Annotated in this window: 93 protein-coding genes, 3 tRNA genes and 9 pseudogenes (1 of these 105 only partly in view); 38 read left to right on the top strand and 67 right to left on the bottom strand. The window is 55.5% G+C overall.

Going from position 1 to position 115,343, the window contains the following annotated elements; all coding sequences use genetic code 11:
• Positions 1–210, top strand: partial view of a glycosyltransferase family 9 protein gene (locus tag I6L36_RS00840; protein ID WP_201921955.1) — the final stretch only. It extends 903 nt beyond the left edge of the window; only the last 210 of its 1,113 coding nucleotides appear in the window; the start codon falls outside the window, past its left edge; its stop codon occupies positions 208–210.
• A 93-nt stretch (positions 211–303) separates the two neighbouring features.
• Here the strand turns inward: I6L36_RS00840 and metE are convergent, their stop codons facing one another.
• Entirely contained in the window at positions 304–2,568 is a 2,265-nt protein-coding gene (gene metE / locus I6L36_RS00835) for a 5-methyltetrahydropteroyltriglutamate--homocysteine S-methyltransferase (RefSeq protein ID WP_182936218.1), read from the bottom strand.
• A gap of 161 nt (positions 2,569–2,729) precedes the next feature.
• Here metE and I6L36_RS00830 point away from each other — a divergent pair, with 161 nt between their 5' ends.
• Positions 2,730–3,665, top strand: coding sequence for a LysR substrate-binding domain-containing protein (locus I6L36_RS00830; RefSeq protein ID WP_183149873.1), 936 nt, complete (start codon positions 2,730–2,732; stop codon positions 3,663–3,665).
• 73 nt (positions 3,666–3,738) lie between these two features.
• On the opposite strand, the gene I6L36_RS00825 is transcribed toward I6L36_RS00830, so the two are convergent.
• On the bottom strand, positions 3,739–4,551 hold the full coding sequence (locus I6L36_RS00825) for a siderophore ferric iron reductase (RefSeq protein ID WP_201923033.1): 813 nt from the start codon (positions 4,549–4,551) through the stop codon (positions 3,739–3,741).
• Positions 4,552–4,589: 38 nt separating this feature from the next.
• A complete protein-coding gene (locus tag I6L36_RS00820; protein WP_201923030.1) occupies positions 4,590–6,734 on the bottom strand; it encodes a TonB-dependent siderophore receptor in 2,145 nt (714 codons plus the stop codon).
• Between I6L36_RS00820 and I6L36_RS00815 the strand changes: the two genes are divergently transcribed.
• On the top strand, positions 6,720–6,971 hold the full coding sequence (locus tag I6L36_RS00815) for a hypothetical protein (protein WP_201923027.1): 252 nt from the start codon (positions 6,720–6,722) through the stop codon (positions 6,969–6,971). The genes I6L36_RS00820 and I6L36_RS00815 overlap by 15 nt on opposite strands.
• Positions 6,972–7,168: 197 nt before the next feature.
• Positions 7,169–8,080 carry an EAL domain-containing protein gene (locus I6L36_RS00810; RefSeq protein ID WP_216986938.1) on the top strand — a complete coding sequence of 304 codons (912 nt, stop codon included), beginning with the start codon at positions 7,169–7,171 and terminating at the stop codon, positions 8,078–8,080.
• Here the strand turns inward: I6L36_RS00810 and I6L36_RS00805 are convergent.
• Together I6L36_RS00805 and I6L36_RS00800 are read right to left on the bottom strand one after the other, a co-directional pair.
• Entirely contained in the window at positions 8,077–8,976 is a 900-nt protein-coding gene (locus I6L36_RS00805; RefSeq protein WP_216986937.1) for an AraC family transcriptional regulator, read from the bottom strand. The two genes, I6L36_RS00810 and I6L36_RS00805, sit on opposite strands and share 4 nt — an antisense overlap.
• Positions 8,977–9,092: 116 nt before the next feature.
• The gene (locus I6L36_RS00800) at positions 9,093–9,992 is read right to left on the bottom strand and encodes a LysR family transcriptional regulator (RefSeq protein ID WP_201923018.1); all 900 of its coding nucleotides are present in this window, start codon (positions 9,990–9,992) and stop codon (positions 9,093–9,095) included.
• Between the two features lie 100 nt (positions 9,993–10,092).
• Here I6L36_RS00800 and I6L36_RS00795 point away from each other — a divergent pair, with 100 nt between their 5' ends.
• The 3 genes from I6L36_RS00795 (at position 10,093) to I6L36_RS00785 (ending at position 13,357) form a co-directional block, all read left to right on the top strand.
• On the top strand, positions 10,093–10,731 hold the full coding sequence (locus I6L36_RS00795) for an NAD(P)-dependent oxidoreductase (protein ID WP_201923015.1): 639 nt from the start codon (positions 10,093–10,095) through the stop codon (positions 10,729–10,731).
• A 347-nt stretch (positions 10,732–11,078) separates the two neighbouring features.
• A complete protein-coding gene (locus I6L36_RS00790) occupies positions 11,079–12,101 on the top strand; it encodes an isopenicillin N synthase family oxygenase (RefSeq protein WP_041211537.1) in 1,023 nt (340 codons plus the stop codon).
• A gap of 92 nt (positions 12,102–12,193) precedes the next feature.
• Complete coding sequence (locus tag I6L36_RS00785) at positions 12,194–13,357, top strand: PLP-dependent aspartate aminotransferase family protein (protein WP_042863960.1); 1,164 nt, start codon at positions 12,194–12,196, stop codon at positions 13,355–13,357.
• Between the two features lie 84 nt (positions 13,358–13,441).
• On the opposite strand, the gene folD is transcribed toward I6L36_RS00785, so the two are convergent.
• Entirely contained in the window at positions 13,442–14,299 is an 858-nt protein-coding gene (folD, locus tag I6L36_RS00780) for a bifunctional methylenetetrahydrofolate dehydrogenase/methenyltetrahydrofolate cyclohydrolase FolD (RefSeq protein WP_010674955.1), read from the bottom strand.
• Between the two features lie 203 nt (positions 14,300–14,502).
• Here folD and I6L36_RS00775 point away from each other — a divergent pair.
• From I6L36_RS00775 to I6L36_RS00760, 4 genes are all read left to right on the top strand, one after another.
• Positions 14,503–14,579, top strand: a tRNA-Pro gene (locus I6L36_RS00775).
• A 36-nt stretch (positions 14,580–14,615) separates the two neighbouring features.
• Positions 14,616–14,692: transfer RNA gene (locus I6L36_RS00770), tRNA-Arg, on the top strand.
• Between the two features lie 124 nt (positions 14,693–14,816).
• Positions 14,817–14,892 (top strand) — tRNA-His (locus tag I6L36_RS00765).
• Positions 14,893–15,052: 160 nt separating this feature from the next.
• Positions 15,053–16,270 carry a J domain-containing protein gene (locus I6L36_RS00760; protein WP_041211539.1) on the top strand — a complete coding sequence of 406 codons (1,218 nt, stop codon included), beginning with the start codon at positions 15,053–15,055 and terminating at the stop codon, positions 16,268–16,270.
• 123 nt (positions 16,271–16,393) lie between these two features.
• Here I6L36_RS00760 and I6L36_RS00755 read toward each other — a convergent pair whose 3' ends face one another.
• Entirely contained in the window at positions 16,394–18,964 is a 2,571-nt protein-coding gene (locus I6L36_RS00755; RefSeq protein ID WP_041204617.1) for a DEAD/DEAH box helicase family protein, read from the bottom strand.
• Positions 18,961–19,545 carry a bifunctional 2-polyprenyl-6-hydroxyphenol methylase/3-demethylubiquinol 3-O-methyltransferase UbiG gene (locus tag I6L36_RS00750; RefSeq protein ID WP_216986936.1) on the bottom strand — a complete coding sequence of 195 codons (585 nt, stop codon included), beginning with the start codon at positions 19,543–19,545 and terminating at the stop codon, positions 18,961–18,963. Before I6L36_RS00750 ends, I6L36_RS00755 begins: the two co-directional genes overlap by 4 nt.
• A gap of 326 nt (positions 19,546–19,871) precedes the next feature.
• Between I6L36_RS00750 and I6L36_RS00745 the strand changes: the two genes are divergently transcribed.
• The 3 genes from I6L36_RS00745 (at position 19,872) to I6L36_RS00735 (ending at position 23,856) form a co-directional block, all read left to right on the top strand.
• A complete protein-coding gene (locus I6L36_RS00745) occupies positions 19,872–20,618 on the top strand; it encodes a DEAD/DEAH box helicase family protein (RefSeq protein WP_216986935.1) in 747 nt (248 codons plus the stop codon).
• 80 nt (positions 20,619–20,698) lie between these two features.
• The gene (locus I6L36_RS00740; protein ID WP_216986934.1) at positions 20,699–21,982 is read left to right on the top strand and encodes a glutathione synthase; all 1,284 of its coding nucleotides are present in this window, start codon (positions 20,699–20,701) and stop codon (positions 21,980–21,982) included.
• 17 nt (positions 21,983–21,999) lie between these two features.
• Positions 22,000–23,856 carry a DEAD/DEAH box helicase family protein gene (locus I6L36_RS00735; protein WP_254203457.1) on the top strand — a complete coding sequence of 619 codons (1,857 nt, stop codon included), beginning with the start codon at positions 22,000–22,002 and terminating at the stop codon, positions 23,854–23,856.
• A gap of 23 nt (positions 23,857–23,879) precedes the next feature.
• On the opposite strand, the gene I6L36_RS00730 is transcribed toward I6L36_RS00735, so the two are convergent.
• The 10 genes from I6L36_RS00730 to rmuC (I6L36_RS00685) form a co-directional block, all read right to left on the bottom strand.
• Positions 23,880–24,929 carry a hypothetical protein gene (locus I6L36_RS00730; protein ID WP_216986933.1) on the bottom strand — a complete coding sequence of 350 codons (1,050 nt, stop codon included), beginning with the start codon at positions 24,927–24,929 and terminating at the stop codon, positions 23,880–23,882.
• Between the two features lie 43 nt (positions 24,930–24,972).
• The gene (gene pglZ, locus I6L36_RS00725; protein ID WP_216986932.1) at positions 24,973–27,015 is read right to left on the bottom strand and encodes a BREX-1 system phosphatase PglZ type B; all 2,043 of its coding nucleotides are present in this window, start codon (positions 27,013–27,015) and stop codon (positions 24,973–24,975) included.
• A 32-nt stretch (positions 27,016–27,047) separates the two neighbouring features.
• Positions 27,048–27,656, bottom strand: coding sequence for a hypothetical protein (locus I6L36_RS00720; protein WP_216986931.1), 609 nt, complete (start codon positions 27,654–27,656; stop codon positions 27,048–27,050).
• Entirely contained in the window at positions 27,653–28,933 is a 1,281-nt protein-coding gene (locus I6L36_RS00715) for an AAA family ATPase (protein ID WP_216986930.1), read from the bottom strand. Before I6L36_RS00715 ends, I6L36_RS00720 begins: the two co-directional genes overlap by 4 nt.
• 10 nt (positions 28,934–28,943) lie before the next feature.
• Entirely contained in the window at positions 28,944–32,345 is a 3,402-nt protein-coding gene (locus I6L36_RS00710) for a DNA methyltransferase (protein ID WP_216986929.1), read from the bottom strand.
• 126 nt (positions 32,346–32,471) lie between these two features.
• A complete protein-coding gene (gene brxC / locus I6L36_RS00705; protein WP_216986928.1) occupies positions 32,472–35,945 on the bottom strand; it encodes a BREX system P-loop protein BrxC in 3,474 nt (1,157 codons plus the stop codon).
• Between the two features lie 17 nt (positions 35,946–35,962).
• Positions 35,963–36,511, bottom strand: coding sequence for a BREX protein BrxB domain-containing protein (locus I6L36_RS00700; protein WP_171280305.1), 549 nt, complete (start codon positions 36,509–36,511; stop codon positions 35,963–35,965).
• Positions 36,512–36,524: 13 nt separating this feature from the next.
• Positions 36,525–37,289, bottom strand: a complete 765-nt coding sequence (locus I6L36_RS00695) for a hypothetical protein (protein ID WP_216986927.1) — start codon at positions 37,287–37,289, stop codon at positions 36,525–36,527.
• Between the two features lie 186 nt (positions 37,290–37,475).
• Positions 37,476–37,907 carry a hypothetical protein gene (locus I6L36_RS00690; RefSeq protein ID WP_254203456.1) on the bottom strand — a complete coding sequence of 144 codons (432 nt, stop codon included), beginning with the start codon at positions 37,905–37,907 and terminating at the stop codon, positions 37,476–37,478.
• 248 nt (positions 37,908–38,155) lie between these two features.
• Positions 38,156–38,494, bottom strand: coding sequence for a DNA recombination protein RmuC (rmuC, locus tag I6L36_RS00685; RefSeq protein ID WP_254203455.1), 339 nt, complete (start codon positions 38,492–38,494; stop codon positions 38,156–38,158).
• Between the two features lie 55 nt (positions 38,495–38,549).
• Between rmuC (I6L36_RS00685) and I6L36_RS00680 the strand changes: the two are divergent.
• Positions 38,550–38,696 (top strand): annotated as a pseudogene (locus I6L36_RS00680) (integrase core domain-containing protein); the annotation flags it as partial.
• A gap of 123 nt (positions 38,697–38,819) precedes the next feature.
• Here the strand turns inward: I6L36_RS00680 and I6L36_RS00675 are convergent.
• Both I6L36_RS00675 and I6L36_RS00670 read right to left on the bottom strand, forming a co-directional pair.
• Entirely contained in the window at positions 38,820–38,984 is a 165-nt protein-coding gene (locus I6L36_RS00675; protein WP_182789038.1) for a hypothetical protein, read from the bottom strand.
• Positions 38,985–39,072: 88 nt separating this feature from the next.
• Positions 39,073–40,395: an ADP-ribosylglycohydrolase family protein gene (locus I6L36_RS00670; protein ID WP_069785113.1), complete on the bottom strand. Its 1,323-nt coding sequence runs from the start codon at positions 40,393–40,395 to the stop codon at positions 39,073–39,075.
• Between the two features lie 884 nt (positions 40,396–41,279).
• Here I6L36_RS00670 and umuD point away from each other — a divergent pair.
• The 3 genes and pseudogenes from umuD to ssb form a co-directional block, all read left to right on the top strand.
• Positions 41,280–41,723 (top strand): translesion error-prone DNA polymerase V autoproteolytic subunit, encoded by a 444-nt coding sequence (gene umuD, locus I6L36_RS00665; RefSeq protein WP_069785121.1) that lies wholly within the window; start codon positions 41,280–41,282, stop codon positions 41,721–41,723.
• Positions 41,704–42,963 (top strand): translesion error-prone DNA polymerase V subunit UmuC, encoded by a 1,260-nt coding sequence (umuC, locus tag I6L36_RS00660; RefSeq protein WP_216987128.1) that lies wholly within the window; start codon positions 41,704–41,706, stop codon positions 42,961–42,963. The genes umuD and umuC overlap by 20 nt, the downstream gene beginning before the upstream one ends.
• 251 nt (positions 42,964–43,214) lie before the next feature.
• Positions 43,215–43,440, top strand: a pseudogene (gene ssb, locus I6L36_RS00655) (single-stranded DNA-binding protein); the annotation flags it as partial.
• Between the two features lie 48 nt (positions 43,441–43,488).
• On the opposite strand, the gene I6L36_RS00650 reads toward ssb, so the two are convergent.
• The 3 genes from I6L36_RS00650 to I6L36_RS00640 are packed head-to-tail and all read right to left on the bottom strand — an operon-like array spanning position 43,489 to position 45,822.
• Complete coding sequence (locus tag I6L36_RS00650; RefSeq protein WP_005327401.1) at positions 43,489–44,304, bottom strand: HDOD domain-containing protein; 816 nt, start codon at positions 44,302–44,304, stop codon at positions 43,489–43,491.
• A gap of 58 nt (positions 44,305–44,362) precedes the next feature.
• Entirely contained in the window at positions 44,363–45,601 is a 1,239-nt protein-coding gene (locus I6L36_RS00645) for a DUF3596 domain-containing protein (protein WP_005327400.1), read from the bottom strand.
• A gap of 11 nt (positions 45,602–45,612) precedes the next feature.
• Complete coding sequence (locus I6L36_RS00640; RefSeq protein WP_042011229.1) at positions 45,613–45,822, bottom strand: hypothetical protein; 210 nt, start codon at positions 45,820–45,822, stop codon at positions 45,613–45,615.
• A gap of 123 nt (positions 45,823–45,945) precedes the next feature.
• Here I6L36_RS00640 and I6L36_RS00635 point away from each other — a divergent pair, with 123 nt between their 5' ends.
• The gene (locus I6L36_RS00635) at positions 45,946–46,158 is read left to right on the top strand and encodes a helix-turn-helix transcriptional regulator (RefSeq protein ID WP_059169687.1); all 213 of its coding nucleotides are present in this window, start codon (positions 45,946–45,948) and stop codon (positions 46,156–46,158) included.
• Between the two features lie 116 nt (positions 46,159–46,274).
• Here the strand turns inward: I6L36_RS00635 and I6L36_RS21775 are convergent, their stop codons facing one another.
• Complete coding sequence (locus I6L36_RS21775) at positions 46,275–46,781, bottom strand: hypothetical protein (RefSeq protein WP_005327398.1); 507 nt, start codon at positions 46,779–46,781, stop codon at positions 46,275–46,277.
• Positions 46,782–46,919: 138 nt separating this feature from the next.
• The gene (locus I6L36_RS00625; protein WP_059169694.1) at positions 46,920–47,162 is read right to left on the bottom strand and encodes a hypothetical protein; all 243 of its coding nucleotides are present in this window, start codon (positions 47,160–47,162) and stop codon (positions 46,920–46,922) included.
• Positions 47,163–47,223: 61 nt separating this feature from the next.
• Between I6L36_RS00625 and gmtX the strand changes: the two genes are divergently transcribed.
• Positions 47,224–47,415: a gamma-mobile-trio protein GmtX gene (gmtX, locus tag I6L36_RS22220; RefSeq protein WP_354005764.1), complete on the top strand. Its 192-nt coding sequence runs from the start codon at positions 47,224–47,226 to the stop codon at positions 47,413–47,415.
• Between the two features lie 154 nt (positions 47,416–47,569).
• Here the strand turns inward: gmtX and I6L36_RS22215 are convergent, their stop codons facing one another.
• The 5 genes from I6L36_RS22215 to I6L36_RS00600 form a co-directional block, all read right to left on the bottom strand.
• Entirely contained in the window at positions 47,570–47,947 is a 378-nt protein-coding gene (locus tag I6L36_RS22215; RefSeq protein WP_201896815.1) for a Mov34/MPN/PAD-1 family protein, read from the bottom strand.
• A gap of 106 nt (positions 47,948–48,053) precedes the next feature.
• On the bottom strand, positions 48,054–49,922 hold the full coding sequence (locus I6L36_RS00615; RefSeq protein ID WP_162629665.1) for a ThiF family adenylyltransferase: 1,869 nt from the start codon (positions 49,920–49,922) through the stop codon (positions 48,054–48,056).
• Positions 49,915–51,081, bottom strand: coding sequence for a metallohydrolase (locus I6L36_RS00610; protein WP_216986926.1), 1,167 nt, complete (start codon positions 51,079–51,081; stop codon positions 49,915–49,917). Before I6L36_RS00610 ends, I6L36_RS00615 begins: the two co-directional genes overlap by 8 nt.
• Positions 51,082–51,084: 3 nt before the next feature.
• Positions 51,085–51,645, bottom strand: a complete 561-nt coding sequence (locus tag I6L36_RS00605) for a hypothetical protein (RefSeq protein ID WP_216986925.1) — start codon at positions 51,643–51,645, stop codon at positions 51,085–51,087.
• 276 nt (positions 51,646–51,921) lie between these two features.
• Complete coding sequence (locus I6L36_RS00600) at positions 51,922–52,845, bottom strand: WYL domain-containing protein (protein ID WP_059169688.1); 924 nt, start codon at positions 52,843–52,845, stop codon at positions 51,922–51,924.
• Positions 52,846–52,971: 126 nt separating this feature from the next.
• Between I6L36_RS00600 and I6L36_RS00595 the strand changes: the two are divergent.
• The 3 genes and pseudogenes from I6L36_RS00595 to I6L36_RS00585 all read left to right on the top strand — a co-directional run.
• Positions 52,972–53,127 (top strand): annotated as a pseudogene (locus I6L36_RS00595) (ATP-binding protein); the annotation flags it as partial.
• A gap of 98 nt (positions 53,128–53,225) precedes the next feature.
• Positions 53,226–53,537 (top strand): hypothetical protein, encoded by a 312-nt coding sequence (locus I6L36_RS00590; protein ID WP_113736274.1) that lies wholly within the window; start codon positions 53,226–53,228, stop codon positions 53,535–53,537.
• A 3-nt stretch (positions 53,538–53,540) separates the two neighbouring features.
• A complete protein-coding gene (locus I6L36_RS00585) occupies positions 53,541–54,065 on the top strand; it encodes a J domain-containing protein (protein ID WP_113736275.1) in 525 nt (174 codons plus the stop codon).
• 38 nt (positions 54,066–54,103) lie between these two features.
• Here I6L36_RS00585 and I6L36_RS00580 read toward each other — a convergent pair whose 3' ends face one another.
• The 5 genes from I6L36_RS00580 to I6L36_RS00560 form a co-directional block, all read right to left on the bottom strand.
• Complete coding sequence (locus I6L36_RS00580) at positions 54,104–54,454, bottom strand: hypothetical protein (RefSeq protein ID WP_162629666.1); 351 nt, start codon at positions 54,452–54,454, stop codon at positions 54,104–54,106.
• Between the two features lie 67 nt (positions 54,455–54,521).
• On the bottom strand, positions 54,522–54,743 hold the full coding sequence (locus I6L36_RS00575; protein ID WP_113736276.1) for a hypothetical protein: 222 nt from the start codon (positions 54,741–54,743) through the stop codon (positions 54,522–54,524).
• A gap of 150 nt (positions 54,744–54,893) precedes the next feature.
• Positions 54,894–55,874: an IS5-like element IS5 family transposase gene (locus tag I6L36_RS00570; protein ID WP_216986924.1), complete on the bottom strand. Its 981-nt coding sequence runs from the start codon at positions 55,872–55,874 to the stop codon at positions 54,894–54,896.
• Between the two features lie 68 nt (positions 55,875–55,942).
• Positions 55,943–56,578 carry a hypothetical protein gene (locus I6L36_RS00565; protein ID WP_119197636.1) on the bottom strand — a complete coding sequence of 212 codons (636 nt, stop codon included), beginning with the start codon at positions 56,576–56,578 and terminating at the stop codon, positions 55,943–55,945.
• Positions 56,572–57,303, bottom strand: a complete 732-nt coding sequence (locus tag I6L36_RS00560; RefSeq protein ID WP_119197635.1) for a hypothetical protein — start codon at positions 57,301–57,303, stop codon at positions 56,572–56,574. Before I6L36_RS00560 ends, I6L36_RS00565 begins: the two co-directional genes overlap by 7 nt.
• A 162-nt stretch (positions 57,304–57,465) precedes the next feature.
• On the opposite strand from I6L36_RS00560, the gene I6L36_RS00555 reads away from it, so the two are divergent.
• A complete protein-coding gene (locus I6L36_RS00555) occupies positions 57,466–58,326 on the top strand; it encodes a hypothetical protein (RefSeq protein WP_141116502.1) in 861 nt (286 codons plus the stop codon).
• Positions 58,327–58,339: 13 nt separating this feature from the next.
• Complete coding sequence (locus I6L36_RS00550) at positions 58,340–58,576, top strand: hypothetical protein (RefSeq protein WP_111897077.1); 237 nt, start codon at positions 58,340–58,342, stop codon at positions 58,574–58,576.
• A gap of 236 nt (positions 58,577–58,812) precedes the next feature.
• Here I6L36_RS00550 and I6L36_RS00545 read toward each other — a convergent pair.
• From I6L36_RS00545 to I6L36_RS00505, 9 genes and pseudogenes are all read right to left on the bottom strand, one after another.
• Positions 58,813–59,661, bottom strand: a pseudogene (locus I6L36_RS00545) (IS5-like element IS5 family transposase); the annotation flags it as partial.
• A gap of 367 nt (positions 59,662–60,028) precedes the next feature.
• Positions 60,029–60,460, bottom strand: coding sequence for a hypothetical protein (locus tag I6L36_RS00540; protein WP_021140579.1), 432 nt, complete (start codon positions 60,458–60,460; stop codon positions 60,029–60,031).
• A 250-nt stretch (positions 60,461–60,710) separates the two neighbouring features.
• Positions 60,711–62,534, bottom strand: coding sequence for a DNA recombination protein RmuC (rmuC, locus tag I6L36_RS00535; protein ID WP_109113028.1), 1,824 nt, complete (start codon positions 62,532–62,534; stop codon positions 60,711–60,713).
• Positions 62,535–62,843: 309 nt separating this feature from the next.
• Positions 62,844–63,215, bottom strand: a complete 372-nt coding sequence (locus I6L36_RS00530; RefSeq protein WP_162540652.1) for a hypothetical protein — start codon at positions 63,213–63,215, stop codon at positions 62,844–62,846.
• A 37-nt stretch (positions 63,216–63,252) separates the two neighbouring features.
• Positions 63,253–63,789: a hypothetical protein gene (locus I6L36_RS00525; protein ID WP_109113030.1), complete on the bottom strand. Its 537-nt coding sequence runs from the start codon at positions 63,787–63,789 to the stop codon at positions 63,253–63,255.
• A gap of 155 nt (positions 63,790–63,944) precedes the next feature.
• The gene (locus I6L36_RS00520) at positions 63,945–64,817 is read right to left on the bottom strand and encodes a hypothetical protein (protein ID WP_021140990.1); all 873 of its coding nucleotides are present in this window, start codon (positions 64,815–64,817) and stop codon (positions 63,945–63,947) included.
• Positions 64,814–67,576, bottom strand: coding sequence for a hypothetical protein (locus I6L36_RS00515; protein ID WP_005330554.1), 2,763 nt, complete (start codon positions 67,574–67,576; stop codon positions 64,814–64,816). The genes I6L36_RS00520 and I6L36_RS00515 overlap by 4 nt, the downstream gene beginning before the upstream one ends.
• On the bottom strand, positions 67,573–68,181 hold the full coding sequence (locus tag I6L36_RS00510) for a hypothetical protein (RefSeq protein ID WP_005330555.1): 609 nt from the start codon (positions 68,179–68,181) through the stop codon (positions 67,573–67,575). Before I6L36_RS00510 ends, I6L36_RS00515 begins: the two co-directional genes overlap by 4 nt.
• Positions 68,178–69,434 carry a hypothetical protein gene (locus I6L36_RS00505; protein ID WP_103858836.1) on the bottom strand — a complete coding sequence of 419 codons (1,257 nt, stop codon included), beginning with the start codon at positions 69,432–69,434 and terminating at the stop codon, positions 68,178–68,180. Before I6L36_RS00505 ends, I6L36_RS00510 begins: the two co-directional genes overlap by 4 nt.
• Positions 69,435–69,682: 248 nt before the next feature.
• Here I6L36_RS00505 and istB point away from each other — a divergent pair.
• Positions 69,683–69,890 (top strand): annotated as a pseudogene (gene istB, locus I6L36_RS00500) (IS21-like element ISAs29 family helper ATPase IstB); the annotation flags it as partial.
• A gap of 333 nt (positions 69,891–70,223) precedes the next feature.
• Here istB and I6L36_RS00495 read toward each other — a convergent pair.
• From I6L36_RS00495 to urtA, 14 genes and pseudogenes are all read right to left on the bottom strand, one after another.
• Positions 70,224–71,390, bottom strand: a pseudogene (locus tag I6L36_RS00495) (IS3-like element ISAeme20 family transposase).
• Between the two features lie 111 nt (positions 71,391–71,501).
• Positions 71,502–72,125 carry an urease accessory protein UreG gene (gene ureG / locus I6L36_RS00490; protein WP_053288401.1) on the bottom strand — a complete coding sequence of 208 codons (624 nt, stop codon included), beginning with the start codon at positions 72,123–72,125 and terminating at the stop codon, positions 71,502–71,504.
• A 22-nt stretch (positions 72,126–72,147) separates the two neighbouring features.
• Positions 72,148–72,843 carry an urease accessory protein UreF gene (locus I6L36_RS00485; RefSeq protein WP_109112777.1) on the bottom strand — a complete coding sequence of 232 codons (696 nt, stop codon included), beginning with the start codon at positions 72,841–72,843 and terminating at the stop codon, positions 72,148–72,150.
• Between the two features lie 3 nt (positions 72,844–72,846).
• Complete coding sequence (locus I6L36_RS00480) at positions 72,847–73,401, bottom strand: HupE/UreJ family protein (protein ID WP_197970407.1); 555 nt, start codon at positions 73,399–73,401, stop codon at positions 72,847–72,849.
• A gap of 34 nt (positions 73,402–73,435) precedes the next feature.
• A complete protein-coding gene (gene ureE / locus I6L36_RS00475) occupies positions 73,436–74,005 on the bottom strand; it encodes an urease accessory protein UreE (protein ID WP_109112776.1) in 570 nt (189 codons plus the stop codon).
• A gap of 19 nt (positions 74,006–74,024) precedes the next feature.
• Positions 74,025–75,728 carry an urease subunit alpha gene (ureC, locus tag I6L36_RS00470; RefSeq protein ID WP_053288399.1) on the bottom strand — a complete coding sequence of 568 codons (1,704 nt, stop codon included), beginning with the start codon at positions 75,726–75,728 and terminating at the stop codon, positions 74,025–74,027.
• On the bottom strand, positions 75,725–76,084 hold the full coding sequence (locus I6L36_RS00465) for an urease subunit beta (RefSeq protein ID WP_053288398.1): 360 nt from the start codon (positions 76,082–76,084) through the stop codon (positions 75,725–75,727). The genes ureC and I6L36_RS00465 overlap by 4 nt, the downstream gene beginning before the upstream one ends.
• Before the next feature lie 9 nt (positions 76,085–76,093).
• A complete protein-coding gene (locus I6L36_RS00460) occupies positions 76,094–76,396 on the bottom strand; it encodes an urease subunit gamma (protein WP_053288397.1) in 303 nt (100 codons plus the stop codon).
• A 23-nt stretch (positions 76,397–76,419) separates the two neighbouring features.
• Positions 76,420–77,262, bottom strand: a complete 843-nt coding sequence (locus tag I6L36_RS00455) for an urease accessory protein UreD (RefSeq protein WP_053288396.1) — start codon at positions 77,260–77,262, stop codon at positions 76,420–76,422.
• Positions 77,259–77,954 (bottom strand): urea ABC transporter ATP-binding subunit UrtE, encoded by a 696-nt coding sequence (gene urtE / locus I6L36_RS00450; protein ID WP_053288395.1) that lies wholly within the window; start codon positions 77,952–77,954, stop codon positions 77,259–77,261. Before urtE ends, I6L36_RS00455 begins: the two co-directional genes overlap by 4 nt.
• Positions 77,948–78,730 (bottom strand): urea ABC transporter ATP-binding protein UrtD, encoded by a 783-nt coding sequence (urtD, locus tag I6L36_RS00445; protein ID WP_319026223.1) that lies wholly within the window; start codon positions 78,728–78,730, stop codon positions 77,948–77,950. The genes urtE and urtD overlap by 7 nt, the downstream gene beginning before the upstream one ends.
• A gap of 56 nt (positions 78,731–78,786) precedes the next feature.
• A complete protein-coding gene (gene urtC / locus I6L36_RS00440; protein ID WP_103859157.1) occupies positions 78,787–79,869 on the bottom strand; it encodes an urea ABC transporter permease subunit UrtC in 1,083 nt (360 codons plus the stop codon).
• A 4-nt stretch (positions 79,870–79,873) separates the two neighbouring features.
• Positions 79,874–81,478, bottom strand: coding sequence for an urea ABC transporter permease subunit UrtB (urtB, locus tag I6L36_RS00435; RefSeq protein ID WP_232091028.1), 1,605 nt, complete (start codon positions 81,476–81,478; stop codon positions 79,874–79,876).
• A 96-nt stretch (positions 81,479–81,574) separates the two neighbouring features.
• Positions 81,575–82,843: an urea ABC transporter substrate-binding protein gene (gene urtA / locus I6L36_RS00430; RefSeq protein ID WP_185702506.1), complete on the bottom strand. Its 1,269-nt coding sequence runs from the start codon at positions 82,841–82,843 to the stop codon at positions 81,575–81,577.
• Between the two features lie 345 nt (positions 82,844–83,188).
• Here urtA and I6L36_RS00425 point away from each other — a divergent pair, with 345 nt between their 5' ends.
• The 7 genes and pseudogenes from I6L36_RS00425 (at position 83,189) to I6L36_RS00395 (ending at position 98,068) form a co-directional block, all read left to right on the top strand.
• The gene (locus I6L36_RS00425; protein ID WP_019706001.1) at positions 83,189–84,136 is read left to right on the top strand and encodes an IS30-like element ISAs2 family transposase; all 948 of its coding nucleotides are present in this window, start codon (positions 83,189–83,191) and stop codon (positions 84,134–84,136) included.
• A 69-nt stretch (positions 84,137–84,205) separates the two neighbouring features.
• On the top strand, positions 84,206–87,583 hold the full coding sequence (locus I6L36_RS00420) for an ATP-binding protein (RefSeq protein WP_232091029.1): 3,378 nt from the start codon (positions 84,206–84,208) through the stop codon (positions 87,581–87,583).
• Positions 87,570–88,514, top strand: a complete 945-nt coding sequence (locus I6L36_RS00415; protein ID WP_124813028.1) for a DNA-binding response regulator — start codon at positions 87,570–87,572, stop codon at positions 88,512–88,514. Before I6L36_RS00420 ends, I6L36_RS00415 begins: the two co-directional genes overlap by 14 nt.
• 185 nt (positions 88,515–88,699) lie before the next feature.
• A pseudogene (locus I6L36_RS00410) lies at positions 88,700–88,864 on the top strand (ATP-binding protein); the annotation flags it as partial.
• 199 nt (positions 88,865–89,063) lie between these two features.
• On the top strand, positions 89,064–91,532 hold the full coding sequence (locus I6L36_RS00405) for an EAL domain-containing protein (RefSeq protein ID WP_124813026.1): 2,469 nt from the start codon (positions 89,064–89,066) through the stop codon (positions 91,530–91,532).
• 121 nt (positions 91,533–91,653) lie between these two features.
• Positions 91,654–96,912 (top strand): PAS domain S-box protein, encoded by a 5,259-nt coding sequence (locus I6L36_RS00400; RefSeq protein WP_216986923.1) that lies wholly within the window; start codon positions 91,654–91,656, stop codon positions 96,910–96,912.
• A gap of 122 nt (positions 96,913–97,034) precedes the next feature.
• Positions 97,035–98,068, top strand: a pseudogene (locus tag I6L36_RS00395) (IS630-like element ISAhy2 family transposase).
• 419 nt (positions 98,069–98,487) lie between these two features.
• On the opposite strand, the gene I6L36_RS00390 reads toward I6L36_RS00395, so the two are convergent.
• Positions 98,488–100,452 (bottom strand): CHASE domain-containing protein, encoded by a 1,965-nt coding sequence (locus tag I6L36_RS00390; protein WP_216986922.1) that lies wholly within the window; start codon positions 100,450–100,452, stop codon positions 98,488–98,490.
• Between the two features lie 156 nt (positions 100,453–100,608).
• Here I6L36_RS00390 and I6L36_RS00385 point away from each other — a divergent pair.
• Both I6L36_RS00385 and I6L36_RS00380 read left to right on the top strand, forming a co-directional pair.
• Positions 100,609–100,869 (top strand): annotated as a pseudogene (locus tag I6L36_RS00385) (transposase); the annotation flags it as partial.
• Positions 100,870–101,462: 593 nt separating this feature from the next.
• Positions 101,463–102,380, top strand: coding sequence for a WYL domain-containing protein (locus I6L36_RS00380; protein ID WP_064341356.1), 918 nt, complete (start codon positions 101,463–101,465; stop codon positions 102,378–102,380).
• A gap of 63 nt (positions 102,381–102,443) precedes the next feature.
• Here I6L36_RS00380 and I6L36_RS00375 read toward each other — a convergent pair whose 3' ends face one another.
• The 4 genes from I6L36_RS00375 to I6L36_RS00360 form a co-directional block, all read right to left on the bottom strand.
• Entirely contained in the window at positions 102,444–102,725 is a 282-nt protein-coding gene (locus tag I6L36_RS00375; protein ID WP_010674967.1) for a hypothetical protein, read from the bottom strand.
• Between the two features lie 124 nt (positions 102,726–102,849).
• Positions 102,850–103,740 carry an HDOD domain-containing protein gene (locus I6L36_RS00370; RefSeq protein ID WP_235663321.1) on the bottom strand — a complete coding sequence of 297 codons (891 nt, stop codon included), beginning with the start codon at positions 103,738–103,740 and terminating at the stop codon, positions 102,850–102,852.
• Positions 103,724–104,968, bottom strand: coding sequence for a tyrosine-type recombinase/integrase (locus I6L36_RS00365; protein WP_119197633.1), 1,245 nt, complete (start codon positions 104,966–104,968; stop codon positions 103,724–103,726). Before I6L36_RS00365 ends, I6L36_RS00370 begins: the two co-directional genes overlap by 17 nt.
• A 15-nt stretch (positions 104,969–104,983) precedes the next feature.
• Positions 104,984–105,193, bottom strand: coding sequence for a hypothetical protein (locus tag I6L36_RS00360; RefSeq protein WP_021140683.1), 210 nt, complete (start codon positions 105,191–105,193; stop codon positions 104,984–104,986).
• Positions 105,194–105,316: 123 nt separating this feature from the next.
• On the opposite strand from I6L36_RS00360, the gene I6L36_RS00355 reads away from it, so the two are divergent.
• Positions 105,317–105,544: a helix-turn-helix transcriptional regulator gene (locus tag I6L36_RS00355; protein WP_059169915.1), complete on the top strand. Its 228-nt coding sequence runs from the start codon at positions 105,317–105,319 to the stop codon at positions 105,542–105,544.
• 516 nt (positions 105,545–106,060) lie between these two features.
• Here the strand turns inward: I6L36_RS00355 and I6L36_RS00350 are convergent.
• The 4 genes from I6L36_RS00350 to I6L36_RS00335 form a co-directional block, all read right to left on the bottom strand.
• Positions 106,061–109,369, bottom strand: a complete 3,309-nt coding sequence (locus I6L36_RS00350; RefSeq protein ID WP_043171237.1) for a tyrosine-type recombinase/integrase — start codon at positions 109,367–109,369, stop codon at positions 106,061–106,063.
• Positions 109,354–111,732: a site-specific integrase gene (locus tag I6L36_RS00345; RefSeq protein ID WP_216986920.1), complete on the bottom strand. Its 2,379-nt coding sequence runs from the start codon at positions 111,730–111,732 to the stop codon at positions 109,354–109,356. The genes I6L36_RS00350 and I6L36_RS00345 overlap by 16 nt, the downstream gene beginning before the upstream one ends.
• Positions 111,725–112,303 carry a hypothetical protein gene (locus I6L36_RS00340; protein ID WP_024941319.1) on the bottom strand — a complete coding sequence of 193 codons (579 nt, stop codon included), beginning with the start codon at positions 112,301–112,303 and terminating at the stop codon, positions 111,725–111,727. Before I6L36_RS00340 ends, I6L36_RS00345 begins: the two co-directional genes overlap by 8 nt.
• Before the next feature lie 331 nt (positions 112,304–112,634).
• Positions 112,635–113,087 (bottom strand): antitoxin Xre/MbcA/ParS toxin-binding domain-containing protein, encoded by a 453-nt coding sequence (locus I6L36_RS00335; protein WP_119197630.1) that lies wholly within the window; start codon positions 113,085–113,087, stop codon positions 112,635–112,637.
• A gap of 254 nt (positions 113,088–113,341) precedes the next feature.
• Here I6L36_RS00335 and I6L36_RS00330 point away from each other — a divergent pair, with 254 nt between their 5' ends.
• Together I6L36_RS00330 and I6L36_RS00325 are read left to right on the top strand one after the other, a co-directional pair.
• Entirely contained in the window at positions 113,342–114,649 is a 1,308-nt protein-coding gene (locus tag I6L36_RS00330) for a Fic family protein (protein WP_254052375.1), read from the top strand.
• A 78-nt stretch (positions 114,650–114,727) separates the two neighbouring features.
• Entirely contained in the window at positions 114,728–114,979 is a 252-nt protein-coding gene (locus I6L36_RS00325) for a type II toxin-antitoxin system Phd/YefM family antitoxin (RefSeq protein ID WP_010674977.1), read from the top strand.
• The last annotated feature ends 364 nt before the right edge of the window (positions 114,980–115,343 follow it).

The raw sequence follows: 115,343 nt of genomic DNA, 5'->3' as shown, positions 1-115,343 counted from the left end.
TGTCTTGGCCTCTTTACCCAGACCGACCCCGCCCGCTACGGGTGCCTGGGCGCCCAGCACCTCAATCTGGTGATCGAGGATCGCAATGCCATCCCCCTCGACCGCCAGTGGCTGGCCGAGGCGCTCGCAAGCGCCCCTCACCCGGTGACGATGTCGGTTTCCCCCACCCGCTACCTGCCCGCACCCCGGCCCGCCCTGATCCCCCTCTAGGGGGCGGCCATGCAAAAAAGAGGGAAGGCTGTCGCCTTCCCTCTCTCGTCTTGGTGACACTCACCGGGCGCTCGTCCGGGTGAATGGAAGCCCTCAGGCCAGCTCGGCGCGCAGCGCCCGGGTCGCATCGACCATCACCTTGAGGGCGGCGGTGGTCTCTTCCCAGCCGCGGGTCTTGAGGCCGCAGTCCGGGTTCACCCAGAGCCGGTCTGCCGGGATTTGTTGCGCAGCCTTGCGGATGAGGTCTTCAATCCAGCCCTGGCTCGGTACGTTCGGCGAGTGGATGTCGTAGACGCCCGGGCCGATCTCGTTGGGGTAGTTGAAGCGCTCGAACGCTTCGAGCAACTGCATCTGGCTGCGGCTCGTTTCGATGGTGATCACATCCGCGTCCAGCGCCGCCACCGCCTCGATGATGAGGTTGAAGTCGCTGTAACACATGTGGGTATGGATCTGGGTGCTGTCCACCACCGGGCTTGCGCTCAGGCGGAAGGCGCGCACCGCCCAGTCGAGATAGGCCTGGTGATCCTGCTTGCGCAGGGGCAGCCCTTCGCGGATCGCCGGCTCGTCGATCTGGATGATCTTGATGCCAGCGGCTTCCAAGTCAGCCACCTCGTCGCGAATGGCGAGGCCAATCTGCAGGGCGGACTGCTCGCGGCTCACGTCTTCCCGCGGGAAGGACCAGCAGAGAATGGTCACGGGGCCAGTCAGCATGCCCTTCACCGGCTTGTCGGTCAGGCTCTGGGCAAACTTCGTCCACTCAAGGGTCATGGGGGTCGGACGGTCGATGTCACGGGTGATCACCGGCGGCTTGACGCAGCGGGAGCCATAGCTCTGTACCCAGCCAAAGCGGGTGATGGCAAAGCCGTCCAGCAGCTCCCCGAAATACTCCACCATGTCGTTGCGCTCCGCTTCACCATGCACCAGCACGTCCAGCCCGATGGCCTCCTGGCGCTCGATGGCGTCCTTGATCTGGGCCTGGATGCCCGCCTCGTAGGCCTGGTCATCGATGCGCCCGGCACGCCAATCCTGACGCAGCACCCGGATTTCAGAGGTCTGCGGGAAGGAGCCGATGGTGGTGGTGGGCAGGAGCGGCAGCTTCAGATCCGAGCGCTGCGCGTCGGCACGCACCGGGTAGGCGCTCTGGCGATCGAAGTCACTGTTGGTCAGGCTGGCGAGGCGCGACTGCACCGCCTTCTTGTGAACCCGGCTGTCGGACTCCCGATCCACGATGGGCTGGCTGTAAGCCTCGATTTTGTCCAGGGCGCCACCGTCCAGGTAGTCGGACAGCAGCCCCAGCTCATAGCACTTTTGCAGGGCGAAGGCGAACCAGCTGCGGGTCTGGGGATCCAGCTCGTGCTCCAGGGTCAAATCCACCGGGCTGTGCAGCAAGGAACAGGAGGAGGCCACCCAGAGGCGCTCGCCAAGCTTTTCTTTCAAGGCCTTGAGGGTCGGCGCCAGCTTGGCCAGGTTGGCACGCCAGACGTTGCGGCCGTTGATGACACCCGCCGAGAGTACCCACTGGGCCGGCAGGTGCGGGACCAGGGTCTCGAGCTGCTCGGGGGCAGCCACCAGATCCAGGTGCAGGCCGTCCACCTTCAGACTGGTGATGATGTCCCGCTGATGGGCCACGGACCCGAAGTAGGTGGTGAGCAGCAGCTTGCAGGGGCCGCTCAGGCGCTCATATGCCTTGAGGTAGGCCAGGCGCCACTCGTCCGGCAGGTCCAGCGCCAGGGCCGGTTCGTCGATTTGCACCCACTCCACCCCCTGGGCCGCCAGTTTGGCCAGGATCTCCTGGTAGACGATCAGCAGGCGATCCAGCAGTTCGAGACGGGAGAAGCCGCTCTCTTTCTCCTTGCCAAGCCAGAGGTAGGAGACGGGGCCCAGCAACACCGCCTTGACCGGCAGCCCAAGGGCCTTCGCCTCTTCCACCTCGTCAAAGAGCTGGCTCCAGCCCAGCTTGAAGCGCTGGTCACGGTAAAATTCCGGCACCAGGTAGTGGTAGTTGGTGTTGAACCACTTGGTCATCTCGGCAGCGGCCGCCGCCGGGCCGGTCGGCGCACGGCCACGGGCCACCCGGAACAGGGTGTCGAGGCCGGTGTCGCCGTGGCGGTGACGGGCAGGCACGGCGTCCACCAGCAGGCTGGTACCCAGCACCTGATCGTACCAGGCAAAATCCCCCACCGGCAGCAGGTTGACCCCGGCGGTACGCTGGGCCTGCCAGTGGCGCTCACGCAGGCTCTTGCCCACGGCGACCAGCTCGGCCTGGGTGGTTTCGCCACGCCAGTAGGATTCGAGGGCAAATTTCAGTTCGCGCTTGGCGCCGATACGGGGAAAGCCCAGGGTGTGTGCGCAGGTCATAGGTTCCATTCCTTATGCTCGTTTATCTGATGAGGATCTGGATTGTTTGGCCATCCAGATGTTTACACATCCAAAATGACAAGATAAGGTGACCTTGGCTATTGAATCCTCTTCAACTGGCTCTCAAGAATTTCTCAACTGACGCACAAAGGAGCAGTGCCATGGTCGCGCCCACCCCATCCAGCCCCCCTCAGAGCAGCAATCTGGGCATCGATCTCAAACACCTGAAGACCATCAGCGCCCTGGCCGAGCAAGGGTCCCTGGCCGGGGCCGCACTCACCCTCAACCTCACCCAGTCCGCCCTCTCCCACCAGCTCAAGGAGCTGGAGACCCGCCTCAATCTGGAGCTGTTTCTTCGAAAAAGCCGCCCTCTGGTGCTGACGGCGGCAGGCCAGCATCTGCTGGCCCTGGCCCGTCAGGTGCTGCCCGCCCTGGCCCAGACCGAGCGCCAGCTGGTCGCCCTGCACAGCGGCGAGGCAGGCAGGCTGCATCTGGCCCTCGATTGCCACAGCTGCATCCAGTGGCTGCTCCCGCTGTTGCCGGACTTTCGCCGCCAGTGGCCCGGCGTGGATCTGGAGGTGGAGTCGGTGCCGGGTTTCGATGCCATCAATGCCCTGCTTGGCGGCCAGCTCGACCTGCTGCTCACCTCGGATGTGCAGGCCCGCGGGGATCTTCACTTCGAGCCGCTGTTCGCCTTCGATCTCACCCTGGTGATGGCGCCGGATCACCCCCTCTGCCAGCAGCGGCGCATCGCACCGGACGATCTGCGGCCGGAGGTGCTGCTGGTCTACCCGGTGGAGCGGGCGCGCATGGACGTGTTCAGCCGTTTCCTGCAACCGGCCGGGGTGGAGCCCGCCCGTTGCAAACCGGTGGACAACACCTCTGTCATGCTGCAGATGGCCGCCGCCGGGCTCGGGCTCGCCGCCCTGCCCCGCTGGGCCAGCGAGGAGTTCGTGCGCCAGGGCCTGCTTGAGGCGCGCCCTCTCGGGGAGGGCATTCGCCGCCACATGTATGGCGCCGTGCGCGCCGCCGACAAAGATCAGGCCTGCCTGCAGAGCCTGTTCGAGCGCATCCGCACCCGGATGGCGGCCCAGTAAGCCGGACACAAAAAAGCCGCCAGGATCAGGCGGCTTTCATCACGGGTTGCCCGCGCAGACGAAGAGTCGGGCATCAGCACTCGTCACCCCTCGCCCCACCCTGCCTTCGCGGGCAGTTGCCACAAAGCTCCCCATCCCGGCGCTTGTAGTGCAGGCAGCAGCGCTGGCGCACATAGCCCGGGAAGGCTTCGTCCCGGGGCAGGCCCGCCTCGCGCCAACCCGTCAGATGTGCCGACGGCAGGCCACAGGATTCAAGCCAGAGGGGGGCATGGGCCCTCACCTCCTCCTGACTCACCTCCCCGAAGAAATCGGGCACCCGCACCAGGGCCGCCAGCAGATCGTCCGCCAGGAGCGGGCGCACGAAACCGGGGCGCAGCCGCTGCGCCGTCCCAAGGAGGGTGAACAGCCCCTGCCAGTGCGCCTGGAGTCGCTCCCCGGCCGTTTTGATCAACACGCCGGCCTCCCCTCTGATCATGGGCTCGGCCGGCAGGGTAAAGCCCGACACCACGCCGGCCTCATGCCCCTGTCCCAGCCTGTCGAGGGCAGGCACGGCCTGATGGCGATAGACGGCCACCATGGCGAGATAGATGGATTGCCAGCAGAGCATGCCCCAGCTGCGGGTGAGCCAGTAGGCGGGCCCCGCCTCCGGGTGTGCCTGCTGCCAGTGCGCATGGAGGGCTGCGGCCACCTCGGCCGACGTCGCCCCGGCGGCATCCGTCAGTGGCGGGCGCACGTCACCGACCGCCACCAGGTTCCCCTTGAGGGACGGGATCAGGCTGGCCGCCGCCGCGAACAGGGCCTGGTGATCCGAGACGAGGGCGCGTTCCGCGTCCGCTTTCTCCCGGCCAAGGCCGCGCGGCACACCGCGCGCCCTCTCCTCGCCCATTCGTTGAAAGGGCCCCGGGCGCGTGCCGGGGCGCAAGGTCAGAATGCGTATTTGAGTCGCGCCTCCACGCTTCGTTCGGCCCCGAACCAGCAGTTGTTCTGGTCGTAGCAAGAGTAGTAGGTCTTGTTGAACAGGTTGCTGGCGCCAAGTGATACACCTACCCCCTTCAGGCTTGCGCTGAGGGCGGCGAGATCGTAGGAGGCGGACATGTCCATCAGGAGGTAGTCCGGTACCTTGTCGGTGTTGGCGGCATCCATCTCGGCCTCCCCCACGTAGCGCAGGCCGGCGCCCACTCGCATCCCCTCGAGGTTGCCGCCGGGGTAGTAGTTGCTCCACAGCGACGCCATCTGTCTGGGGACCCAGACCGGCGTCTTGCCCTGCAACGTGGTGGTGTCGCGCGTGATCTCCATGTCCATCAGGGTGTAGTTGAGGGCCAGATCCAGCTGGCTGGTGAGATCGGCTCTCCCCTCAAGCTCGATGCCCCTGGAGACCGTCTCCCCGGTCTGCAGCTTGGGCCCGTAGACATTGTCCGGATCCGTCACCAGGGCGTTCTTCTTGGTGATGTGGAACGCCGACAGCGTCGCCGTCTTGCTCATGTCGTCGGAGAGGAACTTGACGCCCCCTTCCCACTGATGACCGGTCGCCGGTTTGAACGCCTGACCCTGCTTGTCCGCCCCCGGCACCGGCTCGAAACTCTCGGCATAGCTCGCATAGGGGGAGAAGCCGCCATCCAGCTCATAGAGAGCGCCGACACGGAAGGAGAGGTTGTCCTGATCGATGTGGGCCAGGGACTGGCTGTCCGCCCCCTGATAGAGGGTCCGGCTGTCGGTGTCCATCCGGTAGCGGTCGTAGCGGGCGCCGCCGATGGCCACCAGCCGATCGAGGCGCACCTGATCCTGCAGATAGACGCCGGTCTGGGACTGACGGATCACCTTTTTATCCTGGTAGTTGAAAGTGAGTACCTCTGGGACTATCTGGCTATGGTTCGGGTTGAAAATGTCGATGCTGGGCGCCGAGTAGTCGAGGGTATCCCGGTAGAGGATATGGGCATCCAGGTACTGGTAATCGACCCCGAGCAGCAGGTTGTGCTGGGCAGAGCCCGTCTGCACCTTGCCCGCCAGCTGGTTGTCGATGACAACGCCCCGGGAGTCTTCATCGGTGAGATAGGCGTTGCGGGCCAGGGTGCGGTTGTCCGCCGCCAGGGCCGCGTTGTAGGTGTTGCGCTGATAGGCGGACGCATCCATGTAGCGGGCATTTTGCAGCACCTGCCAGCGCTCGTTGAAGTCGTGGCTCAGCTTGTAGCCCAGCAGGGTCACATCCCGGTTGTACTCGTTCCAGTTCTCGTCACCAAGGAAGGTGTCGCTGCCAAGCTGCCCCAGGGGATTGGGCTTGGCCGAGCCGCTGGCGGGCACAGTGGTGTAGATGCCGGCCTCGGGATCCTTCTGGTAGTAAAGGTTGAGGTTCAGCAGGGTACGCTCGCCGAGCTGCCAGTCCAGGGACGGCGCAAAGACATAGCGCTCCTCCTTCGAGGTCACCGCCTGGCCATCCTTCTCCCGGGCCAGTCCCACCAGCCGATAGGCGAGCTGCTCGTTGATGGCACCGGTGCTGTCGAGGGTCATCTCCTTGAGGGTGCCCGTGCCGGTCGCCACGCTCACGTTGTGCTTGCTCTCCCGCTGGGGGCGCTTGGCGATGAGGTTGACCATGCCGCCGGGGGGCATGCTGCCATAGAGCACCGATGTCGGCCCCTTGAACACCTCCAGCTGCTCGATGGCCACCGGATCGATCTGGGGTTGCAGGTTCCAGTCGTTGTACTGGAGCAGCAGGCCGTCATAGAAGTTCTGGTAGTTGTCAAAGCCACGGATGTTGAACAGATCCAGCCGGTTGACCGCCCCGCCCCGCAGCTCGGTGTTGACGCCGGGCACGTAGCGCAGCGCCTCGCTCACCGAGCTGACACCGCGCAGCGACAGGGTCTCCCCATCCACCACCGAGATGGCCTGGGGCGTCTCGATGGGGTCGAGCCGGGTCTTGGTCGCGGTGTTGCGATAGGTCTGGCCGAGCACGGTCAGGGTCTCGTCGGCGGTGGCCGTATCCTGGCTGTCGGACGCGGCGGCCTGTACAGAGCCTGCAAGCAGGGTGGAGATGGTCACGGCGACCAGGGTCAAAGGGGGGTGAACAAGCTGCATCTGATCCTCGATTACTTACTGCATGTGAATAGTAACAAATATCATTTGCATTTTATTGTTCTATTTTGCCCCGATATTAACAATTTGGGGCATGTTGGCGCGGCAGCGGGGAAAGCGAGGGTGGCAGGCATGCCATCTGCTATCGGAGGCAACATGGCGACGCCGTCGAGGCTCTCAGGGAACACCCATCATGGCCGCCTGATGAAGGACACCGCCTTCACTTGCACAGCCAATTAGAAAGTAACCATCACATATTCAGAACATGGCGGCATTTTCACCACCATATTTACACTCATCTGACAAGTATGGTCGTGTGTGCCCTCCCCTTGTTGATCCTGGTCAATCGCTATTGATAAATGAGGCGATAGCATACCCACCCTTTTATCAGCCCTGATTGAGACAATACCAAGCCATCCGGCGATCGCACCCTGCTGGTGGAGCTGGACGGCTTCCACATCTTCGGCGCCTTGCAGGCCGTGATGGGGGAGGACAACCTCTTCTTCCTCCTCGGGGACCAGGCCCTCGATGGCCACGGCAGGACCCTGCCAGCAGCCCGCCTGCTGGAAGGGGGACAACGTCTGCAACAGAGCGATCCCACCGCTCATCCCTATCGCCTGGTGGCGCTCAACGGTTACAAGGAAGTGCTGATGCGCTGGCGTCATCCCACACAAGGGATGATTGCCCCCAACCACTTCATCCCCCTCGCGGAGGAGTGCGGCTACATAGTGCCGATGACTCGCCAGTTGATGGCCCAGACCCGGGATTATCTGCTCGAGGTAGCCGACAGGCTGCCCCCCGGCTTTCACGTCGCCGTCAATGTCTGCGCCCAGCACTTCAAAAACCGGGACATCGTCGCCGAGTGCCGCGACTTTCTCCGCGCCTTCCCGGGTCAGGATCTGCGTCTGGTGCTCGAGGTGACGGAGCGGGAGATGGTGGATGCGGACGAGCAGACCCGCGCCATCTTCGATGCCCTGGACGAGCTGGGCGTGCTCATCGCCATCGATGACTTTGGCACCGGCCACTCCAGCCTCTGCTATCTGCAGATGTTCCATGTGGACATCATCAAAATCGATCGCAGCTTTATCAAGGGAATGAAAGAGGAAGGCCCCTCCCGCCATATCGTCGAAAACATCCTGGATCTCGCCCATCGCATGGGGCTGGCTCTGGTCGCCGAGGGGGTGGAGACCCAGGAGCAGGTCGAGATGGCACGCCACTATGGCATCGACTACTTGCAGGGCTTCTACTTCGCCAAGCCGCTGCCACCGGCCCAGTTCACTGATCTCCTGGCCAACGCCACACGCCCGGAGCCATCCCGGCCCCATGCCGAAATGAGCCTCCTTCCCTAACGGGGGGCGACGGGCAGCCAGTACTCCATGGTGGCGTCGGGCTGCTGGCCGTCAAAGCCGGGGGCATAGCGCTCCAGTTCGAAACCGTCCAGCCCCCGGTATGCCGACTCCGGCAGCCAGTGCAGGATGAACCAGTGCAGGCTCTCCCCCAGCTGGGCAATGGGTCCTTTGTGGGTGAGCACGGCATACTCCTGGGCCGGCACGTTGAGACTCGACAGGCCGGGGGGCGTAGGCGCCGTCGTGGCCACTCCGGCCCAGTAAGGCAGCCGCTCCCCTGCCCCCGACACATCCACCACCCCCAGCCATTCCCTCGACAAGCCCAGCGCCCCCGTCTCGCGCAGCGCTCGCCAGATGGCGGGCACCGTCTGCTGAAAATCCGGTGAGGCATCGAACAACCCCCGAATCGTGCCCCTGACCCCCAACAAGGTGAACGCCGGCAGGCTCTCTATGCGCACCTGCACCAGGTTGGGAGAGGCAGAGCGGGGGACCGCCGCCCGCACCAGGGGCGTGCGCAACCCCAGCCGCAGGGCCCGCTTGCGATACGCCAGCGGCGAGCAGCCAAATTGCTGCTTGAAGGCGCGGCTGAAACTCACTTCCGAGCCAAACCCGTGATCCAGCGCCACATCCAGCACCCGCAGCCGGGTGGAGAGTAGCGCCTCCGCCGCCATGCTCAGCTTCAGCTCGCGCACATAGTGAGCCACCGTCTGGCCCGTCTCATGCAGGAATACCCGTTGCAACTGCCAGCGGGACCAGCAGCTCTGCCGGGCCAACGCCTCCAGGGAGAGCGGCTGATCCAGATTGGCATGGATATAGTCGAGCACTCGCTCGATGCGGGTGAGGTGGGTGCGCGCCTCGGGTGTCGGCTCACGGAGTGGGTGGGGAGAAGTCGGTGTCATGATGCGCTTGAGACCACGCCAGCAGAGGGCACTCTGGCCCGGGAGGGCCACATTAAACAGGGGTGTCGCGCCGACCGCAAGGCTGGCGCACCGCCTGGCTATTCATCCCGCCCCGCTCAGGGTAGACGGCTCTGGCCATGCTCGGCAAAGTGGATGCGAAGGGCGCTGATCACCCGCCGCACCTTCTCCGGGATCTCCCGCTGGGGGGTGATGGCATGGATCTCCATGGGAGGGGCCAAAAAGCCCGGCAGCAGCACGAGCAACCGACCGGTGGCGAGATCTTCTTCTATTTCACCTTCCGGTTGCAGCGAAATCCCCTGCCCTGCCAGGGTAAACTGGCGCAGGGGCAAGACGTTGTTGCACAGCACCCTGGGCTTGGGCTTGATCTTGTGGGCCTCCCCCTTTTCGTCCAGCAGCAGTATCCCGCCCCCCAGCATGTCCGAGGCCAGCCAGTCGTGGGCCAGCAGATCCGCCGGGCTGCGCGGCGTGCCCTTGCGTGCCAGATAGGCGGGCGAGGCACACAGCAGCATCCGGGTCTGACCCAGCCTGCGCGCCACCAGGGTGGAATCTTCAAGCGTGCCGACCCGCAGCGCCACGTCGATGCGATCCTTGATGAGATCCCGCTTCTCGTCGTCGGCAATGATCTGGATGCCCAGGCCGGGGTGCGCCTGCAGCAGCGGCGAGAGCGCCCGCGCCAGGGGCTGGCCCGCCATCCCCACCGGCGCGGTGATCCGCACTTCTCCGAGCAGGCTGTCGCGCACCTCCGAGAGGCGCAGCTCGGTGTCGTTCAGGATCTGCTGCAACGACTGGCAACCCTGCCACACCACCTCCCCCGCTTCGGTCAGGCTGAGGCGGCGGGTGGAGCGGTGCAGCAGGGGCAGGCCGAGCTGGCTCTCCAGTTGACTGATATGCTGGCTGACGGCGGACGGGGTCATGCCGAGGGCCTTGGCGGCGCCGGTCATGCTGTCCGCCTCCACCACGGCGGCGAAGATGGCGTAGCGTCTGAGCTGATCCATTATGAAGCCCTGCTTACAAGTGAATGCAATTTTAAGTGGATTATTAAATCACACTCGGGGGCGTAGGATAGCCCCATTCCCACAGTGAAGGAGAATTCCCATGAAGATTGCCCTCATCGGTGCCAGCGGTTTTGTCGGTTCAGCCATCCTCCAGGAGGCCGTCAGCCGCGGTCATCAGGTCACCGCCATCGTGCGTGACGTGAGCAAGGTCGCCGCCCATCCCCTGGTCACCGCCGTGGTGGTGGACGCCCAGGACAGCCAGGCACTGGCCAAGGTGCTCAAGGGGCACGATCGGGTGATCAGTGCCTACAACCCGGGCTGGAGTGCCCCGAACATCTACGATCAGTACCTCAAGGGGGCCAGCGCCATCGTGGCCGCCGCCAACGACGCCGGGAGCTGGCTGCTGGTGGTCGGCGGTGCCGGCAGTCTGGAAATCGCCCCGGGCGTGCAGCTGGTGGACACCCCGGAGTTCCCGGCAGAGTGGAAGCAAGGGGCCCTCGCGGCCCGGGACGGTCTCATCGCCCTTCGCCGGGAAACCACCCTCGACTGGCGTTTCGTCTCCCCACCGGTGTTCCTCGAACCCGGCGAGAAGCGCGGCGGTTACCGCCTTGGCACGGATCAGGTACTGTTCAGCGGCGAGCAGCCCGCCGGGATCACGGTCGGCGATCTGGCGGACGGGGTGCTGAACGAGGCGCAAGCACCGGCTCACCTGCGCCAGCGTTTCACCCTGGGTTATTGAGGAAAGGTGCGCCAGCAACCCTTTCCATGACAGTCACACGGAGGGAGGCGGATGCCTCCCTCCGTCTTTTCTCTCCCGCGTCTATCCCGTCACGCCAATGTTGCTCTCACCCGGTACGGCAGATCGCCGCCGGAGCCGCCCGATGCTCGTTCTATTCGCTCAAGTCCGAATTCCATTTCGAATTTTGTATATAACTAAGAATATTTTGTTGCTTCCACCTTATAACCTCGAACAGTAGCATCACCCTCAACCCAAACGGCGCCACTCAAGAAGAGTGCGCCCCGGTTTCGCCACACCCCGCACGCCGGGGCACGCAGACCCCGTTCACGGAAAGTGAGGAGATGCCCATGACCACCCCATCATTGCCGATCATCGATCTCGCCGCCCTCAAGGGCACCCCGGCTGCACGCAGCCAGATGCTGGCGCAGCTTGGCCAGGCCGCCCGCGAAGTGGGCTTTTTCTATCTGGTGGGCCATGATCTGAGCGAATCGGCGCGCCAGGAGACCCTGGCGCTCGCCGCCCGCTTCTTCGCCCTGTCACTTGAAGAAAAACTGGCGGTGCAGATGGTCCACTCCCCCCACTTTCGCGGCTACAACCAGGTGGGGGCAGAGCTCACCCGGGCACGGCCGGATCTGCGGGAGCAGTTCGATATCATGAACGAGGCCCAGGCCCTGCCTGTGGCGCACATTCGTGAACCCTGGCAGCGCCTCATCGGCCCCAACCAGTGGCCCGCCGCCCTGCCCGAGATGAAGACACGTCTGCTGGCATGGCAGGATCGACTGAGCGACATCACCCTCACCCTGCTGGACGCTTTCGCAGAGGTGCTGGGGCAGCCCGCCGGCGTATTTGACGAGAGCATTCGCGGTGCCCCCTACCAGCACATGAAGCTCATTCACTACCCCGGACAACCGGAAGGCAGCAGTGGTCAGGGGGTAGGTGCCCACAAGGATCCCGGCTACCTGACGCTGGTGATGCAGGACGATCACTCCGGGCTCGAAGTGGAGACGGCGGATGGCTGGATCCCCGCGCCCCCCCTGCCGGGCGCCCTGGTGGTCAACATCGGCGAGCTGCTGGAGCTCGCGTCCGACGGCTACCTCAAGGCCACCCTGCACCGGGTGGTGAGCCCCCCTCCCGGGGTATCGCGCCTCTCCTGCGCCTTCTTCATGGCGGCAAGGCTGGATGCGACTGTGCCACTGCTTAGCCTCTCCCCCGAGCTGGCGGCGCTGGCCGAAGGGCCCCAGAGCGATCCCGCCAACCCGCTCTTTTATCAGGTGGGGGAGAACGTGCTCAAGGGGAGGCTGCGCTCCCACCCGGATGTGGCGGCCCGCCACTATGCAGGCGAGCCGCAGCGCGAGCCAGCGCTAGTCTGACAACCCGCCACTCGACATTAAAAAAGGGGCGCGACGGCGCCCCGGATAACACAAGCAGTCGGGCAACGACCTGACAATGACGGAGTAAAAAAATGAAATTCAAGACCATGAGCGTGCACAGCGGCCAGCGGATCGATCCCCAGACCGGCGCCCTCACCACCCCGCTCTACCAGAGCAGCACCTTCAGCTACTTCAACGCCCAGGCGGGCAAGGAGCGCTTCGCAGGTCAAGCCCCCGGCTTCATCTACAGCCGCTTTGGCAACCCCACCACCGCCGAGCTGGAGCAGAAGCTGGCAGCCCTCGAAGGTGCAGATGAGGCACTGGTGGTGGCCAGCGGCATGGCGGCGGTGAGTGCCATCATGTATGCCCTGGCCGACAGCGGTGATGAAGTGGCCTATATCGGCCCCCTCTACGGCGGCACCGATGCCTTCCTCAAGCAGACCTTCAGCCGCGCCGGCATCAAGATCACCGCCTACGAGAGCGATCAGGCGCTGCTGGCCAACATCCGCCCCGCCACCAAGGTGGTACTCTTTGAAACCCTGACCAATCCCACCCTCAAGGTGGTGGATCCGCGGGTGGTGGTGGAGGCGGCCCGCAAGGTGGGTGCCATCACGGTGTGTGACAACACCTTCCTCACCCCCTATCTGCTGCGCCCGCTCGAGCTTGGCATCGACATCGTCATGCACAGCGGCACCAAGTATCTGGGCGGTCACGGCGACATCATCGCCGGGGTGGTGGCGGGTCGTCATGAGCTGATGAAGTCGATTCGCACCGTGGCCCTCAAGCACATCGGCTCTCCCATCGGCCCGCAGGAGGCCTACCTGCTGCAACGGGGGGTCAAGACCCTTCCCCTGCGCATGGATGCCCACCTGCACAACGCCCAGAAGGTGGCCGAGTTCCTGGATGCCCACCCAGCGGTGAAGAAGGTGATCTACCCGGGCCTTGCCAGCCATCCGGGCCACGATGCCCTCGGCGCCTTCGCCAGCGGCTTTGGCGGCATGGTGAGCATCGAGCTGGAAGGCGGGTTTGAGCGCTGCGCCACCCTGCTCGACAACCTGCAACTCTTCGTGCAGGCGGTGAGCCTCGGCGATCTCGAGAGTCTCGCCTGCCATCCGGCCAGCACCACCCACGCAGCCATGGACGAGGCGAGCCGCCTCGCTGCCGGGGTCAATGACGATCTCATCCGCTTCAGCATCGGGGTGGAAGACGCCGACGATCTGATTGCCGATCTGGCCGCCGCCCTGGCCCTCCTCTGATACCCAATAGCGATCCGGGCGAGTGACGCAATAAAAAAAGGGAAGGCAATGCCTTCCCTTTCTCTTTTCTGCCCGGCGCCCTCATCAGGCGTCGTGGTAATCCTGGCAGGCGCTCAGGGTGTTCTCCATCAGGCTGGCGACCGTCATGGGGCCCACGCCCCCCGGTACCGGCGTGATGAAGGCGGCGTGATTGCGCGCGGTCTCATACTCCACATCTCCCACCAGGGAGCCGTCCGCAAGGCGGTTGATGCCCACGTCGATCACCAGGGCACCGGGTTTGACCCACTCCCCCGGAATGAAGTTGGGCTTGCCCACCGCCACCACCAGCAAGTCGGCCCGGCGCACCTGGGTTTCCAGATCCTGGGTGAAGCGGTGACAGGTGGTGGTGGTGCAACCGGCCAGCAGCAGCTCCAGCGTCATGGGGCGCCCCACGATGTTGGAAGCCCCGACCACCACCGCATGCAGACCATGGGTCTTGACGCCTGTGGTCTCGATCAGGGTCATGATCCCCTTGGGGGTGCAGGGTCGCAACGCCGGGATCCGCTGGGCCAGACGACCCACGTTGTAGGGATGGAAGCCATCAACGTCCTTGTCGGGACGAATGCGCTCCAGCACCTGGGTGGTATCGCAGTGGGCCGGCAAGGGCAACTGCACCAGGATGCCGTCCACTTCCGGATCCTCGTTGAGCTGGTCGATCAGGGACAGCAGCTCTGCTTGTGTCGCCGTGGCGCTGAGGTCATAGGAGCGGGAGACAAATCCCACCTCTTCACAAGCGCGACGTTTGCTGCCCACATAGACTTGGGAGGCCGGATCCAGCCCCACCAGGATCACCGCCAGACCCGGTGCCCGTTTCCCCTGCGCCAACCGCTGTTGGACTTGCGCGGCGACCTGATTGCGAATCGTTTGCGCAACCTGTTTTCCATCAATGATTTTGGCAGACATCGTTCTTCACTCACCATGTGTTCAACTGCGGCGCATTGTCGCATTTTTTTGGCGCGGGTGTTAGCGGCTCTCGCAGGGAGGGCAATAAGTAGGCACTTGAATTTACTGGCGGAAAAAGTCGTTGACGCTGACTTTGGCGCTTGGGTATGATGCCCGCCCGTTGCCCAGTGGTGCCGCCGAAGGTATGCTGGATGGCGAATTTTCGGTGATTAGCGCAGCCCGGTAGCGCATCTGGTTTGGGACCAGAGGGTCAAAGGTTCGAATCCTTTATCACCGACCAGGTTCATCGGGAAATCCCCGGATTTCTTGATACAACGCGCCCTTAGCTCAGTCGGATAGAGCAACGGCCTTCTAAGCCGTGGGTCGCAGGTTCGAATCCTGCAGGGCGCGCCATTTAAAATGTGTTTTAAATCATTGAGTTATTGATGAAGAGTGTGACTTATCGTCCATTCGGCAGATTATCTCAGGATGACCTTGGCCAGGCCTTGGCAGACACAAAATGGCGATGATTTCAGTGGTGGTTGTAGCTCAGTTGGTAGAGTCCCGGATTGTGATTCCGGTTGTCGTGGGTTCGAGCCCCATCAGCCACCCCATTATTTCTCTGTTGTTGCTATCTGTTGCGTAAGAAAGGCTTTAATATGGCCAGCAACTCATCTGCAAGGCAGACTTCGCGCTATTTATGCGCGGCGATAAACCGGCCCCGCGCCGGTTTTTTTGTTTTAGCGAACAAAATAACGCCTATGGAGGCGGCCTATGTCTCTTCGTAATCCAGCTCGCAAGCAGCCCGCTCGCCAGCCCTCCCCCACGACGGGTAACCCCGCCCTCGATCTCTTCCACCGCAACTGGCAAGCGCTCGAAAAGCTACAGGCAAAAATCGACAAGCAAACCCTCAACGGCCGCGATATCTATCAGCGCTTCACCAGCGACATCGAACCCCTTGAGCGTCAACAATGCGAGCTCATCTTTGCCCTCACCAAGCGACTGACCGACTTTACGGCTCGCAAGAGCTTTACCCAGTGGCAACGGGAGACCTTGCACCACTGGATCCACGATCTCATCAACTATCTCGAGTCCAATCCGTTTCGTGGCGAGATGGATTTGGCCCCCCTCTATCACCAAATCCAAACCAATACCGCCCTGCACATGGATGACGAACAGCTCGACTATCAGTGTGATGAACTTACCCATATGCTGATGGAAACTTGTGGTCACTGCCCCGAAGACATCGACACCTTGCGCGATATGGTCAAAAACCCCGCTCTGTTGCACGAGTACCTGATAAACGCGGCGAAGCAGAAAATGGCCAACGGGAGTGACACCGCTGGTGAGGAAGAGGATGCCCTCTTCGACGATGATGAGTTGTTTGCCGATGAGTCCCCCTTCGGCGCTGAGCAGCAAGATGCTTTTGCCCACACGCGCACCCGTCGTGAGCAAGAGGAAGAGATGCGCATCGAACAGCTGTTCAGCAAATCCAGCCTCAAGCAGCTCTATCGCAAGCTCGCCCTGGCGCTGCACCCGGATCGGGAACCCGACCCCGCCATGCAGGCGGAAAAGACCCGCATCATGGGCCAACTCAGTCAGGCTTGGGAAAACAAAGAGATGTTCACCCTGTTACAGCTGGCCCACGCTCACCTACCCGAGTTCGATAACCTGCTCAGTGACGAGAACCTCGCTTACCTCAACCCGATGCTGAAACGCCAGCTACGCGAGCTCGAAGTCAGCTACTACGGCGGGCAAGACGGGCTAATGGGCGCGGTGCTGCACAAATTCAAGCAATCATCCAAGAAAAAGACCGAGCAGGCCTTTGCCGAACATCGGGACTATTTGCTGCGTGATATCGACCACCTGACTGCCCAGCTGGCCGAGATCACCACCCTGCAGACCCTCAAACCCTATCTGGCGGCCCGCTGGGATCAGCAGCAAATAAGGTGGCGTGAGGAAGAGGACGATATGGAATGGCTGTTTCGGTAACGGCCAGCGCTGACCGACCATCTCCCCAAACAATCAAGGCGCCACTGGCGCCTTGATTGCTTTCACGCTGCTGGTTTTTACACTGCTTGTTTTTACACTGATCGTGCTATCGGATAGCCAGCCTTAAATCAGGGTCACCTGACGCGCTTTGGCATCAGGCGCCAGCGCCTGTTCCTCATCGTGGATAGTTGTGAAGGGCTCAGGGGAAATGGCGGCTGCCGATGCGATTTTGCGCTGCTGATATTGGGCCAGACGCAAGTCCAGCAGCTCTTGCACCATGCGATGCAGAGGATCGATATCCTCCTCACTCACCGCGAAGCGTGGGCAGAAGCGATCCTCCCTTACCTCGAACCAGTACTCCCCCTTGGCGCCTGGATTGCCGCCACTGCTGAACTTGATCGGATTGCTCTTCCAGTAACTGAGCCAAGCCGGGCTGTCGGCGCTCAGGGCTTGCTGCTTGACCGGTAGATCGAGGCGGGCCAGCTCGGGATGCCGCTCAAACAGGTAACGGGAGTGGCTGGCCAGCGCCGCCAAGGTGGGTGGCTCACGCAGGCCGTCGAGTTCGAGCAGCGCCAATAGCAGGATCAACTTGAAACTCTTGGTGAGCGCGGTGTGCTCCACCCCCGAACGCAGAAAGTCGCCGTGCCGGTTCAGCACGCGCAGCTCCTCCTCCCCCAGATCGCCCGCTTGGGCGAGCAGCTCAAACCAGCCCCCCTGTTTTTGGGTATCGAAACGCAGTTGCTCACCCAGCCGGACTGCCCAGGTTTGCCGCGCGGTGGGGCGATAGCCGAGGTGCTCTTTGAGGGTCTGATAGGTCTCAATCAGAGTCGGTTTCTGCTGCTTTTTTAACAGCGCCAGCAGCGGAAGCAGCTTGGGATCCAGATTGATAAAACAACCTGCCGCCAGCGGCATCGCCCTGTTTGCGTGCGTTGGTGGGCGGGTCAATTGCGTTTGCAGCAGCTGGGGCTTGTAGAGACACGCCTTGTGATTGCCCACCAGATCGATCACCACCAGGCGTTCTTTGCCTTGATAGAGGCGCAAGCCCCGCCCCAACTGTTGCAGGAACACGATGCGCGACTCGGTGGGGCGCAGCATCAGCACGGTATCGATGGCGGGCAAGTCGGTGCCTTCGTTGAACAAATCTACCGAGAAGATGATATCAAGCTCGGCGGCGGCCAGTTGCTCCAGGGCGGCTTGTCGCCCCTGGCGGGAGCCCGCATAGACGGCTATCGCCCGCACACCGGCTTGCTGGAAGACGCTGGCCATAAAATCGGCATGACGGGTCGAGATGCAGAAGGCCAGCGTGCGCTGCTGGCGTAAACGTCGCCACTGGCTAAGGGCGTGCTGAGCCCGCTTCTGACTGGCGAAGGCACTCTCCAGCGCATGGGGGTCAAACTGACCGTTGCGCCAAGGCAGCGCGGCATAGTCGACGGTGTCATCCAAAATGCCGTGATAGGTGAGCGGCACCAGCATCTTCTGCTCGATGGCGAGGGCCAGCCCCCGTTCAAAGACGAGATTGTTGTCGCACAGCGCCAGAATATCGGCCTGATCGGTGCGGTCAGGGGTCGCGGTCAGCCCGAGCAGGAAGCGGGGCTTGAAGTGGTTTAGCAAGCGCCGGTAGGAGGGTGAGGCGGCATGATGAAACTCATCGACCACCACGTAATCGAAGTGATCCGGTGCAAAGCGCAGCAGATGCTGACTCTTGCCCAGGGTCTGGATGGAGGCAAACAGCCAGTCGGCCTCATCCTGCTGCTGACCATGATAGAGGCCCGAATTTGCCCGCGGCACCATGTGCAAGAAGGTCTGGCGCGCTTGGGTCAGGATCTCCTCCCGATGGGCAACAAACAGCAGGCGGGCCGCCTGCATCTGGCGCACATCAAAAGCCGCGAGCCAAGTCTTGCCAAGGCCGGTCGCCATGACCACCACACCCCGTTTATGCCCCTGTGCCCGCGCGGCTTGCAGCGCCATCAGCGCCTCTTGCTGCACGCTGTTGGGGATGGGGGCTTCACGCAGCTGCTCAGCGCTGCTGCGATGATCCCCAGTGAGCACCCGCAACTCCCGCAGCGCGCTCTGCCGATAGCGAGCGAGGTAGCCATCGATCCAGTCGTGGGTAAGGGGCACGACCCGCGCGTCTTGCGCCAGCCGATCGATTTGAGCCGCGAGCTGACGCAGGCTGTGATGCGGCTCGCTGGGGCCGCTCGGCTCAGCCCTGAGCGACCAGTTCCACTCCAGCGACTCGGTGAGGGCGGCGGCAGAGATATTGCTGGAGCCGAGAAACGCCTGGCCACCGAGCACCGCTGGCGACCCTTCCTGGCCAACTTGCTCGCCTAGATACTGGGCTGCGTGCTGGACAAACAGATAGGACTTGAGGTGAAAGCCGCGATTGCCCTGACTCTGGTAGATCAGCGCGCAAGAGCGAGCGGGATCAAATTTAAGCAACTCGCGCAGCGCCACCGGCTGAGTCACCTCCAGATAGTCCGAGGTGATCACCCGAAGCCGTGCTCCTCGCGCCAACGCCTCGTGCAGGGCACCGCGCAACAGCACCAGCCCGCTTTGGCGAATAAAGGAGACACACAACTCGATGCGGCTACCCTCGCCACAACGGGCGATGGCGTCCAGCAGATGTGGCAACAGGGGATCGTTGAACTCCGGATCCCCCGCCTCTCCCCCGCTGATGAGCACGGGTGCACTCATGACCCGACCTTGCGCACGATGGCGTTAAGCCAACGCTCCTGCTCGCGGCCGGGGCGTCGATCCGCCGTCAGCCAAGTCTCGACCTCGCTCAGCGGCAACGGCGTGATCAGGGCGTGCAGCCCCGCCTCATCCAACTGGGTGAAGGCTCGGCCATCGCGCTCGGTCTCGTCTACCCCATATTTGAACGAGCAATAGAGCAGACCACCGTCCGCGAGTTGCTGGCACAGATGGGCCATTACGGCATCCAATTCGGCGCGGGGAACATGCAGCAGACTGGCACAGGCCCAGATGGCATCGACCGGCACGGGAGCCACAAACTGCTCGAAACGGCACAGTTGCACCGGCTGACCAAGCAGGCGCTCGGCACGCAGGGCCAGCTCCGCGCTGGCATCGAACGCAGTGACCTGAAAGCCCTGCTCTCGGAAGTAGAGACTGTCCCGACCAGAGCCGCAGCCCGCATCGACGATATGAGCGCCTGCGGCGAGCAGAGGCAAGAAGCGCTGGTAAAGCGGTTGCATATCGACCGACAGCGTGCCTTCGACGAAGCTATCGGCGTGTTGGTTGTAGTAATCGATAGACATAGTAAGCAGGCACCTAGCAGAAAACGCCCAGATTAACAGAGAGATAGGGGTAAAAAAATCGAGTCAGCGCCATTTCAGACAATCCGCAGTACGGGAAGGCCAACTGGCACCTTGATTATCTTCCCACTGATTGCAGCGACCAGAGTGATCTGCTCTTGGACAAGTAGAATCTTCACTACGAATTTACACTTGGATGGCTTGAGGCCGGTTCGCGCCCCAATAAACCGGCGATAAGCATCGTACGTTCTACGGGCTCTTTGTTGGAGTCAGCAACGAGCTGTGTGAAACTAGTGGTATCATTCATTAACTGAACTGACCTCTCTTCCATGACAGCTAAAGCCGACTCTCTGAGACAAAAAATCTACCTCATTTTGACTGGTGGGAAATTACATGATCACCAACGTATCGCAGCACAAAAGACATTCGATGCACTAAAGGGAAACGTCCGTGCAGTTATCACTGCGGCAGAGATGCAAGCAGGCAAGTCTGGTGTGGCACTCGCTCTTTGTTGTTTGCAACGTCTGTCACTGACTGATGAAGAGGTCTGCGACCGCTCCAAGCTCAAAGATACTCTCTATTTGGTAACCATGCCTGACGTTGCCTTGTTAGAGCAGGCTGAAAAAGATCTGGCAGATGCTAAAAATGTGGTTGTTAGTAACTTTATTCGATTCGACCAAGATTTAGAGCGAAGCTTTAAAGGCAATCCGCCCAAACTGATCCTGATCGACGAGTGTCACTATGGCTCAAATGCGGCAGCTATACGGTACTGCAAGGTTTTTGATTACCTCGAAAAAGAGAATAAAGATTGCAAAGTAGTTTTTATCTCTGCGACGCCTTTTGGGGCTCTCTATGCGGCAGAGACAGAATACGATGTTGCCAAACACGAAGAAGAAATAGCAAAACATAATCATAGAGAAAAAGAGGCTATTGAAGCAGCAGAAGCAGCCGAAGAGGCAGCTCGCAACTCAATTTTACGGCGTGATTTTAATACCAAATTGGTATTCCATCGCACCAGTAACGAGTACTACGGTGTTAGGGAAAGTGCGAACAAGTATCCCACGAACAAAAAATGAAAATTTTAGTCATTTAATATCAATGGGTTACCAGTAAATGCTCTCGTGCCATATGACTTATTCGCACCTTCCTTAGGGAAATGCTGCGCTCCAATAAAGTCACGGGATTGGATTCTGACTCGAGGAATATTCTCGATGACTCACCAGCCAAAGCGAAGCTGCTGAGTTTACTTAAACAACATGAAGGTGCAGGATGGGTATTGGTCAGGGTGCCGCCAGGTGCCGCCATGGAGGCAAAAACTGGTTTTATTCAAGCAGGATTTGCAGATCAGAATGTTCATATTCTTGGCAAAGATCTCAGCGGTGTCCCAGAAGACCAATTAACTACCATTGAACGATTTAAAAAAGAGTTCGATGAATGCATCGACTTTGACGAAAAGCTCATTGCTATTACCGTAGCAGGCTGTCGCGCAGGGATTAATTTTGGTCAAGATATGAAACAGCGGCTCATTGCCACCTGGGACAGTACGGTAACCAGTGTTGCGGCAGTGGTACAAGCGAACATTGGCAGAGCCTGTGGCTACCATGACAATCGAGAAGCACACCACTTCACAAGCCTTAATGCGGCGCAAGCCTATGGGGCAATCCTGGATTACCTTGATAAAAATACCAGTGAACACGCCGCCTCTGATTTTGATGGTCTCAAAGAATTTTTTGAAGATGTATGCCAAGAGTTTAATGTCAATGGTTTGGATGTAGGATTAACCGTCAAAAACAAGCGGCGTCGCCCCATAGGTGATGTTGAAACATACATGACCGATAGCTACGTTGCCGTGCCAGCCAAGCTGCTTGATCCGGATTACGACTTTACACAACACACAAAGGATAAATTAATCATACAAGCCATAGCACTGCTACGTGAAGAGCTACTCAGAGATTCAGGTCCTTCTGTAAAGTCTTCTCGTGCCATGCGTGGTGCCAAGAAAAATTGGGTAAAGGCTCATTGGGTCAATGGCGATTCCTATGATAACAAGGAGAAAGCACGTAAAGAGGGAACGATGAAAGAACGGACCCTAAATTTTACACACAAAGTAGATCAGCAAGAGCCTATAGAATTCAATACCATTGTTATGCCTGGCTCTGGTGAATATACAGAGCAAAAACTTGTCACTGCCACTATATTCAGTATTTATAACATGTCTCGGCGAAACAATGTCAAAAAATGGGTCATGACAGAAGATGATGTTCATGAAATGTGTGATCATTTTGGTATCGAGCATGATGACACCATGTTCGTTCTCTATAAACGTGGTGAATATAATGCCGAGGCAAGCCGTATGAAAGCAGCCGCCAATGAACTGCCAGAAAATGAAACAATCATCCATGATGAGTCGCAATTTTCTGAGCAACAGCGCAACGCTTAAGCGAGTTAAACAGTCACATGAACAATCAGGCTACACGGCATAGAGAAAAAGTTGCATCAGTACTATCTGGTCATACTTTTTCACATCAGATAAATGCGGCGCAGCGAGCTTTTAGTCATTTTGAAAATGGCTCAAGAGCGGTCGTTATTGCAGCAGAGATGCAATCAGGAAAATCCGGCATTGCCTTGGCACTCAGTTGCCTGCAGCGGAATTCATTATCTGACAGTGACTTATGTGATCGTCGCAAGTTAAAAGATACCTTGTACTTGGTCACGATGGCTGACCTTGCTTTGTTAGAACAAGCCAAATCTGACTTCGCTGCATGCCCCAACATGGTCGTGAGTAATTTCACGAATTTCAGGCTTACCCTGGCATCCGAGTTTAAGCATCAACAGCCACGATTGATCATCATTGATGAGTGCCATTACGGCACTCATCAAGATAGCATTCGCTACAGCGATGTATTCAATTACCTTGATAGTGAAAATAGCGATTGTAAGATTGCGTTTATCTCTGCAACACCTTTTAGCGCTCTCTATGCCGCTGGCGCTGATTCAATTCTAAAACATCAGTACCACACTCAACTGGTATTTCACAAAACAAGCTCCGAGTACCACGGTATTCGGAGCATGCACAAGCATCACCAGATCGTGAAACTTGATCCAACACAGCGCGATTTTTGCCAAGACTCGTTATTACGAAGACGATTCATTAGACAATTCCTTGAATATCAAGGCCCTGGTTGGAGTCTAGTTAGGGTACAAAGTGGTGCAGCTGCTTCAGTGAAGGCCATACTGCTCGAGCAAGGAATTGCAGAGGACCAGATTTTTATCATTGGCCAAAAGCTAGCTGGTGTCGAAGAACATGAAATTAGCTCGATTCAAGATTTCAAATACGCTTATGATACAGCCAGCCTCTTTGATGACAAGCTGATTGCAATTACCGTGGCAGGTTTTCGGGCAGGGATTAATTTTGGCTCGAAAATGAAAGATGAGCTGATCAACAGCTGGGATAGTACCATCTCCAATATCGCCGCGATCGTCCAAGCAAATATTGGCAGAGCATGTGGCTACCATGACAACATAAAGGCAATTCATTATACTAATCTTGATGCTATCGGGGCTTACAGTGAATTACTGGATCATCTTGAGTCTCAATCTGAACACTGTGACTTTGCAGCCTTACAAGCACAGTTTGAATATATCTGCGAGCGCTATGATGTCGCTGGTTTTGACCGTGGTCTCACCATTAGCAGTAGTGTAGAGAATTCCGTAAAAAACGCTATCCAGCCGGACCAGTTTATCTATTTAACTGAGCGATATCGCATAGTCCCAGTAAAATTGCATGAAACAGAACCAGAGTTCAGCAAATACAATCTCGATAGTGATGAATTAGAAGCGATTAGGCTTATTCGAGAAGAGTATCTTAAAGATGGTGGGCCTTTTATAAAAAGTGGCCGGGCTTTGCGAGGGGAACATCAAAACTGGATAAAGGCACAATGGGTCAATGGTGCCACTTACAATGACTTTACCGAGAGTTGTGCCAAAGAACGAACTTTATCATTTATTAGAAAACTTGATCAGGGTGAGCCACTATTATTTAACCAGATCGTTAATCCTGGTGGTGGTGAGAGTACAGATAGCAAGCGGTTTATGGCGACAGTTTTCAGTGTGTATAACTTATCACGGCAACAGAGTGCCTATAAACGCACCATGGATGAAGATGACCTTATTGAATTATCTGCTGCACTAGATATTGACTACGATGACACCATCATCGTTTTATTTAAGCGGGGTGTGGCGCTGGCATCGTCAACTGATGAAACCAACATGTCATCGACAAGGATTAAAAGTCACTCCATTTTCAAAAAATGACTTCATACAGTTGGCCATTTATTTTAAGTAGATGGCCAATCCCACATCATATCAACATAGTACTTATCTCTTAACCAAGAGAGATCACTTTCCCACTCACTTATTGCACATCGCATATCGGCCTTTGTTTTTCTTTTTGCATTTCTGACCAGAGCAGCAATAGTATATGCGATTTTATATAGCCTTTGCGATGATTTAGGAAAACCCCATTCATCCATATAGGACTGGCTTTCGACCAATGGCAATTGGTTTTTATATACTTCGTTTAAAATCTTTTGTCGTTCATTTTTAAACAACCCTTTATCGCCGACTCTATACCCAACCGCTTGTAGGATGCCAATCTTAGGCCAGTTAATCTCCGTCAAACTGTGATTTGACGTGAGTATAGCGGTCGTGGGCCACGAAAATTGTGCCACATCCCCCACTTTACGCAGAGTTAAAATCTCACGTCCAGAACTTTTATTTTTGAATTTTTTGTTTTCAGCACGCCGTGTTATCGGGGTCGTGTTTAACTTTTTGAATAAATAATCTCGATGATGGTAGACTCTAATATACTCATCAAGCTCAGATTGAGCTGCTCCTCTTGAATAAGGCCAATCATTCAAAAGCGATATAGAAAGAGAAGATGCTATACTTTGTCTCTCATTGTAATCATGAAGTTGATTCAGCTCTGCTATCTCGATGAGTAAGTTATCTATAGCTGACGCTGGGGATATAAATGATGATGGTCCTTCTATATGTGACAAAGTTAATATTTTTCGTTTGTTCTTGTTCTTTTTTGGAGGCTTAATATTAACATTACCAACTATCGGAGTCGTATTTAACTTCCTAAATAGATAATCTCGATGATGGTAAATTCGAATATAACCCTCCAAGTCAGTAGACGATCCAGCCCTTGAGTAGGGCCATCCGCTCGCTGGTGATATAATAAAAGGCAGTGCCTCATCATGTGCATGATAGGACAACTGATCCTGGCTCACAGCGGCAGCAATATTCCAGATACTTCTCGACTCAACGCCACCACGACGCAGGACGATAGGTGCTACTTTTTTACCTACTTTTTTCTTTGCCATTTCAAACAGGGAGTTGTACCAACAACTCCCACCTATACCCTTGCTACCTTGAAACCATCAACTCTGGCGTTAAGCACTCCTGCAGACTCACACCGCCGTGATTATAGTAATCCCCCGCCTGGAACAAACTGATCCCGGGGGCCATCACTACTCGCACTGCGGGGTTCCAATGCCAGGGGCATTGTAGGTAGTCACTCTGGCCATTACCTTTCAAAATGGCGCAGCGCGGAGTGCGCAGTTCCGTCATGTGTTTGGTCAGCTCAGCCTTAGGTAACTTCTCTGGGCTCCATAACCAACCATGGTCGGTCACCACATGTACCCTAGTCCAACCGGCCTCTAGCAGGCTCACTATCCGCTCAACCACCCCCTTTAAGGCATGATCGATAAATTTCGGCAGGCTTTGCTGACGCTCGTGGCCCAGATTATCTAGGTCGCCACATTGCACCCAGGCCTTACCTTGCTCTGGCTCACCACAATCGTGACCTTCCAGATATTGCCAACCGGCTTGGGCTAGCCCCTTCTTGAAATGATGGCTCGAGAAATCAGCGCCACTGTCGGCAAACTGCGGGACAAAATCGTCGTTTTCCAGATCACCGATCAACAAGGGGCTAAGGGGCGTCACTGCCGCTTTAGCGGTCGCAGTCAAACTGGGGAGCGCACTCCAACGGGTTTTCAAGCTGGCTTGCAGGGTAGCCTTCTCCAGTAGATGCTGAAGACGGTGGCCCATATCAAGACGCAAGCCATCGACAAAAAAGAGCACGGTACTGGCGCCCTGGTATGAGCCGACTGGCTCTTGCACTCCCTGACCACCAGGATAACCCTGGCTCTTCACCAAGTGCTGGAAATGCAGGGTCACCGCCTCCAACCAAGGGGTATACAGTTTGCCAAGCAGCGCGGCGGCTACCTGCTCCATGGCGCTATCGCTCGCCAAGGCCATCACCAGCAGGGCAAGATCATCGGTCTGCCAAACCTTCTCCTGGTAATGGCTGGCCATGGTCTCGATATCCGGCCCTCCCAATGGTTGACGAGTCAGCTCACTCAGTTGGCTTAACGGATCCAGCAACATCGCCCAAGGCGAGAGCCCGAGCCCGGCCCACAACCACTCACGCCGAGTTGCATGCTCAGCGTTGAGTGACATTAGGCGAGTACGGATGGTTGCCACCTCTTCAGCTACCAAAGCAGTGAGCGTCTGCGCTAATCGTTGCTCTTCATGCTGATTGCAAAAGGGGTATCGGGCTGGTTCAAAGAGCAATTCGCTAGGTTGTACCTCGTGCAGTGTCTTTACGAGCGAAACATGGTGTGCAGCCGTGTCGCTAAAACGCTCCCACACCGTTTGCCAAGGTCCCTGTGCATCACACAGCAGCGGCAACAATGTGGAGATCTCAGCGTTGGCAGGATCAATACCAAACGCATCTTGGCTCTGCCCACAGAAGTGCTGCCAGCGGTTGCTCTGCTGCCACTCCTTTTGGATGGCCTCAGGCTCATTGAGCCAAGCCAGCATATTGCGGATTGGGTCGCCCCCCGCCAACGCATAGAGATCGCTAGTTTCTAACCGTTTGCCCTGCAAACTGGCGGCCTGAGCTTCAAGCAGATCAGGCAACACCTCTAGCAACGCTTGCTGGGTTTTACCATCTTTGGCGACATCAAGCTGCAACCCCACTTTGGGATTACTTAAAAAAGAACCGACGCTCCAATCCCGACCGGCAGTGTTATAGGCCCACCAGCAGCCGCGATACTGCAACTCGGCAAGGGGTTGCAGAGCAAGCGAGCATTGGTCGATGGCCCGCAGATCTTTGCGACTGACGCCGGGCAGATAGAGGATCGGGATGGCATCAGCAGGCAGGGATTGCTCTGGTGCAGTACCTGCAATCAAGCACTTTAGCCAAATGGCAGGGCCGGTGCGTTCGGCGGGCAGATACTCCCCCAGCTCGAGCAGCTCGGGTAAATAGCGCTTGATAATCGGCATGGCAGCTTGCCACTGCCGGGTTTCATCGGTCCAGAGCACCACTGCGGGCGGTACCTGCACCTGAGAGTTATAACGCGCGCTGTCGCGCAATTGAGTAACCAGATAGTCGATAACTTGCATGGAATTCTCGATTCTGTTTCGCGCCTTAAGGCTTAAGCCAACCCCTGGCGGATCAGCTCGCCATGAACAAAGGGAGAGTGGCGTTGTAAAAAAACGAGCGAACAGTCATTTCTCAGATAGTTGTCATAATGGCGGGCGCGCATCTGATTATGCTCCGGGCTATCGAGCTTGAGACGGGTAATGGTCTCAGCGGCGGCATCGGCATGCGGCGTTCCGGCAGGATAACGCGCATGGTTGACCGCAATCTCGCCATTGGCAAAGTTGATGATAAAGGTCTCAGGGGCCAAGCCGATGGGGTCTAGCACATCATCAAACTTATTCTTATTGCGGTTCGGACCAAGGGCGCTTAGACGGTAGTTATCCCACTCATAGGCATCCCCTGCATTTTGCGATTTGGCCACAAAGTGGTCGGTCGAGGCCGCGCCAATAACCCACTCAAAATAGATCGCCAGATAGGCGCAAACACCACTGTAGGTATCCCACAACTGCTTGTTAGAACGCGTCCAATAGTTGGGTAACTTGGATGCATCCGGTGGTGGCGCATTGAGCGCTATGCCATTTGTGGCTAACCAATCGAGCCCCGGCTGGCGCACTCTGGCATCAACATCGGCAGGCTCAGGTTGCAATGACACCGGGATCATAACGGCCAACCCTTCTTATCGCAGATGGCGCGCCAGCGAAACAGAAAATCATCGGTCGGCTTTAACGCGAGCAGCAATTGCTGATACATGGCAGCGAGCGCCTGGGGATCTGGAGCCGGTTGCCCCAAGAGCGCCGAAGCCTGCTTGATCAGCTGCTCGTACTCTTTCGGTCGCCCACTGGGTAAGTCAAAGGCATCGCTGGTTAACCAACTGGTGACATCCCCCTGCTTTTCAAAATCTCGCCGGGTGAGCATCACCTCGCCTTTAGCTAGATCCAGATCAAACCAGGCATCTTGGCTTGCATCAAACAGCGGCTCGACCGAGGCCATCACCAAGGGGGAATGGGTCGCAGTGATTAACTGCACCTTGGCCTGTTTATCAAGCAGCCCCATGACGCCGAGCAAGGTGGGCACTATGCTGCGCTGCCAGCTGGGATGCAGGTGAGATTCAATCTCGTCGATCAAGAAGGTGATCTGGGGTGTCACCGGTTCCCCCAGTTGCTTGGCAGCCTGCTGATGCTCTTGCCAGGCCCACACCAACAGATAGGCCAGGGCTAAGATACGCCGCATCCCTGATGAGGCGTGCACCACGGGCACATCTTTTTGGTACGGCATCCGGATGGTCGGGATATCCCGCGCATCATCCAGGCTGATCCGGGTCAGCTCCCCCAGGGTCAGGATCTCATCAGAAGAAGGCGATAGCGCCTTAAGTACCGCTTTCAGGTGCTTAAATGCCGCCCCTTTCTCTTTCTGCCAGCTGGCCAGATCGCGAATAAGGCCATTGCACAGCCAACTGCCATCGCTACTGGCCAGGCCATCCCACACCTCGCTGGGGCTGAGCACATAGGCAGGCAGACGCTCTTGAATATCGAGCTCTCCCTGGGTGCGCCAGTAGTTACGGTGCGGATCCCACAGCGCGAAACTACCGTCAGCCATGGCATAGAGCACCAGGCCAGGGTTGGCAGGCCGCCCGGGGCGGCCGGTCCAGCTCTGTTCACGGCGGGCAAAGGTACTCTGGTACTCTTCATTTTTACTCTTGGCGGTAAATGAAAAGCTGATGCTCGCCTCCCCTACCTCACTGGGCAGGGCTTTACGCCCTGTGGTGAGCTTAGGGTTGATCTCAGCTGGCCAGCGGCGAGTCAGCGCCCACCAGGCGATATCCAGCAAGAAGCTCTTACCCAAGCCGTTATCGCCGGTTAGCAGATTAAGCCGCTGGCCAAAGGCCAGCGACAAGCTAGGAGCAGGGCCAACATTGACCGTCTTGAGCGTATCGATCATAGGGCTTCCATCATTTTGGTTGGTTTGCTCTGGCGGCGCGTTTGTCAGCTAGCGACAAGTGGTGATCGTTAATACGCGCTCCCTCTTTTTCACCGTATTGCAGGCCCAGAGTGTACCAAGGGGCGTCGGCGACGTCGTTACCGCGATCCTTGTTCCAGTTGATATTGGGCTTAAAGCGCAGGATACCGGCGCCTTTTTTGCCGACATCGGCCGCTTTGAGGAAGGGGCGAATATTGAGGCGCACACCATCGTTAAGGTCCGGCTCCCAACCGATGGGTTGTTCGGTCAGGGGCTTCCAGCGTACAAAGATATCGAGCCCTTTTTCACCGGCCAAGATGGCCTCGAGGCGCTGTTGCAGGTTTTTGGCGGCAGTCAGGCGCTCCTCTGCGCCATCGCGCGCTTCTTTTACCCCCTGCTCCTGGATGCGGATCCAATCCCCCAGGTAGGTGTAGATCAGGCGTTCCAGCCCCGAGCGGTCGAGCTTGTGGTAGTTGACCAGGGCGGAGAAGCCATCTTTTAGGCCGTCCCAGATATGCCAGATAAAGGGTCTATGTTGGAACAACTTGCAGTGTTGCTCGAAAAACTTGTCGCGCAGCCAAAGCTCCAGGCTCTTGCTGCCCACGGCGGCAAGCAGCTTATCCAGGGCTCCGGCCTTCCAATCATCCTCGTAGGCTGCCACCAGCAATTTTTCCAACCGGGTATGAGCCGGGGCTTCACCGCGCACAGCTGGGAGGCAAACGATGCCATCTTCATCGGCAAAGGCGTTAAGCTTGGCAACCTCATCAACCAGCTGACGCTGCTCATCGGCCAGCTCCATCTCTTTATCCAACTCGGCAGGCCACTGATACCCCAGCAGGCGCGCTACCGCCACTTGCAGCACGATGTCATCAAAGCGCACCGGCCCCTCTTTGGTCCATTTACTTTCGTCATCCCAAATAACTGAGGCACAGGGGTGGCCATGGAAGATCCATTGGGTTGGATCATTCGTGTAGGGTTTTGGTAGGCCATTTGGATATTCTTTTTCTGCTATTTGAGTCCAATAATTTAAATCAAATGGGATTTTCAACAAGGTTGCATTGGTAACCTTAAGTGCTTGATCTATTTTTCTAACCTGTTCAGAAAATTCAGTAGATGACGAATAGCACCATAACGCAGCCAAATTCCCTCTATCGTTAGGAATCAGCGCAGCAGTATTATTGTCATACAAATTGCCATCGTAATTGGTTGCAGGTAAAACCCCAATCTGCCCGTGAGCAATCCCCTTGCAACCATATGCCATATTATTAGCCCCTGGTCTAAGCATACCAATGCCACTCGAGCACCAATCAATCATATGCTCTTTCCCAATGCCTATATTTGTTGTTGATGGCGTACTTTGCAAAAAACGAAAACTACCTAATTTTGGTTTTTCCCAATATTTTTTAATCCATTTATCTGTATCACCAGAAACAATTCCTCGCATAGAAATTGCAAAATCAGCTAGCAAAGGCAACGAATCTGAAGATACTTTTATTGTTATTACGTAATCTGGGTTGTTTTTTTGTTCAGATTGCTTAACAGCAAAAATGTCTGATTTTCGACATTCATCGGATTTTTCAGTTGCTGTTTTACTAGCTGATACATCCACCCCACGCAAAAACGCATCCTTAGGTGCCACACCTTTGCTTAGGGTAATTAAAATTGCCTGAACCACCTCACCAGAGATAGTTTCAAAGGCTCTTGGCCCAAGACGAGCCAATAGATTCCAGGTCTGTTCGGTTAATAGTTTCTCGCGGAACTTCTTATAGCTGGTCAGAAATAGCCAGTTCTGCGGTAAGACAATCGTTGAGCTACCGCCCTGAGGATTAAAATCGAGGCAACGCTCCAAAAATACGGTGGCCAGATCGGCTTTGGCTTCCGGGTAGTAATTTTCACAATAGTCTCGTAAGCCACTTGCTTGTCGTTTGGCTCCCAAATAGGGCACATTGGTCGCTACTAGGTGGTAGCTCCCCGTCAGCAACTTAGCTGCCAGGGCCAAGCCTTGCGCCGCGACTTGTGTCTCTTTACTTTCATCATCACTTTGGGCTTGGGCATCGAGCAGTTGCAGCCAGGGGGCCGGGGCACCTTGGCCCTTGCCCTCATAGTGAGCACGTTTGATATCGATAAGGCTACCCAGCACCGGGGCATCGCTAAACTGGCGCATCAACCAATCGAGAGCAGGTTCGAGCTCTGGATTTTGTTTGGCAAGCTGTTGCCACTCATGGCTGGCGGCCTGCACATCTTGCCCGGAGCAAGCAAGCTGCAAGGAAGGCAGTGCCCGATAACCACCGGCATTGGGGAAACGCCAGGCTTCCAGCGCCAGGGCAAAGGCGGCGATTTCGATGCAGCGGCTATCGAGCTCTAAGCCATGCAGGTTTTGCGTGATCACCCGCTCAATGGCGGTATTGGTATCACACCCTTCCAGGTGCATGCGCATCGGCACCAGCATCAAAAAGAGCGCCACCAGGAAGTGACCGGAGCCGCAGCAAGGGTCGAGGGTTTTTAGCTCGCTAATATCCTGTGGCCAGGCGTCATACCAACCACCGGCCGGTTGCCAGCGCTCCCCTTGGGTATCCGTCACTTTAACAAAGCGCAGGTAAGTAAGCGGCACGCCTGGGATGGCTGCGCGCTCACGCAATTCCTGCTCATCGCTGGCATGACGCAGGTGATCATCGGTGAGACGACGTTTGGCCCACCAGGCACCCAGGGCGTTATCCAAGAGGAACGAGACCATATAGGGTTCGGTAAAGAGCTGGGTGACCGGGCTGAGCTCATCGGCCCCGATGGGCACGCCGGATTTGTTGACTTCCTCTTTACGCTTGCTCTGCCAGAACTGATAGCACCAACCCAGGCTGTCTTGTGCCTCGAACACCGCAGGTAGCAAGGCCATGATCAAGCCTTCGAGGGTGCGCTGATGGTTGATGGGCAGGCGCACCGCCAGCACGGGGGAATCCACCCTAAACACCTGGGGCAACATCTTGGCTGCCAGACGCCCCGCCAGCTCCCAGGCGCTGGCGCAATCGGGCTCTTCTTCTAACAGTTCTGCGCACTCATCCAGGGTGACCGGGGTATAAGCGTCATACATCAACAGGTTGTTTTGCTCGAGAAAACGGGCAAACAGCATGCGGTGCCACTGCTCGTAAGCCATCTCGGCCAGCAGGTGAGCTGTCTCTTGCTTGCCATTATCGTGAAGCGAATCGCCCAGCTGGCGAGCGTGGGCTCGCAGGCGGTTACGCAGCTTGCGCTGAGCGTCGTTCAGAAAGGCAGGCACAGTGGCATCAGCCACCCCTAAGCGCTCAATCTCTTCCCGGCAGGCGGTTTCAACTACCTCACGGGCGGCAAGGACGGTGCTTTCCAGCTGGGTTCTGAGGGTCTTATCCAGGGCTTGTCTCATGGTGTTGGCTCGATATGTGGAAGCTGGGTGACCCCATTTTCCTTAAATAGAATGCGGGGATTGGGCTAAGCGCCGACGCGGCAAGTCTGCAGCATCGGCCTTATTGTTTCTCTTTTGTTCAGCGCACTAGCTGACGCGCACCGGGTTACCTTGGGCCAGTTCGCTGCGCACCTGATCTTCTACCTGGGCCAGCCAGGCTTTCAGATCTTGCTCTGATTCAATCAGGGGCTTTGGCAGCGAGATATGGCGCACCTTGGGTTTGAGCAGGGTGACTGCATCACTCAACGCCTTGGCAAAGTAAGAGGGCAAGGCGGCGATGCGATCGTTCCACCCCTGCCAGGAACAGTTATCCAGGCTCTGCTGCACCTCTTGCAAGCTGCCCAGTTTAAGCACGGGCAGCTTGGCAATACCGTGCTTGGCGAGCAATTCAGTCTGTTGCTCACCGCTCAATTTTGACCAGCTGGGATCACTATCAAGATCGCGGAGGCAGTCACGATAGACCTGCTCATAGCGGTCACAGTGCGCCATGATGGCGTTGCGCAACGCATCTATGGCTTTGTTGAGTAGCGGCTGCACCGGTGAAGGGCTTTGCAGCAAGGTACGACCGACACGCAGGGCCTCGCACTCTTGCTTCAACTCGCTAGAAACCGCCAGTTCACGGCAGTAGGGCAGCAGATCTTGCAGGTTGTCCCACTGCTCTTTACGTTCGGCCACCAGCTCAAGCTGCGCTTTCCAGCTCTCGTATTCTGCTTGCAGCGCCTCTTTGCCTTCAAAGGCGGCGAGCAGTTGATCATTGCCCGAGAGAATGAGCAGCTCATCGAGTCGCTGGGTTGAGGGGTGGAGTGGCAAGGGCGCATCTCCCCCGAGACGGCGAGCCAGCGCCTTGGCCTGTTGTAATGCCTCGGCAAGCTTGCTGCTCTCTTCCCCGGCGTTACAACTCACCCCCAAGCTGTTGATCAGGCTCCGCACCTTGATCAATTGTACCTTGCCGATGGTGGCTGTTTCGGGGCGGAACTGGGTCGGGCCGACCTGGGCACGCTCCAGGCTGCGCGCATCAGTGGCGTTGAGTTTGGCATCGCTGGCTTTGAGTACGCCAGCGGCCAACATGGCAAAGAGTGCGCCATCAATGGCATCGCGGGACCAGCCGTAAGGGGCTTTACCAAAGTGTTCGCGTACCTCACCACCGGTTTTCATCACTCCGATAAACTTTTTGATTTCACGGCAGACCGGGTGGTTTTGCGCCTCGCCCTGGTGGCCAATAACCTCTAGCGCATCGGCATCCCCCTGGCTGGCACGGGTATAGACCTTGGCCCACTCCTTGTGATCGGCCATATCGAAGTTGCGATAGAGGCGCACGCAGGCCGTTTCTGCCCCTGCTTGAAGTTGCGCCACCAAGGTATCGCCCCCCACTTCACTGCCACCGGAGAGACGCAGCCACATCATCCCTTCCATCTCAGCGGTCAAGCGCTTGACCTCAGCTTCGGCATTGCGCTGGCTCGACATCATAGCGGCACGGGCCTCTTTACCCGCTTCGGTCACCACCGCATTTTGTTTGACGTCCAGGGTCATGGTAGCCGCCTGTTTCTCAACGATGGCTGCGTTAAGCTTGCTCTTACCTTCTGAGGGGATATAAAGATAAAGGGTGCCATTATCAGCGCTATCGGCGCGCGCCAAATCTTGCAGTTGCCGCTCCGGTAATCCCGGTGCCCAGACGTAGAGCTTCTCTTGTGCATCGTTGGGCAACTCATCATCGAACGCAACATTCAGGGTGCGCCCCTCTGCCACCTGGCCTTGGGTAAGGCGTACTTGGCTGACCAACTTGCGCACTATGGTGTGCACCAGTTGATTGCGCAGGCCATCGAGTCGTGCTGGATCGGCACGGAGCTCCGCTTGCTGCTGACGATACATGTCATACCAAGCCTGGCTCTCGGCCGTTTGCAGGCGATACTCAACGCCACTTGCAGACTGCACCGCCATGATCAGCGAGGCTTTTTCCAACGCCTGCAGCGCCGCATTGACCCGTGGCCGCAGGTCGTGTTTCTCATTCTCCAAATCTTCGATCAGCAAGTCAGCCAGGGTTTCTGCACTGGCGTGAATGCCGTAGTCAATTTCGCTTGGCAATTTGCTGATCATCAGGATGAGGGAGAGGATCCGCCCCTGCAGGACCTCTTCAGGCGAGCCATCTTTGAGCTTGCCAATCTCGGCATAGATCTCTTGCCCCACCACCCCGCTATTGACTAGATCATTGACGATTTGATCGTAAATAAAATCGGCAGGGATCAGACAGCCAAGCGGCTTTTCTGCCCCGTAACGGGTCGCATCATGGGTGATACGCAGTTGGTTACGCAGCTGTGAGCCGGTACCGGTTTTATCCAGTGCGGGCAGCAACTTTTCCCAGAAACGACGACGCACCGGCAGCAGCGGATAGTCGGCTACCATCCACTGTTCGTCATCGCGCTGATGTTCAAACTTGGAGCCCCGCAGATGGCGGCTGATCTCACCCAAATTTTTCTGGATCATTACCTCGACGGCGCCCTTGGCACTCTCTTTTTTCTGCAGGATCACTTTGCGGATAACCGCATCCACATCGGTGTCGGCCAGCTGTACCTTAACCACAAAGCGGCCCATCAGACGTTGCAAGTTGGGAGTGTCACTTAGCGCACTTTGCCCTGTGGCGACAAACAGCATCTTTGATTTGAAGGCACTGTCTTTACAGCAGGTTTCGATGACCTCCTGCACGACATGAGCCCGATCTTCATCGCTACCAACAAACTGTTGCACTTCATCCAGCACGATGAGGGTCAAAGGTAATTGGCCATTGCGTGCCAGGGCGTCCATCACCGCATCCACCATCTCATCATTGGTAATGGTGGCCACATTGGGGTATTGAGCGCGCAGCGCTTTACCCACTTCGGCGATCGACGGCGCCAGATCCGGAAATGCCTGTAACAAGGCAGCCGCCAGAATGGGCGAGACATAGAGATTGCGCAGCTCTTTTTGCCAGGCGTCTTGTTCACCTACGGCTTTGGCATGCAAGCGCACATACTCTTGCACCTGCGGCAACACACCTTCGGCTTTCAACCACATGACAAACCGCGCCAGATGGTACTGCTCCGGCAGGCCAACGGACTTGAAGATGATGGACAAGAACGCCAGGCGCACGTCGCCCTTCATCCCCGCCCCCAGGGTACCCGAAGCGGCATGCAAGCCCTGATACTGGTGAGAGCGTTCGGCAAGCTTGGCAAACTGCTCGCGGATGCCGGCAGGGAGATCGGCCAGGCTCAAGGGATCGGCACCATCAGAGAAGCGTTGATTGGTCCAGAAGGTGCGTAGCATCTTGGCCAAGTGAGATTTACCCGATCCGTAAAAACCGCTGATCCAGACACCTGACTGCTCAACCTTGGCGTCTAGCTTACTCAGATAGGCCGCTAGAATTTTCTGCATGCCCGCCTCATAGGCGCCATCACAGACAAAGGTTTTCAGTTCGTAGCGCAAGGTCGCGAAGGACTCGGCACTCTGATCATCGTTGACGACGGCCACACCGTTGTTGGCCAACTCAGATTGCAGCGGATCGTTGCTGTAAATCTCTCTATTTAGCATCCCGTAATTCCTTGTTGTTATTCGTTATGGTGACAGATGGCGGTGGCGTGATATCCCCACCCATCCTTGGCATCTAACAGACTAAAGTTGTTGTCGTGATACTCGCCGGGGAAGAAGACCACCAGCTTGCCTTTTACCACTGGAGAGAGCGCCTTCACCAACCCAGAAACAGAGGCAAAACCAAACAGCGTGCCAGTGCCCAGCAGGGCCACTACATCGTTGCTCCCCAGGGTTTTATCGACTTCCTCTTTCAGACGCTCGGCCAGCTCTTCGGCAAAAAATTCATAACTGCCCACTAGCAGCTCCGGCTCGGCGAAATAGGCGTCTGCATAGTCGTGTTCCCCCATCCACTTGGGGAAGGCATCTGTGATATCCAACAACTGCCAGCGGTGACCATGCTGCTCAACGGCCAGTTGAAATTCAGTGACCCGAGCCCGTAGCTTTAACTCATCTTCTTTGTGGTACACCACAAAGACAGCGCGCTCTTCGGCAGATAGCACCGAGCGCCAAGGCACCGAGATATAAGTGGTAAAACGCTTAATCAGTTTTGAGAGGCGATCACCCATGCTCTCGTTCTCCTCAAGATGCTGGCGCTATTGGCCAGAGGGGGAAGCGGATTTCGACAATGCCACTGGCCTGCTTATAGCTAATTACGCCATGCAGCGATGCCATGTAGGCCAGCTCATATCCCTCTGCCGGATCCAGGTTTAGCAATTGAAACCAGGGAGTCTGAAACAGCCCTTGCCCGGCACGCCCTTCACAGTGACCGAGAAAGAGTGCAAATGCCGCATTGACATAGGTCACAACCGGGCTGGTTCTCACCTTTTTGTATTTGCCTTGCAGGAACCCGGCGTGCGTCCAACTGCCGTTGATATTCTGGGCAAACGAGCGCAGGGAAGCCGGGCTGAAACGGTTAGGGTCGGGGGCGGCTAAAATGTGTTCCACCTGTTCACGTTCCAGTACGTCTCCCAATGGGGTCGTACTAATCAACGACTGGGTCTGCCTTAATAACGGGTCCCTGGCCAGCGCAAGTTGCAGGGTTAACAGAGGTTGAGCCTCTTCACTTCGTTCCCATAGCTGGCGAAACACGTGAAACAAAGGGATCTCAGGGGAGATACCATACAGATCGACCAGGTGGCGGAACGTCAACTTGCGGGCATTGTCGCTGCTTTTATGCAGCACATTGTAAAGCTCGATATCTTGCTGATAGTCATGCCGGGTTGCCTGCTCAGGGCGACCATCCAGCAGCGTTTTTAGCTCGCTATACATCAAGCTTCTAGCCGAGTGAGCCCCATTTTTACCAAATTTAAAGCCCAGCTTAACCAGGTGTTCTTCGCTACTCATAAGTGCTCTATTGACCTTAACGGCGCTCAGTTCAAGCTATCAAAGGAGCGTCATTCTACCCCTCAGAGGGCGATTGCTCTATGAAGCCAGGTCACCAAAATCGATCATTTCTACTGTTTGGCCAAAATGCACGCTGCGTCAGCGATTCATCTTGGCGGTCTCGCAGGTCAGAACTACAGCCTGAGTTCACTTTGCACCAAACACAGCTGGCGGTGTACTCGGACCATCGCACCTGACCTGCCCCAAGGAGTTGGTGCGGCAGGTGGTGCCATCGGAAGATCGCAGGTTGCCGAGGCTATCTTTGCGCCAGGTAACTGTAGCGCCGGTGCCGGGATTACTGACACGCACATTGCCCAGACTGTCTTTGCGATAGGTGGTGCCCTCGCTGCTGCGGACATTGCCGAGGGAGTCTTTGCGCCAGGTGGTGCCACTTTCCGAGTCTCTGACGTTACCAAGACTGTCTTTGCGCAGAGTGCCGCTCTTGCCATCATCACACTGGTAACGGGTATTACCGAGGCTGTCTTTGCGATAGGTGCAGTCGGCAGCCCCAGCACTCTGGGCCACCAGCAGTAACAGGACACAGGCGCACAGGCCGAGCGGAGTTAAAGAGGGGGACATAAGCGCGCTCCTTGATACGGGTTGGGACTCTCTTCAAGCGGGGCCAGTATATGCCGCCTGTAACCCCACGCCGATACTGGTTACATGAACATGTCGCATTTTGGCGCAGATGCGGGGGGCCTGAGCACCGCGCCGACATTCATCGGTTCTTGATGTCTGTTGGATGACGGCGGTAAGGATTTGCAGCCCAGACAATCAAGGCGCCTAGGGCGCCTTAATTGTTTAACGCAAGCTGCAACTTTAACGGGCTATGCCGTCGTCGCCGTCTCCTCTATGGCGATCGTGCCGGGCTCTTCCAGTGCCTCGACGATCAATGACAGCCGATCCTGTTCGAAGTCCATATGCACGGCGTCCAGTTGCGGCAGTGTCTTGCTGGCCTTCGCCGAGAGTTTGTTGAATCTCTCCACTTTGCCATACAGACCTTGTTTGCCCACCAGCGCCTTGACCGTGTTGTTGTAGTGATTGCTGGCGGTGTTGAGCGTGCCGCCCAAGCTGCTCAGACGTTCGGCAACGAGACAGACCTGGTTGTAGATGTCGCCGGCTTTTTCACTGATCTCGCGAGCCTCGGTATTGCTGCGTTCGATCATCCACAGATTTGATACCGTGCGCAGGATGGGGATCAGGGTTGTATGCGAGACCAGTATCGAGATGATGCCAAAACCGGATAGCCGAACAGCGGTAGGCAATTTGGCTATCGCGTTTGAGCATTATAACGAGCACCACCCGCACAGCGCCTTGGGATACCGTTCACCACGGGAATTTCTGCGCAGTCGGGTATCACAACCCTAAGCGGGAAAAAGTGTCTGGACCTATGGGGTCAAATCCAGTGGTCTCGGCTGACTATACCGGGCCTGCCGCGCAGCTTCGATACTGGGGTTTTGCACATGTCGTGTTTTCAGGCAGGAATGCGTTTTACCATCGCCATTCTGGCCTTGAAGTGAGCTCGTGAATGGTGGTGGTCTGCCCATCAACCTCGGTAAAGGGGTAACCGGTCTCCAGATCCATGCCCAGCGCATAAAGATCGCAACACGGGCAGATCGCATAAACAACAATCCAGGCCTGATGTTGCTCGCTCACCTCCGCCACATCATCTAGAAAACGCTGGTGTTGTTTGCGGTTGTTATCGCTGTGGCAACGAAGCGGTAAGAGATCCAATAAAACCCAATCAAACCACCAATAGTTGAGAAAATCTCTGCAATATCATGGCAACAAGACCACTACGCACAGCATCATAGAGAAGGTTGTCGCAAAAACGATCCATCCGAATGAGTGCGGTCAACATGCAGCAGCAGTCGAGCCTGGACCAGGTCGCAATCACGGCACTCTGTGCCTGCTCTTGCTCTGCTGGTGTCAGGGATGACTGCGGTGCCATTACAACGCTGGCTTGCGGCCAATCCAAACCAGTTGGCTGCATGATTCCCAGCTCATAGCAGGCAGAAGCAAGCACCAACGTCTGCTCATCCTCACTCTGCTCCACCACACCTTGCATACGTATAACCAGTTCGGCCAATTCGCAGTCCTGAGGCAAGCGACAGGTATTTGCGTCATGTAGCGTCAGTGCCATATCAGAAATCTTGTCATACCAGGCTAAACGCTCACGCCAACTAGCCGGGATCCCTTCTTCGCCATAATAGGCACCGGCCAGTTGGCCATAGATAGCAGCCACAGTGTCGGCATCATCCCCTAGATTGGCAGCCAGCAAAGCACCTTCGGCAAATGTAGTGCTATGCCAGAAACTCCATAGTGCCGCCTCCAGGCTGTGCACAACATAACCACTACTGGAAATCTCGTGACGAGTCTTGTGGCGATAAGTTCCACACGCGATCGCGTCTATCTCCTCCGGCAATACTCCCAACGCACTCAACTCAGACTCTGTCAGTTTCAGAACCGCATCTTTGCCAGCATCTTGGGAGGGATCGATGAGCAACGCCTTATCAATAAACAGTGCCATCAACTGACACGCCGCAACGGCCCGAGCCTCACCATGGGTAGTACGAGAACTCAGTGCAACCATATTCAAGAGATATTGCAGAGCATTCTCTCTTTTTTGCACCCTATGCTGACTGTAAAAGAGCACAATGGGCGCTAATCGCATCAAGCTGCCGTTTCCTGCACTCATGGCATCTTCACTGCCAGGATAAGGGTCGCCACTATGACCATACTGGCGTAGTGCCCTTCTGACGGTACTACCAATGTCAAAGCAATAACCTGTCACTGAGTTTTCACCCTGCCGATACCAACGTTGATAGCGAGCTAACTGATCGAGTGGATCATGTCGATGACATGCCAACAGGCTGTCAGCCAAACACAAGGCCATGCTGGTATCATCGGTCCATTGACCAGCTTCGAGCTTAAATGGCCCCCCCCCGATCATATCTGTCAATGCCGTGTAACTATCACGGGGAGCAAACTCTAGGGTTGTACCCAATGCATCGCCAATAGCGAGGCCAAGCAGACATCCCTTGGCGGCACTCTGTCTGTTTTTCATACGTGTAATGTCCATGGAAGAGATATATGCACCAACGCTCCGGCAAGACTGAAGACTGTTGCGAGCGAATGATGCAGAAAAGCCCTATAAAAGAAGGAGTAGCATCCCCTTGCAACCTGCTGATTAACAGCCGAGCGCATCCTCACGCAGGGTGCCCTGTTTGCCATCGTCACACCGGTAGCGGGTATGGCCCAATGCATCTTGCCGATAGGTGCAGTTGGCCGCTTGCGCAGGATGAGCAAACAACCAGCCCGCCAGCACACCGAACAGGGCTAACCCACGCCACCTCGCTCGTGATGACTGTCGGCCAAGGTGAACCTGATCTCGATGCTGTCGTCTGCGGTCCATCGCCGGTTTCCTCTGATGTGTACCTAGTTAAGGGTACTGTGTTCGCCGCCCTGCTCCGATACTGAGGTTTTGCACATGTACCATTTTCAGGCAGATGTTCGCGGCTCTGCTGCGAGCATGTTGCAGCCCGTTGCCGCAAAACCGGGTTGCAGGGGCTAGCCACCCACGCCCCTTCCCACTGGCGGTGGGTTACTCCGTTTGCGCAGTCGGTTTTCTACGTTTAATGCGCCACTCATGCTGACAGAGGGTGCAACACCGCTCCATCGAGTAGCCGATCTCAATGTAGCAGCCCCTCAATGCCACTTCACGGCGATCGCTCATCGCGACCAATTCTTCAGACGGCATGCCATAGACGATATCAACACCACTCTTTTGCCTGCAGGCCGGGCAGATATATTTCCTTCGTCTCGTCATCTTCCATTGACCATGTTGTTACCGATTGAGGCCATGCTACGCGATCCTGGCCAACCAAAACTTGCGTTGATGCAAACATTGGGTTTTATAATGGCTGTATGGATATACAGCCTTGCAGCATGATGAACCTACTCACCCCAGACCTTTCAGCCACTGAGGTGGCCATGCCGCTGTTCTTGCAGCGGGCCTCTTGCGGCTTTCCCAGCCCCGCCAGCGACTATCTGGAAGGCAGTCTCGATCTCAATCGTCACTGCATCAGCCATCCGGCCGCCACCTTCTACCTGCGTGCCGAGGGGGAGAGCATGACCGGGGTCGGTATCTTTCCCGGTGATGTGTTGGTGGTCGATAAGAGCCTGACCGCCCGCCACGGTGACGTGGTGATTGCACTGCTCGATGGCGGCTTTACGGTGAAGATCTTGCAACTCACCCCCCGGCTCGCGTTGCTGCCCGCCAACCCAGCCTTTGCCCCGCTGGCGGTGGATGCCGAGCAAGGGTTTGAGCTGTTCGGGGTGGTGACCCATGTGATCGGTAATTTGAGGCAGCGTGATGGCCATTGCGCTGGTTGATGTTAATAACTTCTACGCCAGTTGTGAGCGGCTGTTTCGCCCCGAGCTGCGTGGGCGACCACTGGTGGTGCTCTCCAACAACGATGGCTGCGTGGTGTCTCGCTCTTACGAAGCCAAGGCGATGGGCATCAAGATGGGGGTGCCCTACTTTCAGATACGCGAGCCGTTTGAGGCGCATGGCGGGGTGGCGTTCAGCTCCAATTATGCCCTCTATGGTGATATGTCGAGCCGGGTGATGAGCACGCTGGAGACCATGGCCCCTGAGCTGGAGGTCTACTCCATCGATGAAGCATTTCTGGCGTTGTCGGCGTCGTTTGCCGGGGATCTCACCGCCTATGGGCAGCAGATCCGCCAGCGGGTGCTGCAGTGGACCGGCCTCACGGTCGGGGTCGGCATTGGCCCCACCAAGACCCTCGCCAAACTGGCCAACTATGCCGCCAAAAAGTGGCCTGCCACCGGCGGCGTGGTCGATTTGCACGATGAACTGCGCCGGGCCCGGCTAATGGCGATCACCCCGGTGGAGGAGGTGTGGGGGATTGGTCGCCGCTTGACGGTCAAGTTACAACGGCAAGCCATACACACGCTGGCCGATCTGGTCGCCAGTGATGCCAAAAGGTTGCGCGCCCAATTCGGCGTGGTGGTCGAGCGGATCGTGCAGGAGCTACGTGGCCTGCCTTGCGCAGAGCTGGCCGTTGAACCGGTGGCGAAGCAACAGATCCTCTCCAGCCGCTCGTTTGGCGAGCGGATCACCGAGTGCGCGGCAATGGCACAAGCCCTGGCGGGGTTTATGGCTCGCGCTGCCGAGAAGCTGCGGGCGGAGGAAATGTGCTGCCAGCGGGTGCACCTGTTTGTGCGCACCAGCCCGTTTGATGAGCAGGCTCCCTATTACAGCGAGCAGGCCGGCGTTCGGCTGGTCTGCCCAACCGATGACACCCGTTTGCTGCTGCAGCAAGTGAGCGTGCTGCTACCGCAAATTTGGCGCGACGGCCATCGCTATCAAAAAGCGGGCGTGATGCTCAGTGAGTTCACCCCCAAGGGGCAGCAACAGGCCGATCTGTTTGCCTCGCCCTCCCCTCAATCGGATGCGCTGATGGCGGTGCTCGATCAGATCAAGGCCAAAGGATTGGGAAAAGTCGGCTTTGCCAGTCAGGGTACGGGGTCACCCGAGTGGATGATGCGCCAAGCGCACCTGAGCCCCTGTTACACCACCCGTTGGGAAGATCTGCCGGTGGCACGTTGACCTCCTCCCCTCCCTCAACAAGGCGAAAGCCGCCCCCGGCACCAAATGGTCACAGCTACGTGATGGGGAGTCGCGGGTATGGTGGTTCCCGATTGCGGAGGGCGATGCATCACTCACCCTCTTCACCCGCACCAAGAGTCAATCCGTCGAGGGCGAGTAAGTGTGGAGGGGCGCACCCTTTCAACCGGCGCAATTCGATATTGCGATCGTGACCCCGCCGACTTTCTATCTATAAAAAAATTGGAGCAAATATGGCAACTCGGGGTATCAACAAAGTCATGCTGATCGGCCATCTTGGCCAGGAGCCGGAGGTGCGGCAGATGGCACAAGGGGGGGGCGGTGACCACCATCAGTCTGGCGACCTCCGAGAGTTGGCGTGATCGGCAAACCGGCCAACAGCAAGAGCGGACCGAATGGCACCGGGTGGTGTTTATAGGCAAGATTGGTGAGATTGCCGGTCAGTACCTCAAACAGGGCCGCACATGGCGGCCCTGTTTCTTTACGAACTCGCCCAACAGGCCTCGCTCATCCCAGCCGTTTGTAGATCCGGGCATCCTCATCGGATTTGTGAAACCAGTAAAAGTCGGGTAAGCCCACAAACACCCGCCGCCAGTGGTACACCTCGGCTGACAGGCGATCGGCCATCTTCACGATGGTTTCAGGCATGTACTGGATTTGCTGCTTGCCCACCGAGGCCGACAGGCAGGCGGTCAGCGCTTCAAACACCCGCGGCTCTCGCGCCATCAATGGCTCGAGGTAAGGCTCCAGCTTCATAAAGTTGAGCGCCTCATGGGAGGAGCAGATCCCCTCCCCGCTGCTGTTGTTGTAGTAAAGGTAGAGCTTGCCGACATCGTGCAACAGCCCGCCCAAAAAGGCCACGTCGGCGGTGCGGCTGTCGAGCTGGTATTGCTGGCAGAGCATCCTGGCCGTCAGCGCCACTTCAACACTGTGTTCCAGCAAGCCGCCCTCGTAGTCATGGTGGTGGTGATGACTCGCTTTGCCGCGATAGAAGGCGGCAATAAAGGGTTTATCAAACAGCAGCCCCTGGACAAATTGACGAACCCCGCCACTGGGCAGGCCAGCATAAAATTGCCATAGCTGCTCTATCATCTGGCCATGAGCGGCTGACCGTGCCTGCTCGAGGTGAAACAGCCACAGCTGGCGGGCGGCCTCGCCGGTCATCCCCGCAATCCCCTGCGTAGGCAGGCCGACCGGAGCAGACGGCTGGGCGGCAAGCCGCCAGCGCACCAGCTGGCCACTGGGCTCGATATGAGCCATCTCACTGTGCGACACCACCACCAACTGGGTGTCACCGGGCGTCCACAGTTGCCACTGCTCCAAATGCCCCTCAAGGCAATGCAAGCGCGTTGCCCACAGCAATGGACCAGGTTCCTGCCGATTAATGACGTGGGCCATGGTGGATCTCCTCGTTAAGGATGGTAGTGCTCTCATCGCGCTGACCCGATGCGGTCGGCTCATAGCGACTGAGCATCTGCTCAAAGGCATGCCCATCGCGCCCCGACAGATCCGGCACATAGCGGGAATAGACCCGAAACAGCATTTGCGTGCTGTTGTGGCCCAACTGCCGGGCAATCCACTCCGGGCTCTCCCCGGATGCCAGCCAGAGGGTCGCGGCCGTGTGCCGAGTCTGATAAGGCTTGCGCTTCTCCAGATCGAGCAAAGCTAATAACGGATACCAGATCCGGTTCGCCACATTGCGATCCTCCAGCGGACGGCCATTGCGGTTACAAAACACAAAGTGATCCGGAGTGACATCAATCCCTTGCCGGCTGCGCTGAAGCAGCAGTGCCTCATACACCCGCTCGCTCATTTGCACCGTCCGGTAGGAGCCATCGGTCTTGGTCGGGATCAATTCATCGCGCACCCAGGCTTGATAAATCTGCAACTGCCGGCGCTCAAAATCGACATGGCGCCAGGTCAACCCGTGGATCTCGCTAGAACGCAAGCCGGTGAAAAAACGGGTGATGTAGTAAGGGCGATAATCCGCCCGCACCGTGGCCACGATGTCACCTATCTCGTCGAGACTGAACGGCATGATGGTAGTACGGGGGATTTTGAGCGCCCGAATATTGCGCCAAGGAGAGATAAAGCCGTAGCGGTCGGCCGCATCAGTCAGCATCATCCGCAGCGGCGTCATGATGTGATTCACCCGCGAGGCGGAGATCGGCTTGCCACTGCGCCCGGGCAACTGGGTCACCTGCGCCCGGAATGCCAAAATAGCGCCCTTGTCGATCAGGCTCAGCGGCTGGTTGCCAAACTGCGGCAACAGGTGACCATCGAGAATGTCGCGTACCGTCTCCCGCTGGGAGGTGCGCCATTCTGCCGCCTTTTCGGCATACCACTGCTCGGCGAAATCGCGCAGCAAGGGGCACCCCGCCAACAATACCGCTTCCCGCTTGGCCTGGTTGGCGAAATAGTCAAAGCGAGGGCTATTGGGAAACGCCTTGCAGAAATCAAACTGCCCCAGCGTGATCTGAGCCTCCATCCGCTCACAATACTGCTTGAGCTTGCGACGATTTTGCTCACTATCCGGCAGGCCGGTCCGTTCCCGACAACGTTTGCCCTTGAAGGTAAAATCGAGATACAGCCGTTGGTTGAGACTGAAAATAGACGCCATCTTGCCACCCCCTAGCCTTGGAAAGATTCGAACGTGGCGCTGTGCTTGAGCATCTCCTCTTCGATCGGCTCCCAAAGGAACAACAGCTTGCGTCCCCCAAACGGGCGAATGTAATGCAGCCCTTCGAGCAGCACGGAATCCTTGAGCTGGTTGCGGATGGTACGCGGATCAAACTTGATCCGTGCAGAGAGCTCTTCTGTTGTCAGATAGGTGTATGCCATAATCATATCCTCGCTTTATTCTCTTCAAAGACACCATATGCACTACAGGAGAGACTTTAGCACCTTTAAACACCCTTGCAAGACATTTTGCTACGCTGTGGGTATTTTTTTTATGGAGGAGTAATGATTAAGTGCCACTTGTCGAGAATTTTAGGTGAGCGAAAGTTGAAAGTTGCTGAAGTAGCTAGAGAAACAGGTATAAACCGGAACACCATTCACCGTCTCTACAATGAAACTGCGACACGGATAGAACTGGATGTGATAGAACAGTTATGTCGCCACTTAGATATCAATGTTGGGGATTTGTTCGAGATTCAAGGATCTACCAGTCAGTGAAGGCTGTTATTGCTATCAATTCATACTGGCCGATGTAAACCAGCCCATTGCTGAGTAGTTGCTGCATTTCACACAAAATCAGCGGAACTGAGAGTCTTGGGCTTTGGGCTCCCTCTTCAATCCGTCCGATCTGACAGATAGAAAGCACCGGCCAGCAGACCATAGACCAACCGTACGCGCTCATCCCGGCCCAGCAATACCCCGAGCAATACTTCGCCACTGGCCAGGTCATCCCCATGCCAGAAGCACCAAAGTGCAGCCTCTACCACATCCAGCCAGCTGGCGTGGCCCAGCTGGTTGCGTGATTTGCGCCGCCAGCTGCCACGCACCACGGCATCACTATTCGGGGATCTGACCGCCAGCGCCCGCAACTCCATCACACTTACCGTGAGTCCATCCTGCTTGGCCGGACGGCTGCCACGCCCTCCCCGCAGCAATTTGTCGAGCAGTAGCGCCAACAGGCGAAACGCATCCTGATCTTCAAAGCGGGCGTCCCTCCCCAGCAAGTCGGCAGCACCGGCCATCAGTTGCTCACGCCCCTGGTCGATGGGCAGTAACGTGCGATCCAACCGGTGTTGCTCGATATGGATGGCCAATGCCGCCATCATCGCCAGCGGTGACATCTTACCCTGTTGGTGACATGCGCCGTTGGCTAGTAAAGCGGTCAGCGTCGTCACTCGCTCGGCTGACAACAAGCAACATATCCCCCTGATCAGGGGCATGCTTGCCTGATCTGATAACCGCGTTGGGTTCATGGTGCCTCAGTGCCGATCGCGTTTGAAGTGAGCGGTTTTATGCCCGACGGTGACAATCTCGCCGCCTTGTAGGACCAGATAGTGACGACGTAGTCGCTGACAGCATTGTGCGGGCAATCCGCACTCGGCTTGCAGCATAGCCACGCCTTTGCGATCGAGATAAACCACTTCGCGGCCCTGGTGATACGCAGAGCGCCCGCTGCTCAGCAGCAGCTCCACCCACTCGGGATCAATACCACGCTGCTGCATCCGGCACGCGGCGTGATGGCGCCCGTTGGGGGCAACCGTCACGTCCGCGACTGGCGCACCGGTGGCTGTGGTGGAACTGTCTGCGCAACTGACCCCCTCTGAGCGAGAGGCACTAGAGAAGGCGGTGTCGCCAGACTACCTCGAAGATCGCGGTTTGAAGGAAGGCAGCCACGGTGAAATCGTCAACGAGCGAGGCCGCACAATATTCGAGGTTGGCTTTGCTTGGGCAATTCGCAGGGTGTTGGGCGTCTGACCCATGTAGGTTTTCCGAGGCTCAGACCGCAAGTGGTGGGTTATGAGTGAAGAACTGTGTACCGGTTGCGAGATCTTAATAGGGAGTTGAGCAGAATTTGGCATTGAGCCATCAACTTTAACCAAAGAGAATTTGGTTGCACAACATTTCCATATTACACAAATACTGTATCGGCTCCCTGGTATACGAACTCATAAAGTTCTTTCCCATTGGTGGCTGAGATATGAAGCTGTGATGCATCGGCTTCACTGGAGATAATCAACATCAGGAACATCGGTAGGTCATGCGTAGATGATCGAAACAGTGACTGGATTGTGGACTTATCTTTTGGCGACGGGGTTGGATGTCGCTCATAGTGACTGTGCCATTCGCCAATGAAATGCTGCCCCCTACGAAATCGGCGCTCGATTTCTTTCCTGCCCCGGGCTCGGTCCGGGATAAAGCTGGTCGGAGTGGCGCGATCACCACCGCGAGGCAGAGATATTGCCGACACCTCTACACTGCTCCCGGCTAGGATGCGAGTAAAAAGCATGCCCCCCGATTCCTTAGCTGCCGATGTGGTTTGTCTATATCCCCACAACTGAGCGAGCACTGCTCCCGGTAAGTGCACTGTTAGCCCCAGATCTGGACAGTAGTATTTATGCCCTGACCTTCCAGCCATCGCCCCCCCCAGTGTATTCAAGCTCCACAACCCGATCGCCCGTACCAGGATCCCCAAACGCTTCAATCCATGATTCATTCCACTGCCCTCCCAGTTTAATCAGCTCCCGAGAGCTACCAAGCCACACAAAGGCTGTGGGAGCAGCTTCATCGTCAATCAATGAGAGGACCACACGCGCCGCTAAGGCCTGTATGTGCGTCAGGGGGACAACGCCATAGGGCTGGAATATCCCGCCGCAGGCTGGTACCTGGTGAGTTGTTCTAGCACCTTGCCAATGGATCACCGGCACACGTAATGCCCCGACGCGCTGACCTGAACAATGATGCAAGCTGTTGAACGCCTCGGAACCACTTGGATTCACAATCACATGACCGGCCATTGCGTGAGCTTCAACCATCGCAAAAACAATGGGAGGGGCCGACAACGCATGAGACTGTGCTCGTAACAGCTGCTGATCTGTCGTCCAATCGGCGGTGCAACTGACGACGATATCTGCACGGCACATAGCCTCCAAGCAGGCGCTCTCCGCGGATGTCCACTCGTTGGCATTCGCGGTGATGGTAGCGTTTGGAAATGCACTGGCGAGCGTGGTCTTTAAAGCGGACACCTTCGCCATTCCGGCTGAATTGAGGCCCAGAACGTGACGTGAGCAATTTTCCGTCCCCAGCAGTTCATCATCCCAGAGGTCTATGGTGGTAATGCCGGACTGCAGTAGTAGTTTGGCGATTGCGGCACCGACGGATCCGCACCCGATGATGGCCACTCGATGTTGACAGAGGGCACTTACCGCAGGGTTCTTGTCTCGGCCATACACCCAGCTGTTATCCATCCGCCGGATCAGCTGCCCGAAGACCTTCATTGTGCGACATCGGTTGACTAGCACCTGCAGAGGCAATGCATCTCTAAACCCCGTCAGAACAGGCCGAGATGCCCAGTCATTCTGCTTAGGGCTTATTAGGTTTCGTTCAAATCGCAACCCGAGCACACAGGGGCCTGTAGATGTCTGCATTGTTACCAATGCGCCTGGCTGGCGAATACTGTCATTCATCAAGACATGACACAGCATCGTGGCCAGTTGTTTTCGGGAGCGTTCATCCGGGACCATCGCAAGCAGATCAGAGATGGTCGACGGATAGTCGGAGGGTGCCCAAGCACCATCGATTGCCAATAGCATCGACTTGCGGATCCCCGCCAGCATTCGTTCCCGCCGCTTGGGTTTCTTTACTCTCCGCGCTTTTACCTTTCCGTGAGGCTTCTCTCCCCTGGGTGGCACTAAAATCTGCCGGTTATCAAGCCATCGGATTAAATCAGCCTCACTGTCCGCATATACCAAGCCTGCTTTGGTGCTGAAGCAGTAGATCTCTCGACTGGCCTGGTTATTCAAGTCACATAGGCTTATCGCCTCGCTGGTGAATTGTTTGCAGTGATAAGCCCAGTAGCTCAATATTTCAGCCTGGAAGTCGCGATCGAGCTCACCCGTTACTGCTTTGCTGAGAAGGTCTTCCGCCCGAGCAAGCAGGTACACGAGGTAGGCATAGTTCGTTGTATCAATGATGGCGTTCGATGGCAGTATGCATAGCCGCCCGCTGGCTTCGACATGGGGAAGCTCGAGTGGCTTAATGTCCGGCGTGGACACGTAGACTTCCGGTATACAGCCTTCAATGGATTTATGAAACTGCAGGCGGAGCCGGACCGGGCGGCCTCGATGTCTGACATTGACTGGGATCTCCCAGCCAAATGCTGGCCCCCCGGGGCAAGCTGATAACTGATCCGCGGTTAGCCGATAACCGCCGTATGGACGGAGCAGATCAGTGATCTGCTCCTCGGCGTGTGCGCCATCAAGCATACCCGCGTCCATCATCACTCAAATTTACCGAGTTATTACCGGTCCCCGACAGCGATAACTTCTTGGGGGGATTCCTCGTCAGCCCATCACTGGTGATCCAAAACTCCAGGGGCGTTTCTTCGCCCTCTTTTTGATGGTCGGCAACGCATGTGAAGTTGGCCTTATCAGAGCCCAGGATCTTCCGATATTCCTTCATAGCCGCAAATGATGGCGGATCTTTGTCGTCGTCATGGATTGGCTTGCTGCTTGAAACAATGAACGCCCCATCTTTAGCCAGGCTCAGCGCGTTCCATGCGGCTTCAGATATTTCTGCCGTTTCATTGGCCGCCTTTTTGTCCTTCCAGCTGTCATGAGATAGTGATCGCCATGAGCAATGATGCGGGGCTTGCAGCAAGTCATATTCAAGCCAGTGCGTATGCCCATCAGCCTCCAGGTGTTCCCACAGGACATCCCAGCAGACCACCTTGGCATCTCCGCCCGTGAGAAACTGAATCGACTGCCCATCGCCCGTGATCTGATAGTTCATGATGACGCTACTTTCGTTCAGACCAAGGGCTACTTCTTGCTCCTCAATATCCGATTTTGGGGCTGGACCCAAAACCCGGGCGCGAAATACCGATGAAGACTTGTTGTTGATGCGACTAATCTCAGAATCTCGCGGGCACAGGATCTGGTGGGTGTTATCGAGGTTGCCATCTTCGTCCTCGGTCAAGATCAGGACCTGGTTACCCACACCCTGAATGCATTGCCGCTCTTGATACAGACGAATGCGACGACGGATCTCTGCGTGAAGAGCTCTGGCATCATCAGTGAGTTTGTGGTCCGTTTGGTTGGCCCGTTTAAATACGATTGGGCTCGCCCAGATTTCATCGATGAAGATCTTCTTGCTTTTGTCTGCGTAGTCTTCCGGCTTACCGAGGTAAAAGTGCTCACTGATCCCGCCGCAATGGTCGTCGTGAGGGTGAGAACAAACAAAGACATCCACATAGGGACGCCCCTTCTCATCCTTCCGTAATCGCTCGGTAAGCATTGAGATGACATCCGGATAGTCATCCCCAGCCCTGATGCGACAATCAATCAGGATCCGCTTATTGTCCTCAGTCTCAATCAGTGTCATATCTCCATTCCCAACCGGGAAGAAGGTTATTCTTGCTACCATGGCTCACTCCTCTGTTTTGGTTTTATCCTGCGACGATTCTTTCGATTCTTTCGATTCTTTCGATGCTTTAGCTGTCCTGCTGAGCTCTATACCAAACAGACTCTGGCCGAGGTCCTCCATCTTGGCCATGAACCGGTCCACATTGATCCCGGCAAAAAGAGCAAAGACCAAGTACCCATAATCTCCAGCAGCACTGTCCTGCTGGGACGCATCCAGAACAACGAGCCCAGCACGAAGACACAAGTACGCGGCCAGCCCGCAAACGGCGCTGGTGAGAGGGCGCAGGTAATACCAAGGCAACCACCTGGGGTCCCAGCTATTCCGAACGCAGCGATTCAGGTAAACAGCTCGTAGACAGTAAAGGCTGCCCCCAAGGCATCCGGTCAAAACGCATTTAATGCCCAGAAGGTTATCGACTATCCAGGAAGGAAGTCCGGAAGGCGCGTGCAGATTGCTATACACATAAAGCAGGAGACAGAGGACCAGGATCAGGTATAGAACAACCCTGACGGTCTCGGAGTGAACAGTATTTGTTGCCGATGGTGTATCTTCAGGGGTGCTCATTGACTGCCTCACGACCAGAAATGAGTACTGATGGTACCATATGAAAACTATTGTTATTAGCCTCGCTATCATGTTTTCCTGATGTGGAACTGTACATGCATACGAGCAAAGAAAAGCGCCGATGATAGTATCGGCGCTTGAGAGTTATGATGTATTACGATGTACTTTTACATATATCGCCTAAGTGCACCAAACGCTTTTCCAGTAAGGCTTATAGCTGATACATCGCCAAACTATGCTTCAATATGGAATAAGTCGGATCCGGTGGGGAGTGTATTAACGTGGCAGCACAAGCAAATCTGCACTCTTGAGCTTGAAGGTACAGCCTTGCTCGATCAGCTCCTCTCGATTTGCCAGCACCAGCGGGTAGAGCAGAGGATGTTGTTGGTGTTCGCCGTTATAGCTCACCTGCATCCGTTCCAGTGCATAGTGCATCAAAGGGATGCGCTGGCTGATCAACAGCTTGCCATCTGCCATGGCGTAGTCGCTGGCAATGATGGCTTGCTGTCTTTCGCTGAGGGCTGGATTGGGGATAACGATGGCGGTGACCCGGGTGTTCCACTCCCGATCCTGATCCCGGCCGTGGGGGGAGGCATCCAGCAGATCTGGTTCGCCGCGAAAACGACTCATCACGAAGTCCAGATATTCCCCTTTCTTCTCGCAGTAGGCGCGCACGTGCCAGCGGATCCCGTCATAGACCAGGGTATGGGGCACGATATTGCGGCCGCTCTGCGCCTCTGAGCTGAGCGACACGTAATCGACATCGACCCGCAGTTGGCCGCGCGCCGCCTGCACCAGACCACGCACGATTTTCGGGTCGATATGGCGGTTGGGCACATCCAGGATCTCGATATGGCCGTAGCGCAGGTCCATCAGCGGCAGGGTTAACAGGCCCGCTTCATGTTGGCGCTGGTGCTGCTTCTCACGGTGCAACAGCATCAGGTACTCATCGACGTTGCCTTCACTAAAGCGCGGCACAAAGTGGTCGGTGGGTTTGTATCCCTTCAGACTTTTGTCATAGACCAGCCCGTCCGGTGCATAGTGAGTCAGGTAGTGATTGATATCCCGTGACGCTTGCTGGCGACCGATATTGAAGGCGGTCATCAAATGATTGGTGGTCAGCCGTCCTTCCCATTGCAATACGATTTCCAGCAGACGAAAACGCAGGGTTTGATCCCAGGTGAGCTCTTTGGGTGCCATATCTGTTCCAAAATGCGACATGTGTATGTAACCAGTATCGGCATGAGTATACAGGCTACATATAATCAATCCATCGAGATGAACGTTACAGGAGTATGTCATGAACGGAAAGCTGGACAGTGCATACTACCAACGGAAGAGTGGTACGCGAGCTTGGGGGACAACACCCTGGCAGATGCGATCCTGGATCGGCTGATGCACAACGCTCACCGGCTGTCACTGAAGGGAGAATCGATGAGAAAGAGGAGAAGTGAGTTGACCCAATCTGAACAGTCGAGTTAGAAACGAGATGACATGAGCGCGTTAAGGATCAGGGTGTTCACGTTGGCCGGAATGGCTGTTCAACTTCGCCGGAATACGCAACCAATACCGCCCTGCACATGGATGACGAACAGCTCGACTATCAGTGTGACGTTCTTACCCAGATGCTGATGGAGACTTGTGGCCACTGCCCCGATGACATCGATACCTTGCGCGAGATGCTCAAAAACCCCGATCGGTTGAACGAGTACATGATGAATGCGGCGCGCCAGCATATGGCCGAAGAGTGCAACACCGTCGATAAAGAAGAGGATGCCCGCTTCGACGATGATGAGTTGTTTGCCGATGAGCCTCTCTTCGGCACTGAGCAGCAAGATGCTTTTGCCCACGCGCGCACCCGTCGTGAGCAAGAGGAAGAGGCGCGCATCTAACAGTTGTTCAGCAAAACCAGCCTCAAGCAGCTCTATCGCAAGCTCGCCCTGGCGCTGCACCCGGACCGGGAACCCGACCCCGTCAAGCAGGCGGAAAAGACCCGCATCATGGGCCAACTCAGCCAGGCCTGGGAAAACAAAGAGATGTTCACCCTGTTGCAGCTGGCCCACACCCACCTGCCCGAGTTCGATAACCTGCTCAGTGACGAGAACCTCGCTTACCTCAACCCGATGCTGAAACGCCAGCTACGCGAGCTCGAAGTCAGCTACTACGGCGGGCAAGACGGGCTAATGGGCGCGGTGCTGCACAAATTCAAGCAATCATCCAAGAAAAAGACCGAGCAGGCCTTTGCCGAACATCGGGACTATTTGCTGCGTGATATCGACCACCTGACTGCCCAGCTGGCCGAGATCACCACCCTGCAGACCCTCAAACCCTATCTGGCGGCCCGCTGGGATCAGAAGCAAATGAGGTGGGCTGCAAGGTTCGATAATATCATTGTTCATTGGCGACAATATATTGCTTAGTAACCACAAAGTAACTGCCACTTTGCAGGTTCAAATTTTCAGCGTGCATAGATCCGGCATAGCTCTTGTAGAGCCGCGAGATCTGGAACTTTGATACAGGCTGCTGCATGTCCTTCGTACAGTTCAGGGGCGCAAGATTTCAAATTACTATTGCGAGTTTGTTCTGGTTGATAATCTGTTCGTTGGAGTATCCGCAAGGTTGGGTTCGAGAGCCAGCTCCCTTGTTGCACAAAAATTGTGATGCCCTGATTCTCCAGTATCAAGGCTAATGGATAGATACCTTTGAGGCGGAATCCAGCAACTTTTTTCGTTTGATTGACCATTTCGAACCATTCTGGGCTATTGGAAAAATAATCCAGAGCTTGTTGTACTGCATGGGAGATACTCATCGTGAATGTTCTCTCTCTTGATCATTATGGATGTTTTTCGAGCTGATGTGTGGTGATTAAGCTGCCATCACTCATGCTCTTTATGTTGGATGGTGCTCATAAGAAGCCATTGTTCCATGCTGGTTTTGTCCTGGTCTGCCTGTTTTCTCTGGTTTATACCGTTGAGCGTTAATGCATCATTGAGCTGTTCTGCTGCTTCGGAAAAATGGCGCAGTGCAGCCGATAACTCATGGAGATTGAAGCGATCAACTTCAACGATACCTTCTACCTTACCTGCTATTTTCTTCATCTAGGGAAGGTGCGAATAAGCGGGGAAATTCTTCTCGGCTGACTCAGTCATCTCATTTCTTCATGTTTGAGCCGATTTTTTCTCCCGTAAATGCCTTGAATCAGCCTATTTAGACCGTTTCTTCGCCATTTAAGGCGTTATTCCCAGTTTTTAGTGAGATCTCTCCCACTGACGTATCATTTGGTCCGCCCGAAACAGGTTGGCCAGCGTGAATAACATCGCCAGTTGGTTATCGTTTTTCAGCAACCCCTTGTATCTGGCTTTCACGAAGCCGAACTGTCGCTTGATGATGCGAAATGGGTGCTCCACCTTGGCCCGGATGCTGGCTTTCATGTATTCGATGTTGATGGCCGTTTTGTTCTTGCGTGGATGCTGTTTCAAGGTTCTTACCTTGCCGGGGCGCTCGGCGATCAGCCAGTCCACATCCACCTCGGCCAGCTCCTCGCGCTGTGGCGCCCCTTGGTAGCCGGCATCGGCTGAGACAAATTGATCCTCTCCATGCAGCAGATTACCCAGCTGATTGAGGTCATGCTCGTTGGCCGCGGTGGTGACTAGGCTGTGGGTCAGGCCACTCTTGGCATCGACACCAATGTGGGCCTTCATGCCAAAGTGCCACTGATTGCCTTTCTTGGTCTGATGCATCTGCGGATCGCGTTGCTGCTCTTTGTTCTTGGTCGAGCTGGGTGCCTCAATGATGGTGGCATCGACCAAGGTGCCTTGAGTCATCATGACGCCTGCTTCGGCCAGCCAGCGATTGATGGTCTTGAACAATTGGCGGGCCAGTTGATGCTGCTCCAGCAGGTAGCGGAAATTCATGATGGTGGTGCGGTCCGGCAAGGCGCTATCCAGGGATAACCGGGCAAACAGACGCATGGAGGCGATTTCGTACAGAGCATCTTCCATCGCGCCATCGCTCAGGTTGTACCAATGCTGCATGCAGTGAATGAGTAGCATGGTTTCCAGCGGATAAGGTCGCCGGCCACTACCAGCCTTGGGGTAAAACGGCTCGATGACTTCCACCATGTTTTGCCATGGCAGAATCTGCTCCATGCGGGACAAGAAAATCTCTTTTCTGGTCTGACGGCGCTTACTGCTGAATTCACTGTCGGCGAAGGTAAGTTGATGACTCATGATGAACCCTGTTCCATGGCTCCAGATGACAAACATGATCTCATATCAGGGACTTGTTCGCACCTTCCCTAGATCCCCTTAATGCCCAATTGCAGTCGGATAGTGTCGGCCTGACACGCTGCTTGGGCAACCAAGTGTAAGTTGAAGCTGGCTACAAGCGACTGATGACTGTTCCCTGTGGCTGATAGAACATCAGTTGCCGACAGTGCGGGTAGCCTATAACCCTGCGTCGTGGCAGTTGAAAACAATAATTCACTTTGCGTGTTGCGCATCTGTTTGTTTACCAGCGTCTGGAGTATGGGGGACAGGCTGTGCCAGATGTCATTAACCTGTACCCATGTCAGTTGCTTGGCTTCGTCAATTCCATATCCGGAATATAAGGTAAAGCGTAAAAGTTCACGGTCATTTGGTTGCAGGTTTTGTAGATACAGGTGGATATCCTCTGCGCTTAATGATCTTTCAATAGTAAACTGGGCCAGATGGTAGTGCCGGATTAGGCCATCCTGATGGTACATCTCAATGTGTTGTTTTATCTGTGTTACCAGCTGTCGCGCATTGAATGTGCCCAATGTAATTTCGGCTCTATGATAGAAGGCGAAAAGATGAATGCCAAATACATCCGAACCTCTCATCTGCCATATTATGGAGTCATGTAAGCCAAAATATGACACGGTAGGTTGGAATATTTCACTTATGGTCAGCATGATGGATAAACATCAACCTTTTCAGCATAATTGACACCAGGAGTTGGAACGAATCCACGGCGACCTGGAAGCCAGCGTCTGGCTTCATTGATATCGACATAGACCGAGTGTCCTTCTTTGATAACCTGCAGAGGAGCATTTTTGTCATACGTCGCATTTCTAATTGTTCGCAGGTTGGATACACCGGCTAACAGCCCAACCTCAAAAATATTAAGGCCTGTGCTGTGCATCATGGGTAGATAGATGTGTGCACAATCATGGGTGATGTTGTAATCGACATGTTCATGCTTGAATGAATGCCCATCAAGTTTGAATCGTGCCAAAAATTTATGAATAAGGAATTTCCCTATATTGACATCAACTGTCTGGTCTGTTGTTTCTCTTAACATGTTAATGGCGGATATCCACTCCATCGCAAACAGAATAGATTCGTCGCTGAATGACCATTGTTTACCATCAAAGTAGAGTGATTCGGTATCACCGAATTCCGCATATCTGTAAATGTCATTAAATACAACCCAAAGAGGTGTCTTGCGGATCAGCATTATCTGCTCATCACTGCCATTCCATGGCCAGTTATAGACATTTTCTCCTGTGGCTGATTTGTATAACTCACTGAGCGCACCACAAAAAAAATAACAGTAGCGGTCCAAATTGAAGCTGTCCGGTAGTGTTAAATCGAACTTTCGGGGCAGTTCACTTATCAAGGCTAATCGATCGTTCATCTGATATATCTCCAGTCAGAGTGTATGGCTATGCTAACTCGGAAATGGTGTAGTTGTAAAGTGCATTCAATATTGTTTGTTAGATAGGGCTAAGATAGCCTGCCTCATGTTTTACTAGCGAAAACCCTCCACCTTTTGCATTGCACAAAACAAAGTGTGTACATGTTGACTGCATATCTATCTGGTGGTAGCCTGCTTGCGAAATATGTAGCTATGGAGTGCATGATGCATCAATCGGAAGCCAAAGCGGTAGTCAAAGGAGCCATGCGTCGGGTAGGGCATAGATGGGACGAACTTGAAACAACCTTTAGGCCGGTATCCGAGTCTGGTTCCCCCCTTATCAAAACTAAGAAGAAATTCCTCCGTTATATCGATGAGGTTATTAAATTCCGGGGAGAACTGTTAATTCATAAGGTAACGTCTCAGCAGCGTAATAGTTGGCACCAAAAAATTGAACTCGCCTCTTTGTCGAGTGAATACGAAGATGTTGATGGTGTTGGTTCTGTCGCGAAAATATCCGTATGTTTTTACGATTCCAGGCAGTTTTTTAAAGGTAATCAGCGATCTGCGTATACACATTATGTCAGTCGACTATATCTGCATGAGCACTTTTTGGAGCGTATGGTATTGCGCAGTGGATTGTCAGGTATCGGAGAGATAGGGAGGGTTGTTTATCCAATACTGCATTCGTTGGTCGATAACTTTACATCCGTGAGAAATTTGGAAGAGCATTTTTATGTTGTATCAGACACTGCGGTAATGGTCTTGGAGAAGAGCGATTCGCTAAGTGGATTGGTACTAAAAACAGTACTTCTTCGCGAGCGATTTGATGACTTGCAATATGAATTATTTGATTCATCCTATAAAAGGTTGGCTGAACAGGGTGGTGGCATGTTGTTTTTCTTTCCATCATCTAAACGAATGGTTGATATTTTGCGGCTAGATAATCAACTTTTGCTACAAAAGGAGTGTTGCGCCAATACTTTTTGGTTGCATAACCTGTTGCATGATTTTTATGTGTAATTTTGGAGTATATATGGATCTGAATAAATTTTCGCAAGCAATACAGTCATTCACGGATGAACCATGGTTACAGCAGTTGGCACTATATAAAGATCAAAAGCTCTCTGTTTACTATTCACCATTTGAGTATATTAATGCTAGGGAAGGTGCGAATAAGCGGGGAAATTCTTCTCGGCTGACTCAGTCATTTCATTTCTTCATGTTTGAGCCGATTTTTTCTCCCGTAAAAGCCTTGAATCAGCCTATTTAGACCGTTTCTTCGCCATTTAAGGCGTTATTCCCAGTTTTTAGTGAGATCTCTCCCACTGACGTATCATTTGGTACGCCCGAAACAGGTTGGCCAGCGTGAATAACATCGCCAGTTTGTACAGATCTAGGGAAGGTGCTAACAAGTCACTTGGCACAAAAACACACCATTCTAAATTATTGATATTAAATAGCTAAACTTTTTAGTTTTGGCTCATAGGGTACTTATTCGCACCTTCCCTTGATGATGCGAAATGGGTGCTCCACCTTGGCCCGGATGCTGGCTTTCATGTATTCGATGTTGATGGCCGTTTTGTTCTTGCGTGGATGCTGTTTCAAGGTTCTTACCTTGCCGGGGCGCTCGGCGATCAGCCAGTCCACATCCACCTCGGCCAGCTCCTCGCGCTGTGGCGCCCCTTGGTAGCCGGCATCGGCTGAGACAAATTGCTCCTCTCCATGCAGCAGATTACCCAGCTGATTGAGGTCATGCTCGTTGGCCGCGGTGGTGACTAGGCTGTGGGTCAGGCCACTCTTGGCATCGACACCAATGTGGGCCTTCATGCCAAAGTGCCACTGATTGCCTTTCTTGGTCTGATGCATCTGCGGATCGCGTTGCTGCTCTTTGTTCTTGGTCGAGCTGGGTGCCTCAATGATGGTGGCATCGACCAAGGTGCCTTGGGTCATCATGACGCCTGCTTCGGCCAGCCAGCGATTGATGGTCTTGAACAATTGGCGGGCCAGTTGATGCTGCTCCAGCAGGTGGCGGAAATTCATGATGGTAGTGCGGTCCGGCAAGGCGCTATCCAGGGATAACCGGGCAAACAGACGCATGGAGGCGATTTCGTACAGAGCATCTTCCATCGCGCCATCGCTCAGGTTGTACCAATGCTGCATGCAGTGAATGCGTAGCATGGTTTCCAGCGGATAAGGTCGCCGGCCATTACCAGCCTTGGGGTAAAACGGCTCGATGACTTCCACCATGTTTTGCCATGGCAGAATCTGCTCCATGCGGGACAAGAAAATCTCTTTTCTGGTCTGACGGCGCTTACTGCTGAATTCACTGTCGGCGAAGGTGAGCTGATGACTCATGATGAACCCTGTTCCATGGCTCCAGATGACAAACATGATCTCATATCAGGGACTTGTTCGCACCTTCCCTAGCAGAAAACGCTCAGATTAACAGAGAGTTAGGGGTAAAAAAATCGAGTCAGTGCCATTTCAGACAATCCGCAGTACGGGAAGGCCAACTGGCACCTTCTTCGCTATTCATAAATGCTCTATTGACCCTAACGGCGCTCAGTTCATGCTATCAAAAAGAGTGTTATTCTAAGCCTGAGAGCACGGTAGCTCTATGAAGCCAGATCACCAAATCGATCATTTCTACTATTTGGCCAAGATGTACGCTGCGTCAGCGATTCATCATGGCGGTCTAATAGATCAGAACCACAGTCTGGGTTCACTTTGCGCCCAACACTGCTGGCGGTGTGCTCTGCCCATCACATCTAACTTGCCCCAAGGAGTTGGTGCGACAAGTTGTGCCATTGGAGGACCGCAGGTTGCCGAGGCTATCTTTACGCCAGGTGACGGTCTCGCCGGTGCTGGGATTGCTGACCCGTACATTGCCTAGACTATCTTTGCGGTAAGTGGTGCCTTCGCTGCTGCGCACATTGCCGAGAGAGTCTTTGCGCCAGGTGGTGCCGCTTTGCGAATCCCTGACGTTGCCGAGACTGTCCTTGCGCAGGGTGCCGCTATTGCCATCATCACACTGGTAGCGGGTATTACCGAGGCTGTCTTTGCGATAGGTACAGTCGGCGGCCCCGGCACTCTGGACCACCAGCAGTAACAGGGCACCAGCTAATACGCCGAGCGGGGGTAACGAAGGTGACATAAACATGCTCCTTGGTTGGGGCTGACTGGGACTCTCTTCAAGCGGGTCCAGTATATGCCGCCTCAATACCCATGCCGATACTGGTTACATACACATGTCGCATTTTGGAGCAGATGCGGGGTGTCTGATCACCGAGCCGGCGTTTATCGGCGGGGTCTGCTGGACGACGATGGCAATGGGTTGCAACCCAGACAATCAAGGCGCCTGTGTAGCGCCTTGATTGTTTTACGCGATCTGCATCGTTAAACGACTATGCCGTCGGCGCCGTTTCCTCTATGGCAATCGTGCCGGGCTCTTCCAGAGCCTCGACGATCAATGACAACCGATCCTGTTCGAAGTCCATATGCATGGCGTCCAGTTGCGGCAGTGTCTTGCTGGCCTTCGCCGAGAGTTTGTTGAATCTCTCCACTTTGCCATACAGCCCTTGCTTGCCCACCAGCGCCTTGACCGTGTTGTTGTAGTGATTGCTGGCAGTGTTGAGCGTGCCGCCCAAGCTGCTCAGACGTTCGGCAACAAGGCAGACCTGGTTGTAGATGTCGCCGGCTTTTTCACTGATCTCGCGGGCCTCCGTATTGCTGCGTTCGATCATCCACAGATTTGATACCGTGCGCAGGATGGGGATCAGGGTCGTATGTGAGACCAGTACGATGCCCTTGTTGTATCCATACTCGAACAAATCCTTGTTGTGCTTCAACGCTTCGATATAGGCGGGTTCAATCGGCATGAACATCAGCACAAAGCTGGGGCTGTGCATGCCAATCAAGTTTATGTAATCCTTCGATGCCAGATCGTCGATATGCTTGCGCACCGCTTTGAGATGCTCTGCCATCGCCAGCTGATACGCCTCTGGGCTCTCGGCCGCTACCGCCCGATCATAAGCCACCAAAGAAACCTTGCTGTCGATGATGATGTGTTTGCCATCCGGCAGTTTGATCAGATAGTCGGTCTGCTTGTGCTTGCCTTCCGCATCCTTGAAGCTGCTCTGCACTTCGTAGTGGGCCGCTTCAATCAGGCCACTCATCTCCAGTGTGCGGCGCAGTTGCGCTTCCCCCCAGGCTCCGCGCTGCTGGGAATCGCCCTTGAGGGCCGACGTGAGGTTGTTGGCCTCCTTGCTCATATTCAGACCAATTTCCAGCACCTTCCGGATCTCGGCATTGAGCTGAGCGCTGCCTTGCACCGAGACATCGTGCACCTCGTTGATCCGTTTCTGGAATCCTTCGATCTGCTCGCGAAATGGCTTGAGCAGGCTATCGATCCCGATCTGGCTGCTCTGAGTGAACGCCTTGCCCTTCTCGTCGAAAATCTTGTTGGCGAGGTTTTCAAACTCCTGTGCCAGTGTCTTCTTGGCATCGGCAAGTTGACCCAGCTGCTCCTGGAAGTGCTCTTCCCGCTTTTGCAGCGTGGTTTTGAGCTCGGTGTGTTCGTTATCAACCTGATGCAACCGCTCCTGCAGGCCGAGAATGGCGTTCTCACGCTCTTTCAGGGTCTGTTTGACATCCACCAGTTGTTCACGGACTTCGCGCTCCGCGCTCTGCAGGGATTGCGCATGTTTGCCTTCATTGGCCAACTTATCCTTGAGCTGGCTGATCTCATCATGGGCTGCTCGGTTTTGCCCATCAGCCAGATTCAAGCGTTCACGCAAGTCAGCGATCTGCTCTTTCTGACCACGGTTTTCGGCCTGTGCCGTCTCCAGACGCTTCTCCGCGTCATGTTGCTGCTCCTTGGCCGCGCTCAACTGCTGCTGCAAGGCCTCGCTGGCAGCCTTACGTTCGCTCAATTGCGTCGCCAACTCTTGCAGCTGCTCTTTGGCACCCTCTAGCTGGGTCTGCACCTTGCCGGCCTCCACCTGCTGCCCATAACATTGTTGTTCCGCCGCCTTGAGCTGCTCCTGAGCCTGTGCCAATTGCTGTGTCAGCAAGCCCTGTGCCTGCTGTGCCTGCCCCAGTTGGCTAGTGAGCTGACCGAGCCGGTTGCCGTGGCGCAGCGCCGCCACAAAGTAGCCAATCACGCAGCAAGCGATTGCAATGATGACGCTGATGACAATGATCTCCGTAGTCCACTGGCTGATTTGCATGAATACTCCTTAAGCGTGCTTGAAAGGCAGATGTAAGTGGTGCGAATAGTGCTTTTGCCCGGCGATAACCACGATAATCGCGTCAATGCCTATGCTGGCCACTACTGTGCAACAGGCTAACACGCCCGTTTTCATGGAAACCGATGGTGACTCACACTCCCGCCTGCTGATGCTCAACTGAGCAGAATGTTTATTAAAAATCCCGTTGGATGGCGACGTTCACAGGCTTGTCGGCCGCACCTTTGAGCATGGCGTCGAGCTTGTCGACGGGCTGGGATGGTATGCGGTCCCCGGGGTTGGCTCATCTTCCTATTCGACGTCTTCTTCGTCCGCACGCGCGTGGCTCATGGCGCGGCCTTGGGCCGCAAACTCATTGCGACGCGCCCAGCTGAAATCCGCCAACACCAGATCCGGGTAATAGGCGCTGTTAGTGCCCATCATGACGCTGACCACAAAGTCCTGTATCACCTTCAAATACTGAATGAGGCCGTCCAGCGTGGGAGATGGCGCATGGATAAAGGCCAGGATCACCTCGGATACCTGAATGCCGACGGCAGCCAGCCCCTCACTGAGCGTGAAGGCGAGATCTTCCCCTGCGTGCCACCCCTCATCCAACTCGAAGTAATGGATGAGGGCCTTGCCAAGTTGCTCCGCCGTGCGCCACGCCTCCAGGCCGTGCACCTCCCCGGTCTGCCTGCTGATCGCACGCGTTACCCGTTTATTTTTCCTCCACAACATCGGCAACGCTTCGCGCTGGGATGCCCTCGATATGCGGCGACACCCCCTTGCAGAGCAGACAATGGAAGAAGGGAAACAGCAATTCATGCACGACGCTGGGCGAGCCGAAATAACCCGCTTGGGACGCCGTTTGCAGCATCTGCGCAAAGCCATCGGCGGGGACTTGCCCGGCGGCATAAAAGGCAATTTCGCTTTCGATGATCGATTTGGCCTCCTCCAAAGACCAGCCGAAATGATCAGGATCCAGCGACAACCGCATTCTCGATGCCAGCCACCAACCTTCACTGTCACGAACAAAGAGCACTTCCGCCGCCTTGCTCCCCGTCCAGCTCCGGTATAGGTGGAGAGTTTCTCCTTCGAAATAGCAGAACCATTTGTACTCCATCGCCGGAGGGATAAATCCCTGTCGGATGTTGGCCATCTGCTCATCGCGAAAGCGCAGGCTCAGCGGAAGGGTGAGCGCATCTCGATGCAATGGTTGTAACCCTTGCCAATCATGCCGTGTCGCCGCCTTCATCCTTTATCTCCCAAGTCATCAGTTAAAACCCAGATGACTATATCGTTCGAGCAAAGCCGCTTCGATACTGGGGTTTTGCACATGTCGTATTTTCAAGCAGATATTTTCAAACTAATAGACAGATAAGAGGCAGGCGAGACGGACGGGGCAGTTCCTCACAACCACACGGCTTCCTGCTCCAGCGCCATCCCGCTGGCTTGCATTGACCGGATCAATTGCTTCACTTCCACGTCGAAATCGGCTGTCGCAGGGTGTGCCAGCATGGCGTTGAATTCGCGCTGGGTATCCTGCCAAAGCGTGGTACAACCGAAACGCTCGAGACGAGATGGCCACTCGGGCATCAACCACAGGGCCACGCTGTGGCCAAGACGGCTGCGAAGCCGGGCAAAGTTGAGCAGACCCACTCCGTCGTAGTCGGGAAAGAAGTGGATCGCAGGCGCCCGCTGGCGCAAGGCGAGCCAATCCAACAATGTGTTGGGCAATTGGCCACTGTAATAAGCAACACTGGCGGGCTGGGCGCAGGGTAGCCAGTCCAGCTGGTCAAACAGCGCCTGATTTTCCACAAGCCATAGCGGATGTTCGGTATACCAGGTGCTGTCGGCGTGCACAGTCAGAGCGGCGACGCCCAGTTGATCGGTGCTCAGTCGCAAGTCCAGCCGGTTGTCTTTATCGTCTCGCCACGCCACCTGACCGGGACCGGCCTTTAACAGCAGATAGCTGAACTCATGCCCATGATCTGCCCCCTTGCTACGGCGAGTTGCGGCGATGTTACGCGCTCGGCGTGGCAGACCATCGACCAATTCGGCTTGCTCTATTGGCACCAGTTGTCGCCACTGGTGTTCCACCACGGCGGGCAGCCTTATCTCAAATACGACTCCCCTGCCCTCGGGCCGCATCTGTATGCTGCCGGTAGCGCGGGCAAAGCTGCTCAGCTCACGTCGCTGCCCCTCGCTCAATTGAGAGCTGGCAAGCCCTCCTCCAGGGGCTTGGCGCAATTTGCGCAAGGCGGCGATCAAACTACGGCTCATGGTCGCTCCTTGGGAGCAAGGACCAGCCAGCTCTGCCGATTGATATGGTTCTTGCCGGCATGGTGATGGATAGGTACGCAATAGCGTGCCGTGGTCAACGGAGCTGGCGAGGCGCAGATCAGGGCAAAACCGAATTCTGCCGCCACATCGATCAAATTTTTCTGGTTGCGGGTATCCAGCGCCAGCGCCTCATCCAGATAACAGATGGTACGGATGCGCTTGTTCTTGTGATGCATCAGGTGGAGCATGGCCAGCCCGGTCACCAGCTTGGCCATCAATACGGTGCCGTTGGAGGCCGCACTGTCTATCTCGGTGAAGGACTCCTCCTGCTGATCCTGCTTACCTATCACAAACTCCAGGCGAAACAGATCGGCGACACGGAGCCCTTGCCGGGCATTGCCCTCATCAAACAAGGTCTGTTTGGCGCGATCCAATCGCACATCATCCAGCACGCTTTGCTGATTAAACAGATCGAAGCTCTCCCCCGTCTCCACCTGAGCGGACTTATCGAGCAGAATTTCGATGGCTTCCACCAGGTGTGCTTCATCCCTGGGCTCGATTTTGAAAACCCTGAGGTCGGACAGTTGACGCTGACTCACCAGCCGGTTAAAGCCCCGCATCTGCGCCTTAAAAGCATTCAGCCCCTGTCTGAGCTGTTTCAGGCTGGCGGTGACATTGATCACGGCACTGCGGGCCTTCTTCTCCAATGCCTCGGCTTCTTTTGGCAACATCTGATGGAAATCGAGGATCCGACTCCACTCCTCGTCCTGAGTCGGGCAGTGTTCATACTTGGTGAGTCCGCCAGCGTGCAAATCCTGCAAACCGCGCTGCAACGCGCTGTTCAACGCCAACAATTGACGACTATCGGTCTGGAATTCTTGCAAACGGGTATATAGGGTATCCAGCGTTCTGGTGGCTCCCCCGAGCCAGGGATGGTAGGAAAGAGATTCCAGATAACCGAATTCTGGCCCCTGATCCTCGCGCTGGTTACGCATGGTGACGATGCCGTTATGCTCATCATCCAGTCGCATCTGCGCTTGTCGCAAAGCATTGAGTTGATCAACCAAGCTCAATTGCTGCTGGTTAATCGCTGCCAGCTCGGCCTGTAGCCTATCCAGCTCTTGTTCATGGGCTATCAATTGCTCTGCTCGCTGGTCACTCTGGGCCAATAGATGCTGCCAGGTGTCGAAGTCGGCCAGCTCCTGCCGCAGTTGTTGCTGCTCCTGCTCTAATCGTTGCTTGTGTGCCTCGGCCTGGTGGCGCTGCTCGGCTGTTTGCTGCTGCACCTCCAAACTGGCGATATGCCTGTCGGTATCCCTGATCTGCTCCTTCAGCTCGGCTTCACTGAGTTGCTGAAACTGGGGATGCAACCGATGAAGGTTGATGCGCAGGCCAGCCAGCATCAGCGTCTCGCCCGGCGTCTGTGACAACTGTTGTTTCAACCGGGGCATATCCAGTTCGAAATCTGCCGGTCCTAGCTGCATCACTCCGGCCTGGAGCACCCGGTTTAGTCGCAGTAACTCCTCTTCACTCAGATGATCAGCCATGTGTCGATAGAGATTGTCGGTCAAGGTCTCCTGCTGCCGATGCAGGCTCATCGACAACTGCTGTTGCCGACGTAAATCTCGCCTTATGTCCTCTACGCTGCGGCTCTTGACCTGCCCCAGCAGGGTGATCTGAGCCTCCAAATTCTCCTTGACCGCCGCCAGCTGTGTTTCAAGTTGCTCACGTCCCGAAAGCAGGGTAAACCGACGCTCCAGCTCCGCTTGCTGCTGATTGAGCGCCAGCAGCTGAGTATGGGACTGCTGTTTTACGAGCCGTTCGACACTCAGCTCCTGAATACGGCTCCCCGATTGCTTTTGTGCCGTCTCGCATTGCAACACCTTGGCTGCCAATTCCTCTGCTGTGGACTCATAGTAGGAGTGCCACTGCTTGAGGTCTTCTTCTATCTGTGGGCACCAGACGATGAGCTTGCCTCTGAGCGTCAAACGCTCTTGCACTTGTTTGGCCAAGCTCAGGATCCGTGCAGACTGATTGACCGCCGCCTGATACTGAGCCCGTTCACTATTGACCTCGCTAAATGCCTTTTCCCACTCTTGCCGAAAGTCGATGGCCGCATCCGACAAGTCCCGTTTGAAGATTTCCAACAGATAATTTTTGACATCGGCCGAGGTGAGCCTATCCAGCCGTAAGGTACGAGTGAGGACCTGTCGATAGGCAGCAGCATCCGATTGATGCTCCAGATGAAAGAGGGTGAAATCGGGCTCGCTGGCGGCCCGCTTGCGACGACCACCATACAGGGCATCGCGAAAATCATTGGGACTCTTGTAGACAAACACCAGCCGCTGGCGCGTGGCCAGGTGGTTTACCAGTTGGGGCTCCGCCACCAGAGCGCCGCCGTCCAACCGATAATCATCCAGATCCAACGCTCCCTTGTAGGCAAAGTACTGATAGTCATGGCTAACCCCCTTGCCGACACATCCCAGCACCACGGTCCCCGTTTCTGGCAGACAGGCTTCCAGCAGTATGTAGGCGCTGTTGTTGGGGAAGTAGAATCGTTTGGACTTCTCCAGATCGTGGGCGCCAAAGTCCATGCGTCGCTGGTCGATGATCAATAAAAACTGCAGCGCGTTGATGAGGCTGGTTTTACCTGTGTTATTGGGGGCGATGAGTGAGACGGCAGCATCCAGCGGCAACTCGGCTCTCTGATACCCGGCACTGCCCAACAATACCAGACGCTCAAACCCGTACTGGATCATGCTTCCTCCTCCTCATCCAAACCCACCTCTGCCGATTCATCTTCCTCGCCACCCTGCGGCTCATCGAATGAATCGTCTTGGCCAGATGCGCTCAACGATTCGAAGTGTTCCAGATAGCGATAGACCGCCGGCAATAACTGCCAATAACCGTTAAGTGACAACGCAAATCCGAGCTTGACCGCGCTGTCCAGCAACGCGATGAAGCCATCCAGCTCCAACCCCTCGGCCTCAAGGATCTCCTGATGATGCTCGTGAGCCTTGGCCAGCAAGGCCTTGTCTACCCGCCACTCCGTAAAGCGGGACAAGGGTCTGCCCTCATCAGCCTGGGTATCAAACAAGCACATCCATAACAACGCCAGGCGCTTGCTAGTCTTGCTGGCTTGGCTGCCGGACTCCTCGATATGAAACCAGGCATAGCCACGTGGCTCGACTTTAAGCTCAAACCCCAGGGCGGCAAAAATAGCCTGATAGCTTTCCTGACACCGCTCCAGCTCGGCCCACAGGGCAGGCTCCGCCACCCGGTTGAGGTGCTTGCCGCTGTTGAACAGGCGAAACAGCTCACTCAGGGCACCGAGCGACTCCAGATGCGAAATAGAGGTAATCATGATCTCTGGATCCTGTTGGGGTGATAACTGACCAGCACCTCTTGCAAATCCGTTGTGGTGCTATCTGGGTGAAGGCTCGCCAGCCAAAGAGGCTCACGCACCAGTTCGTGGTAGAGTCGCAACAAGGTGGCATCCGGCTGCTCGCCATAATGCTGTAGCAACCAGAGCATCAGGTTCTCCACTGGCAGGCTCTCTTGCAGGTGTTGTTTGAGGGTCTCGTCATCAATGGGCTCAACCAGTGAGGCGTCGAAGGGGACCTCCGTCGGGAAACGGATGAGTTCCGGTATGTACGCCAGGGCGCTGGCCATAAAATCCTTGACCTCGAAGCCTACACTAACGCGTCGCGGTCGCTCCTGCCGCCAGACAGGCAAGGCCCCCTTCGTATTGCGCAACGGCAGAGCTCGCGTGAGGCCACGTTTGCGCACACGCCCCAACAACTGGCTGATGGCGGCAGACAGGCCATTATGCTCGCGCAGCTCTTCACGCAGCGGCAGCAAGGTGGCGGCACATTGCTGGGCTACCAATCTTCCCAACCGCTGCAACTCCTTGGCTTGATAAGAAACCTGACGCAACTGTAACTGGTGGGTATAAAGCCCACCTTGTATGGTGATGGCCTCTACAGCCCGATCCAGAGCCCTCTCCGCCTGCTCCAGAAAGGGATAGAAGTTGCCCGCAAGCCCGGAGTCCATCATCTCGTTCATGGGCTCCACATACTGGTCATAGGCTTCAAGCACTGAGCGATAACGTTGCGCTATTGGCATGGCTGCATCCGCGGATTTAGCCTGTTCGGCCAGCTCCAATATGGCATGGCGATCCTGATCCAATTGCAAACTGATCTGCCGCAACAGGTCTGACATCTTGGCTGAGCCCTGACGCAAATAATCGGGATTGAGTGGTTCAGAACCTTCCAGTATTTGTGCTGTCGCTTGTTTGATGGCCTCGATACGCGCCTTGAGCACGGCAGAAAGCCCTAACTCATGCTCACGTAACAGCCCCCGCGCAAACTCTTGCACCAAGGGGTTGACCTGCAGGGTATCGGTTCGCTCAAGCCACTGCAGGACATCGCTGCTACATAGGCTGCGCAAGATTTCTCCACACTCAGGCTCGCTGTCACTGCCCCGGCTGGACTTGCCAATTAGCCTCAGCACCATCGCCTCATCGAAAGCAGGCCATTCCCGCGAAGCCCGAACCAATGCTTCGATGACGTCCCAATGTTTATGCAGTTGGAATATCAGACTTTTGGGATTTGCCATTCGGTATCCTTGTTCGCTCCCTTGGCCCCAGTCCAAAGAATCATACGATGGACGGCTGGCGTCATTTGACCACAAGAGCATAGAAAGCAACCCAGCTGGCAACAATACTGGATACTTCTACATGTCGTTTTTTCAAGCAGATATCTGACGACTCCGGTCTCCCTTACCGCCATTGCTGCAAATGCTCAAACGCTGAGTGTGGGCCGGACTACCGCCAGGATGTTGGCTTGGATCACGCCTCCAGCAGGCAGATCATGGATGATCGGTATGGAAAATACTCGACGGTAGTGGTCAGTCAACTACCAACGGAAGAGTGGTACGCGAGCTTGGGGGACAACACCCCTGGCAGATGCGATCCTGGACCGGCTGATGCACAACGCTCACCGGCTGTCACTGAAGGGAGAATCGATGAGAAAGAGGAGAAGTGAGTTGACCCAATCTGAACAGTCGAGTTAGAAACGAGATGACATGAGCGCGTTAAGGATCAGGGTGTTCACGTTGGCCGGAATCACTGTTCAACTTCACCGGAATACGCAGGGCCAACACTCTGATTTCCACTGATAACTCCTGGGTCAACATGGGCGTGGCTCAAAAGCCACGATCTTGGCCCAGGTGGGTCAACTTTACTCCGGCGTTAGTGGGTCATTTTTACATCGGCGGTGACATCAATGCGTTAAGGATGATTCCGGTGAGTGTGAACAGTGATTCCGGGATGTTGAACACTGTTTCCGGAAAGGAGGGGCAAAGTGTTCAGGTTGAGGTGTCCTGACAAGATCGGACAGTCCCGGATCAAGCAGCCTGAGCAGTTCTCCAATACCTCTTGTTAAACTCCGCCGGGCTGACATTGCCAAGTCGTGAATGCCGACGCTGGCGGTTGTAAAAAATCTCTATGTATTCCTGAATCGCTGCCTTGGCCTCCGCTCTCGTCTCGAATCTATGGTGGTGAACCAGTTCATTTTTAAGAGACCCCCAGAAGCTTTCTATCGGGGCATTGTCGAAGCAGTTCCCCTTGCGTGACATGGAGGTCTGCATGCCAAATTGTACCTGGAGAGCCCGGTAAGCCTTGGCACAGTACTGACTGCCCCGGTCTGTGTGATGAATAAGCCCAACGGGTGGCCTCTTCTGCTGCACAGCCCGAAACAGCGCCTGACTGACCAACCCGGTGGTCATTCGCTCTCCCATCGCATAACCCACTATCTCACAGGTAAACACATCCTTGAGACCAGCCAGATAAAGTCAGCCTTCGTCGGTGGCAATATAGGTGATCACCGGTCCAGACTTCGTTGGGCTTCGTCGGCGCAAAGACCTGACCAAGGAGATTCTCCGCCACGGGCAGGGAATGAGCAGAATGGGTTGTCGCCTTGAATTTGCGCTTTTGTTTGCAAGACAACCCCATTTCACGGCGCAATCGCCCAATCCGGTCCCGCCCAGCGTAAAATCCTTCGGCGGCCAACTCAGCTTGTAAACGCGATGCGCCATAGGTCTGGCGCGTCTTGCTGTGAGCAGCCCGAATGGCGACCTTGAGTCGTTCATCTTCTTGTTGGCGCTGTGACGGTGGACGCTGGCGCCAGTGGTAGAAGCCCGCACGAGAGACCTCCAGCACACGACAGATAACGGAAATGGGATAGATGTCCTGTTGGTTGGCTATCCACGCGTACTTGGCAGTGACTCCTGAGCAAAGTACGCGGCGGCCTTTTTTATGATGTCGCGCTCCATGTTGGCTTGTGCGAGAGCTTTGCGTAGCCGGGCCACTTCAGCCTCCAGCTCGGCGACAGAACGCGCTCCGGGAATGGCCGATGTATCCTTTCCTCCTTTGGCTGCGACCACCCAGTTGCTCAGTGTGCCTTTGGCAATACCCAACCTTCTGGCGGCTTCAGCTTGGCCAAGGCCTTGCTCCAACACCAGTCGAACCGCCTCTGCCCGAAACTCTGGTGAATAGTGTTCTCTCGATTTCATTCAATACCCCCGATTGTCTCATCGTAACAATCGGGACTGTCTGTGAAAATCAGGATACCTCATCGCGTAATGCCCTGAATCGTTTAGACAATTTCAGGGCCTTCGTCGCACTTATGCTTTTGGCGTTAACATGCCATGTGTCACGATGAAATCGATGATGGTATCCACTCCCTGACCGGTTTTCAGATTGGCGAATGTCCACGGTTTTTGTGGGCGCATACGGTTGGTGTCTGATTCCATTACATCTAAACGCGCACCAACATACGGGGCCAAATCGATTTTATTGATCACTAATAAATCAGATTTGGTAATGCCCGGCCCGCCTTTGCGTGGAATTTTCTCGCCTTCCGCCACATCAATCACATAGATGGTCATATCAGCTAATTCAGGGCTGAAGGTGGCACTCAGGTTGTCGCCACCGCTCTCAACGAAAACGACATCCAGATTGCCGAATTTCTCACTGAGCGCTTCAACAGCGGCCAGATTCATCGATGCATCTTCACGGATCGCCGTGTGCGGGCAACCACCGGTTTCCACCCCGACAATACGCTCGGCAGGTAACGCGCCTGCTTCGGTTAAAATTCGCTGATCTTCTTTGGTGTAGATATCGTTAGTGACGACGGCGATCTCAAAGTGATCACGCATCTTTTTACATAATACTTCTAACAGCGCAGTCTTGCCGGAACCAACAGGGCCGCCAACGCCAACTCGTAATGGGGATGATGTTTGAGTCATAAGAGTGTCCTTTCCAATCTGATTATGAGCGGAATAACCGCGTGTATTGTATTTCGTGGCATGCACTGGCGATGGCGAGGCAGGTTAAACTGCCTCCGATCTCATCGTCTTGCACAGTGCAAGCCCGTTGGTATTTTTCAGGCAGTTGCGCGGATAATTTTCGAAGCAATGTCTGACCCGCTTGCTGACCAATGGGCACTAATTTAATGGCGGCCATGACGGCACCTTCCAGCAACGCGAATCCCCAGCCCAACGCTAGTTGCTCGACACTCAGGTTGTTTTTTGCACCAAACCACACCATGCCGGCCAGCTGTGAGCGTTTCAGATGAACGGCCATATCAGCACTGCCTGAAATGCCCCAATCTTTGATCACACGGTAAAACGCATCACCGCGCTGCCCCTCTTCCAACCGAAACTCTTCGCTTTCGCGGCTCGCTACCAGCAAATCGATAGCGTCTACAAAAGCAGTCAGATTGTCTTGCCGGGCAGCAACGTAAAGGCGGTTGAGAAGCGGCCAGTCGAGATAGACCAGCCCTTCGTCCATTTGATCAGTCAGCCATTGTTCAAATTCAGCGGCGTTTTTAACCCAACCCGTTTCAACCGCCCATTCCAGCCCTTGCGAATAGGTAAACCCACCCACTGGCAGATTAGGGCTCATCAATTGGAATAGTTGTAACCAACTGACTGGCGAGGTTTGATTGATCGCTGAAAAAATCATGAATTAACCCGCCAACAGTGCTGACGCCGAGGCAAACACCACTGCTGCCCAGCCTTTTTTCAACCATGCTATGTGGTTCGCTTTGCTGCCAACCGCATAACCCACCGCCAGCAACACCAGCGATGAAACCACAGCCCCCGCAGTGAACAACGCGACTTGCCCGACAGGCGCTTCAACACCATGCGCCCAACCATGAAACAGCGCAAAGCAAGGTATCATCCAGCTCATTATTGACAAACGATTGGGCGCAAACACCAAGGCACCCGCAAACCAGAGCGAGGCCAGCACCAGCGGTTCCACCAGATTATTGCCGCCCAGCAGCACACCCGCACCAGTACCAACCACCATGGCCAGCAGGGTCAATAATGGCAGCGATAAACGACGCCCCGTTAATGCCGCCAGAAAGCCGCTGCTCAGTAACATCATCAAATGGTCAAGGCCAGTCAGTGGATGCAACACCCCCGATGAAAAACCGTGCTCCATGTGCCCAGGGTGAGCAAAGGCAGGTGTAGCCAGTAACATCAGAGCGATTGCGGTGGTCATACGTGATTTGTTCATATTAAATTCCTTTTTTTACTTATTAATTAGTTGCTTATGATGTTTTCAAAAAACCATGCATCGGCACGACGATCGCTGCACTGGCTGCATGAGAGTGAGCATGCAGATGATCATGGTTGTGACCATGTTCGTGATCATTATGATGATGGTGATGCCCTGCGCCCGCTTGCGATTGGTAAGCGCCAGCCTCTGGTTCAAATGGCGCAAGCTCAACCGCAACCGAGCCACCTAAACCAACCACCATCTCATCGAGCACATAATCGTGCTGATAACGGGCAAAACCGGCCTCGATTTGCAGCGGTACATGGCGATTACCGAGGTGATAGCAGATCCGACTCAGTAGTAACGGGTCATTGCAGCGCACCGTGGAAACCTGCTCTTCGGCGGCTTTTACCATCACGACAACTGCGCCAGCATCGTCAGTCAAACACTCGCCGCCACGTAATAGCTGACCACGAGTCAGGAATAGACCGGCTGCATCGCCATTATCTAAAGTGACTTTCAGGCGGCTTTTGATACGCAGATCGATCGGCAGTGTCAGCGTTGTGAGTAGCGCTTTTCCTGCTGCTTCTTCTGTCGTTAATCGTTGTGTGAGTCGAATCATTTTGTGTTCCCAAGTTCGCCTAGAATAAAAAGTAGCGCTGTGCCATTGGCAACACCGCAGCCGGTTCGCACGTCAGTAATTCGCCATTGGCGCGCACCTGATAGGTCTGGCTGTCGACTTCAATCAGCGGCTGCCAGTCGTTGTGGATCATGTGTGCTTTCTTCACTGAGCGGCAGTTCTTCACTTCCCCAATCAGACTGTTTAATCCCAGTTGCGCAGGCAAACCAGAGCGAATAGCCAAGCCAGACAGGAACGTCATGCGGGTCGAATGCATCGCACGACCGAGCGCACCAAACATCGGGCGGAAATGTACCGGTTGTGGCGTTGGAATAGACGCATTGGCATCACCCATCGGTGCTGCGGCAATCATGCCTCCCTTCAAAATCATGGAAGGTTTCACACCAAAGAAAGCCGGACGCCACAACACCAAATCGGCTAATTTGCCCGGTTCAATCGAACCGACTTCATGGCTGATGCCGTGCGCTAAGGCTGGGTTAATGGTGTATTTGGCGATATAGCGCTTGATACGCGTATTGTCATGTCGTGCTGGGTCGCTACCGAGGCTGCCGCGTTGCACTTTCATTTTGTGCGCAGTCTGCCATGTGCGCGTGATCACCTCACCGACACGTCCCATTGCTTGTGAATCGGACGAAATCATCGAGAATGCGCCGAGGTCATGCAGAATATCTTCCGCCGCAATAGTTTCACGACGAATACGTGATTCCGCAAATGCCACATCTTCAGGAATAGCGGGGTCGAGATGGTGGCAAACCATCAACATATCGAGATGCTCATCGACGGTATTCACGGTGTAAGGGCGCGTTGGGTTCGTAGAAGACGGCAGCACGTTCGCCAGCCCGCACGCTCTGATGATATCCGGTGCATGCCCACCACCCGCACCTTCGGTGTGATAAGTGTGAATAGTGCGATCGCCAATTGCTGCCAGTGTGTCTTCGACAAAACCGCTTTCGTTGAGCGTATCGGTATGAATAGCCACTTGCGTGTCGGTTTCTTCCGCCACATTCAGGCAGTTATCAATCGATGCGGGGGTAGAACCCCAATCTTCATGCAGTTTCAGGCCTATCGCACCTGCGGCGACCTGCTCATGCAGCGCATCGGGTAAGCTGGCATTCCCTTTACCGAGGAAACCCAAGTTCATCGGCAGACTTTCTGCTGCTTCCAACATACGCGCCATATACCAAGGGCCCGGCGTACACGTTGTGGCGTTGGTGCCCGTTGCCGGGCCTGTGCCCCCACCCAACATGGTGGTCACGCCAGAGCAGAGCGCTTCGTCGATCTGTTGCGGGCAGATGAAATGAATATGGCTGTCGATGCCACCCGCTGTGACAATAGAGCCTTCCCCCGCGATCACTTCGGTGCCCGGGCCAATCACTAATGTCACGCCCGGTTGCACATCAGGGTTACCCGCTTTGCCGATGCCCGCGATACGACCATGTTTAACGCCGATATCGGCTTTGACGATGCCCCAGTGATCAATAATCAGCGCATTGGTGATCACCAAATCAAGGCAATCACGGCTCAGTGCTTGCCCCTGCCCCTGACCATCGCGAATGACTTTTCCACCACCGAATTTCACTTCGTCGCCATAAATGGTGAAATCTTTTTCCACCTCCAGCCATAACTCGGTGTCAGCCAACCGCACCCGATCGCCCGTGGTTGGGCCGAACATATCGGCATAGGCTTGTCTGGAAATAATACTCATGCCTGAACTCCCTGTTCGTTCTGTGCACCCTGATCACTTTGCGCAATTTCATCTAACGGGCCCATCACATCGCCACGGAAACCATACACATGGCGGCGCCCCGCGTATGCCACCAACATGACCGTGCGGGTCTGGCCCGGTTCGAAACGCACCGCAGTGCCAGCAGGAATATCAAGGCGAAAACCGCGCGTGGCAGCACGGTCAAACTGCAAGGCAGGGTTGGTTTCAAAGAAGTGGTAATGTGAGCCGATCTGGATCGGGCGATCGCCTGTGTTGGCAACAGCCACTTGTAACGTCGCACGGCCTTCGTTGAGTAGCAGTTCACCATCGGCAACCTGAATTTCTCCGGGGATCATAGGCGCTCCTTAAATGATGGGTTGATGAACGGTGACCAGCTTGGTGCCGTCAGGGAATGTCGCCTCGACCTGCACATCGGGGATCATTTCGGGTATGCCATCCATCACCTCATCGCGAGTCAAAATGGTGCGACCGTAATTCATCAACTCGGCGACCGTCTGGCCATCACGGGCCCCTTCCAAAATCGCAGCACTGATCAGCGCAATCGCTTCCGGATGATTGAGTTTTAAACCACGCGCTTTACGTCGCTCGGCCACCAGTGCGGCGGTAAACAGCAGTAACTTGTCCTTTTCGCGAGGGGTCAGATCCATCTTGTTCTCCTTGTAAACCGTAATCAGGTATTCCAGATCCGCGGACGACATGCGGGGCACCCAATCACCGTCGGGCGCAATGCTTGCCAAATCGTCTGCATTAATTGTTGTAACGGCTCGTTGTGTGCGCCGAGCAAGCGCACAATCAGTAAGTCATTGAGTAAGGTCACGCCAGCCGGTGCTGCGTAGCCTTGCAGTAATTCACGTACCAGTTCCCGTTCTGTTTCAGAACAAGGCGATGCGATGAGGGTCGCGACCAGCGGATAGCCTGCTAAACCTGCCCGGCGCTCGAGATCAGCGGCATCAAGCACCCGCAACGATTCATTCAGGCATAACCGCTGGTTACGATAGACGCGCCAACGGCTGCGTAACTGCCCTTCCAAAAATCGCTCTTCATTGACGGGCCGACCAAGCGAGATGCACTCCCAAGCGATCAATCGCGAATCACTTTCCAGATGGAAGGTGCTCTGCAGTTGCAAATTGGCACCGGGAAACAGAATGTTATCTTGCGGTAGCCACTCCAAAGCGGCACCTTCCGCCAGTTGGAAGGTTTGTGTGACCTTCGATTGTGGCCCCGCGCTACGATAAAACTTGGTGGCACCAGGGGTAGTCAGCAGCGCATGCGCCTCCTGTTCCACCTTAATTTGCACATCGAGCTCATCGCCACCTACCACGCCACCCGGTGGATGCAGCAGGTAGAGATGACAAGGCATGCCTTCGGGGTAGAATGGTCGTTGCACGGTCAGCGGGCCGTACTGGCGTCGTTCGGCCAGCACGGTCTGATTGCCGCGACGAGAAAACCCCAGCGACAAATGCGCTTGCCAGCCGGTTTGCATGGTTGCTATCGCTGCCGGTTGCATCGTCATACCGTCAGATATTCCTTGATCAGCCCTTCGTTGAGATCAGCCATCAGGCCGTCAGCAACACGACGACCGCGATCGAGCAGGCAGAAGCGATCGCCGACTTTGCGGGCAAACGGCAGTTTCTGTTCGACCAGTAACACAGTCAGGCCGATATCACGGTTGAGTTTGCGGATGATGTCGCCAATTTCACTGACGATGTTCGGCTGAATACCTTCGGTGGGTTCATCTAAAATCAGCAGTTTCGGATCAAGCACCAGCGCACGACCAATCGCGAGCTGTTGCTGCTGACCGCCGGATAAATCGCCACCACGACGCTGTTTCATCTCTTTCAACACAGGGAACAGTTCATACACCTGATCGGGGATCTGGCGCTTGTTATCGCGACGCGCAGGCAGTCCGATCTTGAGATTTTCTTCGACCGTCAGCAGTGGGAAAATCTGACGACCTTGCGGTACGTAACCGATGCCAATTTCCGCACGCCGCTCGACCGAAAACTTGCTGATGTCTTGACCATCAAATTCAATCTGACCGCTTTTAACTGGCAATTGCCCCATCAACACATTCAACAGCGTGGTTTTACCCACGCCGTTACGACCCATCAAACAGAGACATTCACCCTGTGCGATCTCGATGTCCAGATCCCACAGCGTGTGCGATTGGCCGTAAAATTGATTAATACCGGATAACTTCAGCATGCTGATTCCCCCAGATATACCTCGATCACTTTCGGATCAGCCTGCACCTGACTCATGGAGCCTTCCGCCAGCACCGAGCCTTGATGTAATACCGTGACTTTATTGGCAATCGAGCGCACGAAATCCATATCGTGCTCCACCACCACGACGGAGTGTTTGCCCGCCAGCTGTTTCAGCAGTTCAGCGGTGCGTTCCATCTCCTGATGCGTCATTCCTGCCACCGGTTCATCGACAAGCAGCAATTCCGGGCGCTGCATCAGCAGCATGCCAATTTCCAGCCACTGCTTTTGGCCGTGCGACAACACACCCGCTTGGCGATGACGCTCAGCAACCAGACCAATCAGCAGCAGCGTTGCTTCAAGATGATCGCGATCTTCACCAGACAGTTTGCTAACAAAGGTCTGCCAAACGCCTTTATTCCCCGCCATGGCCAGTTCAAGGTTTTCTTCCACCGTAAGCGGTTCAAACACGGTTGGTTTTTGGAATTTACGACCTATGCCTGCTTCAGCTATCGCCGGTTCATCGAGTTCCAACAAGTTGATGTTCTGACCAAACCACGCCGAGCCGGTGTCAGGGCGTGTTTTGCCGGTAATAACATCCATCATGGTGCTTTTACCTGCCCCGTTCGGGCCGATAATGCAGCGCAGTTCGCCTTTGTTGATGTAGAGGTTGAGGTTATTCAGTGCTTTAAAACCGTCGAAACTGACGTTGATATCTTCCAGATAGAGGATCACACCATGCCGTAAATCGAGTTTCACTGGCGCTGGTGGTGCCATCCGTTCGCGCAAGTAGGTCGGTGTTAAGATCGTTTTGGTTTGTGCAAACATGTTCATCACACCGCCTCCTTGCGATTGAATAAACCGGTAACACCTTTTGGCAGGAACAGCGTGACCAACACGAACAGCGCACCCAATGCGTAGAGCCATTCATCAGGCAGAATGCCGGTAAACACCGACTTGGCGTAGTTGACCAAAATTGCGCCGACCACCGCGCCATAAAGCGTCGCCCGGCCACCGACGGCCACCCAGATCACCAGTTCAATCGAGTTCAGCGGAGAAAACTCGCCCGGATTGATAATGCCGACTTGTGGCACATACAGCGCACCAGCAACGCCAGCCAACATGGCGGAGAACACGAAGATCGCGAGTTTGAAATATTCCACCCGGTAGCCCATAAAGCGGGTGCGCATCTCTGCATCGCGGATCGCCACTGCAACACGCCCCAGTTTCGAACCGACAATCACGCGGCAGACCAGATAAGCCAGACAGAGCACAACCGCCGTAATGAGGAATAACGCCGCACGAGTTGCATCGTCGGTCAGACTAAAACCGATGATGTCTTTGAAGTCGGTTAAGCCGTTATTACCACCAAAACCCATTTCATTGCGGAAGAACGCCAGCAGCAGTGCGTAGGTCATTGCCTGCGTCATGATCGACAGATAAACGCCGGTCACACGCGAGCGAAACGCCAGCCAGCCGAACACAAACGCGAGCAAGCCCGGAACCAGCACCACCATCAGCATGGCAAACCAGAAATGGTTCATGCCATACCAGAACCATGGCAGTTCATGCCAGTTCAGGAACACCATGAAATCTGGCAAAATCGGATCGCCATACACTCCGCGCGTGCCGATCTGACGCATCAGATACATGCCCATCGCGTAGCCACCCAGCGCAAAAAAAGCGCCGTGACCGAGACTTAAAATGCCGAGATAACCCCAGACCAAATCAAGCGCCACGGCAAGCAGGGCGTAACACAAATACTTGCCTAACAGCGTCACAGTGTTGGAACCGACATACAGCGCGCTGTCATGTGGCAACAGCAGGTTTGATAACACCACCAGCACCGAGCCAACCAGAATGGCACTGAGCAAACTCAGGCCCGCTTTATCTTTGAATACAGAATTAAATAGCATGTTTTTAGCCCTCAACCGCACGGCCACGTTGCGGAAACAGCCCGCGCGGGCGTTTCTGAATAAACAGAATGATCGCAACCAGAATCAGGATTTTTGCCAGCACAGCACCGGCATACGGTTCCAACAGTTTATTCGCCACACCCAGTGACAGACCCGCCACCAACGTGCCCCATAAATTGCCGACACCGCCAAACACCACCACCATGAAGGAGTCGATGATGTAACCCTGCCCTAAGTTCGGGCCAACGTTGGTCAGCTGAGACAACGCCACACCAGCAATACCAGCGATGCCTGATCCCAGACCGAAAGTTCTGGCATTCACCCAATCTGAGCGAACACCCATGTTGCGAGCCATAGCGCGGTTTTGCGAAACCGCGCGTACTTCCAACCCCAAACGACTGCGTTTCAGCAACCACATCAGGCCAGCAAAAACCAACAGGCTAAACAGAATGATGAACATGCGGTTCAGGGTCAGCGACAGGAAGTCGTTCCACACCCATGTGCCACTCATCCACGAAGGCATAACCACACTTTGGTTCAGCGGGGAGAAAATTGAGCGCACCGCTTGTTGTAACAGCAGGCTGATCCCGAAGGTTGCCAGCAGGGTTTCGAGCGGGCGGCCATATAAGAAACGGATCACACTGCGCTCAATGACAATGCCGACTAAGCCCGAGACACAAAATGCCGCAGGAATAGAGAGAAGTAACGCAATGCCCGGTTCATTCGGTAATAGTTTTTGCATCACGAAGGTGGTGTAGGCACCCAGCATCATCATCTCGCCATGCGCCATGTTGATCACGCCCATTACACCAAAGGTGATCGCCAGACCAATGCCTGCTAACACTAAAATGGAACCGAGGCTGATACCGAAATAGAGGGTTTCAATGCCACTGTAAAATGACTGACTGCGTTCGAGCTTTTTCACCGCTGCTGCGGCGGCGGATTTCACTTTGGCATCGGTATCGTTCTGAGCAACGGATTTCAGCTGCCCTACTACTTCTGGGTTATGCACTTCACTGAGTGCATCGACTGCGCTCAGGCGTACCACAGCATCGCTATCGACTAATTTGCTGAATGCGATCACCATGTCATAGGCGGCTAATACCTTGGCATCGGTCTCTTTTTGTTGATGGGCAATCAGCGCAGCACGATCGGAATCAGCTACCTTCCCCAACATCGATTTCACTGCCTGCAAACGTTTCTCTGCATTCGGATCATTTAAGGCCAGTTGAGCTGATAATTCAGCAATTTGGCGGCGCAAGGCATTGTTCATCGCCACCCGTTTGAAATCAGAACTGTCACCGGCAACTGCTTGTTTGTCGGTTAAATTAACAAATATTTCGCCCTGACGAATGACCATCAGTTCGTCACTTTTACGGAAAAACAGCTCACCGTTATCCAACGCAATAAAAAGATCAGATGCATAAGGTTCACCGCTGGCAGCAATTGTCGTGATGGCCTCTTTCTTGGCGGTAAAATCACGACCACTCAGTGCTTTTAATGCCTCATCGGTGGTCATCGCCTGCGCCATGACACTCCAGAGACCCATCATCAGGGTTAAACCAACCACGATGATTCGACTGCATCCTGCCTGTATTAATCGCATCATGCTTTCCTTGTCCCAGAGAAAATGAACTTTCTCTCTTTAATTCCGAAGGTGTTAAAAATTCAGGGCGGAATATCTCCCGCCCTGTCAGTCACGGAATTAACCGCCGCATTTACCTGTTTTCACGTTGAAGTTGCCGCAAGAGAGCGGTTTACGCCAATCGGAGATCAGGTCTTTTGAGCCTGGTAAGAAGTCAGACCATTCGTCACCAACAACAGTACCTTTGGTTTCAGAAACCACTTCGAACTGGCCGTCGTCCTGAATTTCACCGATCAGCACAGGTTTCGTGATGTGATGGTTTGGCATCATGGCTGCGTAACCACCAGTCAGGTTAGGCACAGAAACACCGATCAGGGCATCTTGTACTTTCGCCGGGTCAGTAGTGCCCGCTTTTTCAACCGCTTTCACCCACATGTTGAAACCGATGTAAGTCGCTTCCATTGGGTCGTTGGTTACAAGCTCTTTTTTACCGGTAAATTTGTGCCATTTTTCGATGAAATCTTTGTTTGCTGGGGTGTCTACGCTTTCAAAGTAATTCCATGCCGCCAGATGGCCAACCAACGGTTTAGTGTCGATACCTGACAGCTCTTCTTCACCAACAGAGAACGCCACCACTGGGATGTCTTGTGCAGAGACGCCTTGGTTGCCTAACTCTTTATAGAAAGGCACGTTCGCATCGCCGTTGATAGTAGAAACCACCGCAGTTTTCTTGCCCGCAGAACCGAATTTCTTCACATCAGCTACGATTGACTGCCAGTCTGAGTGACCAAACGGGGTGTAGTTCACCATGATGTCAGACGCTTTCACGCCTTTGGCTTTCAGGTAAGCTTCCAGAATTTTGTTGGTGGTGCGTGGATAGACATAGTCAGTACCCAGCAGAGCCCAACGCTCTACGCCCTGTTCCATCAGGTAATCAACCGCTGGAATCGCCTGCTGGTTTGGTGCAGCACCGGTATAGAATACGTTTTTGGATGACTCTTCCCCTTCATACTGCACAGGGTAGAACAGCACGCTGTTCAGCTCTTCCACTACTGGCAGCACTGATTTACGGGAAACGGAAGTCCAGCAGCCGAAAATGGCAGAGACTTTGTCTTTTTGAACCAACTCACGCGCTTTTTCAGCGAACAGCGGCCAGTTTGACGCAGGGTCAACCACCACAGGCTCCAGTTTTTTGCCCAGCAATCCGCCTTTCTTGTTCTGCTCATCAATCAGCATAAGCATGGTGTCTTTCAGTGTGGTTTCACTGATCGCCATGGTGCCAGACAGCGAGTGCAAGATACCCACTTTGATGGTGTCATCTGCAGCAAACGCGTGACTACCAAATAAAGACGCAGCCAGAATAGAACTTGCGAGTAGTTTCCTTTTCATGCGTATTCTTCCTTAAATTAGTTTTCAGCTATGAACAAACCCTGCTTCGGTATCTGTTCATTTGAAGCTTCAAGACAATCACCCTTTGAACAAGCAGGTTCAGTATTGAGAAAAAACAGCGGGCTAAATATGCGCATATCGTGCAGAGAACTACGTCAAATGACGTATATGTGAATGGCTGATAATTCGATACACTGATGTGGGAGGATGTCTTTCCTCACTTGATCGCAAGGAGTGAAACGGGAATTCAGATAATAAGTGCGACACTCATGGATGAATGGCGAGAGGTGGCCAACTGCTGATTGGTGGTACCCTTCTGCTCGCCAAAGTAAAAGCAGTATCACCATGAGCTATCAGCAGTTGACCGAGGGGCAACGATACCAGTTATCGGTGCTTCGCGCACAGGGGATGTCCATCCTTGCCACCGCACGCGCCATTGGCGTTCATCGCTCCACCCTCTACCGGGAGCTGCGTCGTAACGCCGGGCCGCAGGGCTACCAGCCAGACAATGCGCATCAGCACGCCACCCACCGACGGGCCAGTGCGGCCAAATCTCGGCTATCTGCCGATGTCATCCAGTTTGTCGAGCTGACACTCGCCTGGTGGTGGAGCCCGGAGCAGATAAGCGCGGTGGGCAAGCAGATAGGCCTCATGGTGAGTCACGAGTGGATATACCGCCATGTGGCCGCCGACAAAGCCCGGGGTGGCCAGTTGTACCGCCATCTGCGCCAGGGCCACAAGCGCTACCGCAAGGGGGCGAGCAGCCTGCGTTCTCCCATCAAGGAAGCCCGCTCTATTGATGAACGGCCGGCTATCGTCGATAGCCGGGAGCGGCTCGGTGATTGGGAGGCGGACACGGTGCTGGGCAAGCAAGGCACAGGTGCACTGGTCACCCTGGTGGAGCGCAAGAGCCGGCTCTATCTGGTCAAGCGGGTCGCGAGCAAACAGGCTGGGGTGGTGCGGGATGCGATAATCGAGATGTTAACGCCCTACATCGAGCAGGTGCATACCATCACCTTTGACAACGGCGGCGAGTTTGCCGAACACAAGGCGATAGAGGAAGCGCTGGGTGCCGAGACTTACTTTGCGCACCCTTACTCTTCGTGGGAGCGCGGTCTGAACGAGAACAGCAATGGGCTGTTGAGGCAGTTTATCCCAAAGGGAACAGACCTGAGAGAGGTCACGGACGAGGATGTCAGGAGAGCGGAGCAGTGGCTCAACCTACGACCTCGGAAATGTCTCGGATTCAGGCAGCCTGTCAAGGTATTCGAAGAGTACCGTCAGGCGGCATAGGCGAGTGTCGCACTTCGAAGTTGAATACGCGAAATCAAGGGCTATTTATCATGAATGGAAGCACTGTCTATGATGCAAAAGATTCCTATTAATCGGCGGAAATACAATAAGTTAGTTGCCAATGAGATGTTGGAAGACTTCGCGCTGCGCTTTACCTCGAAACGCGCCCGCAAATGGTCTGCGACCTGGATCGCCAATAGCGCACTGGGTATTGTCTCGTTTCTGGTTTTAGAAGCGTTGGGCGGCTCGATTACGCTCTCTTATGGTTCCATCAATGCACTGTGGGCTATCGCAGCCGTTTCCGTAGTCGTGATTTTCAGCGGCATCCCAATCTGCTATTACGCATCCAAATATGGGGTAGACATTGACTTACTCAGCCGTGGTGCTGGGTTTGGTTATATCGGTTCCACCATTGTTTCGCTGATATACGCCTCGTTTACCTTTATCTTTTTCGCGCTGGAAGCCGCGATCATGTCGATGGCGTTGGAACTGCTATTGGGCATCCCGCTGTTTTGGGGCTATATCATCAGTGCGATAGCGGTGATCCCGCTCGTGATCTTTGGTATCACTAATATCAGCCGTTTTCAGATGTTATCGCAGCCACTGTGGTTGACGATGCAGATCGTGCCGCTGTTTTATGTCTTCAGCCACCCCGATTCACAACTCGACAGCTGGCTGGCTTACACCGGTATGAATCAAAACGGGAATGGCTTTAACTGGCTACTGTTTGGCAGCGCGTCAGCCGTATTACTGGCCGTCATTGCGCAGTTAGGCGAGCAAGTCGACTTTCTGCGCTTTCTGCCAGAGCAAAAGAAAACTGGTCGTTTCAAATGGTGGTTAGCGATGCTATTCGGCGGGCCGGGTTGGATACTATTCGGTGCCACCAAACTCGCGCTTGGCAGCTATCTGGCGTGGCTGGCAATCAGTCATGGTTTTGGCGCGGCTGAGGCCAGCGACCCTGCGCATATGTACCTCAATGCCTTTGGCTACATGACCGACAACACCAAGCTGGCACTGCTGGCGGCGGGTGTGTTTGTCATTATGTCGCAGCTTAAAATCAACGTCGCGAATGCCTATGCCGGCTCACTGGCTTGGTCGAACTTCTTCTCTCGCTTAACGCACAACCATCCGGGTCGTGTGGTCTGGATGGTGTTTAATGTCGTGATTGCACTCTTATTGATGGAGCTCGGCATCTACCAGTTGCTGGAAAAAACCCTGCAAGTTTATTCCGTCTTAGTTTTAGCGTGGATCGGCAGCTTGGTTGCCGACCTCATTATCAATAAACCGCTGGGTTTAAGCCCACCAGGTATTGAGTTCAAACGCTCGAAACTGTATGACATTAATCCGGTCGGTCTCGGCTCGATGATCATTGCCTCATCGGTTGGAATAGCAGCCCACCTCGATGTGTTTAATGAAGCCATCAAAGCGTTTGCTTCCTATATCGCCTTTGCTTTGCCGTTTATTACTGCACCACTGATTGCATGGTTGACCAAAGGCAAATTTTATCTGGTCAATACCAAGACACAAAGTCATGTTCATCACGATCACGAACTTACCTGTTCCGTGTGTGAAAATGCTTATGAACCGGAAGATATGGCCCATTGCCCCGTTTATGGTGGTCATATCTGCTCGCTCTGTTGCTCACTCGATGTGCGTTGTGAAGATAAATGCCGCCCCAAAGCCACCATTCATGAGCAGATACACACATTCCTGCATCCGTTTCTTCCCGATGAATTGCTGCACAAACTGTCCAGCCCCATCAGTCAGTTCATGATTGTGTTAACCATCGTCAGCAGTTTTATGGCCGCCATTTTCATGATCGCCTACAGCCAAATCCCTTCGCTGGCACCCGATAATATGCACACGATCACGGGCGGTATGCTCAAAGCGTTTGTGATGCTACTGATTCCGGTTGGCATTATCAGTGGCCTGTTTGTGCTGGCACGGAACACCAGTCGTAATGCCATCACTGAGCTGAAAGCCCACACCCAACTGTTAACGCATGAGATCAGCGCACACGAAAAAACCTCCCGACAATTGGAACAAGCGAAAAAGTCCGCAGAAACGGCTAATAACGCCAAAAGCCGTTACTTGGCGGGGCTGAGTCATGAATTGCGCACCCCGCTGAATGTCTTGCTGGGTTACGCACAATTGTTAAGTGATGATCGCAAGCTGGATCACCAAACCCGTGAATATGCCCATATTCTTCGGCGGAATGGAAAACACCTTTCTGATCTGTTGGAAGGGTTACTGGAGATCTCCAAAATTGAAGCGGGTCGTCTTGAGCTGCAACGCGTTGAATTTAATCTGGCAACCATGCTCGATGAGCTGGCAGAGATGTTTGCGATGGAAGCATCCCAGAAAGGGCTTGAGTTTAAATATATACCTTGCGTGAATCTGCCTGTCTACATCGCCATCGACAAACAACGCTTACGGCAGATCCTCATCAATTTGCTGGATAATGCGGTTAAATATACTCGCGAAGGGAAAGTGACTTTCCGCGTCACCTACCGCAATCAGGTGGCGCGTTTTTCCGTCCAAGATACCGGTATTGGGCTATCTGAGCACGACATCCAGCAGATCTTTAAGCCGTTTGAGCGCATTCAAACGCAAAATACGCGCGCCATTCAAGGCACGGGGCTTGGGCTGACTATTTCTCATGCGCTGGCCAGCCTGATGGGCGGCGATATCTCCTGCCAAAGCCAGCCGAATGTAGGCAGCAATTTCACACTGACCATGATGATGTCAGCAGTCGAAAGTCCCGTTTCAGTTCCAGTGCTGATTAACCCAAATATTACCGGTTACACCGGCGCACGACAGACCATTCTGGTCGTTGACGACATTGCTGATCAACGCAATCTGGTGAGCAACATTCTCACGCCACTTGGTTTCAACATTTTACAGGCGAATGGCGCGGCTGAAGCGCTGAAGATGGCCGAAAATCATACCATTCACCTCTATATTCTTGATATCACCATGCCCGAAGTCAGCGGCTGGCAACTGGCGATCCAGCTGCGGCAAAAAGGCATCCGCAGCCCCATTATGATGCTGTCAGCCAACATTCATGAGTTAGAAAAAAGCAACATGCTCGCCAAATATCATAATGATTACCTGAGCAAACCCATCTCGCGGGAACAACTGCTCACGAAACTCAGCAACTTATTACCCGTCGACTGGCTGTTTGCAGACGAGCCGGAAGATAAACCAGCCGCCAATTCAGATGCATCCGTAGCGCACGCGGCGCTCCCATCCCATGATGATCTGACGCAGTTGATCAATTATGCGGAAATTGGCTTTATGTCCGCATTCCTCGAAAAACTGGATGAGATCGTCAGTTCCGGCGACAGCGCTGAGGCTTTTTTTGGTTCAATCCGCAGCGATGCATCGCAATGTAAATTTGAAAAAGTCGTACATAACCTGAACGAGTTGATAAATGAGCATTATTGAATTCAGTAACATCATTGTATTAGTGGTCGACGACTCGCCTGAGTCACTCGGCATGCTTAACGCTACGCTCAATAAAGCGGGGTTGACTGTGCTGGTGGCGCTCAGTGGTGCACAAGCATTGGCGATTGTGGAAAAAGTGCAGCCCGATGTGGTGTTGCTGGATGCGATCATGCCGGAAATGGACGGGTTTGATACGTGCCAGAAACTGAAAGAAAAGCTCCCCTCCACCCCTATTTTATTTATGACCGGCCTTAACGATTCAGAGCATGTCATTCATGGTTTTGAGGTGGGTGGTGTCGATTATATCACCAAACCGGTTGTGCCAAATGAAGTGCTGGCGCGAATCAAGGTGCACAGCCATAACGCCAAACTGGCGAAATCGGCACAATTTGCCCTCGATTATGCCGGGCAATATGTCTTCTGCGTATCAAAACAGGGGCGCTTGGAGTGGGCTACGCCTTACGCACAAGAGCTGATCGGCAAGATAAATGGCGATATTCTGGAAACGTGGAAAAGCATTCAACCCGACATCGCCCGCTGGATCACATCCGAACATCGGAAAGAACCTCTGCAACTGAACCAGTTTACCCCGCCGATTCAAGCTGAATATGCCGGTGAATATGATCAGCTGCATGCATTGATCCGTTTGGTCACGCCGAAAAAACGCGGTACAGAAGAAGATTTGCAACGCGAACTTAATCTCACTAAACGCGAATCTCAGGTGCTTTATTGGCTCTCTTTCGGCAAAACCAATTGGGAGATCGCCACTATTCTTGAAATGAGCCACAGAACAGTGAACAAACATCTTGAGCAGATCTACAAAAAGCTCAATGTTGATAACCGCACTGCAGCAGCAAGTATTTCACTGCGGTTACTCGATAGCTCACATGCCAGGGAAGGTGCGAATAAGTACCCTATGAGCCAAAACTAAAAAGTTTAGCCATTTAATATCAATAATTTAGAATGGTGTGTTTTTGTGCCAAGTGACTTGTTAGCACCTTCCCTAAGGAAAGTGCGAACAAGTATCCCACGAACAAAAAATGAAAATTTTAGTCATTTAATATCAATGGGTTACCAGTAAATGCTCTCGTGCCATATGACTTATTCGCACCTTCCCTCAGTCAGCTGCCAACTGAAGAGTGGTACGCGAGCTTGGGTGACAACACCCTGGCAGATGCGATCCTGGACCGGCTGATGCACAACGCTCACCGGCTGCCACTGAAGGGAGAATCGATGAGGAAGAGGAGAAGTGAGTTGACCCAATCTGAACAGTCGAGTTAGAAACGAGATGACGTGAGCGCGTTAAGGATCAGGGTGTTCACGTTGGCCGGAATGGCTGTTCAACTTCGCCGGAATACGCAATTAATACCGTGACATACAAAATGTGTTATTTTCAGTAGCTATGACAATTTTTTTGGATGTCTCTGTGCCACTGACATGAATCACGGCTGCCCGAGGCAAATCCGGCAAGGAGGGTAACTTGTTATTCAATGATCAAAAAACCGAACCAGCGCACATTTTGATCATTGATGATCAACCCAGTAATGTGCTGATTCTGCGAGAAGCGGTTCGCGATCTGGGCGAAATCCATTTCGCCACCAGCGGGGAAGCGGCGCTGCGAGCGGCGCAACGCGAGCCGCCGGACATCATCCTGCTGGACATCGAGATGCCGGAGATGGATGGCTATGCCGTATGCCAGGCCATTAAAGCGGACCCCCGGTTGAGGGACGTCCCGGTCATTTTTGTCACTTCTCATACGCAAGACGCCAACGAGCTGCATGCGCTCAGTCTCGGCGGGGTGGATTTCCTGCAAAAGCCGCTCAATGTGCCGATTGCGCGTGCGCGCATCCAGACTCACCTGGCGCTGCGCTTGCGTTCCAAACAGCTGGCCTGCGCGCAACAGGACCTGCAGGATCTGGTGCAGCATCTGCCTGCCTTTGTCGCCTATTGGGATGAGTCGTACCGCAATATCCTGTGCAACGATGTGGACGGGCAGTGGTTTGGCATTCCGGCCGAGCGCATGTGTGGCATGCGGCTGCAGGAGGTGCTCGGCAATCATGTCTATGCCGAGATCGAAGCGCACCTTGCCGGCCTGGCCGACGGGCGTGCGGTGTCGTTTGATCTGGAATACATGCGTCAGGATGGCGACATGCTGTTTGGCCAGGTGTCGCTGGTGTGTCGAGACCAGTCCGGCCTGCAAGCCGGCCTGCTGATGCTGGTGACGGATGTGACAGACCGGAAATTGGCCGAGACCTCTCTGCACAACGAGAAGGAGCGGCTGCGCATTACCCTGAATTCGATCGGCGATGCCGTGATCGCTACCGATGCCGAAGGTCGGGTCAACTTCCTGAACCCCATCGCGGAGGCGATGACCGGCTGGTATGGCAGGAGGGCAATCGGCGTGCCGATCGAGCAGGTGATGCCGCTACGCGACAGCTTCGATGGGCACGTGCTGCAAAACCCGATCTATCTCGCGCTCAAGGAGCAGCGCATCGTCGGCATGGCGCTCAACAGCCAGATCGCCTGCCGCGATGGTCGCGTGCTGGAGGTGGAAGACTCTGCCGCCCCGATCTGGGACCAGGCCGGCAAGCTGACCGGTGCCATCATCGTTTTTCATGATGTCAGCGAAGCGCGGGCAATGGCGCTCAAGATGACGCATCTTGCCCACCATGATCCGCTGACCAATCTGCCGAACCGCATGCTGCTGCAGGACCGTACCTCGCAGGCACTGCAACAGGCTGGCCGCAATGGTGGCCAGGTTGCCTTGTTCATACTGGATCTCGACCATTTCAAGACCATCAACGACTCGGTCGGCCATTCCATCGGCGATCAGCTGCTGTTGCAGCTTGCCAAGCGGCTGCAGCAGTTTGTGCGCAATGGTGACACCATCAGCCGTCAGGGCGGCGACGAGTTCATTATCCTGATCCCGGAAATCAGGCATGTGGACGAAGTCTCCCAGCTAGGCGAGCGCCTGCTGGAAGCCTGTGCCGAACCCTTCCTGCTCGATGGCGTCCGCTATGACTTGTCGATGAGCATCGGCATTAGCCTGTACCCGGACGACGCCGACGACCAGGAGGCACTGTACCGCCATGCCGATGCCGCCATGTATCAGGCCAAGCAGGAGGGACGTGGACGCTTCCGCTTTTTCTCGCAGGAAATCGAGCATACCCTTTATGCACGCCACATGCTGGAGCGCCAAATGCGTGTCGCGGTGGCCGAGGGCGACTTCGAGGTGCACTACCAGCCCAAGATCGATCTGGCTTCACAGCAGGTGGTCGGTGCCGAGGCGTTGGTACGCTGGCGCCGGCAGGATGGCTCGCTGATTTCTCCCGCCCAGTTCATTCCGCTCGCGGAAGAAACCGGGCTGATCGTACCGCTCGGGCGCTCCGTGCTGCTGAAAGCCTGTCAGGAAGGGCGGCGCTGGCATGAGCAGGGTTACTTGATCCATATCGCGGTCAATGTCTCCGCCGTGCAGCTGGCGCAGAGCAACTTTACTGCCATGGTCAGCGAGATCATCGAGCAAACCGGCATCATGCCGGGCTACCTGGAACTGGAGATCACGGAAGGGGTGCTGGCTAAGGATGTCAAAAATACCTTTGCCATCATCAATGAGCTGCACAAAATCGGAGTGACGATCTCCATCGACGACTTCGGCACCGGTTACTCCAGTCTTTCCTATCTGAAGCAGTTCCCCATCGATGTACTCAAGATCGACCAGAGCTTTACCCGCGAAATCCTGACGGAAAAGAGCAGCGCCGCAATTGTGGCCGCCATCATCAACATGGCGCATGGCCTGGATTTGCGCCTGGTGGCCGAGGGCGTGGAGACGCAGGCGCAGGCGGAGCTGTTGCAGCAGATGGGCTGCACGGTGATGCAGGGCTACCTGTACAGCCGCCCGCTGATGCCGGAGCGGCTGACCGAGTATCTCCAACACTGGCGGTCAAAGTAACCGTCCGCAAAGGCTGGCGATGCGCCACATGGCGGCCTGTTGCCGCTTGGAGCAGTAGCCGTATGCGCCGGTAAGGGGTAGCGCGGTGCACATGAACAGACTAGCCAGGGGAAAGCAAGTCATGGCATTACAACAACAAAAACTGCGGATCCATGCCGGACGGCGTGGCATCCTGGTGTTCCTGAGCGGGCTGCTCCTGACCGCGGGGCTGACCCTGCAACTGGATCGTAAGCAGGAGCAGGATCGGCAAGAGGCCTACCAGAACTTCACCACGCAATTTGCCGATACGGTCGAGGAGCGGATTACCCGTTACCAGTACGGCTTGCGCGGCGCGCGGGGCGCCATTCTGGTGGCCGGGGAGCAGGGCATCTCGCGTGCGGATTTCCGTCGTTACAGTGCCAGCCGCGATATGAAAGTGGAGTTCCCGGGGGCGCACGGCTTCGGCTTCATCCGTCGTGTGCCGCTGGCCGATGAGGCGGCGTTTGTCGCCAGGGCGAGACAAGATGACGCCCCCGGCTTTGCCATCCGCCAGCTGCAGCCACATGCCGGCGAGCGCTATGTCATCCAGTACCTTGAACCGCAGGCTGGCAATCAGCAGGCGATTGGACTTGATATTGCCTCCGAGTCGAACCGCAAGGCCGCCGCCGACGCTGCCATGCGGAGCGGGCAGGTGCAGCTCACGGCACCGATTACCCTGCTCCAGGCCATGAAAGCACCCAGCAAATCCTTCCTGATGCTGATGCCGATCTACCGGGATGGCATGGCACGGGATAGCGAGGCGCAGCGAGTGGCGGCCACCCTGGGCTGGAGCTATGCGCCCATTCTGATGGACGAGGTGATGGGGGCGATTCGTATTAATCCGGAGCTGACTCAGTTCACCTTGAGTGATGTCAGCGACCCCCGGAAACCGGTTGTGTTCTACGCCTCCCGAGCCGCTGCTGGTGCTGTGATCGGTAGCCGCAGCGTGACCAAAACCATTCTAGGCAGGACGTGGCAGATCGAAGTCCGCTTTCAGCCCGCATTTCTTGCCGGCTTGCACCAGAATAACCTCTATGCCGTAGGCCTGCTCGGTGTGCTGGCAAGTCTTGGCTTTGCCATCATGGTTTTCCTGTGGAGCAGCAGCCGCCTGCGCCAGCAGCAGCTGATCAATGCTCAGGCGGGAATGGCGGCCATCGTGGAAAGCTCCATCGACGGCATCATCGGCAAAACCCTGCAAGGCGTGGTGACCAGCTGGAATCGTGGTGCGGAAGAGATCTTTGGTTACCGCGCGGACGAGGCGCTGGGCAAGACCATGGCGCAGCTGGTGGTGCCGGATGATCTGGCTTACGAGGAAGAGGACATTCTGGCGCGTATAGGCCGTGGCGAAAGGCTGGATCACTTCACGACCCGGCGCCGCCACAAGAATGGCCAGCTGATCGATGTTTCGGTATCGGTATCCCCCATTATTGATGACAGTGGCCGTATCGTCGGCGCCTCCAAGACCGTACGTGACATCAGCGAGCAAGTGGCCATCGAGAGGCAGATGACGGAGCTGAACGCGCACCTGGAGGAAATGGTCGCTACCCGGACGGCCGAGCTGGATCGCGCGCGGCGTGTGTTGCGCACCGTGCTCGATGCGGTGCCGTCGATGATCGGCTACTGGGACAAGCAACTGGTCAACCGCGTGGCCAACCATGCCTACCACACATGGTTCGGTGTCGACCCGGACACTCTGCCGGGCATGAGCATGGTCGACTTGCTGGGCAAAGACCTGTTTGCCGCCAATCGTCCTCATATCGATGCGGTGTTGCGCGGCGACGAGCAGACCTTCGAACGCGCCATCCTTGGCCCGGACGGCAAAGAACGGCACTCGCTGACGCACTACATCCCGGACCGAATTGATGGCGAGGTACAGGGCTTTTATGTGATGGTGCATGATGTCACCGAGCTGGTCGAAGGGCGACAGCAGTTGGCCGCAGCGCTGCGCGAAAACCAGGTGTTGCTGCAAACCATCAACGAGCAATTGCTGTACTCGGTTTCCGACCCGAACGGGGTGATCATCGAGGCCAACGACCAGTTCTGCCTGGTGCACGGCTATACCCGCGAAGAGATCATCGGGCGGGATCACCACCTGTTCAATTCCGGCCTCCATCCGGCTGCCTTCTGGCAGAACATGTGGGACACCGTCCTTGCCAACAAGGCCTGGCATGGCGAGATCTGCAACAAGGGCAAGGACGGCAGCCTGCTGTGGTTCGATACCGTGATTGCGCCTTGTCTTGATAGTGAGGGCCAGCTGGAGCGCTTTGTCGCCTTGCGTATCGATGTCACCGAACGCCGCGCGGCGGACGAGGAACGGAAGCGTCTGAACGTGCTGCTGGGCAACGTGCTGCGTTCAGCCTCCGAGGTGTCCATCATCGCCACCGATCAGGATGGCCGCATCACCATTTTCAACAGCGGCGCCCAGAGCATGCTCGGCTATCAAGAGGACGAAATGGTGGGGCGTTGTACCCTGGCCATGATTCACCTGCCCGATGAGGTCAACGCGCGCGGCGAGGAGCTGAGCCGGCAGTATGGCCAGGCCATCGAAGGCTTCCGTGTCTTTGTGCATGTGCCGGAGTTTGTCGCGCCCGAAACGCGCGAATGGACCTATGTCTGCAAGGATGGCTCCTGGCGCCGGGTGATGCTGGCTGTCACCGCGATGCGTGACGAGCAGGGGGTACTCACCGGCTACCTGGGCATCGCGACGGACATCACCGAGCAACAGCAAGCGCGGCAGGAGCTGGAGCTGGCGCTTGACCAGCTGGCCAGCGCCGCTGACGTTGCCGAAATGGGGGTGTGGAAATGGACGCTGGAGGACAATGCAATCCAGTGTAACCCGAAAATGTTCGAGATCTATGCGTTGCCCGGCGGAGTCCTGGATTTTGAAGGCTGGCGTTCCCGTATCCATCCCGATGATGTCGATGCCACGATGGCGAGCCTGCAAGCCGCCTTGGATGGCCGTGGCGTGTATGACCCGGTGTTCCGGGTGGTGCATCCGGATGGCCAGATCCGCTATGTGCAGGCCGGTGGCAAGGTGTGGCGCGACGCGAAGGGCAGGGCGGTTAGTTTCGTCGGCATCAACCAGGACATCACCATACGCAAGCAGTTCGAGAACAGCCTGGAGCTGGCAAGACAGCAGGCGGAACAGGCGAGCATGGCAAAAAGCCAGTTCCTGGCCAATATGAGCCACGAGATCCGCACGCCGATGAATGCCGTGCTCGGGATGTTGCAGCTGGTTCGGCAGACACCGCTGGATACGCGACAGCAGGATTACGTGGTCAAGGCACAGTCGGCAGCCAAATCACTGCTGGCACTGCTGAACGATATCCTGGATTTCTCCAAGATTGATGCCGGCAAACTTGAGCTGGATATCCATGCCTTTAGCCTGGAAGACATGCTGCGCGAACTGGCCGTGGTGTTGTCCGGCAATCAGCATCACAAGACCGTGGAGCTGATGTTCGAAGTCGATCCGTCGCTGCCACTGGAGGTCAGAGGCGACAAGCTGCGCATCCTGCAGATCCTGATCAATCTTGGTGGCAACGCCCTCAAGTTCACCGAGGCCGGGCAGGTCGTCATTCACCTGTCCGCGCTGCGTCAGGACGCGGCGAGCGTGACGTTGCAGGTGTCGGTCACCGACACCGGCATCGGCATTACCCCGGAACAGTTGAGCCGCATCTTCAATGGTTTTACTCAGGCCGAGTCCTCCACCACCCGCCGCTTCGGCGGCACCGGGCTGGGGCTGGTCATCTGCCAGCGTCTGGTGGCTCTGATGGGGAGCGAATTGCGGGTCGACAGCGAACCGGGCCGTGGCAGCTGCTTCTCGTTCGAGCTATGCCTTGAGGTGGAAAACAAGGCTCTGTCCATCAGCGTCGTCGCACCGGACATCAGTCATTGCCATGTGCTGGTGGTTGATGACTGTGAGATTTCGAGGGAAATCCTGGTCAAGACCATCGAAATGCGTGGCTGGAGTTGCGATGCGGTGGAGAGTGGCGCGAAGGCCCTGGTAAAGATCATCAGCGCACTGAAAGCGGGTCGACCTTACGATGTGGTCTTGGTGGACTGGCGCATGCCGGAAATGGACGGGGTTGCTACCGCGAAGCTGATCAAGCAGCAGTTTCCGGATGTCGCCTGCCCGGTCGTCATCATGTTGTCCGCGTACGGGCGTGAGCTGCTGGGCAAGATTTCAGAGCAGGACCGAGTTATTTTCCGCGATATCCTGACCAAACCGATTACCCCGCAACAACTGATCGCCTCCATCGCGCGGGCGCGCCAGCCGGCTCAGCGCGACTCCTTGCCGCCGGTATTCGAGTTACCACAGCGGCTGGCGGGGGTGCGTCTCCTGCTGGTCGAGGACAATGCGCTGAACCGGCAGGTGGCCGGCGAGTTGCTGACCCATGAGGGCGCATCGGTGGTGATGGCCGAGGATGGCCTGCAGGGGGTTCGGATTGCCACGCAGCAACCGGATGCTTTTGACATTATCATCATGGACATACAGATGCCCGTCATGGATGGCCTGCAGGCGACGCGCGAGATTCGTGCCGTACCGGTGCTGGCAGCGCTGCCGATCCTGGCGATGACGGCCAATGCCTCGCATGCCGACCGGGAGGTATGTCTGCAGGCCGGGATGAACGATCATGTCGGCAAGCCGATCGATATCGACGAGGTGGTCGAGCTCATACTGAAGCTGGTACAGGGGAAAGCCGTACCTGCCGCCGGAACCGAACGGCAGCCGGCCGCAGCGTCGGAAACGGCTACTGCGGCGGAGGTCGACCCGCTCGACCGGCTGATGCGCCGTTTTGGTCAAAATCTTAACGTGTATCGCCAGACACTGGCCAGTTTCTCGATCGAGGCTTGCAATCAGCTGGACATGCTGGCTCGGCAGCGCGAGGCGGCGGATGTGCCGCGCATGGCTGCAACCTTCCACGCCCTGAAAGGCGTGGCTGCGACGGTCGGGGCCACGGCGCTGGCGGCACAGGCTGCGGAGTGGGAGCGCCAGAGCCGCACGGAGGAAGCGGCAGAGTTCTGCACCCGTTTCGACACCGAGCAGCTTGCCGCCTTGCGCGAGCTTGCGACACGCAGCGAACAACTGCTGATGCAGGCGCTACCCGAGCCGCAGCCGGAAGCTACGGTCATTCCTGATATCGCCGCGACACTGTCGCGCCCGGAGTGGCTTGAGCGGCTGCGCGCGCTGCTGCCACCATTGGAGAGCGGTAATCTGGAGGCGCTGGATCTGTTGGCGGCGCTGCCGGCATCGCCCCCCGAAGAGCGTGAAACCATGCAGGAGGTGGCTGCACTGGTGCAGAGTCTGCAATTCCCCGGTGCCGTCACCATCATTCGCCGGATTCTGGAGCGGGAGACATAATATGGATCGATTGCTAAATAGCTGTTCCGAATAGTAGATCACCGGAGGAAGGGAACTCAGTCCAGTTTGTGCGATCTGATTAGTCGCTAAACAAAACAAGCCACACCCAAAGGACTGAGTTGATGCCTATCCTACCACCTCTGCCACGACCACAACGGCGCCGCATTCACAAAATCATCCATGCCACCCGTGATAAAGGACATGCTCGTCGCTTGATGGCCATCTTGCTGTTACATGAAGGACGCACGATCACCGATGTTCATCACCTTACCGGCGCTGCGCGCTCGACCATCGGTCGTTGGCTTCGGTGGTATCGAGATGAAGGCATAGATGCGCTAGAAGCCTTACCGGCTGGCCGTGCCCCAGTCTTACCTATCGCCAAGATTGTCACCTTACTGGTGCTGCTCATGCAGTTTTCTCCGCAAGATTTTGGTTATCAGCGCAGCCGTTGGTGTACTGAACTATTGGCTATAAAAATCAATCGATTAACAGGGCTCAATGTGGCAGCCTCCACGCTCCGCCGATGGTTACCTCGTATGGGCATTGTCTGGCGCAGGCCCGTGTGCCGACCTTGCGGATAAAAGACCCAGCCTATCAGGAAAAAATGGCGAATATCGACGCCGCGCTGGCCCGCTGTGATGCCGATAATCCGGTGTTTTATGAGGATAAAGTCGATATAGACCTCAATCCCAAATTAGGAGCCGACTGGATGTTCAGAGCGCAGCAAAAGCGGGTTGTCACACCGGGGCAGAATGCCAAGCATTATCTGGCAGGCGTTCTCCACGCAGGCAACGGAAGGGTACTTTACGTCAGCGGGATCAAGAAAAACTCATCGCTGTTTATTGCCATGCTGGAAAAGCTGCGCCACCACTACCGACGAGCCAAAACCATCACGTTGATCCTCGATAACTACATCATTCACAAAAGCAAACAGACCGAGCGATGGTTGAAGAAGAATCCCAAGTTCTGCCTGGTGTTCCAGCCAGTTTACAGCCCTTGGGTTAATCACATAGAACGGCTATGGCACAAGTTACATGAAACCATCACGCGCAATCATCAATGCAGAGGGATGGCAAACCTGCTGGCCCGAGTGAAACACTTCATGGATACCGTGTCTCCTTTCCCGGGGAATGGCTATGGCACAGCGAAGGTGTAGCACTATTGGGATCAGTTATTTAGAGGTTGCCGGCGAGGCGTCAGAAAATGCTGGAATCGGCCCTATCCTGACGCGGCCCAAGGTTCCGGCCTGACGCCTAGTTAGGGCGTACTTCAACTGGACGTTCGCGGCGGGCCTACGTTGGGTTTTGGTTCCATTGCTCCCCAAATCCCGAATAGGGAGCAGTGGAACAGGAAACGCACTTAAGCCAAGTCGGCTTAGCGTACGATTCTTCCCGAATTCTGCGGCTTCCCTTTCCAGCCCTTGGCGGTCATCTGTGGGGCCAGTTGCTCGAAGCAATCGGCGGTCAATGCCTGATCGGTCGTGATGGACCAACTTCATGCGTGGACGCTGTCGCCGGCAACACAAGATCTGGAGTTGTCGATCAGGGTGCGTTTAAACGCTACGGGAACGCAGAGCTACACCGAGCCGCTATCCTGATGCACCAAGGCTCCATTCTTGGAGCCTTTCTTGACCTGATACATCGCCTGATCGGCATGCTCGCTGAGCACCTCGATGGTCGTTCCATGCTGAGGGTAGAGCGCGATACCGACACTAATGGAAATTCGTGCTTCGCCACCCGCAGGCAAGGGGATTGGTCGGCGGACCTCCGAGATGAACAGGCTGGCCTTTTTGAGCGCCTCCTGTTCGTCGCTGACGTGTTGCAGCAAGGCCACGTACTCATCGCCTCCCACCCTGGCGAGCGTGTCGGAGGCACGGATGCAACACAGGAGACGGCGGGCCACGGTCTTTAGCACTACATCCCCCGCTTCGTGGCCATGGGTGTCGTTGACCGACTTGAACCCATCCAGATCCATGAACAGCACAGCCAGATGCGTGTTCTCGCGCTCTGCCAATGCAAGCGCCTGCTGTATGCGGTCACCGAGTAAGACCCGGTTGGGTAGATCGGTCAATACGTCATGATGCGCTCGATGGTGATAGGTATCCAGCTCCTGTCTGGACCGGCTGATGTCCTGATGGGTACCGTACATGATGAGAGGCTTGCCATCCCGATCCCATTTCCCCACCTTCCCGCGGTCCAGCACCCAGATCCAGTGCCCATCCTTGTGGCGCATTCTGGCCTCACACTCGTAGAACGGTAACTCCCCCGCAAAGTGCTGCTTGAGCAGCTGTTCTGACTTTTGCAGATCTTCCGGATGCGTGAGCTTTACCCAGGTGACGATGGAGATCGGCTCAAGCTCTTGGAGCTTGTATCCAACGATCCTCGCCCATTCCTCATTGAAGACGGTTTCACCGCTCTGGACATTCCACTCCCAGGTGCCGACCCGGGTGCCTTCAAGAATGGCACTCAATCGAGACCTCTCCAGAGACAGGTCTTCTGTCATCGCGCGGGCCGCCGCTTCTGCCCGGGACCGACCCGACACCAGCAAAAACATCAGCCCAGCCAGCATGGCACTGAGCAAGACACCGGTTACCGCGATCACGATCGGTAGCCCGCTGTCCACCCGTTGCAGAAGGCTCGTGCTGCCATGCACGCGAACGGTCCAGGTTTGTCCCATCATGCGCAGCCGATGCACCGATTCAAACCCTGGACGGATATCGGTACGCCCTGAACTGCCAAAGTGAGTTCGTGTCGCTTCAACCATCTCTTCGCCGTCGAAGATGTCGATGATCAGGTCACGCTCCTGCTCTCCGAGGAGACCCTGCAGGAAGTCTGTCATGCGAAACGGTGCATAGACCCAGCCGCGCAGTTGTTCCCGGCGCTCTGCTACGGTTGCCGCTGGCTGGTCAGTAGCGTAGATCGCCTGGTAGATCAGGAACCCCGACTGCTCCTGACCCCCCGTTTCCTGCTGGAGACGCACACGCCCCGAAAGCGCGATGGCACCCGTATCTACCGAGCGCTGCATGGCCTCGCGCCGCACGGGTTCTGAATACATGTCGAAGCCGAAGGCACGCAGGTTGCGTCCCGAAAACGGCTCCAGATACACGATCGAGGAATACAGGTCTCGTTGGCCTGCTGGCTGCACCGTGTAAGAGGGAAAGCCTTCGGCGCGGACCTGATCGATGTGGGTTTGCAGATCGGCAGGCCGGATGGCCCTGGCGAAGCCCACGCCTTGGATGCCAGGCAGGTACTGGTCCAGAGCCTGGCGATCGAAATACCTTCGGAAATCTTCACGTCCGACATCATCATGCACATCAAAGAACCCGGCCGTGCCCCGCAGGACCTGCTGGTAGGTGGCCATGCGGTTCTCGATGCGCTTAGCAGCCTCCCGGGCGCGGAAGTCGAAGTAGACCTGTTGTCGTTGATCGACGGACTCGACGATGAGTTGGTAAAGCACTACGGTGGAGCACAGGCCGATCAAAAAAACCACAAGAGGGATTAGCCTCGGCGACAGTCGGCTTGGTTTGCCAGAGGGGATCATTCGCTATGCCTTCTTGTTGATTTCCCAAAGCTTAAAATTAAACGCTACCATAAACAGCAACAACAGCAACTCTCCGAAACTCTTTCCTTGTAGTGGTCTAATCATCCCGGACACCGTTTTAGGTGGTACAGTCGCCACCATGACTTGAGGTGTTCAATGACAAGATTACGTCGCTCATTTACTGCTGAATTCAAACTCGAAGCCGCATCCCTGGTGCTCGACCAGGGATACTCTGTCCCCGAAGCCAGCCGTTCACTGGATGTCGGTGAAACCATACTTCGCCGATGGGTTCAGCAGCTTCAATCCGAACGAACCGGCACCACCCCTATCGGCAAAGCGCTGACCCCGGAGCAGCAGAAAATCCAGGAGCTGGAAGCCCGCATCAACCGGCTCGAGCGCGAAAAGGACATTCTAAAAAATGTATGGTCTGCTCCTTATCTGCAAGCTTGAACTGATTTCCAGAAGTCGTTTGCGTCAATGTATCCGGCCTATCTGTGAGCCGTTTTCCGGCTCTGGCCTTGATGGGATCCGCACGTCGTCGTCCTAATAAAGCTACCAGTCATGAGAGACTGCTTTTTTAGCCAGGCTGTGTCGTGGGGTGAACGCTTCTGTCATCTGTTTTTGGCTCGCAAAACCGGGTATGAGTTATATCTGTTAAACGGCTGCGCTTGCGTTGGGATAGGGTTGGTAATCCCTGCCGGATGTCAGTACTTTCCAGCAAATTCGCATTATCTTGTTGGCCAAGGCGATAAGGACCACATGATGGTGATGGCCGGCCTCCAGCCTAGCGACCCATTCGCCTAAGGAAGGTGCGAATAAGTCATATGGCACGAGAGCATTTACTGGTAACCCATTGATATTAAATGACTAAAATTTTCATTTTTTGTTCGTGGGATACTTGTTCGCACTTTCCCTCTCCTTTGCTCTACACAATTGGTGCTGCCAGTATATGTCGCCTGTATACTCATGCCGATACTGGTTACATTCACATGTCGCATTTTGGAGCACATATGACCGCTGGGGCGCTCACCTGGGATCAGACTTTGCGTTTTCGACTGCTGGAGATCGTGTTGATGTGGGAAGGCCGCCTAACCACCAACCACCTCTGCACTGCCTTCAACATTGGCCGCCAGCAGGCGTCGAGGGATATCAACCGCTATATCCAGGAGGTCTCGCCACAAGGGCTGGAGTACGACCGCAATCTCAAGGGATACAAACCTACCGCCCAGTTCAGCCCTCGCTTTAGCGAAGGCAAGGTGGATGAGTATCTGTTGCTGCTGCACCGAGAGAAGCAGCATCAGCGCCAGCATGAGGCAGGTGTCTTGGCGCTGCCACTGATGGACCTGCGTTACGGCCATATCGAGATCCTGGATGTGCCTAACCGCCATATCGACCCCGTCATCGTACGCGGTCTGGTGCAGGCGGCCCGCAGCCAGTTACGGGTGGATGTGGATTATGTGTCGCTCAGTTCGGCCGAGCGTAGCGGGCGCAATATAGTTCCCCATACCTTGGTCTATGACGGCATTCGCTGGCATGTGCGGGCGTATTGCGAGAAGAAGAGGGATTATCTGGACTTTGTGATGAGCCGCTTTCGGGGCAAGCCGGAGCTACTCGACGCTTCGGCCCACGGTCGAGATCAGGATCTGGAGTGGAACAATCGGGTGGTCGCTGTGGTGACCCCCAATCCCTGTCTGGGTGATGAACAGCAGGCCATTATCGCCAGCGACTATGCGATGACCGACGGCAAGTTGCTGATAGAACAGCGCGTCCCCTTGATGCATTACGCCCTGGAGCGGATGCAGGTGAGCTACAACGGGGAACATGCTAATAATCCCCTGCTCTACCCACTGGTGCTCGCCAACCGGGAGGAGCTGATCCGGCAAGGCTGTGCCTTTAAGCTCAAGAATGCAGATTTGCAAATTTCATAGCGGGCTGGTGCTTTGTAGTGGCCCAGCTCACGACGCCACTACGAGCACCTGACTGTTTATCCGTCATTCCACCCGACCAAAACGATCAGGGTCGGCTGGCACATAATCGTCCTCAAACATATTCTGCGAGCGATGGCTTTGACGCAAAGACGCGAGCGTCTCAAAGAAACAATCTTCACAGAGATGCACTTCGTATCTCTCGCCATCGTGCCGTACCGAGCCATACCCCCAGTGGGCTGACAATGTGCCGTATTCCTGTGCCATTGTCTTTGTCGTGCTGTCACCACACACATCACAGATAACATCTACGACCTGCTCCGTCGGAACTATCGCTTTTACCAACATATTGCCTCCCGCATTATCTCAACACGCAACCTGTTTACCCCCGGCAAGAGCCCCATCGGACGTTGTGGGTGATGCCATCTTGCCAGCTCTTCTTTAAAACCGGTTTAAGCCCACGACCACGCCATCAATCCAGCCGCTTGTAAATCCGCGTATCGCTGGTCGATTTCCGAAACCAGTAAAAATCGGGCAATCCTGCAAACACCCTGCGCCAGTTGAATACTTCGGCCGATAATCGATCCGCCATCTTGACGATAGTCTCCGGCATATACTGGATAAGCGGCTTGCCAATCGATGCGGACAAGCAGGCCGACAGGGCTTCAAATGCCCGGGGATCCTGGCTCATCAGACTTTGCAGTTGTGGCTCCAACTTCATGAAGTTCAGGGCTTCATGCTGGGAGCAGATCCCCTCTCCGGCTTCCACGTTGTAGTAGAGGTAGAGTTTGCCCACATCGTGCAGCAATCCCCCTAGGAAGGCGACGTCGGCGGTGCGTCCATCAAGCCGGTATTGACGACACAACATCCTGGCTGTCATCGCCACTTCTACACTGTGCTCCAGCAAGCCACCCACATGGTCATGATGATGGTGATGGCTCGCCCTGCCTCGATAAAACCCGGTGATAAAACGCCGGTCACGTAGGATCCCGAGGGAAAAGCGCCGTAACCCGCCGGGCGGTAACATGGCATAGAAGCGCCACAGTGCCTGGATCATCTGGCCATGCGACTCATTGAGGGCCAAACCAAGGTGAAACTCCCACAGTTGACGCCCCTCGTCCCCTGTGATGCCTTCCAGAGCGCGACAACTGCGCAATGTGACAGACTGCTGCTCCATCCCCAGCATTGCCAGTACCAGCTGCCCCGACGGCGCAATAGTTGCCATGCATTTATCTGAGACCGAGACTCGATGGACGGCCTTTGGCGATAACAATTCCCAACACTCATACTCGCCCTCGCTATCCGCCAGTCTGGTTGCCCACATCAGTTCGCCGCAATCCGCATATTCAGTGACGTGTACCATGACCCACCTCCCCATCGTGTGAATCCCACCTTTCCGCCAGCGCCTTCGAGGCAAGCCGCTGCTGCTCGAATCCCGCCAACATCTGCTCAAAGGCATGCCCATCCCGACCCGACAGATCAGGCACGTAACGGGAATAGACCCGGAATAACATCTGAGTGCTGTTATGGCCCAGTTGCTTTGCTATCCACTCAGGGCTCTCACCTGCCGCGAGCCAGAGCGTGGCGGCGGTATGCCTTGTCTGATAGGGCTTGCGCTTCTCCAGCTTTAACAACGACAGCAATGGGTACCACACCCGATTGGCCACATTGCGATCCTCGAACGGGCTGCCGTGCTTCGTGCAGAAAACAAACCCATCTGGTGAGACCTTGCCATCGTAGCGGTCGCGTTGAGTGAGAAATGCCTGATAAACCTGCTCACTCATCTGCACCGCGCGATAGGAGCCATCGGTTTTCGTCGGGATCAGTTCATTGCGGACCCATGCCTGATACACCAGGATCTGCCGGCGCTCGAAATCGATGTGGCGCCAGGTTAAACCGTGGATCTCGCTCGAACGTAGCCCGGTAAAAAACCGGATGGTGTAATAAGGGCGAAAGTCAGCCCTCACCACTGCCAGCAGTCGACCAATCTCTTCAAGACTGAAGGGCATGATGTTGCTACGGGGGATCTTGAGTGCTCGGATATTGCGCCAGGGCGAGTCAAAACCGAACCGATCTGCCGCATCTGCCAACATCATGCGAAGCGGCGTCATGATGTGGTTGACCCGTGAGGCTGAGATCGGCTTGCCACCTCTCCCGGGCAAACGAGCGATCATTGTCCTGAATGCCAAGATCGCAGACTTATCGATCACGCTCAGCGGCTGATTGCCAAAGTGCGGCAGCAGATGGCAATCAAGAATGTCGCGGATGGTCTCCTGCTGGGAGGTTCGCCACTCGGCCGATTTTTCCTGGTACCACTGCTCAGCAAAATCAGACAACAGAGGGCACCCAGCCCGCAACACGGCTTCCCGCTCGGCCAGTTTGGTGAAGTAGCCACAACGCGGGCTGTTTGGGAAGGTTTTGCAAAAATCAAACTGCCCGAGGGTGATTTGTGCCTCCAACCGTTCACAATACTGCTTCAGTTTGTGGCGATTTTGGCTTGTATCGGGTAACCCAGTGCGCTCACGACAGCGCTTCCCCTTGAAGCAAAAATCGAGGTAAAGCAATTGGTTAAGGCTATATACTGTTGCCATAAGAATCCACCTCCCCTAGCCCTGAAACGACTCGAACATTGCGCTGTGCTTGAGCATTTCCTCTTCGATAGGCTCCCAGAGAAACAACAACTTACGACCGCCAAACGGGCGAATATAGTGCAGCCCTTCGAGCAGGACAGAGTCTTTCAGCTGATTGCGGATAGTACGTGGATCGAACTTGATGCGAGCAGAGAGCTCTTCTGTTGTCAGGTAGGTGTATGCCATAATCATATCCTCTCTTTTTTCTCTTCAAAAAAAACAAATGCACCACAGGAGGGATTTTAGCACCACAAATCGTTAGTGCAACGATTTTTGCCATCCTGCAGGTCTTTTTTCTATGGAGGAGTGATGATTAAGTGCCATCTATCCCGAATTTTGGGTGAACGGAAACTCAAAGTTGCCGAAGTTGCCAGAGATACGGGTATCAATCGAAACACTTTGCATCGTCTCTACAATGAGACGGCAACGCGAGTGGAGTTAGAAGTAATAGAACAGTTATGCCACCATTTAAGAATTGAGATTGGTGATTTGTTTGAAGTGGTGGGTCACCCTCCCGAGAATCTCGGTGGAATGTAACAAAAGACTCTTACGAGAGAACCCAAAAGGTCTGGTTTAACGAGGTCAGGGGAACGGTGACGTGGTAGTCAATCTGACCATCCCAGCCTTCCTCACCTCATCAATATGCACTTTCCCATCGATACTCCGGATAAATTTTCATCCCCCCTGAGATGAGGTAAAAAAATGAGCCGAAGTCGACGAAAGACCCCCATGTTTGGCTACACAACAGCGACGTCTGAAGCTGAAGACAAGCGGATTTGGCACAAACGCTGGCGCGCTCAGTTGCGTGGCCAGCTATCACGCGACGCAACGACGGATGACTTTTTGCCAATACTCCAACGCGCCGTTTCGAGCCCTTGGAACATGGATAAGGATGGGAAAAGCTGGTTCAGCCCTCGACAGCAGCGCCGGCAAGCAGAGCAATTCCTGCCCCTTCAAGGCCTATCCACATCAGATGCGCAGCGCGCAGTGGTCAGGCAGCTGGCAAAATGGCGAAGCAAATAGATTTTTATTCTATTTCAGCATGTTGCACGTTCAATCTGTAAGCTCACGCGCGGTTTGACGTGCAAAGTCGGCTTTCTTCTTGTTACCTAGCGATACCAGCTCTTGGATGCTCATTACTTTCAGCGCCACGACATAGGCGACTGTCCGCAGCAACGGAGTGCTGTAGCGCGCCATTGGTTTTACCGTGTCAGCATTTTGCTGCCGCTCAGTAGAACGCTGACAGATACCCGCCTCGTCAGGATGAATTATTCGCAGTAGTGCCCGGTTAGCCCCACTTTTTTCAATGAATTCACTCTTCACGCGATAGCGTGAGATGACCTCCCGCCATGGGGATTTTTCACTCCGTTTGGCGCCACATCGTACCTCGATCGCAATCCGTGTCGCTGGCAGCAGTAACACCGTCACACTCAGGAAGGCTTGCAACATCTGTGGATCCGTGAAGGGGATCCCAGTGTTGCGAGTATTGCTTCGGACTAGCAGATAGCCAATCCATTCGATGAAAGCCGCTCGTTGCTCGCGATAGACCTGGCGAGCCAGTTTAACCACTTTACGGAGTTCGACTTGCTCCTTATGACTGCGCAAGGCTCCAGGAAGCAAATTCAGATGATGTGACGTTGAGTAGAGCAATCGCTGTGCTCCCCGCTGAGTCTTAAATGCTTTAAGTAAATGAATTTTTTCAACTAACTCATCGACCATAGCGGGTGTGAGTTGATAACGATTGAGTTGATCGGTGATATCTTCATGTCGTGCGAACCGTGCGATCAGCTCCAGAGCGGCATCAAAATCCAGCTTGTGTTTAACCAAGGGAGGGTAAGGTGCACACTCCATCAGGACCCAGGAGACCTGTTGAAGATAAGGCGAAAGCGACTGGAGCAGGGCCTCCCGGCAGCGCTGCCATGTCAAGGGCCCCTCCAACCAGTCGTTCTGTGTGAGCTTTGCACGAGACAGCCCGGTGAAGTGGTGTCGCAGTGACAAAGACCAGTCGTACTTGGCCTGCAACAGACACGCTGCATTGACCCAGTGGGTAAAATGCAAATATGAGTGCAACGTCGTCTCCGGGCTCTGATGGCCAGCAAACTGGGCCAGCGCCCAATAATCCCCCTGAGTGGATGAGTGTGTGATGGTCTGGTAGATAGCGGTACACTGTGCGGCCGACCAAGGCAGGAAATGTGCCCACCCTGGCAAACTGTGCAGTGCCAGAGCTTCGTGATGTAGCAGCAGTTGCAGGCGGCTCAATGCCGTATGCCGCAGATGATGGAAGGTATAGTATTTCCCACCAACCTGCCGAAGGATACTGGTTAACGGCCCCCTGATCTCTTCATCCGACATCGGTATCAACCAACCGCTCTGTGAGGGAAACGCCAGCGCGTTCGCGTTTTTCGCCTTTCGCGGCCATAACCCAGACAAGTACGCATCCAATCGAGTACGCTCTTCCGGGGTCAGCAAGACCCCCAGGGGGATCTTGCGGGTGGCACTGTCACTCTTGCCATCATCAAGCCGGGTATCGCGAATATATAGCCAGCACTCTGGACTGCGTTCGATATCTTTCAACCTGAGCTTTTGGATCTCGCTCAAGCGCAGTCCAGCACGATAAGCCACGATGTATAACGCGCTCAGACACTCTCGGTAACTCGATGAGGTGTGCGTCATCCGCTCCATTCCACGCAGCAACTGTCGAAAGAGAGGTTCACTGAGATAGGTGGCACGCACATGGGGCCGCTGGCGCTCGCGCGGGACCAGCTCCTCCGGCAATGGGGCCAAGTGGTAACTCGCCACCGCATAGCTGTGCAGGCTGGTCAAGCGTGCAGCCATGTAGCTGACAGCATTCTTTTGGCTAACGGGCGCCTCGGAAGAGGAACTTTCCGGCTCTGCGGAGGAGGATCTTTCCAGGTCCGTCCGTTCAACCGCACCAGAGAGCGCCGGGTCGACGACCAGATTTGAAGTCCCCCCATACTCTTCCAGCAATGCTCGATAACAGCTCAGAAAACGATCGCCATCCCATAAGCCGAGATCATGATCAAAGCACCGAACAAGCCATTGCTGACCACCGCGACTAAGGTAACTGCGCAGCGTCGAAGGCTTGTTTTTGTTCTTTGCGATGCATTGATGTAGCCACCCGACCAGGATCTGCTCTGACTTGCTGAGGGTCTGCTCATTGCGCAACCGATTCAGTCCTGCGAGGCAGCTTGCCTTCGTCTGCTTGCGAGTCGCGCTCTCCTTTTCCGCCAACACCGTTCGCAACCGAGCCAGTAAGGATGAATAAGGGTGGTCTTCGCCATGGTAGCGCCGACGCTTGGAACTGCCTGCCGTCAGGTTATCGACTAATCCGGTACTCGCCTCCTGCGCCAAACACACCACTTGGTGACCATCCGCAACCGTCGGATGATGCAGTGAAAGCCAGTGTTCATGAGGCAGTGGTACACTGTGTAACGCCCCAGATGCCACATGAGTCAGGATCTGTGGCCAGCGGACCCCGGCTTGCCCACCGGTTACCAGACTCGCCCCTTGGCAAAACTCTTTGATCCCGCGCAGGGGTGCAGTCAGATGTCTCTGGGCCCATAAGCTGAATGTGTCGAGCTCAACGGCAAGCTCAAACGTTTTGCCGCGCCGACGATACCAGCGCTGTACCAACCCCAGAGTCGGCAGGCTTAGGAAAATCTGGAGCTCGGTAACCCCCTTCCCTGCTCTATCGTGCGCATTGGTGGCCAACGCCTTGCTCTCTAACGTCAAAGGCAACCAAACAACTGAGCCATTCGTGCATAATCTTCGCCGCTCAGCGATGGCCAGCATCAGTGCGTGCAAAATCGCCGTCTGGTGTACACCGCAGTAAAACACCGCGCTATGAAGAATGTCGGCCAGTAAATCTTCAGCTTCGATCAGGCTAGTGTCGCGGGCCTCGATCTGTCTATGCCAGTTCAGCAGCGCTTGACTACAGCGCTGCGCTTTGTCAAACCACTTTTCAGTGTAAGGTAGCGGGCGCCGAAGCACCGTCAGGGGGATTGTCGGCAACGGCAACTGCCAATACCCGCTGGTATTGCCCTGCTGCAGGCAAAGCAGGATGGCTCGCAGCCCAGCCTTGAATTCAGACTGTCGCCTATACTTGCCCGTCAACGTGCTCATCGCCAATGGCCACAGATACTCAAACCCTCGGACATCGGCTGGCTCCTTGAATAGGCCGGGCAAATGTTGCAACAGCGCATCCAGTGCTCGACGCTCTATTTGCACCTGAGCACGTTTGAGACGATCCCGACGCATAGCCCGACCAGACCGAAGAACGTTCGCTGCACGCTCATCTTCCTTTCGAAGCTGTTCACGCCAATCGATCAGTGGATTGTCCATTCGCCCATCACCTTCAACCCGAGGGTTTGATGCCATTTGTCCAGCACGTCCGTCAGGGTAAATAGATCGCTCAACGCCGCACTACTGTACTGGTTTGTGAACTCTGTCCCCATCTCCTCATGACCAAGCAGCGCATCGATAAACTCGGTGGCCACGCCTTGCTCCAGCAGGTGGCTGCGCACCGAATGGCGATGCCAGTTTGGCGCCAGGGGCAACAGATTTTCGAACTGCCTCATCATCGAATTTGGGGTGACGATTTCTGTGCCTTCCAGGCTGCCATCTTTGGCCTCGACCGCCCAGAACAGGAGCGCTCCAGCTCCACTCAATGCTTGCTCCGCCGCCGACACTAACGGCGCCAGCAGCGGCTCACGCTGACATGCCAAATATGTCAAATAGCGCTCCCAGGCTTGCAGTTGCTGCACTGCCAACGCTGACAATGGCACCAACCTGGCCGAGCTCACAGATCGTCCCTCTTTGTCTGTCAGCCGGATAAAGCGACTGATGAGGCAGTAATCGCCACGCCTGCCGTACATCTCCGTCACGGGCCTGGCGGCAGTAGAAAGATGGAGGATCAACAAACTGTGGCGCACGAGGAGGTTATGATATTGCGTCAGCGTTGGACGCTGCTGCCGTGACCCACTGAGTCGTGCACAGAGGTACTGCTGATAATTTCCTAGGAGTCGAGCAAGCTCGCCAACGCTAGGATAGAGGCGTGATCCGACAGCTCCTTGTTCTAATTCCGGTGCCAGCACCACCGCGGTCATCCCCATGGAGGCCAAATAACGGCACCAGATCTGCAACACGTCTTTACGTGGCACATGACTGTAGGCCATAGGGGAACATTGCTGAGCCGCCTTGCCACGCAGGATACCGGCAATGGCGCTATCAATCCCCTCTCTTTGCAACCAAGCACGCTGGTAGTTTTGCAGCTGTCGCATGGTCAAGGCCGTGCCAGCTCGCTCATTTGCTCGCGCTAAACAATCCACCTGCGCGCTACTACTCAATGTCCTCCAACCGTGTCCAACCAATAAATGAGTGGCCCATTTTGGCAAAGGTAGCTGCAAGAATAAGTCGCTCTTTGGCAAAAAAGAGTGCAATTTCCTATGCACTCGGCTGTGGGCAACCTCTACATAGCGTTGTAGATACGCCCCATGAGGAAGCCGCCAAATACCACTGGCATTCTTTGAGGGTCCGTCGTCATCGGCAAATCGAGAGCCAGGAGCAGGCAATTTAATCTCAGTACTCGGCCAGACCGGCAGCTTGTGCAAGTCCTCGCTACTCGTGCCCATCACCAGTTGCAGCAGGATCGACAGCGCCGGCAACGCCGTTTCATCGACCGCCTGAGGCATCAAGGCATCGACGAGGCGTGTGATCTGTGACGCTGTGGCAATCCAAAGGTTGGCCGGCAACTGCAGATGACGCATCGACATGGAGAGCGCTACCGAGGCGCTTTGCAAAACCCTCGCCTGAATATCCATCAACCCCTGTGGCTGAGAGGACACCAGCAGCGTCTGCTGCTCAGGGAGGGTTCCTCGCTCCTCTTCACCCTCCCACTCGGTCAGTTTGACTTTGCCGCGCTGCAGCAGAACCTCCCGTAGCAACAGGATTTGGGTCCGCTCGTCGAGCTGCTCTTGATAACGCGCCTCCAGTTGGAACCGCTGGCGTTCGCCGGTTGACCGGGTACCCGTTTTGATCTCTTTGGCTCGCGCCTTATAGAGTCGGCTCAGTAGGGCCTCCAAGGCCCCTGTATTGACGCTCACCTGCTTGTTATTGGCATATTGCTCTCTCTGGATCTTGATGGCTTGCAATAGCGTCAGTATCGGCTGCGTAAAATCGACCTCAGACAGGGCCTTAATCATCACCTCACGTTGATTGTTCGCCATCAGCCTGACGTTGCGCAGCGCCTCTTCGACCGTTTGGTCCCGCTCGGCAATACCCTGAGAAAAATTGATATGTGATAACGCCAAGACGGCCAGGATCGTCACGGACTTGAGCTGAGCAAATAGCTCACCGTTGAGGCTATAGCCACTACGCAATTCCGCCAAGATGGCGTCAACGAGATAGAATTGGCTGAGTCTCCGATCTTTACTCAACCGCTCACGCATTTGCATGGCAGAGAGTGGCGATGGGGGCAGCATCTCTTTGGATGAGACAGAATCGATCCACTGCAGCTCGGCGGCCAACAACGCGGTCAGTGTTGGATCCAATCCCAGGATCCCCTGACAGCAGGCTTGCAACGATTCAAGGATTTGCCGGTGCCACTCGGCCAACGCCTCCGGAAACACCAGCTGTCGGGTAAGGGAACGGGCGGGTTCAGCGTCAAGACCCTCCACTGCCTGCTCCTGCGAAAGGTCATCACTCATCGGCTAACCTCTGCAAGAAGAAGTTAGGTTCGGGCACCGATACCATCCCGTTCTTTTTGTCTTTTTGCCGGGACTTGCTCAGCGCCTCCTGAGCATGCGCCAGCTGTTCCCGGGACAACCCGCACACCTTGGCCCAATAGTCTTGAGACAACCGCTTCTTCTGAAACCAGTTAAGACGCTGCTCGTCTGTCAGAACGCGATTGAAAATTCGTCGGCTGCATTCGATGAGACGGGGCTCCCCTAACAGCGTCATCAACCTCAGCCACTCCCCGGCCAGATGCTGCTCGACCTCACCCTCATTCAGCCCGCAGGGGATCAATCGTTGCCCAGGCGGCGGTTTGATTGGCGACGGCCAAGACAATACTGGCAACAATGGCCCTACGATCATAAGCGCACTGCCCACATCATCGCCTGACGACAAGGGACGATAGAGAATAATGGCTGACTCCCAGAGCGTATGGAATTGATCGGCAATCGGCAGCCCAGTCTTGAAGCCCAACTCCAACCACGCCTCACGAAACGCGACTAACGCCGGATGGATCTGATAGTTCCCTGACTCCTTCGTCCTCATGTAAACCCCGTGTATCACCCGTTACTAACACATTACATAAAAATGTATTTTGTTTTCAAACAGTTCCTTAGCGATAAACCGATTCAGCCACACACCGAACCTCTGAACCTGCGCATGGCAGGCCTACCGCAGGCAGGTACTGTGAATGAAGTCAGGAATGGAGATGCAATTCACCAAGTGGGTAATCGTCGAGGGAGCGGGATCATTTAGCCGATATGCAAGGGGGAATGTGACTGACTCGGGTGACGTCAATTGAACAATACTTGGCTTTCTCCTGCACATGCTGGACACCGCTGTCGAGCGGTAACGCCTTCAGCGAGATAGGTCGCCATCAAACGACGACGCCATGCTCAATCTGACCGATGAGATCGATAACTGCCTGAGCTCCGACAGCGGTCGTCAGGAAAGTAGCAGGAGGGTTTCCTCCCAGCGCCAGGGCAGGTTTGTTCAACCACTCAAGCGCCTTCCCCCTGTCCCCCTCGAACAGCGACTCCGCAGCCTCCATCACACTAACGAATGAATAGATACGGGCACTCTGAGCGCGGGACAGCAGGGCCGCCGCAGTGCGCTTGCGTGTCACCGTCGAGCGGTCAATGCCAACCAGCTGACAGACTATCTTGACGTCGCAGCCCAGCAACGCAGCCAGTTCATTGACGATGGAGGGAGCCATTCCAGCCACAATGAGATGATGCGCCCCCACAAGCTCCTGGGGCAAGGCCAGCGAGGCCATCAGCCCCTTCGGTTGGCGGATCTGGCGAACAGAACGATAAGCAGCGTAGGACATGGCGAGGCGGCTCCCTGTATCATTGCGCCTTTAAACTAGCCCATCTAAACCATACCATCAACGATGCAGGACTCTTTCAAACCCCAAACGTTAACCTATGAAGCCACCGCAAAACTGCGCCAAACTTGCCACTAAAACTGGCGCAGTTTAGTTAACTGCGCCAAAATGGCGCCATATATATGAAAAACGCGCCAACAAACACGATGTCAGCGACCACAGACCTACTAGAGACTATCAGGGGATCCGAAAGCGGATTGACGCTGGCTGAACTGCTGGGCCGCCACCCGAGCATTGCCAGACGCACCGCACAGCGCCTGATAGCCAAGCTGATTGAAAGCGGCCACATCACAGCCCAAGGCGAAGGACGGGCTCGCCGCTATCATGCTGACTCCGAGAGCCATACCGAGCCCCGGATAGCCAAGGTGGACAGTTTCCCCGCGTTCATCCCACTCTCTGCCGACAGCCTGGATATCCTTGCCTATATCGACCAGCCCCCCCCAGCCCGCAAGCCCGTGGGCTATCAGCATGATTTCTTGCAGGCATATCATCCCAACGAAACCTGTTACCTGTCCGAATCACTGCGCCGTCAGTTGCACAACATGGGCAAGACCACAGACATCGATGAGCCTGCCGGCACATACAGTCGAGCGATCCTGAACCGTTTGTTGATCGACTTATCATGGGCATCGAGCCACCTGGAAGGTAATACCTATAGCAGGCTAGACACCCGTGAACTTATCGAGCACGGCAAGGCCGCGCGGGGTAAGGGAGCCATCGAAACGCAGATGATCCTGAACCATAAAACCGCGATCGAGTTACTGGTCGAAAACATCGACAGTGCCGAATTTAACCGCTACACCCTGATGAACTTGCACAGCGCCCTGGCGGAAAACTTGCTACCCAACCCTGCCGATGAGGGGCGCATTCGCCAACATGCTGTCGACATCAGTAAAAGTATCTATCGCCCGTTATCCACGGCACAACAAATCGAAGAGGTGCTGGACGAGGTGCTGAGCAAAGCCAATCAGATCCACGATCCGTTTGAACAATCGTTTTTCATGATGGTGCACTTGCCCTACCTACAACCTTTTGCCGACATCAATAAACGCACTTCCCGCCTGGCCGCGAATCTCCCCCTGTTTCGTGGCAACCTCTGCCCGCTCACCTTCCTCGATGTACCAGAACAGGCCTACAGCCGCGCCACCCTCGGTGTGTACGAAATGGCCCGCATCGAACTGCTACGCGACCTGTACGTGTGGGCTTATGAACGTTCAACCCAAGAATATCTTGCCATCAAGCGGGATCTCGCCGAACCTGACCCACTTCGCCTAGCATGGCGGGATCTTATCAAACAGACTGTCCGTGGGGTCGTCACGTCGATCCAACTTGATCCACTCAGCACCATTGAACAAGCGGTGTCAGAGAACGTCCCGCAGCAAGAGCGATCGGCCGTACAGGCACTGATTGTTGAAGAGTTGCGAAGGCTGCATGAAGGTGTTCTGGCACGCTATGGTTTACGGCCCTCGGAGTTTATCGCGTGGAAAGCGCAACATGGGCGCTGATTGATACTGTGACAATCGTCGAGTTGAGTATCTATTAAGGTATTCCATAGTGCGGTGCTCTATGCCGAGGACATCATCATGAGTTACCAAAGCCTGGCAGCCACCACTGCCAATATCACAGAGCTCAGACGCAATCCAATGGGGACCATCAAAGAGGGAAAAGGCGATGCCGTCGCCATCCTCTATCGTAACGAGCCAGCATTCTATTGTGTGCCGCCTGAGCTCTACGCCTACTATCTGGAACTGGCCGAAGATGCCGAGCTGAACCGTATTGTCGATGAGCGAGTCAAACGGTCGGAGTTCGTCAGCGTCAACCTGGAGGACCTATGATTTAGAATCCCATCCTTGCCATCACTACCCTCAGCTCTTGCAAGTCAACGTTGATCAAGCGCGGGCTGGAGATCAACGCTACGATGCCCCTTATTGTCATCGCAGCATTAGTCGCGTCATGGCCCTCCTCCCCTCATTGTGTGAGCGAACTGGCAGCGCCTGCTGATCTGGGCCCCGGTGTAGTAATAAAGGGGAATTCACTTGGGCGCTTCCGATGGAGACGAACCACTGAAAAGCAAAGGCCGTCAGGCGGCATTCCTGTCTGACTCATCCATCCGGGGTTTTCAGCGTCCAATTTTGACCACCCTGGAGTGTGTGCAACCATCCGATTTTTGGATCGAAGATCCATCAGCAGCTTGTTGTC

Origin of the sequence: Aeromonas sp. FDAARGOS 1406 (genome assembly GCF_019048565.1) — a bacterium.
Lineage (GTDB): Bacteria > Pseudomonadota > Gammaproteobacteria > Enterobacterales > Aeromonadaceae > Aeromonas > Aeromonas caviae.
Note: the sequence above shows the minus strand (reverse complement) of the source record. Positions and strands in the feature narration are given on the sequence as shown.

Coding starts and splice junctions, on each gene's coding strand:
- metE (WP_182936218.1), bottom strand. CDS start 2,568: ATGACCTGCGCACACACCCTGGGCTTTCCCCGTATCGGCGCCAAGCGC.
- I6L36_RS00830 (WP_183149873.1), top strand. CDS start 2,730: ATGGTCGCGCCCACCCCATCCAGCCCCCCTCAGAGCAGCAATCTGGGC.
- I6L36_RS00825 (WP_201923033.1), bottom strand. CDS start 4,551: ATGGGCGAGGAGAGGGCGCGCGGTGTGCCGCGCGGCCTTGGCCGGGAG.
- I6L36_RS00820 (WP_201923030.1), bottom strand. CDS start 6,734: ATGCAGCTTGTTCACCCCCCTTTGACCCTGGTCGCCGTGACCATCTCC.
- I6L36_RS00805 (WP_216986937.1), bottom strand. CDS start 8,976: ATGACACCGACTTCTCCCCACCCACTCCGTGAGCCGACACCCGAGGCG.
- I6L36_RS00800 (WP_201923018.1), bottom strand. CDS start 9,992: ATGGATCAGCTCAGACGCTACGCCATCTTCGCCGCCGTGGTGGAGGCG.
- I6L36_RS00795 (WP_201923015.1), top strand. CDS start 10,093: ATGAAGATTGCCCTCATCGGTGCCAGCGGTTTTGTCGGTTCAGCCATC.
- I6L36_RS00790 (WP_041211537.1), top strand. CDS start 11,079: ATGACCACCCCATCATTGCCGATCATCGATCTCGCCGCCCTCAAGGGC.
- I6L36_RS00785 (WP_042863960.1), top strand. CDS start 12,194: ATGAAATTCAAGACCATGAGCGTGCACAGCGGCCAGCGGATCGATCCC.
- folD (WP_010674955.1), bottom strand. CDS start 14,299: ATGTCTGCCAAAATCATTGATGGAAAACAGGTTGCGCAAACGATTCGC.
- I6L36_RS00760 (WP_041211539.1), top strand. CDS start 15,053: ATGTCTCTTCGTAATCCAGCTCGCAAGCAGCCCGCTCGCCAGCCCTCC.
- I6L36_RS00755 (WP_041204617.1), bottom strand. CDS start 18,964: ATGAGTGCACCCGTGCTCATCAGCGGGGGAGAGGCGGGGGATCCGGAG.
- I6L36_RS00750 (WP_216986936.1), bottom strand. CDS start 19,545: ATGTCTATCGATTACTACAACCAACACGCCGATAGCTTCGTCGAAGGC.
- I6L36_RS00745 (WP_216986935.1), top strand. CDS start 19,872: ATGACAGCTAAAGCCGACTCTCTGAGACAAAAAATCTACCTCATTTTG.
- I6L36_RS00740 (WP_216986934.1), top strand. CDS start 20,699: ATGCTGCGCTCCAATAAAGTCACGGGATTGGATTCTGACTCGAGGAAT.
- I6L36_RS00735 (WP_254203457.1), top strand. CDS start 22,000: ATGAACAATCAGGCTACACGGCATAGAGAAAAAGTTGCATCAGTACTA.
- I6L36_RS00730 (WP_216986933.1), bottom strand. CDS start 24,929: ATGGCAAAGAAAAAAGTAGGTAAAAAAGTAGCACCTATCGTCCTGCGT.
- pglZ (WP_216986932.1), bottom strand. CDS start 27,015: ATGCAAGTTATCGACTATCTGGTTACTCAATTGCGCGACAGCGCGCGT.
- I6L36_RS00720 (WP_216986931.1), bottom strand. CDS start 27,656: ATGATCCCGGTGTCATTGCAACCTGAGCCTGCCGATGTTGATGCCAGA.
- I6L36_RS00715 (WP_216986930.1), bottom strand. CDS start 28,933: ATGATCGATACGCTCAAGACGGTCAATGTTGGCCCTGCTCCTAGCTTG.
- I6L36_RS00710 (WP_216986929.1), bottom strand. CDS start 32,345: ATGAGACAAGCCCTGGATAAGACCCTCAGAACCCAGCTGGAAAGCACC.
- brxC (WP_216986928.1), bottom strand. CDS start 35,945: ATGCTAAATAGAGAGATTTACAGCAACGATCCGCTGCAATCTGAGTTG.
- I6L36_RS00700 (WP_171280305.1), bottom strand. CDS start 36,511: ATGGGTGATCGCCTCTCAAAACTGATTAAGCGTTTTACCACTTATATC.
- I6L36_RS00695 (WP_216986927.1), bottom strand. CDS start 37,289: ATGAGTAGCGAAGAACACCTGGTTAAGCTGGGCTTTAAATTTGGTAAA.
- I6L36_RS00690 (WP_254203456.1), bottom strand. CDS start 37,907: ATGTCCCCCTCTTTAACTCCGCTCGGCCTGTGCGCCTGTGTCCTGTTA.
- rmuC (WP_254203455.1), bottom strand. CDS start 38,494: ATGATCGAACGCAGCAATACCGAGGCTCGCGAGATCAGTGAAAAAGCC.
- I6L36_RS00670 (WP_069785113.1), bottom strand. CDS start 40,395: ATGAAAAACAGACAGAGTGCCGCCAAGGGATGTCTGCTTGGCCTCGCT.
- umuD (WP_069785121.1), top strand. CDS start 41,280: ATGAACCTACTCACCCCAGACCTTTCAGCCACTGAGGTGGCCATGCCG.
- umuC (WP_216987128.1), top strand. CDS start 41,704: ATGGCCATTGCGCTGGTTGATGTTAATAACTTCTACGCCAGTTGTGAG.
- I6L36_RS00645 (WP_005327400.1), bottom strand. CDS start 45,601: ATGGCGTCTATTTTCAGTCTCAACCAACGGCTGTATCTCGATTTTACC.
- I6L36_RS00640 (WP_042011229.1), bottom strand. CDS start 45,822: ATGGCATACACCTATCTGACAACAGAAGAGCTCTCTGCACGGATCAAG.
- I6L36_RS00635 (WP_059169687.1), top strand. CDS start 45,946: ATGATTAAGTGCCACTTGTCGAGAATTTTAGGTGAGCGAAAGTTGAAA.
- I6L36_RS21775 (WP_005327398.1), bottom strand. CDS start 46,781: ATGTCACCGCTGGCGATGATGGCGGCATTGGCCATCCATATCGAGCAA.
- I6L36_RS00625 (WP_059169694.1), bottom strand. CDS start 47,162: ATGCAGCAGCGTGGTATTGATCCCGAGTGGGTGGAGCTGCTGCTGAGC.
- I6L36_RS22215 (WP_201896815.1), bottom strand. CDS start 47,947: ATGCTTTTTACTCGCATCCTAGCCGGGAGCAGTGTAGAGGTGTCGGCA.
- I6L36_RS00615 (WP_162629665.1), bottom strand. CDS start 49,922: ATGCTTGATGGCGCACACGCCGAGGAGCAGATCACTGATCTGCTCCGT.
- I6L36_RS00610 (WP_216986926.1), bottom strand. CDS start 51,081: ATGGTAGCAAGAATAACCTTCTTCCCGGTTGGGAATGGAGATATGACA.
- I6L36_RS00605 (WP_216986925.1), bottom strand. CDS start 51,645: ATGAGCACCCCTGAAGATACACCATCGGCAACAAATACTGTTCACTCC.
- I6L36_RS00600 (WP_059169688.1), bottom strand. CDS start 52,845: ATGGCACCCAAAGAGCTCACCTGGGATCAAACCCTGCGTTTTCGTCTG.
- I6L36_RS00590 (WP_113736274.1), top strand. CDS start 53,226: ATGGATGACGAACAGCTCGACTATCAGTGTGACGTTCTTACCCAGATG.
- I6L36_RS00580 (WP_162629666.1), bottom strand. CDS start 54,454: ATGAGTATCTCCCATGCAGTACAACAAGCTCTGGATTATTTTTCCAAT.
- I6L36_RS00575 (WP_113736276.1), bottom strand. CDS start 54,743: ATGAAGAAAATAGCAGGTAAGGTAGAAGGTATCGTTGAAGTTGATCGC.
- I6L36_RS00570 (WP_216986924.1), bottom strand. CDS start 55,874: ATGAGTCATCAACTTACCTTCGCCGACAGTGAATTCAGCAGTAAGCGC.
- I6L36_RS00565 (WP_119197636.1), bottom strand. CDS start 56,578: ATGCTGACCATAAGTGAAATATTCCAACCTACCGTGTCATATTTTGGC.
- I6L36_RS00560 (WP_119197635.1), bottom strand. CDS start 57,303: ATGAACGATCGATTAGCCTTGATAAGTGAACTGCCCCGAAAGTTCGAT.
- I6L36_RS00555 (WP_141116502.1), top strand. CDS start 57,466: ATGTTGACTGCATATCTATCTGGTGGTAGCCTGCTTGCGAAATATGTA.
- I6L36_RS00550 (WP_111897077.1), top strand. CDS start 58,340: ATGGATCTGAATAAATTTTCGCAAGCAATACAGTCATTCACGGATGAA.
- I6L36_RS00540 (WP_021140579.1), bottom strand. CDS start 60,460: ATGTCACCTTCGTTACCCCCGCTCGGCGTATTAGCTGGTGCCCTGTTA.
- rmuC (WP_109113028.1), bottom strand. CDS start 62,534: ATGCAAATCAGCCAGTGGACTACGGAGATCATTGTCATCAGCGTCATC.
- I6L36_RS00525 (WP_109113030.1), bottom strand. CDS start 63,789: ATGAAGGCGGCGACACGGCATGATTGGCAAGGGTTACAACCATTGCAT.
- I6L36_RS00520 (WP_021140990.1), bottom strand. CDS start 64,817: ATGAGCCGTAGTTTGATCGCCGCCTTGCGCAAATTGCGCCAAGCCCCT.
- I6L36_RS00515 (WP_005330554.1), bottom strand. CDS start 67,576: ATGATCCAGTACGGGTTTGAGCGTCTGGTATTGTTGGGCAGTGCCGGG.
- I6L36_RS00510 (WP_005330555.1), bottom strand. CDS start 68,181: ATGATTACCTCTATTTCGCATCTGGAGTCGCTCGGTGCCCTGAGTGAG.
- I6L36_RS00505 (WP_103858836.1), bottom strand. CDS start 69,434: ATGGCAAATCCCAAAAGTCTGATATTCCAACTGCATAAACATTGGGAC.
- ureG (WP_053288401.1), bottom strand. CDS start 72,125: ATGACTCAAACATCATCCCCATTACGAGTTGGCGTTGGCGGCCCTGTT.
- I6L36_RS00485 (WP_109112777.1), bottom strand. CDS start 72,843: ATGATTTTTTCAGCGATCAATCAAACCTCGCCAGTCAGTTGGTTACAA.
- I6L36_RS00480 (WP_197970407.1), bottom strand. CDS start 73,401: ATGAACAAATCACGTATGACCACCGCAATCGCTCTGATGTTACTGGCT.
- ureE (WP_109112776.1), bottom strand. CDS start 74,005: ATGATTCGACTCACACAACGATTAACGACAGAAGAAGCAGCAGGAAAA.
- ureC (WP_053288399.1), bottom strand. CDS start 75,728: ATGAGTATTATTTCCAGACAAGCCTATGCCGATATGTTCGGCCCAACC.
- I6L36_RS00465 (WP_053288398.1), bottom strand. CDS start 76,084: ATGATCCCCGGAGAAATTCAGGTTGCCGATGGTGAACTGCTACTCAAC.
- I6L36_RS00460 (WP_053288397.1), bottom strand. CDS start 76,396: ATGGATCTGACCCCTCGCGAAAAGGACAAGTTACTGCTGTTTACCGCC.
- I6L36_RS00455 (WP_053288396.1), bottom strand. CDS start 77,262: ATGACGATGCAACCGGCAGCGATAGCAACCATGCAAACCGGCTGGCAA.
- urtE (WP_053288395.1), bottom strand. CDS start 77,954: ATGCTGAAGTTATCCGGTATTAATCAATTTTACGGCCAATCGCACACG.
- urtD (WP_319026223.1), bottom strand. CDS start 78,730: ATGGCACCACCAGCGCCAGTGAAACTCGATTTACGGCATGGTGTGATC.
- urtC (WP_103859157.1), bottom strand. CDS start 79,869: ATGCTATTTAATTCTGTATTCAAAGATAAAGCGGGCCTGAGTTTGCTC.
- urtB (WP_232091028.1), bottom strand. CDS start 81,478: ATGATGCGATTAATACAGGCAGGATGCAGTCGAATCATCGTGGTTGGT.
- urtA (WP_185702506.1), bottom strand. CDS start 82,843: ATGAAAAGGAAACTACTCGCAAGTTCTATTCTGGCTGCGTCTTTATTT.
- I6L36_RS00425 (WP_019706001.1), top strand. CDS start 83,189: ATGAGCTATCAGCAGTTGACCGAGGGGCAACGATACCAGTTATCGGTG.
- I6L36_RS00420 (WP_232091029.1), top strand. CDS start 84,206: ATGATGCAAAAGATTCCTATTAATCGGCGGAAATACAATAAGTTAGTT.
- I6L36_RS00415 (WP_124813028.1), top strand. CDS start 87,570: ATGAGCATTATTGAATTCAGTAACATCATTGTATTAGTGGTCGACGAC.
- I6L36_RS00400 (WP_216986923.1), top strand. CDS start 91,654: ATGGCATTACAACAACAAAAACTGCGGATCCATGCCGGACGGCGTGGC.
- I6L36_RS00390 (WP_216986922.1), bottom strand. CDS start 100,452: ATGATCCCCTCTGGCAAACCAAGCCGACTGTCGCCGAGGCTAATCCCT.
- I6L36_RS00380 (WP_064341356.1), top strand. CDS start 101,463: ATGACCGCTGGGGCGCTCACCTGGGATCAGACTTTGCGTTTTCGACTG.
- I6L36_RS00375 (WP_010674967.1), bottom strand. CDS start 102,725: ATGTTGGTAAAAGCGATAGTTCCGACGGAGCAGGTCGTAGATGTTATC.
- I6L36_RS00370 (WP_235663321.1), bottom strand. CDS start 103,740: ATGGTACACGTCACTGAATATGCGGATTGCGGCGAACTGATGTGGGCA.
- I6L36_RS00365 (WP_119197633.1), bottom strand. CDS start 104,968: ATGGCAACAGTATATAGCCTTAACCAATTGCTTTACCTCGATTTTTGC.
- I6L36_RS00360 (WP_021140683.1), bottom strand. CDS start 105,193: ATGGCATACACCTACCTGACAACAGAAGAGCTCTCTGCTCGCATCAAG.
- I6L36_RS00355 (WP_059169915.1), top strand. CDS start 105,317: ATGATTAAGTGCCATCTATCCCGAATTTTGGGTGAACGGAAACTCAAA.
- I6L36_RS00350 (WP_043171237.1), bottom strand. CDS start 109,369: ATGGACAATCCACTGATCGATTGGCGTGAACAGCTTCGAAAGGAAGAT.
- I6L36_RS00345 (WP_216986920.1), bottom strand. CDS start 111,732: ATGAGTGATGACCTTTCGCAGGAGCAGGCAGTGGAGGGTCTTGACGCT.
- I6L36_RS00340 (WP_024941319.1), bottom strand. CDS start 112,303: ATGAGGACGAAGGAGTCAGGGAACTATCAGATCCATCCGGCGTTAGTC.
- I6L36_RS00335 (WP_119197630.1), bottom strand. CDS start 113,087: ATGTCCTACGCTGCTTATCGTTCTGTTCGCCAGATCCGCCAACCGAAG.
- I6L36_RS00325 (WP_010674977.1), top strand. CDS start 114,728: ATGAGTTACCAAAGCCTGGCAGCCACCACTGCCAATATCACAGAGCTC.